Origin of the sequence: Pseudoalteromonas sp. SG43-4 (assembly GCF_014164325.1) — a bacterium.
Classification (GTDB): domain Bacteria; phylum Pseudomonadota; class Gammaproteobacteria; order Enterobacterales; family Alteromonadaceae; genus Pseudoalteromonas; species Pseudoalteromonas distincta.
In genome coordinates this window covers 115,344-230,686 of the sequence record NZ_JACJFB010000002.1, presented here as the reverse complement: position 1 = coordinate 230,686, position 115,343 = coordinate 115,344, and the positions used below count along the sequence as shown (strand labels likewise).

Genomic DNA, 115,343 nt, shown 5'->3' with positions numbered 1-115,343 from the left:
CAAACTGCGTTGATAGACAAACAGCGTGGTTTATTAAATGCAACGGGGCCAATTACTTATCAAGACTACGTAAGTAAAGTAAACAGCACCGGATTAAATGCCGATTTAAATAATTCAGAAGTCAGTTTGTTAGGCGCCGACTACAGCCTAACCGAACAACAAGGTAAAGGCGGCGCTGAAAAGCTCACTGTTAATCAGTCTGGCCTATTACTCATGAATGCAAGCTTTACTACTTGCCCAAGTGACACCCCAGCATGGGAAATTGAAGCTGACGAAATAAACCTTTCACGCGAAGAAGGCTGGGGCGAAACATATAACGCCGTATTGCGTATTTTAGATACACCAGTTCTATATTTACCTTATTTTACATTCCCGCTAGATGAACGCCGTAAATCGGGCCTACTTACCCCGACCATTTCAAGCTCTGACAAATACGGCCTTGAAACAATTACGCCGTATTATTTAAATATTGCACCTAATTTTGATGCCACTATTACGCCTCGTTATATGTCTAACAAAGGGCTGCAATTACAGACAGAGTTTAGATACCTAACAGAGCAACACGAAGGCTTAGTAGGGATTGAATACTTAGATAGTGATGATTCTGAGCCTGATTTGAATGAACGCTACATGTTTCATTGGCAACAGCAAAGCTACCTAGGTGAAAACTGGCGCGCAAACGTTGATGTAACCAATGTGAGCGATGATAACTACATCACCGACTTAACTTCAAACTACGCAAGTAAAACCGATACTCAATTGTATCGTACTGGTTCACTTACCCATTTAGGTGATACATGGCGAACCGATATTAAAGTGCAAAACTTTGAAGTACTCGGCGATCACTTAGAGTCATACACTGCAATACCACAAGTTAATTTTACGCAAACAGCGCCTTGGCGTTTTGATAATTTTGACTTTAGTGTGTCGGGCGAGATTAGCCATTTTACTAATGATTCATCAGAAGTGGCCATAGACAGCGCAACTCGTGTACACGTAGAGCCAAAAGCACGCTACAACTACGCTACGCATGCGTGGTCATTTTTATCTGAAGTAAGCTTATTACAAACTAATTATAAGCAAAGCGGAAACTTAACCGGCACGCAATACAGCGATACCGTATCGCGTACTATCCCAAAAGTACGTTTGTACTCTCAGCTTAATTTTGAGCGTGACGCATCTTACTTTTTTGAAGATGGTATACAAACACTAGAGCCACAAATTCAGTATTTATATACACCTAATAAAGATCAGTCAGACATTGGCTTGTTTGATACAACCAAACTGCAAGATGATTATTACGGTTTATTTAGAGACGTGCGCTTTTCGGGTGTTGACCGTATAGCAGCTGCTAATCAGTTTACTTTAGGTGCTACAACGCGCTTATTTGATAAAAAACAAGAAGAAGTGTTTAACTTTAGTGCGGGCCAAATATTTTATTTAAGTGACGATGCTAAGCCAACAGAGCAAGGCTTAAACTCAGACACTAATTATAATGCACTATTTGCAGCTCAAACCATGTTACATTGGCACCGCCGTTGGTACCTCGCTGGAGGTATTCAATATGATACAGATGGCAAGCAAATGGTACAGTCAAATGTAACGCTTGATTATAAAGGTGATAATAATCAGCTAGTACAATTGAACCATCGCTATGCAAATGATGTCTCAGGAAATACAATCGAGCAAGCAGGTGTATTTACAAGTATTCCTATTAGCGACGAATGGCAATTTATTGCGAGCTATCATCGAGATCTTGAAAACAACAGAAGTATCGAAGTATTGAGCGGATTACAGTATGAATCATGCTGTTGGGCTATCCAAATTACTGGCCATCGCCAAATTGAAACTGATTTAAATCAGTCAATAGGACAAGAACAAGCAACTTTTGATTCAGGTATTAGTTTGAATTTTGTATTAAAAGGACTTGGCAGTAAAAGCCGTTATGATGCACAAAAATTATTACAACAAGGTATTTTTGGCTATCGTAGACCGTATTTTCTTAGTAACTAGAGTACTATCAGCAAGAGTAGTAAAAAGAATATGAATTTAAAAAAATTATTAACATCAGCAGTTTTAAGTGCCAGCCTTTGTCAAAGTGTAATGGCTGCACCAGTAGAAATAGATAAAGTTATTGGCGTTGTAAACCAAGGCGTAATTTTAAAAAGCGAAGTAGACACCATAATTGATCGTGTTAAAAAGCAAGCACAAGAACAAGGCCAGCAATTACCAAAAGATGAAACACTTCGTGTACAAGCTGTAGAGCGTTTAGTTAATCAAGCGCTTATGATGCAAATGGCTGAGCGTATGGGGTTACAAATCTCAGACAGCCAACTCGATCAAACTCTCGCTAACATGGCAAAAGAGCAAGGCGGAACAATCGCCGACTTACGCCGCACTATCGAAGGTTCGGGCGAAAGCTTTCAAGCTTACCGTGAAGAAATTCGTAAAGAAATCACAACGCAGCAAGTAACACGTGCAAGCGTTGATCGTCGTATTTATATTAGCGAACAAGAAGTTGATAACCTTCTAAAAATTATGGAAACCCAAGGTCAAAGTGCTGAAGAGTACGACATTGGTCATATTTTAATAGATATCCCTAACGATGCGACAGCTGACGAAATTGCTGATGCAAAAACACGTGCAGATAAAGTTATTGAGCTATTAAACGATGGCCAAGAATTTAAGCGTATTGCTATTTCATCATCAAGCGGCTCAAAAGCACTTGAAGGTGGGCAACTTGGTTACATGGGCATTAACGAAATGCCATCGCTTTTTGCTGAAGCAGTAAAAGGCCAAAAGAAAGGCGCTATTGTTGGCCCACTTCGCTCTGGTGCTGGTTTTCATATCATTAAAGTACAAGACGTTCGTGGTCTACAAGTTGTAGAAACAACTGAAGTACGTTCACGCCATATACTTATTAAACCTTCAATTATTTTAAGTGAAGAAAAAGCACGCTCAATGCTTGCAGGCTTTGCAAAAGACTTACGTGCAGGAACAGCCGACTTTGGTGAACTTGCTAAAGAGTACTCAGAAGATCCAGGCTCTGCACTTAAAGGTGGCGAGTACGATTGGACAGATCCAACTACCTACGTACCTGCGTTTAAAGATACATTACTTTCTCTTAAAGAAAATGAAATAAGCGAACCGTTTAGAACACAGTTTGGTTGGCATATTGTGCAGTTACTTGGCAAACGTGTAGCTGATAAAACTGAACTAGCTAAACGTAACCGTGCTCATGGCATGTTGTTTAACCGTAAATTTAAGGAAGAAAGTTTTAACTGGCAGCAAGAAATGCGCGAGCAAGCTCACGTTGAAATTTTCCCTATAGACCAATAAATATGACTCTAAGAATTGCTATTACACCGGGTGAACCAGCCGGTATTGGCCCAGATCTGCTACTCACGCTTGCTCAGCAAGCGTGGGACGCTCAACTAATAGCGATTGCTGATGGCAAACTATTAAAAGAGCGTGCAAAGCATTTAGGCTTAACAATAAACTTAATTGAATTTGATGATAATGCCCCCGCCATAGCAGCACCTGCAGGCAGTTTGTATATTCATCAGGTTGATTTAGGTGCGGATGTAGAGCTTGGCGTACTAAATGACGGTAACGGCCAATACGTGTTAGATACCTTGCGTATAGCAAGTGAAAAAAACATGGATGGCACGTTCGATGCGGTTGTTACGGGCCCTGTTCACAAAGGCATTATTAACAAAGCGGGCATTTCATTTAGCGGACACACTGAGTATTTTGCGCAGCAATCAAATACTGCAGATGTAGTTATGATGCTTGCAACTGAAGGTTTACGCGTTGCACTTGTAACCACGCATATTCCACTTGCGTATGTATCGCGTGCCATTACTCCTGAGCGCTTAACTAAAGTAGCGGGTATTTTAAATCACGACTTACAAACTAAGTTTGGGATAGAAAAACCACGTATTTTAGTGTGTGGCTTAAACCCACATGCAGGTGAAGATGGCCATTTAGGCCGTGAAGAAATAGAAACAATCACCCCAACGCTTGAAATACTTAGAAGCGAAGGGATGAATTTAATTGGCCCACTACCGGCCGATACCTTATTTCAACATAAATACCTATCTGAAGCAGATGCAGTACTTGCTATGTATCACGATCAGGGATTACCTGTGCTAAAATACAAAGGATTTGGTAAATCGGTAAATATTACCCTTGGCTTACCATTTATCCGCACCTCAGTTGACCACGGTACTGCTCTCGATTTAGCAGGGACTGGTACAGCTGACGTTGGCAGTTTTGAATTAGCGATCCGCGAAGCAATTAAGCTCGCCCAAGAAAAAGCACAAAATCAATGACCGATAAAGTACATTTAGGACACCGCGCTCGTAAGCGTTTTGGGCAAAACTTTTTATTTGATGAATCTATCATAGATAAAATAGTCTCTGCGATTGATCCTAAACCAGAAGACAACTTAGTAGAAATTGGCCCCGGCCTTGGCGCAATTACTGAGCCAGTAGCCGACTTAAGCGGCCATTTAACGGTTGTTGAATTAGATAAAGACTTAGCACAACGATTAATTGAACATCCATTTTTGGGTCCTAAATTAACCGTTAACCAAGGCGATGCAATGACGTTTGACTTTGCAAGCTTGGTTCGCGATGACAAAAAATTAAAAGTGTTTGGTAACTTACCTTACAATATTTCGACACCGTTATTGTTTCACCTTTTTGAATTTTCAGATCATATTGAGCACATGCACTTTATGCTTCAAAAAGAAGTAGTAAAACGCATGGTAGCAGGCCCAGGTAGTAAAACATTTGGTCGCTTAAGCGTAATGACTCAATACTACTGTAATGCAATGCCGGTTGTTGAAGTACCACCTGAGTGCTTTAAACCAGCGCCAAAAGTTGACTCTGCTGTTATTCGTTTAATACCTAAAAAGCCAGAGCAACGTACAGCAAAAAGCGTTAAAATTTTAAACACCGTGTGTTTAGAAGCATTTAACCAGCGCCGTAAAACGCTACGAAATAGTTTAGGTAACTTACTTACCGCAGAAGAACTAACTAGCATTGGCATTGATATAACGCTGCGTGCTGAGCGCTTATCTTTACAACAATTTATTGATATAGCTAACTGGATTTATGACAACAAGCAGTAACATTGGATCGCCTGTAAAGGTATCTGTAGAAACATTTTACGTAGAAGGCCAATCTCAACCGGAGCTTGAAAAATACGTATTTGCTTACTCGGTAACAATTAAAAACCATAGTTTATGCAGTGCAAAATTACTGAGCCGCTATTGGTTAATTACCGATGCAAATGGCAAACAAGTAGAAGTTGAAGGCGAAGGCGTTGTTGGCGAAATGCCAGATATTGGCCCAGGCGAAAGCTATAAATACACCAGCGGTGCAATTTTAGATACACCTGTAGGCACTATGCAAGGCCATTACACGTTACGCAACGAGTTTGGCTCTGAGTTTCAGGCGCCTATTAATGTGTTTCGTTTGGCTTGCCCTAACATTTTGCATTAAGCACTTAGATGGCAGATTATGCGATAGGTGATTTACAAGGGTGTTTTAGTGAATTTAACACCCTTTTACAACGGGTTGATTTTAACCCAAGTAAAGATCACCTATATTTAGTTGGCGACATAGTTGCTCGCGGGCCAGACTCCCTAGCCTGCTTAGACTATATTTACCAACATCAAAATAGCATGACCATTACTTTAGGCAATCACGACCTTCACATGGTTGCCTGCTACTTTCTTAACAAACCCACTAATCCAAAAGATAAATTAAACTCAATATTTGAAAGCCCTAAATTGGCTAACTACATCGCTTTTTTACAAACCCAGCCTTTGGCTTTAGAGCTTAAAAAACATAACTGCTTTATATCTCACGCGGGGTTAAATCCCGATTGGTCTGTTGAAGATGCGCTAAAACAAGCTCAATTTGCACAAAGCTGTTATCAATCAAGTAACGCAAAAGCGTTTTTTGAACACATGTACCAGGCTCACCCCGCTAGGTGGTCTAACACCCTTGATGACTTTGCAAAGTTTAGATACATAGTTAATTACTTTACCCGCATGCGTTTTTTAACAAGTGATAACAAACTCGAGCTTAATGCAAAGGGTGCAATAACCGACAGCGAAACTCTCACTCCTTGGTTTAACCACCCCAATATAGCTAAATCTAAACACGATATTATTTTTGGCCACTGGGCCGCACTTGAAGGTAGAACAGGTAATCCAAGGGTTCACGCCCTAGATACAGGCTGCGTATGGGGTAACACCATGAGCCTAATGGAGCTGAGTACTAAAAAAGTAATTGTAGAAAATTCCCACCTTTCGTCTAAATAAACTGAAAAAAAACAATACATCTGTTAGATTTATCAATTAATAGTTAAAATTAATTAAAGTAATTGATTTTAATTACTTAACTTATTGGTACAAACGCCGATAAGTCTTAATTGAAGTACTTTTTGAGTGGAAATCTTATGAACCTGACAGTAAGCCAGCGTATTTGGGGTGGTTTTATATTTATCACACTATTATTATTAATAATTGGTGGTAATTCCTTAATAAAAATTGCAAATATTGACCGTTCCACTCAAAAAGTGAACCAACTATCACTCCCAGCATTAAATAAAAGCTCTGAGCTACAAGCCGAATTTATTTTAATGAGTAAAGCCGCACAAGCGAGCTTTTACACTACATCAGCCAATGAGCTTGCACCAATAAAAGCACAAGTCCTTGAGCAAAAACAGCAATTCAACACGCTGCACCGTGAGCTTCAAGATGTAGTAAAAAACGATGCTGCACTTAATCAAAGCAGCCAAAACGTAGAAAAAACCTATTTAAGCTTTTTAAGCACCGTTGAAAATTTATTAGCAGATAAAGGCAAGCAACTAGCATTAAATAAAGCATTAAAAGCACAATTAGAAAACATAGAACTAAGTGCAGAAGATGCTAACTCTGTTGTACTCGACATTATCGACATTGACGGATTTGAACAAAACCACCCTCGCGCTTATCAAGCTGCAAATAATTTAGAAAACAACTTTATGTCGGTAGTTAGTAACAGCACCGACATGCTAACTGTTAAAACGCTTAACACTCTCGATATTGTTAAAAACGAGCAAACGTATTACCTTGAAGAAGTAGTACGCACCGTTGATTTAATTAAGCCAGCAATAGAGCAAACGCATAGCGACTTATATTCAAGCCTAAAAGAATATGTTGATATTTTAGAAAATAACATAAAGGGCAGTAACAGCTTAGCAGCAAACAAAAAACGTTTAATTGATTCGATCACGCTTACGCAATCAGAGCTTGCACAGTCAGAACAAGCCACCAAAATGGCACTTAACCAAATTGACGAACTAGTTAATCAAGCGAGTGACGTTGCGTTTAAATTACAGCAAGGTGTGCGCAGCGACGTTGACTCAGCTAATTTATGGACGTGGGTTGGCATGGTTATAGCCACTCTTTTAGCAATTGTGATTGCCATTATTACTGTTAGCCGCATTACTAAACCACTTGCCGAAGTTAATCGCATTTTAGATATTGTTGCCAGTGGCGACATGACACAACGTTTAGACGACAGTGCTCAAGACGAGTTTGGCGAACTATCTAAAAGTTGTAATACACTAATTGACAGCCTACGCAGCCTAATTAAAGGTATTATTTCGCGCTCTACTCAGCTTGCAGCAGCATCAGAGCAAACATCGGCCATTACCTCAGAATCAAGCCAAGCAATTCGTAACCAACAAGCACAAGTTGAACAAGCAGCTACTGCAACAACCGAAATGAGCAGTACATCGCAAACAGTTAGTAACAGCGCTCAACAAGCGCTTAGCGAAATTAAAAATGCTGATAAAGAAGCTGAACGCGTTAAAGGTATTTCGAATAACAATAAAGCAACGATTGAACAGCTAGCACGTGAAGTAGACGACGCCTCACAAGTCATTAATAAACTGCATCAAGATAGCGCATCAATAGGCAGCATTTTAGATGTAATACGCGGAATAGCGGATCAAACTAACCTACTTGCACTAAATGCCGCAATTGAAGCTGCACGTGCAGGCGAATATGGCCGAGGCTTTGCTGTTGTAGCTGACGAAGTACGCTCTCTAGCAAGTAAAACTCAAGAGTCAACCCAAGAGATACAATCAATGATTGAATCGCTACAAACAGGCGCTGAAGCTGCCGTAACGGCAATGAGCAAAGGTAAGCAACGTGCGGTATCGTGTGTTGAGCAAACCGACCTAGCAAGTAGCGCACTTGATTCGATTACATTTGCGGTTTCGCAAGCCCACGACGTAAGTGAAGAAATTTCGACTGCCGCACTTGAGCAACAACAAGTAGCACAAGAAATTAGCGAACGCCTTGAGTCGATTGTAGCCATCGCAGAGCAAACAGCCGAAGGCGCAAATCAAACTAATATCTCAAGTTCAGAAGTAGCAAAACTTGCTGAAGAGCTTCGCTTGTCTGTAGACGAATTTAAAGTTTAGGTTTATCAAAACAATTAAAAAGCCCCGGTGGTACTATGCACCATCGGGTTTTTTTTGTTTATTAGGGCTTTAAAGTGAGGTATAAAACCTTACCGGTAAGCGCCGCTCTTACTCACGTAAAAACGCAATTTTAAACATTTATATTACCTACTTTTGCCTTCACTAAAGTGCAGCGCCCTCTTAACCTCTTTGTGAATAAATTACTTAAAACCCTATTGCACAAAGAGAAGTAAATGAGAATACATTAAAATAATAGTAATTATGTATTTTTACTTCTCTAAAGCGCAGCGCCCTCTTAACCTCTTTGTGAATAAATTACTTAAAACCTTATTGCACAAAGAGAAGTAAAAGAGGAGTAAATGAGAAGGCATTAAAATAATAGTAATTATGTATTTTTACTTCTCTAAAGCGCAGCGCCCTCTTAACCTCTTTGTGAATAAATTACTTAAAACCTTATCGCACAAAGAGAAGCAAAAGAGGAGTAAATGAGAAGACATTAAAACAATAGTAATTATGTATTTTTACTTCTCTAAAGCGAAGCGCCCTCTTAGCCTCTTTGTTGTGAATAAATTACTTAAAACCCTATTGCACAAAGAGAAGCAAAAGAGGAGTAAATGAGAAAACATTAAAACAATAGTAATTTGTGTGATTCATAGACATCATTTCACTTTTCGTAGTTGAAGATCACGCTGATAATTCGATAACTGAATGCGTTCATTTTCAGTTTCGTAGTTAGCGTGAACGTCTTCCCAAAGCGGTGTTTTTTCAAGCCGTTCACATACAACATCCATTGGAGTTTTACCTTTGAATGAGCCGTGAGCGCGTTGCCAATTGTAGTAATGCTGCCACTCAGGTAACGTTTCATTTTTGAGTTCGTCCAAATCCAAATTAACGGTCGAATAAAACTCTTCCTTATCAGTTCTTTGTGCCCTTTCAACTTTGCCATTTAAGTGAGGAGAGCCTGGCTTATTGGGGCGAAATTTAATGCCATGCTCCATCAATTTGAGCTGTACTTTTTCAGCAAAAAACTCCGTTCCGCGATCAGTTTGAACTCGCTGTATCGGGAATGGCATTTCTTCTATTACCTTATCGATGAAGGTAAGAGTATTGGCTGCCGTTCTACGCTTAAAAAAGTCCAACACGCGATATCTAGAGCAATCATCAACAGCAGTATATTGATAAATCCCTGGTGCAATTTTACATGTATCCATCTGAACTCGGTCACCAGGAATAGGTCTTTGGTATCGAATGAAGTCTTTTTTCTTCCGCTGAAAAACTATTGGTTTTACCTCATGTTTGGTCAGCACTTTGTGAATTGAAGCAAGCGATAGCTGAAAATTATGCTCGCGAAGAAGCTCATTTTAAATTCTTCTGGCACCAAGTTTTCTATTTTTTCTGAGTTTAAGAATCCACTCTTCAATTCGATTATTAATTTTAGTGTTTGGGGAGCTGTGCGGTCGTCTAGAAACGTCCTGTAGGCCGTCTAGTCCCTTCTCTTTGTATCGCTTATACCACTTTCGAAGAGTGGGCCTAGAAATTCCACACCGACGACAAACTAGGCCCGCATTATTAGTTTTTTCGTAAAGCTCAATCCACTTTAAACGTTGTTTAATTTCTTTGTTCATAGCGTCATAGTATATTGAAACGATCTCTATGAATCACACAAGTAATTATGTATTTTTACTTCTCTAAAGCGCAGCGCCCTCTTAACCTCTTTGTGAATAAATAACTTATAAATCTATTTTTTGTAGGTATAACTTATTAAATGCGTTCACCGCCTGCTTTATAGCAAAACACTACATGCAAGAATGCGCTCGAATTTAACGGATAGTCTATCACCTGCGAATGATAGCTTACTCCTATATATCCCCACTAATATATCGCTTTTTTCTTCCTTACTTAGGCGTTTATTGCTAACCTCGCGTTAACGTTTTTACTTAAAGAACTTTTTGCTAACGGAATAATTATGCTCAAAAAAATATCACTGTTTATCGGGATGGCAATCAGTACAAATGCTGTTGCTAAAGGTGGCGTGTCACCTTATTTACCTTTAAATCAAGCCCCAGAACTTGAGCACCAAGTACAACGACTTTTAGCCGTGAGTAAAAACACACATATTATGAGCAAGCCCTATAAAGCTCACGATATTTATAGAGTGCTGCAAACAGTAAGGCATACTTATCCAGAGTTATATCAAACACTTTCGTACCAACTTAGCCCTTATATTCAAAGCGATGCGGGGTCATTTGCAAAAGTAACGCTTGCTGCTGGCACAAAAGATAAAACACTGCCGAACCAACGCGGCCAAACCACTAAAACAAACCTAATAGTTGAAGGTGGCGCTTATGCTAACTTTGGCCGTTATTTTGGTGTAAGTGTTGCAGGCATAGCCAACGAAGACGAAATATTACCTACACAAAGCTTTTTTTACCTTGGTAATAAGTATGCGCAACTAGATGTAGGCTACCGAGAGCATTGGTACTCACCATTTAACGACAGTGCCATGCTATTAAGCACACAAGCCAAAACAACCCCTTCTATAACGCTTAGTAATGTAGAGCCAATAACCAGCTTTAATATTCGTTACGATATGTTTATCAGTAAAATGACAGAGCAAAGCGGAATTTTAAAAGAAGGAAGACAAACAGGAGTCGCTAATGTATATGAGCCAGGTAAGCCTTACTTATTTGGCTTACACACTAGCTTTGCAGCAACCAATAATTTAACAATAGGCTTAAGCCGTTTAATGCAGTTTGGTGGAGGCCCACGAAGCGTGACAATTAAAGATTTTACTGAGGGATTTTTTAGCCCTGGCAGCAAAGACAATGTTGGTCGTAATGATGCTGATGAGCTTGGAGAAAATTTTGAGCTTGGCGATCAATTAGGATCAATAACATTTGCCTATAACAATAGTATTTATGCACTACCGTTCGAGTTTTATGGTGAAGTTGCGCTTGAAGATTCCCTAGGTGGCTCTCGTAATAATGCATATAGTTTTGGTATTTACTTGCCCTTTATTGCTAACAATCACAGTTTACGCTTCGAGCATAGTAACTTACAACAAAGCTTTTATAGCAATCGACTGTACCTAGATGGTAATCGTAATTCAGGTAATGTTATTGGCCACTGGCTAGGTGATGAGCACGACTACACCGATTACACACCAGCTAAATCTATGAGCGTAAATTGGCATTGGCAATTAAGTAAAATAGAAAGCTTAAATACCACTATTCGTATGCTTGAAAATAAACGTGATGGTTATAAAACAAGTTACGAGCTGCAAACAGCGTACACACGCAAGTTGAGTAAACCAATAATGGGCGCTAAAAGTTGGGGAGCTGAGCTGTATCAAGGAAAGGATGTATACGGGGAAACGTTTGCTAGGTTAGGTGTATTTGCTAATTTTTAATACCCTGTAGGTGCGAATTTATTTCGCGGTAATGTAACTTAACCTGACCAAAAGCGAGGTGTAAAACCTCACCTACGATATATGCACCCTGTAGGTGCGAATTTATTTCGCGCTCATCTAACCTAACTTTATTTAAGCCAATAAAAAACACTGCCTCAAATTGAAAACAGTGTTTTTAAATAACTTACAAATTGTAACCTTTATTTATAAAAGCTTTTATACCACTTGATAAGTTCACTTACGCCTTGCTTAACACCAACTTGCGCTTTATAGCCTGTTGCATTAAATAAATCTGTAGTATCAGCATAAGTCTTATATACATCGCCGGCTTGCATTTCACGGAAGTTCTTTTTAGCTTCAGTACCTAGTTCAGCTTCAATGGCTTCAATAAACTTCATTAGGTTTATTGGGCTACCGTGACCAATATTATAAACCGCATACGGAGCAGAGCTAGAAGCAGGTGAACCTGTTTCAACTTTCCAATCTGGGTTTGCAACAGGTATAACATCGGCAGCACGAACAACACCTTCTACAATGTCATCTATGTAAGTAAAGTCACGCCACATATCGCCGTTGTTATTTATATCAATAGTGTCGCCGGCAAGTATTTTTTTAGTAAAAATATACGGTGCCATATCTGGGCGACCCCATGGGCCATAAACGGTAAAAAAGCGTAAGCCTGTTGTAGGTAAGCTATATAAATGAGAATAGCTATGCGCCATTAGCTCATTCGCTTTTTTAGTAGCAGCATAAAACGACACAGGGTGATCAACACTGTCGGTTGTTTCAAACGGTGTTTTTTCGTTTAAGCCATATACAGAGCTAGATGAAGCATAAACCAAGTGCTTAACTTTAGTATTACGACATCCTTCAAGCACATTTAAATGCCCTACTAAGTTAGAGTCTGCATAAGCATCAGGGTTTTCTATTGAATACCTAACACCGGCTTGCGCCGCTAAATGTATTACTTTATCAAACTGCTGTGTTTTAAATAACTCGCTCATTGCTGGGCGTTCACTTATATCAAGCTTAATAAATGTAAATGCTTCATGGCTTTCAAACAGCGCTAAACGAGCTAGTTTTAAATTTACATCGTAATAGTCGTTAAGGTTATCAATACCGACTACTACATGGCCAGCCGCTAACAATTTTTGACATGTTGCCGCGCCAATAAAACCAGCAGCACCCGTTACTAAATATTTCATAATTACCTAATCTTTAAGCTGATAAAGTTGAAAGTTGAAAGTTGAAAGTTGAAAGTTGAAGACTAAAAGCCTAATCCCACGTTTCAATAGTTTTCATCAGAGCAGATATCATTTTTGATAACTGCCTAGACTCTTCTATCCAGGTTTCTGCTGTTTTTGTATCAACTTCACCAATTTTTAAGGCAATATATATTTGTGAACGAAGCTCACCACAGCTACCTTTAGAGTAAGAGAGAAAACGGCAGTAATCTTTAGCTGTCTTTCTCTCATAACCCTCTGCAATATTTGATGAAATTGATAATGCAGATCGTGTAATTTGATCTTTTAAACCAAATTGCTTACTTGCCTTAAAGTAAATAAAAACTTTACAAGCTAAATCGGCAGAGCGTTGCCATACATATAAGTCCTCAAACTGCACAACGCCCCCTAATATAAATTTACCTTAGTTTTTGACTTATACTTTAGCCTTTAACCTTTAGTCTTTAACTTTTAGCCTTTGCCTTTAGCCTTTAAACTTTGTTTATTAATCACTACCAAACAAATCGCGTGTATAAACTTTGTCAGCAATATCACTGAGCTCTTCAACCATACGGTTAGATACTACAACGTCAGATATTTGCTTGAATTCATTTAAGTCTTTAATAACACGTGAGTGATAAAACTCATTTTCTTCAAGTACTGGTTCGTAAACGACTACTTCAATACCTTTAGCTTTAATGCGCTTCATAATGCCTTGAATAGCAGAAGCTCTAAAGTTATCAGACCCTGTTTTCATTACTAAACGATATACACCAACCACTTTAGGGCTACGCTTAATTATTGAGTCCGCAATAAAGTCTTTACGTGTCGTATTAGCATCAACAATCGCACCAATAATATTGTTTGGTACATTTGCATAGTTTGCACGTAATTGCTTTGTATCTTTTGGTAAGCAGTAGCCACCGTAGCCAAATGATGGGTTATTGTAATGATCACCAATACGTGGGTCTAAACTAACACCCTGTATAATTTGCTTTGAGTTTAAGCCATGCGCTTCAGCGTAGCTATCAAGCTCATTAAAGTAAGCCACACGCATAGCTAAATAAGTGTTTGAGAACAACTTAATAGCTTCGGCTTCTGTTGAGTCAGTAAAAAGTACTTCAATATTTTCTTTGATAGCACCTTGCTTAAGTAAGTTAGCAAACACACTTGCGCGCTCACTTTGCTCACCTACAACAATACGCGAGGGGTATAAGTTATCGTGTAGTGCTTTACCTTCACGTAAAAACTCTGGCGAAAATATTAAGTTACTAATACCCAACGTCTCTTTAATATTTTGCGTAAAACCAACCGGTATAGTCGACTTAATCACCATAACTGCATTTGGGTTATGCGCTATCGCATCTTTAATTACAGCCTCTACAGAGCTTGTATTAAAGTAGTTATTTTCAACATCGTAATCGGTTGGTGTAGCAATAATTACAAAATCAGCATTTTTATAGGCAGCTACTTTGTCGGTAGTTGCTGTAAAATTTAAATCACTACGTGTTAAAAACTCACTAATTTCAGTATCAACTATTGGTGACTTTTTATTATTTAAAAGCGCAATTTTGTGTTCGTCTATATCTAATGCAACAACTTCATTATGCTGTGCTAACAACATAGCATTAGAAAGGCCTACATAGCCCGTACCTACTACGGCAACTTTCATTTTATTCCCTTAATATTAATAGTATTAATCATTTTGATTTTATGAGTATTCACTTAAAAATAATTTTATCATCTACAGCACCGAGCTGCTACGCCGAGAAGTTATAAGTTATATGATTGCGCCAGCAAGCTTGTCGCCTACGAATAATTATTACTTCTCCTTGTCTTCTCTGTTGTGATAGCTATTACTTATTTTATGAGTGTTCACTTAATAGATAAGATTTAGAACTCATCTAAATACATTACTTATAGTAACCTACTAGTTCAGTTATAAAATTTGAAAGTTGCGACTCAGGCAGCTCATTAATTCCAGCAGCAGCCGCTCGCCCACCACCTGTTGCAAACTTACTACATATATCAACAGCCCCCTGCTTATTACTAAGCGGAGCGCGTACGCTAACAGTGTAACTTCCCTTATTATTGCTTGTAACAACACCATGCGCTTTAGTCGGAGCTTGGTTAGCTAAATCATTACCTAATACACCACTAACACGACGCGCCCAAGGCTCATCATCTAATAAAATAACTTTGGCAGTATCACAATCATGCAGAACTTTGGCCCCTGCAGCTTTTTTCATATCAACTTTATATGCACGCTCTAAAGTATAGTAAGCAGAGTTTTCATCGTTTATGGCATCAAGCGGCGATTTATATTGCAAAAGTTGCTCGTAAAGATCTTCTGGAGAAAAATGTAAATCAGCAACTTCACTCCCATAACCATTATAATTAATATACGTACCAAATGCTTTTAGCTGCGATTTTTGTAATTCAGTCAGTTTTAACTTATCAGCTTCAGCATCAGCCTTTGCAAATAAATTATCACCATATGCAGCAGTAATTGCCCACAGGTGGAATTGATTATTAAGTAAATCACTCACAATTAAACTGGTGCACATATTTGCATCCAGATCTATATGAGGAAATAAATTTGCGTGATTAGGAATGTCACCTGCTTTGTGATGGTCAACATACATAACTTTAGCGCCAGCCGTTAAAGCATCATGAAGAGCTGGCATATTTTTTTCCATTGAAATATCAAGCACACGAATACAGTCGCCTGATTGTGGTGTTACTTTTTTTAGTAACTGAATATCACGCTTAACCCCAGTTACTTTAACTGTGTCTGTCGGATTAGCGAGTTGTAACTGAAGTAATGCGATAATACCATCAGCATCACCATTAAAAACATCGTATTTCATAATAGTCTCAAAGTCAGAAAACAAAGTACTTTGCTTAACTAAGCGGTTAATCTTTAAATTATTCAGGTATCAAAATCTGAATACCTATAATTTTATAACTTCTTTTTCTTTTAAATACTGAATAATTTGCTCAACACTTTGTTCAATACTTTGCTGTGCTGTTTTTACATGTAACTCTGGTGATATTGGTACATCAAAAGCAGAGCTAATCCCCGTAAAGTTAGGTATTTCGCCAGCTCTCGCTTTTTTATACAAACCTTTAGGATCGCGGCTTTCGCATACTTCTATTGGAGTATCAATAAACACCTCAATAAACTCACCGTTGGCCATAATACTGCGAGCCTGGGCACGATCTGTAGCAAATGGAGAAATAAATGCTGTCGACACTATTAAGCCAGCATCAACAAATAACTTAGCAACTTCACTAATACGACGAATATTTTCAATACGGTCTTCATCGCTAAATGTGAGCCCTTTATTTAGACCCATACGAACATTGTCACCATCTAACAAATAAGTATGACAACCTAATTCAAATAATTTTGATTCCACCGCATTAGCAATAGTCGATTTACCTGAGCCACTTAATCCCGTATACCAAAGCAAAACCGGCTTATGTCCTTTATGACCTTGCTTTTGTTCTCGTGACACCGTTTGCGTGTGCCATACTATATTTTCATCCTGGCTCATTAATATACCTTACCTTTTATTCTTATACGGCCCGAGGTAACCCCACACCGACGTAATATAATTTAAAATGTGACAATATAGTCCATTACATGTCTACTTAAATGGAAAAAACACCGGAATACAAACTAAAACAACCACTGCATAAACAACACTGACAGGTAAGCCCATTTTAACAAAGTCATTTAATCTATAGTTACCGGCATTAAAAACCATTAAATTAGTTTGATAACCATAAGGGCTTATAAAGCTTCCACTTGCAGCAAAAGCAACTGTCATAACAAACGGCAATACATCTACTCCAAACCCAAGTGCAATGGTATAACCTATAGGAAACATTAATGCTGCTGCCGCGTTATTAGTCACAAACTCAGTCATTAACCAAGTCGTTATATAAACAAAAATTAAAGCAATATATACATAACTCGGATCGTTATACTGGCCAATCAAATCGCCTAATGTAACTACTACACCAGAATTAACTAAAGCATTTGAAAGCAAAATTGCCGACGAAACAACTAACCAAACATCAACTGGAAAGCGCCTAGCTAGCTCATTCGTAGTTAAACTATGAGTGAATAATAACGCTCCGAGTAATAATACCAAACCTTCTAATAAATCTAGAATACCAAAAGCGGCCAGCACAATGATTGAAATAAACCCACCAATAGATAGCCAAGCACGCCACCCATTTATTCTTGATTCAGGCTCAACACCAGAAAGTACTAAAAAGTTTTTATTAATATTGGTTCTTGTTTTGTAATCTTTACCCACCGCTAAGACTAAAAAGTCACCAGAACGAATTACAACATCCCCTAACTTTCCAGAGACCTGCTCACCATCGCGTCTAATTGCAACTACAGCGGCATCAAATAAAGCCCTAAAACCTGTTGTTTTTAAGGTTTTACCAACAATAATACTTTCTTGTCTAACCACCACTTCAGTTAAATTACTATTTAACGTACCGTTTTTTTCAGCAAAAATCTCTAAGCCTGTAAATTGTCCAAGCTGAAGTAACTTAGTAACTTCGCCACAAAATATAAGCCTATCAGAGCACTGTATAACCTCCGAAGGAGACACGGGGCTAATTAAGTGCCCCTTTCTCACTATTTCAACTAAAAACAATGACTCTAAATGCCTCAAGCCATTAGCTTCAACGGAACGCCCGATAAGCTCAGAGTTTTCAGCAACCTTAGCATCAATAAAATACCCTTCAGAGGTCGCCTTTTTTTGCTCAATACTGGGTAACATATTCGTGCAAAAATACATAACAACACCACAGCAAACAACTAAAATAGCCCCAATTGCTGTGAACGAAAAAAACGACAGTGAACGTCCAGAAGCCTCAATATACATTGAGTTAACAATCAAATTAGTTGACGTTCCTATAAGTGTTAAAGTACCACCTAGAATAGAAGCGTAGGAAAGAGGTAACAGTAGTTTGCTCGAAAAGTGGTGAGGATTATTACGTATAGGAGAAAGTAACGTAGCGACAACAGCTGTATTATTTAAAATAGACGAAAAAAGTGTAGTAACTCCAAATAACCTAAACCAAGTAGAATGGTAACTACTCACAATTATTTTAGATGCTACAACCCTTAACAAACGTGTTTTTTCAAGTGCTAAAGAGCACAATACAAGTAAAATTAAAGTCACTAAACCAGGGTTTGCAATACTTGTTAAAAATTGCTCTTTAGTAACCAAATCACAAGCTATCAAAGCAATAAGTGTCGCTCCAAAAACAGCGACAGGCCTTCCTTGAATAACAATTAATCCAGTGACCGTAAGTGCAAAAATAAAAAGCGTTAGATAAGCATCTAATGGCATAATTATAGTAGCCATCCATAGTTAATAAAACAAAAGTGCGGGCTAAAAAAGCCCGCAATGCTTAGCACGAGCAATCTATCGGATTACTTTTGCATCCCAATGAGGAAAGTGTTTACGAACCAACGCATTAAACTCAACTTCAAAAACAGAGTGTTGGCTTTGCGATTTATTCGTTTTAGCATCCAGAGGCTTACGTATCATCCCAGCACCAACAGTTACGTTAGTTAAGCGATCAATAATAATAAACGCTCCTGTGTGTTTATTAATATCATAAGCATCAAATTGTACAGGTGCTGTTAAAGCAAATTGACAGTTACCAATCTCATTTAAGTTTAGCTGCGACGCTTCTTTTTGCTCTAGCGTATTCACGTCAACTTTATAGTTAACAGCTTCTACGTGGCCAAAAACAGACTTACTGCCAACTTTTATTTCATACTCACGGTCAACTTGTAATGCCTCTTCAGTCATCCAAACCACATCAGCTTCTAAATTAGCAGATGAATGAGGTTTTTGATGAGGGCGCACTAGCATATCGCCACGACTTACATCAATTTCATCTTCAAGCGTTAGCGTAATAGCCATACCAGCAGAAGCTTTTTCAAGGTTGCCATCAAAAGTAACTATTGATTTAACTTTACTTTCTTTACCTGAAGGTAATGACGCAACAGTATCCCCCACTCTAATATCGCCAGCAGCTATAGTGCCGCTAAAGCCACGAAAATCTAAATTAGGGCGGTTAACATATTGTACTTGCAGTCTAAATTCATCATTTTTAGCATGCGTCACTGAAACCGTGTTTAAAAGCTTCATTAGCGTAGAGCCAGGATACCAAGACATCGCTTCACTTTCATTTACTACGTTATCACCACGCAGTGCCGAAATTGGTACAAAACGTATATCATCAAAAGATAATTTTTCAGCAAACTCTCGGTAATCTTTTTTAATGTTTTGATAAATAGATTGCTCGTAACCAACTGCATCCATTTTATTAATAGCAATAACTACATTTTTAATTCCTAACAAAGAACAAATATAGCTATGGCGACGTGTTTGAACTTGCACACCATGGCGAGCATCAATCAAAATAATTGCTAAATCACATGTTGAAGCGCCCGTTGCCATATTACGAGTATATTGCTCATGCCCTGGCGTATCGGCAATAATAAATTTACGTTGATCCGTTGCAAAGTATCGATATGCAACATCAATTGTAATACCTTGCTCACGCTCCGACTGAAGGCCATCAACTAAAAGCGCTAAGTCAAAATCGTTATCTGTAGTGTTAAAGCGTTTTGAATCTTTTTCGATAGCAGCCATCTGATCTTCAAAGATCATTTTGCTGTCGTAAAGTAAGCGGCCAATCAACGTTGATTTACCATCATCTACACTACCGCAAGTTAAAATACGCAGCATATCTTTGTTTTCGTGAACCTTTAAGTAAGCTTCAATATCGGTTGCAAGTAAGTTTGTATCTTGTGACATAATTTTCTCTGAAATTTGGTTCGTAATAGGTTAATAACAAGCAGTTATTTATAATTTAGTAATAACTTGTCTCTTAAAGCTTCTAACGTATGGTTAGAAGTAACCTTCCATTTTTTTCTTTTCCATAGAACCCGCAGAATCGTTATCGATCACTCGGCCCTGGCGCTCTGACGTAGTACAAAGCAGCATTTCTTGGATAATTTCAGGTAATGTTTGAGCCACAGACTCAACAGCACCAGTTAATGGATAACAACCCAATGTTCTAAAACGAACCATTTTTTGCTGAACTTCTTCGCCTTTTTCAAGCTCCATTCGTTCATCATCAACCATAATTAATGTGCCATCACGCTCAACAACAGGACGCTCTTGTGCAAAATATAATGACGGAATTTCAATACCTTCAAGGTAAATATATTGCCAAATATCTAACTCAGTCCAATTGCTAAGTGGGAATACGCGAATGCTTTCACCTTTATCGACTTTGCTGTTATAAACATTCCAAAGTTCTGGGCGTTGGTTTTTAGGATCCCAACGATGGTTTTTATCACGGAATGAATAAACACGCTCTTTAGCACGAGATTTTTCTTCATCGCGACGAGCACCACCAAATGCAGCATCAAAACCATTCATATCAAGGGCTTGCTTTAAACCTTGAGTTTTCATAATGTCAGTATGTTTAGCACTACCATGAACAAATGGGCTAATCCCCATTTCTAAACCTTCAGGATTTTTATGAACGATTAAATCGAAACCATGCTTTTCAGCCATTTGATCTCTAAACTGAATCATTTCTTTAAATTTCCAGTTTGTATCTACGTGCATTAACGGAAAAGGTATTTTACCTGGATAAAAAGCTTTACGTGCTAAATGTAGTAATACCGAAGAGTCTTTACCAACAGAGTAAAGCATTACTGGATTATCGAATTCTGCGGCCACTTCACGCATTATATGAATTGACTCAGCTTCGAGCGCTTTTAGGTGAGTTAACTTTTCTTCATTCATAGTGTTTATTTATTCCTAAATTATCAAAATCCATTGTAGCTAATGCATAGCTTGTGGTTAAAAGCAAATACCGTTCTGCACGAAATTTATAGGCGTTCCACTAACATTACTGTTGCCTAATAGTGCTCTCGCAATCACTTGGTGAAATATTAATTAAGCTGTATTTTTACAAAAAAATTTAATGCAATATTACTAGTCGCTCTAAATTAATCTCTTTGGGCTCTGCACTGATGAGGGCATAGGCCTACTTACTAGTGGAATATTTTTTTTCAGGTAAATCTAATTTACGTCTAAAGAAATTTATAACTGCGCAATAATTAATAAGTATTAATAAGTACACAGTAAATAAAATTATAAAACCATAAAACATTAAAAATTCAGGGATTAAAAATATCTCGCCTATAATACCCACACCAGCAAGTATGGCTGCAATTGAACATATTAGAATAAGTGTTTGTGTAGGAGAGCAGCCTAAACGCTGACAAATATGGTGTAAATGATCGCGATCAGGTTTAAAAGGTGACTTACCTTGTTTAACACGGCGTATCATTATTGCTGTCATATCCATTAAAGGCACAGCAATTAACCATAATGCCGTAACAGGCCGAATCATCGCATTACCTGATGTTTGGCTAGCGCCTATTAGCAACCAAATAACAGTAAATCCAATCATCATACTACCGGCATCTCCCATGAATACTTTACGCTCACGACCTATAAGGCCTAAGTTCATAATAATGTAAGGCACCATACAAACAACTAATAGCAAACACAAATAACTTAAACTTTGCTCTCCGGACAAACCAAGTAATATACCCAAACTAGCAAACGTAACAATAGAAAGACCACCTAATAAGCCATCAATCCCATCAACCATATTAAATGCATTAATACAGCCAATTACAGCCAATATAGTGATAACCGTGCCAAAATAACCAAGGTCAGTACCACCAAAGCCAAACATATCGCCCAACGTATGTAAATTTGCATCTGCGTAGTAAATCATTGCAAACGAAATAAGTGCTTGCACTAGCATGCGTACTTTCACACTTAAATCAAACCTATCATCTAACGCACCAACAGCTGTTAAACCACATATGCTTAGCATAAATAGATTAGCGTGATTAATCATACCTGGATGGGTATAAATATAATTCACTATCGTTATACAAATGGCAACACCACCTACTAGGGGGATATTACCTGTATGTACTTTTCTGCCTGAAGGCTTGTCGACCAATCCTACTTTACGTGCAACTTTTCGCATCAAAAACAATATTGCAAACGCAATAAAAAAGGTAAGAAGTAAATCTATAAACATGTTTCATCCTGAGCAGATAGTACTTACGCCATTCCGTTAAGTATTTTATTGTATTGACTATTTACACACTAAAAAATGTATAACCAAATAATCTTAGGCCTCGTTTAAAAGCTGTTTAACAGCCACAAGGTATTTATTTATAACAATTTTTTCGTCAAATTCGGTTTCAATTTTGTGGCGACTGTTAACACCAAATTTAAGGCGCTCAGAGTGAGGCATAATAATTATTTTATTTAAGGCGTCAGTTAAACTTTCGGTACTTCGAGGTTCGCAAATAAAACCATTAAACCCATCATCAACAGTTTCCCTGCAACCTACATTATCTGTTGTTACTATAGGCTTGCCCATAGCACCAGCCTCAAGTAACGACTTAGGAACCCCCTCTCGGTAATACGAGGGCAATACCATACAATCAACTTGTGCTATTTCAGCCTCAACGTTATCGCTAGTGCCAAGATAATTAACTACCCCTTCAGCTACCCACGCATTCATTTGTGCTTTAGACACCGCAGAAGGGTTATCAACATCTAAAAAGCCAAGCAACCTAAATTCAACAGTATCGCCATATTGTTTTTTAAGCACTCGTGCGGCTTCAAGATATTGCCCTATGCCTTTATCAAAAAGCATACGGGCTATCAGTAAAAAGCGAGTAACGCCATCATCAGGCGCTGCGGTTACCGTAAAACGCGATAGGTCGGCTCCCGAACCTGGTAAGCGGTCGCTCATAACATTGTGTGCTATTTTATGTTGCTTAAATAGCGCTCTGTCATCTTCATTTTGAAAAAAAATAAAATCAGCTTTACTTTGGCTATATTTATACAAAACCCTCGCAATTTTAGACGCGATGCTTTCATTAATAAACAATGTCCCTAAGCCAGCAATATTATTTAGAGTTTTAACACCTGCACACTTAGCAGCAAGCGTACTATAAATATTATTTTTAGGGGTAAAGTTTAAAGTAACACAAGGCTTATGATGCTTATATAGTTTATAAAAAGCATAAAAAGTAGCAATATCGCTTACGGGGTTAGTGCCGCCACTATCAATTTTTACTGGCAGGTATGTAGCCCCTAAATCAGTTAACTTTTGCGAGTAGACATCAAAAGGGGCAATAGCAATAACGCTGTAACCTTGCTCTAACAACGCTAAAATTGTGTTTTTTCTAAAGTTATATAAATACCAACTAGTATTTGCTGTTATTGCAATAGTGTTTTTATACATTTAAGCCCTAAGTAATTAATTTGAATACAGGTTAATGCTGAAATATAACATTTTTGTAAGGTATCCAAGCCTCTGTATGTCCAGCAAAATTTAGCCAAACAATTAAAACTAAACCATAATAAGCAATAACACTTACAACAATAATATTTTTATTGAAAATATCTGATGCAAGGTACTGCAGACGAGAAAATAAAACGATTTGTAATGGGATAAAATATAATGCAATTCTATCTGCAACGGTTGAAGATACAGCGAGTAAAGGTATGCATGCTAAAGCTCCGCAAGAGATAATAATCCAGAATTTTTTCTCATTCTCGCGAAAACCTAATCGGTCTTTGAACTGAAATAGTAGTAAAGCTGGTACAACATTCATAAATACTCTTATCATTCCACCACTAGAGGACTTTTGTCTTTCAACATATGTTTCATATAAAAACTCTTGCTTTTCACCCAATATAAATATGAACGCCATTACGAAAATGATACCAATATAAAGATATGTTAAACCTTTATTGCGATTAGTCATCAATGCAGCAAGAGGAAATAGTATAATTGCAGTTTTATGGAATAATGCAGCGATTAAAACATAAAAAATAAATTTTCTATTGTTGCCATTTAGTAGCGCTATAATAGCTAACAACTCAACTCCAAGAGCTATTGCTTGCCTAGAGTAACCCATAGAAACTACGATTATCATATATGGAACTGAGACCACAAAAGCAAGTAATGATATTGGCTGTTTACGAGCAAAGTAAATAATGCAGGAAATTATAATTGCAGCAGCGACTATATTTACAAAAAATATTCCCCCGAAAACGTTTGCACCAATTAAATTTAAAATAATATACGCTGGATCTGTTCCAACTCGTCCATAGCTACTCCAAAGACTAACCCCTTCAGCGCGCTCTAAGTAATACATATAGCTAAACCAGTCAGGTCCTATTTCAAACCGTAATCCGATAATGAAAATAAAAAATAATCCAGTAATAAACCAAAAGTAGTTTTTAACTACCTTATTGGGCTGTTTCGGAAAGAAAAGTGCCGAAACAGGCAATAGAAACAAAAAATAATAAATAAGCATGCTTAACTCAATTGGTATATTTAAAATTTACTTTCAAGTAGTTACTTACTAACTAATTTAAAAATATTAACAAGGTTATCAATTTGACTTTCAACTGAGTAGTATTTATTTACTGACGCTTTACCTCTACTTCCATGCTTAGCTCTAAGAGTGGAGTCTGAAAGCAAGGTAGACAAAGCAACTTCCCATTCATCTAAAGTATTAACAACGTAACCAGCATCACACTTTTCAACTATTTCAGCATTTACGCCTACATTTGAAGCAACAACTGGTTTTGAGCAAGCAATGTATTGAATCAGCTTATATCCACACTTCCCTTTCTCAAAGGGCTCGTCAGGAATGGGCATAATCCCTATATTAAAATTAGAAATATTCAAAGACTCGCTTTCCTCAGTCCAAGGTAGAATACTTATATTTATGCCAGTAAATAAGCTCTTAATAGAGGGATGGGCACCAATCAAGGTAAGTGATGCATTGTGTCCCTTACATACTTTTATTAAGCAGTCCTTAATTTCAACAATATACTTTTGGGTTGCGGGGGTACCTATCCAACCAATAGAGAGGTTATTATCATTCAGTTTACTCACTAATACATCATAGCGTTCGGGCTCTACAACAGTGGGAATTTTTACTATTTTATTTGCATTTGCGCGGGCTGCTCTTTGGGCTAAGTAATCATTTCCTACAACAACCACTCCAGAAAAACGCATAACGTTATCAATTTTTTTGGATAGAAAAAGCCTTATAAGCTTATTACCCGATAAATCGTAATTGTGAAATATAGCATCATCATAATCAACAACGTACTTTATTTTAAAGAGCTTAAACAGCCTTTCAACTATAGCTGGTATATAAGGAAAAATTTCTTTTTCAATCCAAATCACATCAAACTTATAAACAGAGAACAGAACAAAAAAGCGAGATAAAAAAAGCTTAGCTAAATGTAACTTTGATTGTGTTTTTTTGTTATATAAGTTATCTAAGTATTTATCATCAAAAAGAGAAGAAACTGTAACGTTCACTCCTTGTGATGCTAGGTAGGGAATATATTGTTGTGTTCTGAGCCTGCTGCTAGCACCTTTACTCGTATACTTAGACAATAGAAGTACATTAACCATGAGTTACCTTACCAAACATTTAAAATCTATTTTTGCCAAAACTCATAAACCGATAGAATTATTGATATATCAAGTAACTATTTAGGCTTAGTAAAAAGAATGCTTTTATAAACTGCAGCATATTTTTCAGCACCACGTTCCGCAGAAAAATAACTTTCACTAACTTTCCTACACCTGTTAGCTAAAGTTGAATCCGTCCGTAATTCGTCCATTTTTACCCTGAGTTGCTCAAAGTCAATGTTAGATTCAACATCAATCGCGATACCTACTTTATTTTCTGTAATTATTTTGGCTGTATCCCCAACACTTTCACTTACAATTACAGGAATACCGCATGCTAAAAACTCTGCAATTCTTGTAGGAGAAGTCCCTAGCGTGCTTGTGCCAGGGTTGAAAGTAACTATAGCAAAGCTCATATCTTTAATATTATTAGCAATTTCAGCAGGACGAGACATAAAAATATCGATATCACTTAAAACTGAGTTTAAATGCGCGTTAGACTTTAAGTCCTGCTCATTATCTTTAGACACTATTTTAAAAGTAACTGCAGGATCTTTTTTCTCAATAAAACTCAAGATACTGAAAAATATATCTTGCCTAAATCGTGGATTTAAAACCGACCCCATAGTACCCACTTTTTCTATACGCATACTCTCGGCAGTTCCAGTAGATGTATAATTAAAACGCTTCAAGTCAACACATGTAGGGATTACTGTAAATTTTTCTATTTTTAGTTCAGGGTATTTATTTTTTAAAAAAGGAATTGCAGCTTCTGTTAAACTAACAACTTTTGCTGAATTTGTAAGAAGCGTTTTCTCCAAAGAGCTAACGACCTTCTCAATTAAAGAGCCTCGTTTAATTGAATTTGCAGCAACCAACTCTTCGACCCACAAGGCACGCATATCAAAAATAAAGGGGATTTTAAGTATTTTACTTACAACCAGTGCGATCCCAGAAGCAACATAGCTGCGGCCATGCACTAAGCTATATTTGTGTACCTTATTTAATTTTAATGCAGCATAAAACATAAGCCACATATCGTATAAAGTAGCGAGAAGACGGGGTTTTTTATGGTAAACCTTAGGTTGCCAATTAATCCCAAACTGCTCACATTCTTCACGTAACTCTTCCACTGCAGCTTTGTCACTAAAATCATCTGCTTTTTCAAAACTAATTATTGTAAAGTTGTAATCTTTAGATAATCTAGATAAATACGCTAAAATTTGAGAACGCCCAAGAGGCTCTAGTAAGCCGGTGTAAGAAAGATATAAAACACTATTTCTTTTCAAAATTATAACTCTTTAATAAATTTAGCAGGGTTTCCGGCCACTAAAGTTCCACTTTTAACATCTTTATTAACCACAGCTCCGGCAGCAATAACAGAGCCTTTGCCCAAAGTTACGCCAGAGAGTATGACAGCATTTGCACCAATCCATACATCATCTTCTACAACAATTTTGGCAGCTGTATGCATGCGTTCTTTTTTTGAAGCCAAATCCAAGCCCGCATCTAAAATCATACACCTAGTTGACAATGTTACATTGTAACCGATTTCAACTCCTATATAGCCTAAGATGAACACATCATGATTTATACTACACCCACGTGAAATAATTACATTTTCAGGGTAACAGATTTCAAAAGGTCCGTGGGCAACAACCCTTACTCTATATTTAAAAAAATAATAGATGTTCCTCAACTTCCTTTTTATACGTCTTATAACTTTATTCAATATCTCCCCCTTAAAATACCCCTTAGTAAAACCATAAAATCAGATTTTAATTATATTCTATGCAATATTTTTGTAGTAAACCTTTTTTTTTACAAAACTCTTTAAATCCATATAAATTAAATTCAACTTATTTATTTTAAGAAATCTAAAAATCTTAAATTGCCAATATTGAAAATAATTAAAATAACTTCTGTATTCAAAAATACTATTTCTTTCGGAATATAAGAAAACTCTTTTCCTTATTTCTTTTTTAATTTTCCCATAAGCTTTATCTTTAATGTCACGACTCACATCAAAATAGGAAAAGTAAAAACTTAACAAATTAAGGTTCTTCAATTGCATTTCAATCAAATTACTTTTATTCTTTTGATTCATAATTGAGCCATTTGCTGTTCTGTATACAGCTGTAGAGCAATCTAGGTATTTTATATTTCCTTTTTGAGAAAGGAACAAAAACATTGAGTAATCACCAGCCCAAAAATCGATTTCCAAAACACCTGTATCAATATATTCAATAATATCTATCTTTTTAAACATCATTGTACAAGTAAATATTGAGTGTGCGCGGAGCCAAGCATCAGCCCTGAGATCTCCCGCCAGCCCAACTCTGTTTCTTGTTTTATTAACAGATTCCAAAATGGTTGATTTACCTCCGAGCATATTTAAACTATCTACGTCAGAATGTATTAGTGAAACACCGTCCTCAAATGCTGTTACCTGCTTCGAAAGCTTTTTTGAATCTATCCAGTAATCATCACCTTCACACAACGCAATGTACTCACCTTGGGCTCTTGAAAAATTAAATTTAGGGTTAACCTTAACTCCTCGCGAAAACTGGTTTTCTGTTTGTAAGACTGGCTTTATAATTGATGGGTACTTTTCAGCATATTTCTTTATTATACTTGCCGTTTTATCAGTTGAAGCATCATCATATATTAAAACTTCAAACGGAAAATCGGTCTTCTGCATTAGAAAGCTAATAATTGCATTTTCTATGAAGCTTTCATGGTTAAATGTTATGCAAGCTATACTAACCACCACATTTTCAAAAGCTCCACACCAGCTTCGAATTATCTCAGATTCTGAACGTAATCTTTGCATATTAATTTTTTCCATCACATTGTTAGACCAAAATAGAGTTGATATTGTTGGCTATCTACTTTTACGATTAGAGTAAGGCAGTACATACATAGAGCCTAAATTTATACATTTATACATTTATATTTTCTTCCCTACTATTGCAGTAATAATTATATTGTATAAATCGCGTTGAATTATTCGTATGTAAAGTACATATAGCACCAGCATTACACTCAAGCTTAAAGTAAAATGTAGATAAACATTTGACGAGAAAATATTAACATATTGACACGCATATACTGCCGCAGCAGTTCCAAATGCACCAATCCATATAGGCATTAGTGCCTTAAGCTGCATTATGGTATCTAACTTACTAAATCGCCCTGTATAGAATGAGTTTATAAAAAATGCTAAATGTGATTGTACTAGCATACCAATACACATAGCTTTAATACCTAACGGCACAGTTATGATTAAGGTGCAAACTAATAAGCCTTTTTTAATAACTTCTAGTTTCAAAAAAATATCTGATCGACCTTTTACATTTAATAAATTCAAATTTATTGCATGTATAGGGTACAACATAAAAGCGATACTAATTATTTTGACCAACTCTGCCGCTGGTAACCACTGTTTACCTAATAGTAGAGTAATCAATGGTGTTGCTGTGAGAGCTAAGCCTAACATTAGAGGAAAGATAATTACCGAGGCTAGTCGCAATGTTAATAGGTATACTTCATCAAACTTTTCAATATCGTCCTGTATATTACTTAGCATAGGGTAAGTGACACGTTGTATTATTGAAGTAAGGGTCATAGCAGGTACACTTGCCAACTGATTAGCTTGTGTAAAAAAACCAACTTGATTTACACTAAACTGTTTACCTATTACTATCTGGTAGATATTTTTAAAAACAGTATCAATCAAGGCCGCTGCTAATAATTTAGAACCGAAGCCAAATAAATAATCGAATGAACGTTTACTAAACCCTGTGCTAGGAAACCACTTGAGGTAAATATTCAGTAGTATAACATTACACACTACATTTGATAAGGTTTGCCCTATAAGCGCCCATACACCATATCCTGTATTAGCTAAATATATTCCTATACCACAACTAATGAACGCACTAACGAGTGAAGCCTTAGCCTGAGTTTTAAAATCCATGTTTATTGTAAGTTTTGCTCTTTGTACAATTGCAAAACTATTTATAATCACTGTTAAGCCTAACACTCGCAGTAAGTCAATTAGTTTGGTTTGTTCGTAGAATGAAGCTATGTAAGGAGCAGTAAAAAATAAAATGCTATAACAGAAAATGCCAACACCTATATTAAAATAGAATGTTGTTGAAAAATCTTTCTCTGTCCGCTCTGTATTTCGGATTAGCGCAGAAGAAAAACCGCTATCAACAAAAGTCTGACTTATCGCAATAAACACTGTTAACATGCCAACTAAACCAAAAGCTTCCGGCCCTAATAGCCTTGCTAAATACAACATTACTATTAACTGTATTATCTGAGTGGCCAAGCGTTCTATTGCACTCCACTTTAAACCATTTGCTGTAGACTTCATTGGTTCCTTAACAACTTACTAACTCTCTTGTCATAACAGGTTTCCTTTCAAAAATTGATATTTAGCAGTCTAAATAAATTACTCTAAAATTTTATTTTATATAATGATTAAGGTTATTTTGTAATAATACTTCAGTAATTTTATCTAAAATACTTGCTGGTAATTCCACGGAGTTTATTTCTGCTTTCTTTTTATTCCTCATAACAGAATATGTTCCTTTTACCTCTTTTTTTTCAAATAGAAAACTTGCCGTTTGCTCGGTATACTCAAGCCCTAAAAATAAAAACAATTCTTTAACGACATCAATTGTATTACTACACAAATCTTCATATTCAAGTAAATAAAAGTTCTCAGGGTGTTTTTTTTGTAGGCGTTCAAATAACAAAGTCGTTTCAATCCACTTGTTTAAACCAAAGTATTCTTCTTTTCGATCTTGATTTTTTTCATCTGCTGCAAGCAGTTCATTTTCAAGCTCCCACCCTAAATCTCTTCTAAACTCTCTTGGCGCATTAAACCAACTATTAATGACAGAATAAGGATTACGAACTAGCCCTATAACTTTTATCTCAGGACATTTTTCTAATAAGTTTTCAATAATATAATGATATCGAACTTCTTTATAGGCAACAGCTGTGATTTTACTATCTTTCTGAAATACTGGTTTTTTTCCTGATTCCCTATCATCAAGTTGTCTAATAAATTCATCATCAGTTTGACTTATCTCTTGATAAAAATTTTCAATATCTAAAGAGCTTGATTTTTCATCTAAGCGAGATTTAAAAGCATAAGAAAACAAAGGTTGAAAGTTATAATTAACATTAGGTAAGCTATTAATAATTTCACCTAACCAAGAGGATCCTGAACGAGGTACTGAGTGAATTGCGATCTTTTTCATTTAAACCAACTTATATTTTGTTAATAACTCAATCACTTGCTCTTTACTATTCCACATCAATACATCAATCATCGACAAATAAGGCACAAACTCTGATTTACCTTGGTCGTAGATAACACTTTGCATTTTGATAAAAGATAAATTAACACCTTTATCAGAAAAGTACTCTTTGCTATATAAATCTTTACCGCCGGGGCTATTAATGTAATGTTTACTATTAAGTAAACCTGCCATTGCTATAAGCTTATCAGCAGCAGCTGAATCACGGCTATACTCAAGCTCACTTGAAAACTTAAATTGCTTATTTTTTATGCCTAAATAGCTAAATACAGAGGTGATGCTATTTGAACATAGCGTATGTACTTGGCGTTCGGTACTCGTTAGTATTTTTTCTATAATCAGATAAACCTCATTAAAATAGGGAGCTTTAGCGTAGTTTTGACTGATTGTTTTTAATGTTTTTTTTACATTAGCGTCAAAGTTTAGATCTTTAATTAATATATTTGAAGATGCTCCAGGCACTGGCACGGTGAAGCGCTGAGCTTGGCCATTAACTAAAATATTATTGCGATTAATATAACCATTTTTAATGTAAGTAACATCATCATAAAAAATAAAAGTGTCTACAGCATTAACAAGTTGGTAATAGCCTAAATAAGGAAATAGGTACGGCTGCATTACAGCAAAATTCATAATGTGTCCTTTATTATTGAGGTTACTGTAATTACGTCACTTTTGGTCATAAAATTATGCAGCGGCAAGCAAATAACTCCGCCAGCCAACTGCTGGCTATTATTACAACCATAACTTTTTAATTGTGGGTAGGCGGTATCAAGCGAAGGGGTAAAATAGCGACGACTTTGAATATTATTTTTAGCTAATCCATCTAATACAGCGTTTTGTTTTATTGGGCATTCAATATAAATTGGCATATATGCACCATTTACACTAGCCTCTGGGTGCCAGGTAGGCAATGCAACTACAGAGTTAAGCTCGTTGCGGTATAACTCAAAAAGGGCTGCGCGATTTTTAAGTACTTCGTCCATTTGGTCTAATAACGTTAAACCCACGGCGCATTGGTATTCATTAAGTTTGGCGTTAATACCAGGCTCACCTAACTCACCGCCAGCTTGTATGCCAAAATTAATCAGCTCTTTAGCTTTTTCATAATCGGCTTTGTGTTTAAAAACAATCGCGCCACCTTCCACCGTATGAAACACTTTAGTAGCATGAAAACTCAACGTGCTTGCATCACCATAGTTAAGTACAGATTCACCAGAAAATTCAACCCCAAACGCATGTGCTGCGTCGTAAATTACTTTTTTATTATGTTTATTTACAACGCTTTCAATGGCGTTTACATCACAAGGGTTTCCGTAAACATGAGTAGCTACAATGCCATCGTAATGATTATCTTCAGTTAGGGCTTTATCTAACGCTTTTGGACACAAATTATAACTTTTAGAGTTTATATCACTAAACGCTGTTTCTATTCCTTGCCATAATAAAGAGCTAGTAGTAGCTACAAAGCTAAATGGCGTAGTAATAGCTGATTTAACACCAAGTGCTTTACAGGCCACCTGAATTGCTAATGTTCCGTTAGACACAAGCAATAAATTTTTTACACCTAGGTAACTTTCTAGTCGTTGCGTTAATTTCTCGTGTAAAGGGCCAAAGTTGGTATACCAGCCTCTATCGTTTACTTGTGACAGGTATTCTGTAAGCCTTGCTAAGTCAGGCTGTAATGGTTTATTGAGTGCTATCATTTATATAATTGGTCCGCAGATATTAAGTACTAAATACATTTAAAGCTATGTAAAAGTACATACTTTTACATAGGTATGACTCTTTATTTATCTGACTTATATTCGTAGTTGTAGTAGCCGTAATAGCCATAAGCATTACTCGCTTTTTTAACAACACCATTAAATACAACGCCTCTTACATCTGTACCATTTTGCTCAAAACGGTTGCGGGTTAGCTCTATCTCGCGCAAATGGTTTTGCCCAAAGCGCGCAACTAATAACGTTGTACCAACATGAGCACTTACTATTGCTGGATCAGTTACAGCTAATATAGGTGGGGTATCTATTAATATTATGTCGTAAGCTGCGCTAACCTCTTCAACCAATTTACTAAAGTTGCTATGCATTAATAACTCAGAAGGGTTTGGCGGTATTTGCCCACGCGTAATTATATTTAAATTTTCAACTTTGGTTTGCTTAGTAACTTGCTCAAGATTTAAACGGCCCGACAAGTAATCACTTAAGCCATTATCCCATTTTATGCCAAACTGCGTTTGTAAATAACCCTTACGCATATCTGCGTCAATAATTAATACTTTTTTACCGCCCTGTGCAAGTACTGAGGCTAAGTTAACCGATATAAACGATTTGCCCACGCCCGGGCTTGGACCCGATATAGCAATTATATTGTTTTTAGCTTCCATCATCGCAAAATGTAAGCTTGTACGTAGGCTTCGCAATGCCTCTATTGATAAATCGGCGGGGTTATCTACCGCGAGTATACTTTTAGCTTTAGCTGTTTTATTTTTACGCACTTTAGCAAAACCCGTTAATTTATCTTGATACTCAGAGTGCGGTACACTTGCGTATACAGGTAACCCAAGCGCTTCTATTTCACTAGGATCTTCCACTCCTTTATTAAGAGTTTTTTGTACGATAACAATGGTTATAGCTAATAACGCACCTAATATTGTTGCAATAACAACTATTAATGATTTTTTAGGCTTTATTGGTCCGGTTGAGTTTAATTCAGCTGAATCAATTATACGCACATTGCCTACTGTACCTGCACGTACTACATCAAGCTCTTGAGCTTTACTTAAAAGCAGCATGTAAATTTGGTTATTTACTTCTACGTCGCGCCTTAGACTTAGTAACTGCTGCTGGGTAGCAGGTAAGTTACCAACTTCTTGTACTAACTCTTCTTTTTGTTTTTTCATTTCATTTATTTTTTCAACTAAGCCTTGATAAAGTGGGTGCTCACTTTTAAATTTACGGCTTAATTCTAAACGCTGTAAATCTAAGTCTTGTAGTTTTGTGTCTAAGGTTACAACACGATCGAGTACTGATTGCGTCTCTAAGCTTATATCTACAGACTGTTGTTCTATTTTGTAATTGTTGTATTTAGCCTCTGCAGCTTCTAATTGTTTTTTTATCTCTGGGAGTTGTACTTTTAAAAAGTCGAGTGAATTTTGTGCTTCGGCACTATTACGCTCAACATTTCGGCGCACATATATTTGTGCAATTGTGTTTATTACTTTCTGTGCGTAACTTGGCGAGCTATGCTGCATTTCAAGAACAATTATGCCAGTACTTTTACCTAATTCGCTTGCTATTAAACTATTTTGCAAACCTAAAATAGTACCAAGTCGATTTTTTCGTGTAATTAAAAACTCAGTACCTGGGCGTGCATTAAGACTCTTTACTATTAACGTAAAGCTCCCATTGGTTAACTCTTCACCTATATTGCCTTTTAATATTAGCTCTTCATTATTATTTACTAATATTATTGTATTGTTAGGAGCAACTTTTAAAATAAAGGTATTACCTATTGCCGAGTTAGGTACTTTAAATCTAAATACATCTATACTTTCTCCTCCCCAAGCATAACTATCAGCTCCAAATTGAGGCTCTGCCAGTTGGTTTGGCTTAATAGGTGAAAATACGTTGTATGCGCGTGAGCCAATGTAAGGAAATAGTTTTGGGGTAGCGATTACATCAAGATTAAGAGTATCAACAGCCTCACCAATTATACTACGTGATTTTAATAGCTCTATTTCTGCAGTTGAGTTGCTTGACGATTCAAACATGCCACCAACATCATCTAAACCAGGCACATTTGAACCTGAGCTCTCTACTTGTAAAATTGAGTTAACCTGATAAATTGGTGTTGAATATCTTGCGTAAACAATACCTACTAACATAAATACTATTGTAATAGTTAGTACCAAAAATTTACGATCAATTATGGCACCAACAAACACCATTAAATCTATATCTTGTGCGTTTTCGGCTTGTTTATTAGTTTGAGTTGAACTTGGCTGAGAATTCATTAAATTAGCCATTCCTTATAAATACTTTTGCCAAGCGCTACATGCGCTATCGATTAATGTGTAAACGTGTTCAAAAGCTTCTTGGCTTTGCCGATATGGGTCTGGTATTTCAGCGTTATTAATCCATTTACCGAGTAAAAAAGTTTTACCACGAGCTTCAGGATAACGTGCATGCACATCGTTTAAATGGCGTTCTTCCATTACGAGTATTACGCTATTTTGCGCAACCAAGCTTGATGTAAGCTGCTGCCCTTGGTGAGCGTCCATATTAACGCCATGTGCGAGGGCTATTTGTTTTGCTTTTGCATCGGCTGGCTTGCCTTCAAGTGCTGTTAAGCCTGCAGACGATACTTTAATATTTTTGCCTTCAAGCTTTTGCTTTAAAACATACTCACCTGTTGGGCTGCGGCAAATATTTCCCGCACATACAACTAAAATTGAGTCAAACATACTTTCTCCGATTAGTTGCTAACTGAGTCAACTGTGTCATCTATTTCATCTATTGCACTAACTGATGGTAATAGTAAGCTAATTACACGATTCCAGCGTGCTAACGGTGCAGACGTTACATAAACTATGTCGTTTGGTTGTAATTTAAATTGTTCTGCAATAACCATTGCTGTAATGTTTTTTGCATGTAATTGGTATACATCAGCAATTAAGCCTGTTTGCTGCAAGTCTCGTTTACGCACAACAAATACGCCATTTGCGTCAGCGCTACCTTCATTTATACCGCCAGAATCACTTAGCGCCTCAGCTAAGTTTAACCCGTAACGACTGACTTTTAACGTACCGGGGCGCTTTACCTCTCCTAACATAAATACTTTTTGTGCGTCATTACGGCTTACGTGCACTATATCGCCATGCTCTAAAAGGCGATTTTGTGATATGTCACCATTTGTATAAAAGTCATCTAGCTTGATTATTTCGGTTTTACCATTGTGGGTATATGTAACAGTGCGCCAGTCTGCTGAATCATTTAAACCGCCAGCTTGGTTTAGCGCATCAATAAGCGTAAGAGGAGTTTCAGTTATTGGGTATACACCGGGCTTAGTAACTTCACCTGTTACATAAGCTTTTTGACTTTTAAAACTAACAACTTTTACATCTACTTGTGGGTCTTCTATCACTCGACTTAGGCGTTTTACAAGTGCATCACGTATTTGTGGAATTGTTTTCCCCACAGCCGGTACATTTGGTGCATAAGCAAAAGTTATAGTTCCATTTTCTTGTACTCTAAAACCATCAAACTCTGCTGTGCGCTGCGTACCGGCTGGTATTGTAAGCTCTGGATGATCCCATACACCAATTGTTATAACGTCGCCTACTCCCAGCTTATACTGATAGCTTGATGTATCCAAAGCTATAGCTTTAGCTAAATGGCTAACCTTTTGTTTTTTTTGTTTTTCTGCAGCTATTAGCCTTGAATCTATTATTTGAATATTTACTTTTTCGAGATCTTGCTCAAGGTTATGAGTTTGCTCACCTGGGTTGATACCTTCAAAATGACTACCAGGTATAATAGTACAACCTGTCATGCTTAGCATTGCGAGTATTGATGCGAGTGATTTACAGCTTAACGCCATTGTAGAATCCCAAAATTATTTTAAATATTGCACTTACTCACCAACCTTGGTGAGCACTTGTATTTTAGCCGACTAATTAAAGCATGTGCACTATTGTGAAGCAATAGCCTTTGCTTTGTAAAAGCTTTGTAACTAAGTTTTTAATTAGCACTAAAATTATATCAGTATTTTCATAAGGTATTTATGAATAAATTTAATTGAAAGCCGTTTTTAGTAAAACACTTAACGCATTCATCACCAATTGCACAAAGAGAAGTGAATCAGGAACCCTTTAAACAAGTGCTTTATAGCTGTTTACTTCTCTAAAGCGCAGCGCCCTCTTAACCTCTTTGTGAATAACCCTTATTACGAGCTTTGCTCGTCACGCTAGCAAGCTGTGCGTCTTGTACCTCTCATTGATAAATGATTAGCTATCATTTATCACATCGAAGTCAGTGAGCTTGCCTGTGCGTCTACAAGTAATTAACCACAGTGTTTTAGGCACGCTTCCGCCCTTAGGTTACAGTTCCTATGTACTGATATATAGCTATTTTTTACGGTGTTACGCTTTTAGTTATTATTGCTTAATATCTTTATTATCTACACTTACTTCAATTTTTTGGTTGAGTAGGTTAATTAGTAAAATACTGCGTAGGTCGCCGTCTGGCTCTTTGTATATTGCTTGTATATTACTAAATGAATAGTTATTCACACTTACTACATCACCTGCTTTTGGTATTAGTGATTCAGTGGTGTGTGAACGCTCATTTTTTAGCTGATTAATTATATGCGTAGAAACTAATTGATACTGTGATCCGTAGGATACAAAGCCACCAATTCCACGTGTATTTTTTACAGCAGAAAAATTACCGTTTTTTGACTCAAGGCATACAAATAAATAATTAGGGAATAAAGCGGTTTGTTTGACGGTACGCCGACCTTTGACCAACCTTTCGGTAGTTAATTTGGGGTAAAACGCTTCAATCCCTTGATTTTGCAAGTTAGTTTTAGCTCTTTCTTCTTGTTTAGGTTTGCATACGACTAAATACCAGCTTTCCATAATAGTCCTTAACACATAACTAAGTTGCAAAAAACACAACGCTAAACTAAATAACGGCGGCATTATAACCACCATAGAGTGCCTATGTAAATAAGCCTTAGTGGTTAATAGCCACTCACATTAGTAAACAATGTTATTGAATTTAAGAGAAATAAAGGCTTTAGCGCTTATAAAGCAATGTTTAGAGCAAACTAAACAAAAGTTTAGGAAAAGGTAATAAATTTATTAAAAACCTGAATTAATATGATTTTAAAATTAATATTTAAGTAAGAACGCGAAGCGATAAAAATAATAAAAGCGCGAAGTAAATTCGCTCCTACAGGTTAATGCATATTTGTAGGTGAGGTTATTAATTCAGCTCAAGCGCTATAACCTTGAATATTTATGGCTTTGCTTCTACCTTAAAATTCAATGTAACGAATTGATAACAAGGAAGCGCAATGCAAATACTTCACCACGGAGCGGTTAATGGAGTTACCGGTTCGTGCCACGAACTGGTAATTAACGAGCAAACGAGTGTGCTTGTTGATTGCGGGTTATTTCAGGGTGAAGATTCTAAAGCAGATCTTTCAATTGAATTTAATATTACCCATGTTACTGCGCTTATTGTTACCCATTGCCATATTGACCATGTTGGTCGAATTCCTTACTTATTAGCAGCCGGTTTTACAGGCCCTATTTTTACAAGTATTGCATCGGCCAGATTATTACCTTTGGTAATTGAAGATGCTTTAAAAGTGGGTGTAACCCGCGACCCTAAAATTATAGCTGCCTGCTTAAGTTTATTAAATAAACGCATAGTTGCTGTTGATTATAAAACGTGGTTTGAACTGCCTTGCAAAGGGCCCGACAAAGCTAAGGCGAGGTTTCAGCGTGCGGGGCATATATTAGGTTCTGCCTACGTTGAAATTGACGTTACAAATAATGATAACAACAAACATCGTGTTGTGTTTTCAGGAGATTTAGGCGCACCGTATACCCCGCTACTCCCTTCGCCTAAGCCGCCTTATAAAGCCGACACCCTAGTTATTGAATCAACCTACGGCGATAAAAATCACCAAGGCCGTAAAAAGCGTACACAAACGCTAAAAAACATTATTGAACGCGCCGTAGCCGACAACGGCATTGTTTTAGTTCCTGCTTTTAGTATTGGTCGCACACAAGAGCTACTATATGAGCTTGAGCAACTCATACATGGCTCATCTAAAAAGTCTAAGTGGCGAGACATTCACGTAATACTCGACTCCCCTATGGCTGCCAATTTCACCGAGCAATACAAAAAATTTAAGCACCTATGGGATAGCGAGGCCAAACGCAAAGTTGCAAACGGTAGGCACCCGCTCGATTTTAAAAACCTAACTACGGTTGATTCACACAAAGAGCATTTGGCTATTATTAACTATTTAAGTTCTCGGCAAACACCAGCCATTATATTAGCTGCAAGCGGTATGTGCACTGGTGGCCGAATAGTTAATTATCTTGAGCGATTTTTAAATGACAAAACCACCGATGTATTGTTTGTAGGTTACCAAGGAAACAAAACGTTAGGCCGCGAAATTCAAAAATATGGCGCGCGTAATGGGTATGTTTTTATAAATGATGCTCGCATTACTATAAACGCCAAAGTACATACAATTAGTGGCTATAGCGCCCATGCCGATCAAAACGGATTAATTAAGTTTGTAACGGGTATGTATAAAAAGCCAAGCCATATAAAAATTGTACATGGCGATGATGATGCAAAAAACGCCTTAGCAGCAAGGTACAAAGAGGTATTAAGTAGTGAAGTTAAAATAGAGATTGGTAAATTGTAGGCGTGAAACTTGCTCACGCAATTTAATAAATACGTAAAAGCTGCGCTTTTAGTGCGCCAGCAAATAAGGCGCCTATATGGTCACTACACCGAGGATGAAAAATCCACGTAGGCGTGAAGCTTGCTCGCGCAATTTAATTTATTCAAATGGAAATTAATTATATGGCTAACACACATAAACGTTTAAAAGGACGCTGCACTTCGGTAAACGCTTATTACTCTATTACAATTTGTTGTGATTTTCGTAAGCCATTATTTGCTAACTTTTTATGTGCACGGTTAATTGCGAGTGAACTCATTAAATTTTCAAAAAACAATTCACTTAATACTATCTGCTACGTAATCATGCCTGATCATATACATTGGATTTTACAGTTAAATAGTAGCCTTAACCTTTCACACCTAGTTAGGAATTTTAAAAGCATTACAACTTATAGACTTAATAAACATAGCGGTACGCATGGAAGGATATGGCAATCAAATTACTATGACCACAAAATAAGAAATAATGAAGATTTAATAGGTCAAGCGAGGTATATAGTCGCAAACCCTTTACGTGCTGGCTTAGTGGACAACATAAAGAAATACCCATATTGGGATTGTGTTTACTTGTAAAGCGGTGGCTTTAAAGCGCCAGCAAGCAAGGCGCCTACATAGTCACCAAACACCGAGGATAATAATCCACGTAGGCGTGAAGCTTGCTCACGCAATTTGATAAATACGTAAAGCTGCGCTTTTAGTGCGCCAGCAAGCAAGGCGCCTACATGGTCACTACACCGAGGATGAAAAATTCGCGTAAACGTGAAGCTTGCTCACGCTATTTGATGAATACGTAAAAGCTGCGCTTTTAATGCGCCAGCAAGCAAGACGCCTACATGGTCATTACATCGAGGATGAAAAATTCGCGTAGGCGAGAAGCTTGTTATCGCAATTTGATGAATATGTAAAAGCTGCGCTTTTAATGCGCCAGCAAGCAAGACGCCTACATGGTCACTACACCGAGGATGAAAAATTCGCGTAGGGGTTAAGCTTGCTCTCGCAATTTGATGAATACATAAAAGCGGTAGCTTTAATGCGCCAGCAAGCAAGGCGCCTACATGGTTACATACGCCGAAGATAAAAATACACGTAGGCGTGAAGCTTGCTCACGCAATTTGATAAATACGTAAAGCTGCGCTTTTAGTGCGCAAGCAAGCAAGGGGCCTACATTATCACTATACCAAGGGGGGAAATCCACGTAGCAAGTTAATAAATATGTAAAAGCTGCGCTTTTAATGCGCCAGCAAGCAAGGCGCCTACATGGTCACTATACCGAGGATGAAAAATTCGCGTAGGCGTGAAGCTTGCTCACGCAATTTGATAAATACGTAAAGCTGCGCTTTTAGTGCGCCAGCAAGCAAGACGCTTACATGGTCACCATACACCGAGGGGTAATCCACGTAGGCATTTCATTCCCTAAAAACATCAAACTATTGCAATCTATTCGCTTTAGGAGCCACTTACGTTTGGTAAAACTGTAACATTCGTTTGATTATTAAATTTTTGTTTCCAGTTTAAGTCACAAATACCGTCAGTTGGTGAAAAAGCTGTAGGTGCAGTTAAAAGTAGTCTACGTATTTCTTGATGATCAGACTCGTCACATGCAATTTTAAGTTTATCTAAAAATGGGTCGAGCTCAGACCAAGGCATTTTAACTTCTTGTGCACTTAGGATTCTTGGGTGGTCAGTTCCAATAACGTTATCTCCGATGAGCAGCTCTTCAAAGAGTTTTTCACCTGGACGTAATCCTGTGCACTTTATTTCTATATCACCATTTGGGCGTTTTTCATGTTTAACTTCAAGCCCTGATAAATGAACCATTTTAACAGCTAAATCTTTAATTTTAACAGGCTCTCCCATATCAAGTACAAACACGTCACTACCAACTCCCATTGCTCCCGCTTGAATAACCAACTGGGCAGCCTCTGGTATTGTCATAAAGTAACGGGTTATATCTTGGTGAGTAAGTGTTATTGGGCCGCCTGCTTTAATTTGTTTTCTAAACAACGGTACAACAGAACCAGACGAACCTAAAACATTACCAAATCGAACCATGGTAAAGCGTGTTGTGTCTTGGATTTCAGATAGCCCTTGCAGTACTAATTCTGCCATGCGCTTAGTAGTACCCATTATATTAGTTGGACGTACTGCTTTATCTGTGGAAACCAAAACAAACGTTTCTACATTTGTATAAATTGCAGCGGTTGCTACATTGTAGGTGCCATAAACATTGTTACGTACGCCTTCAACTACATTATGCTCAACTAAAGGTACATGTTTATATGCAGCAGCATGATAGACAGTTTGAACACTAAAAGTAGAAAATGTTGACTCAACTAATTTTTTATTTTGAATAGAGCCCAGTATTGGTAGTACTTCTATATTTAAATTATTGGTATCACAGTACTCCGACAACTCTTTTTCTATAGCATATAAAGCAAACTCAGAAAGCTCAAATAACACTATTTTAGTCGGGCTGTTCTTAATTATTTGTCTACAAAGTTCTGAACCTATAGAGCCGCCAGCACCGGTTACCATCACAGCTTTGTTAGCTATATTTGCCGACATTAAATCTTGTCGTGGTTGAACTGAATCACGGCCTAGCAGGTCGTCTATTTCAACATCTTTGATTTCGTCAAGATTCGTTGTCCCTGCAACAATATCTGCCATGCCGGGAACAGTCATAACTTGTAATTTAAATTTTTCTATTGCGTTAAGTACTTCTTTTCGACGACTTCGAGATGTACTTGGTAGCGCTAATAATATTTTATTTGCACACTTTTGCTTTGCTAATTCAGCAATTTGAGAAGGTGCATGCACACAAATACCTTGGATTAACGATAAATGCTTTTTAGGATCGTCGTCTATAAAAGCGACTGGTGAATATTCTGGTCCATTTGCTAAGGCCGTTGCTAATTGACGACCAGCAGAACCAGCCCCATATATAATTACACCTTCTTTGCGGCGCATAGTTATTTGGCCAACTACAGCTCGTACCGTTAGCCTCGCACCACCAACAAATAAAATACAAAAGCTGGCATAAATAAATGGAACGGTGCGTGGTACTGGCGCACTAAGAAAAAAAGATAAAATAGTTAAATAAACGGTCGAAAGTACTACACCGGCAATAATAGCCCACATGGCTTGTGTGTTCATATAGCGCAGCACAGCCCTGTAGAGCCCAAGCTTTACAAAGCTTAATAAACTAAGCGGCAATAATGCTGATAATAAAATCCAAGTATGTGTATTTTTTAAAACGGCGGTGCTGTCTAGCCTTAATAAAAAAGCCAGCCAAAAAGCTACAATTATAAATACGCTATCGATGAGGAGAGAAATAATTCTTTTTTGAGGACGAGGTAAATTAACTAAAAATTTTAAAGACACAATACATTTCCCTGAAGCTAGCAGATAAGACTACTATTCTATTGATTACAATTTTACTACAAGATGAACAACTATTGCACTTAATAAATAAAGACTATATGTAAATATTTATATAGTCTTTATGTATTTGGTTATTTTTTGTAATTTTTTGTACTACTGCAGCTTACTATTTTACTCTGTCACCGCTTCCCTTACCTGCAACAGTTTGGAATATATAGCTAAAGTAGTTTTTTAAATTTAATGTGCTAATCATTTTATAATCAGTCTCAGCTAATAGCTCTGGTGTAGACATATCAATCTCGTTAACTTGAGCTAAACCTGTAATACCAGGGCGAACATTATATATATTTTTAGCATCACGAGCTTTTGTTAGCTCGTCTTGATTAAACAGCCCTGGGCGAGGACCCACTAAACTCATTTCACCTTTTAATACGTTCCATAATTGGGGCAACTCATCTAACTTTGTTCTACGTAAAAAGCTACCAAATGGCGTAATAGATGATGTACTTGCTAAATGACTTGCTACAGATGCAGTATCTACTGACATTGTTCTAAACTTTACTAACGTGAAAGGTTTTTTATTCTTACCAACACGCTCTTGTTTAAATATAGGCGAGCCTGTATCGAAGAGGCCAATAATGTATAAAATAAGTAGAAATGGTAAAGCAAAAAGCAAACCAAAAAGCGCAAAAAAAATATCAAATAATCTAATCATGAATATCTCTGTTTATATATAACATAGCTTGGTTTAATGAGTACGGAGGTTTCCAATTTAAAAGCTTCGCTATATTAGAAGAATCAACTTCTAAGTCGTCAACTAGTTGCCCCACCATTTCTGACTTCCTGGTGATTTTTCCGATTAATAACATCAAGCTGATAGGTATTGGTAATTGGAAGCTAGTTTTATTAAGACCTTTTGCCAATTCATTCGTAAAGTGCTTTATTGATACGGACCTACCATCTGAAGCTAAAAACGTTTCCCCAGCTGCTTTTGAATGATGGGTACATAATAGTATTAAGTCAGCCAAATTTTTTATAAAAATAAAACTTCTTTTATTGTTGATTAATCCAAACGGTAATATTGGAAGCGCACTAACGAGTTTTTTCAGTAAGCCAAAGTTACCTGGTGCTGAAGCTCCGTACACTAATGTAGGCCTTATAATAACCACTTCTAAACCTGTTTCTAAAGACACTGTTTTTAAGCCTAGCTCAGCCTCAAGCTTAGACTTTGCATAATCATTATGTGGTTCTGCAGAATCAGAGCTACAAAAAGGAGCACCTTTAGTACTTTTACCATTTACACCAATAGTGCTTATAAAAACAAACCGCTTTACATTTGCTTTAGCAGCCATTCTTGCCAAGTGAATCGTGAGCTCTGTATTATAGTTGTAATAATCATTAGCTGTTACTCCCTTTGTATGGGCTATACCGGCTAAATGAATGATGGCATCGTACCCTTTCATATCTTCAGCTTTAGCATCTTTAAGTTGAGGGATTACTTTATGCTCACACCCTTCGATATAGTTTCGCGTTAAAGCAAATACATGCAGCTTACTTTTAGCGCAAAGTCTTGTAACCTCTTTTCCAATAAATCCAGATGCACCTGTTAAGAGTAACTTCAAAATACATTTCCTTCTTCTTTATTGGGACCTTTTATAAACATTGCCAAGAAAAATAAAGCACAAAAAAGTTTATGCGAAGTTTTTCGCCTTAATTTGTAGCTAATAAAGGAAAGCTTTAAATACCCTAGTCGCCCTTGTCTTAAATATTTCATAGGTTTAGTATTTTCTTGCCCGATAAACTGGGACTGAGATTTGGCATAAGCTAACCCACTACCATCGAACATTGCTTTGGCTCGATTTATGAAAGACGATATTCCTGCATTAGCACCAACCTCATTCTGATTATGCTGCCTGTATTTCATAGAAGATCTAGGATCTATAACCCACTTATAGCCATTAAAACGAGCAAATGAGTAACAGAACCAGTCATGCAACCATAACAGATGAACTTTTGAATAGTTGACTCGAATATTATCTTGGATTAAACAAAATAAGTTAGCTGTAAAAACAAAAGTGCATCCAGGGCCTGGAGATTCAAATAAATAATCAAACTCAGATTGTGGAGAAGATTTATGGACTAGCTTTTCTCGACCATCCTTCCAAAATGCAAGAACATTTGACGAGTATCCATCTGCGCTAGTTTTGTTTAACATGCTAACAGCATCGATTAATTTTGAAGCGTTCCAAATATCATCTTGGTCTGCAAACGCAACATATTCAAACTCTTCAACATTCACAGATTTTATTAAATGAAAAAAATTGCTTCCTGCAGAACCAAATTTTTCACCATATTCTAACAATTCAATTTTAGGATATTTTAAAGCAAAAGCGGTGATAATTTCATAACTACGATCTGAACTTTTATCTAAAGAGATAAATACTGTTAAGTCTACTTCCTTTTGCTCGAGTATAGACTTTAACTGCTCGCTAATATAAGACTCACCATTGTAAGCAGCCAGTAAAATAGCGATTCTATTTTTCTTAGCCATCAACTAAATCGCCCTAAAACACCATCTTTACAGCCTCTTATTAGGCTTTTTAAATAGGCCACTCGTTCTCCTTTAGAAAATAAAATAAGGATACCTTGATGAATAATAGAGAATATTATCTCTCTCAGTGCCATCACCTTAGGGACATAGGAAAGCCTAAGTAAGAAAAATGAATTTCTAATCCGATAATAACGTCTGAAAGGGCTATGCTTTGGAATATAAAAACGTCCTATCTTCAAGGTTTTATCACCAATAGAGTGGATCATCCTGGCTGAAGGAACGATTAAAACTTTCAAATTTTTACTAGCTGCTCTTAGGCACCACTCAGTATCTACATAATCTATGAATAAACTATCAAGCATGTAACCTATTTTTTTCAAAGCCTTTGGCTCTACCATTGTACCCGACGATATGGCGTTATTAACAAAAAACTCTGGTTTATCTGAACTAGGGTAATGCTTTATACGCCCACCATGTTTAGTGATTTCGACTATCGGATAAATAAATCCACGCGCGTTATCAATAAATACTGGAGCAGTAATTTGGGCTCGCCCATTAGAGATTGGTTCATATAATGATGCGATAAAAGTGTTATCTTTAATGCTTGAATCCTGATCGAAAAATATTAATGCATGAGGAGAAAAAGATAAAGCATATTCAATCCCGACATTCTGTGCTTTAGCAATACCCAAATTAGATTCTAATTTAATTATTTCACACTCTGCAGTAACCGGTTCTGCGCTTCCGTTATCAACTATTACAGGAGTAACTTGATTGTTTTTCAGCGCATTAATTAGGCTAGTCAAGTTATCTTGAATCGGATTGTAAGTAACTATTACTGCAAATATCATTTGTTAGTTTTAGCCTTTAAAGTAATAAAATATATAAACAAAAAGATTAACCATGAAAATAAAACGTTATAAAAATTGGTAAAAACAGACATGATCATTATGAAGCAAAGAACAGCCCAAAAAAACGTATACCGAATAGAATCTGAATGTTTTGCTTTTAAGAAAAATACTGTATTAATTATACCGTATAATATTGCTAACAGTGTAACTCCAACTAAGCCAAAGTCTAAGTATGGATCAGCGATGATAGTCCCTAAACGTGCAAAGCTATCTAGCTGAACGGCATATTCAATATTGTATGCTTGATCATATTTAAGAACTTTGATAAATGACTGTAACGAATATTTACCATAGCCAAATTCTTGAGAATCGACCTTGGTAATCATATCATTTAGTGTCACCAAGTTTTGACTCGTATATAAGTTGAATGTCACATCAAATGTATTAACATTTCTCTCTTTTGGCACCCCAGCATATGCTTTAAGGTATTCGAGCTGAGAAATCGAATTATTTATAGATTGAATCCTAACGAACCCAAGCACTAAGAACATAACAGAAGTAAAAATAACAGCTTTTAATATATACTTATTAGTATTTATTTTATTAACTTTAGCATATGTAAAAAACATGAAAACAATTGAGAATATAAATATTTGCCTTGACATAATATTGAGCAATACAAATATAGACACGAATAAAACAACGAAAAACTTAAGCCTTCCTACTTTATTATTTTTATAGAAGTAATAATATACTGATGGAAATATCGCAATTAGCATCACAAAGTAATGAAGAATAGGAACATAATACATGTCTTCGTATACATTTATTTTGTGTATTAATGCAATAAAAAACGGAAACCCTCCAGTTAATGCACACTCAATCAAGAAAATAACAAGTCCAAAAATTAAAAAAAGATCGACCACAAGTACACTATGAATTTTATGATTAATTATCTTCTTTTTCAAAATTGATTTTTTATTTAATAAAGTTAATAAAACACCTAACACATAAAAAGATATAAAAAATATAATAGCGGAGATAGTATCTAGACTCAGAACCTCTTGCTTAGATGAAAGCATATACTGGTAATAATAAACACCTAATATAAAAGGAAACATGAGAGACAAGGGGTTAACAATTTCCTTATCTATAGAAAGCATTAAAAAGACATAAAAGAATAGTCCAATTGTCATACTAAAAAATACAGTGTCAACATTTTCAGAGAGTGTAAAGAAGTAGTAAAGCAATATCACTGAAAAAAAACTAATTAAGATTTTCGTTTTATTTATCATTATTAATTACGCAGAGTAGCTAAATAGTTCTTCATTGGGTAAAAGCTGTTAGTTTTAATACACAAGGCGCATGCTTTGAAGAAACTAAGTTTCTTCAAAGATCTTAACTCTTGAGTTTTAATTTTGTAAAACCACTGCTTACCAAACTTATTTTTATGCTTATCGGCGAGCTCTCGCAATCCTAAGTGATCATTATGTGATACTCGATTAGGGTCGACATCATTTTTTACAACATAGCTATAGCTTTCAACTTTATAAGCATCTCCATACTCTAAACAACGAATGATAAAGTCCCAATCTTCTAAGTTAGTAAACGATGTATCAAAGCCTTTTAATGATTCAAATAATTCTTTTTTTACTATAAATCCAATATCTATTTGATTATGGACGTTAATATCAGAAAGCTTTAAAGCCCCGAATAATTGTTTTTTAACTACCTCTACTTTTTGAAAATTATTATATTCATAGAGTCGCCCAGTAGAAATTAATACAACATTATTTACCTGTTGCTCATTAAAGCTGGCCAACATAGACTCTAATCGTCCAGGTAAGATAAAATCATCATCGTCTAAAAAAGTAATTAATTCGCCGCTTGCGACTTTTACACCGAAGTTTCTAGCTCCTGCAGCTCTATTAACACCTTTATTATTTACTAAGGTGATTTTAGATTGATACATATTTAAGGCGCTAACAAAAGCGATGTCTGCCTTACTATTATCATTAACCACAATAACTTCAACATCAATGGTGCGAGTTAGCAAAACCGATTCAATTGCTCGTTGTAAAAGCTCGATACTTTTTAGCATTGTTGGAATTATTACTGATAACGTTGTCATGATTTTCTCAATTGTTTAACTAAGTATTTTTAATAATTATTTGAATAAACGCTTAAGTTTATTTTTTAAAAGTACTAATTGTAATGATATAGGCACATACATAGAGATTAATAAGCTCGGTAAACGTGTGTACTCACATAATTGATAATGCCAATGCTCATAATATTTAATCAATCGCCATTTAAATTTTGCATAACCTTCATCATGCTCATTTGATGCATTATGATTAATAACCGTATCTAATAAAATAAATTCTTTGTGATCCTTAGCATAGTCAGTACAAAACTCAGTATCTACACCATAAAAGCTTAAACACTCTCTAAATTGTATTTTACTCAACCATAACTCTTTGGGAATTGTCATACCACTACCGACAGCAAAAAGACCATCACTATTGTGCTTACCAGCCATTATATTTGCGGTGAAATAGTTTATTTGGCAATGATTAGTTAAATAATTATAACGCTGATACCTAGGCGATATTAACTTTCCTGTTTTATCTGAGCACACTTTAGGTACTAATAAATATGGCTCGGTTATATTATTTATACTGTTTTTAAAATTAAGATCTAAAAAGCTATCTTGATCTAAAATCGTTATGTAGCAACTCTCTGCCTCAAATGCTAACGCCATTACTTTATTATAAACAATCGATAAGCTTTCATTTTTAGCACTGTGGTAATAGTTAATATTTAATGTGTTAACTACTGATTTTAGTGGCAATGTATGCTGAGCTTCAGGGCTATTATCCCATATATAAAGTGCTGCCTCATGCGGTGTATGCATTAACATTTGTATGAGCGTTTTGTATGTTGGTGTATCGAATACACTCTCATTATAAATGAGTATTAAATAGCTATGCATGCTTTGCTTGTTGAACCTTAATATAAAAAAGTAAAAATAGCAGAATGGCTACTTCAGACACAACCGTTGCAAATGCAGCACCTTTAGCACCGTATTCCGGAATAAGTTGATAATTTAAAATTATATTCAAAAGAACCATCACTACATTCATCAAAATTAATATCGCTATTTTACCCATCGCGACTAACGAACTTGATAGTGATGTATATCCAAATACAATCAAAAGGTACCACACGAGTACTTTATAAATTTCTGCTGATGCTAAATACTTTCCGTCGAACAGATGTGTGTATAAATATGGCGATATAAAATATAAAAATGATGATAAAACAGCACCAAGTCCCAGCATAAATATAAGAATTAACTTTTCTTCTCTTGCTGAGTCATTCGATCTTACTGCCATTCTGGAAAAGTAAGGAAGTATGGCAGAACTCGCCGCGGTACAAATAAACATAAACGGATAAACAAAAATTGTAGCCCCAGCATAAAAGGCAACCTCACTAATATCAGCGAGTTCATTTAACATTAGAATATCTATTTTGTTATAAATAACATTAAACAATGATAGTAATAAAAAAGGAGAAACCACCTTTAATATATTTAAAAACTGATTTTTTTTTGGAGGAGTAAATTTTTCAAACCCGATTAAAATACGTTTATAAAATATAACGCCTAAAACGACTGATACAATTAATGCGCCTACGGGAATAAAATAAATATTGTGTGAGCTAAACGAGAACTTAAAAATAATCACGATTAAAACTAATCGAATCACAGCAACTATCACATCTTTAGCAACTATAAGGTGTCTTTTCTCGTTAGCTATTAATAATGCAAAAATAGGGGTCGCCAAACCTAACAATAATGTTAATAAACCAAATGCTAGGTAATTGATAATAAAATTGCTATCAACAGTAGCTAATACTGTTAATGTGTATAAAAACATTAACAAGCTAGTGACTAAAATTTGATAAATGTACGTGGTACAAATTAACAAATCGCGTTCAACAGAAGGCTCATCAAGATGGTATCCTTTATTATTAAATTCTTTAATAATAAAGCCCGTTAAGCCCCCATCAATTAAAAATGAGAAAATTGCGACTAGTGAAATAACTAAATTGTAATTCCCATACTCTGCTACAGGCAATTTATCCATTAATATGAGTGTAAATACTAATGCAAAAACCTGAGCGAATCCCGAGCCAATCAAGTAAGTAATTGTATTGAAAACTATTTTTTTAACCATTACTTAATTTCTTCGCTAATTTAGGTATTATGCTTTCCCAAGTAAAATGAGTAATTGCGTACTTTCTAATTTCATTAAATTGAATTATTTCAATATCATTATTTATAACATTTTGGATAGCTTCGGCAAATAAATCACTATTATTTATAGGCGTTATACTTCCTAAGCGACCATTATCTGTAATATCAATAGAACCTGATACAGCCGTAGTAATAATATGACAACCAAAAAAAGCAGCCTCCGCATATACCAATGGAAAACCCTCTTTACGGGATGAAAGAGTAAAAACCTTAGCCGTCTTATACATTTTAATTACTTCAGTACGATTTTTTGAACCGAGAAACTCCACATTATTAGCTAAATTTGGATGTTCTTTTTGAAAAGCAATAATGTCATTTTGAAAGTCATCTTCTATAGGCCCAATAAAAATATATTTCCAGTTTTTTAAATCACATTTAGACAGGGCAGATAACATAAGTTGATTATTTTTTACTTCGGTCCCTATTCTTGCAATTGTGATTATTACGTTTTCTTTTTCGTCATATAAAACGGGGGGGTTATTCCTTTCGAGCTCGGAACTGCTCACACCATTAGGTATTAAAATCAATTTTTCTTTTGCATAAGAGTTTCTACTACGTAGTAATTCATATGCTTCTTTTGATTCCACCGAAACAACATCGAGTAAAGTTTTAAACTTTTTAAATACGGTTTTTTTAATCCAGCCTATAATCCCTTTATCTGGGATCCCTCTATTTTTTTTTGCATCTTCTAGGTCTAAATCTAACTTAATATAAACCTTACCATTCCTATACATCGTTTTATAAATAATAGTATAAATTTGAGAAGCAAATGTAGGATGATATAAATTCAAATATTTGAATTTTTTTGCATTAAAAAAAAGAAAAAGCACAATATTTAAATCTAATTTAATATGTGGAACTCTTTTAAAAATACTCTTAATTTTAATAAAGCTAATATCTAATTCGGGAGGAGCGCTAAGCTTTGGATCATAAGCTAAAACACATGCTTGTGAAGAAAGCTGTTGGGCTGCAAAAAAATTAACTTGGCCTACATCTTTATAAAGATGAAAACGTTCAAAGTCAGGGAAAACCGTCAAAAACTTCATGTTTTTATTTTTCCAACTATCAATTTAAAACAGCTCATTATCACCTTCTGCATCAATACGTTAAAGGTTTAATTTCAGATAAGCTTAGTGCATGTTTATCTTTTTCAGATAACATTGGTTCTCCATTAAACGGCCACTCTATAGCAAGCTCTTTATCATCCCATGCTAATGACACTTCTGATGCTGGATGGTAATAATTTGTGCACTTATAAACAAATTCGGCTTCTTCACTCGTTACATAAAAACCATGTGCAAACCCTTCAGGAACCCATAGCTGGCGTTTATTTTCTGCAGATAGGTAGACCCCTACCCATTGCCCAAATGTAGCGGAACTTTTACGTATATCAACTGCAACATCAAATACTTCGCCTGAAGTTACACGTACTAACTTACCTTGTGTATTTTCAGTTTGAAAATGTAAGCCGCGTAAAATGCCTTGCTTAGATTTAGAGTGGTTATCTTGCACAAAAGAGGTAGGCTTTTTAGTTACTAGTTCTTCAAACTTTTTCTGGCTCCACGTTTCCATAAAAAAGCCGCGTTCATCACCAAATACCGCAGGCTCTATAATTTTAACATCAGGGATGTTGGTATCGATTACTTTCATATTTTCAACCTACTTATTTATACTGTTGAATAGTGTTTAATGCGGCTTTCCAGTCACTCGGCTGTATAGAAAAATCTGTTGTTATTTTACTACAATCTAATTTTGAGTTAGCTGGACGTTTAGCTGGAGTTGGGTATTCTGAGGTTGAAATTGCATTGACTGTAACTGGTTTATAAACCTCTTGCTGTGATAGCGCTTTAGCAAAAATTTCTTTTGCAAACTCTTGCCAACTAACATGCGGATAACCTGAATAGTTATAAACACCAAATTTAGTACTACCCTGCTGTAGCTGTTGCGCTATGCTAACTATAGTTTTAGCTATATCACCTGCGTATGTAGGGCCACCAAATTGGTCACCCACTACACCGAGAGTGTTGCGTGTTTGCGCTAAACGTAGCATCGTTTTAACAAAGTTGTTCCCAAACTCGCTAAATACCCATGCTGTGCGCAAAATAATATGGGTATCGCACTCTTGTGCAACGCTTTGCTCACCTGCTAGCTTTGTTTGCCCGTAAACGCCTTGTGGATTTACTTCATCAGTCTCAGTATACAAACCCTCTTTATTGCCGGCAAAAACATAGTCAGTTGAAATATGAATAATCGCTGCGTTTACTTGTGCCGCTGCTTTGGCTAAGTTTTTAGGCCCAAGATTATTGATAGCATTTGCTAACTCAACCTCAGATTCAGCTTTATCAACCGCAGTGTATGCCGCAGCATTGATAATAACGCTCGGCTTATATTCATTCACTATTTTACTAACTTGTTCAGCATTAGTAATATCAAGTTCTTCACGGCTTAATGCCAAAAAGTTAATTTCCGTCATATTGCTTAACTGTGATACTAAACAGCTACCAACTTGACCGTTTTTACCGGTAATAAGTACTTTCATTATTTTGCCTCTGTCGCTAAGCGAGTCAGATATTGGCCGTATTCGTTTTTCATCATTGGCTTGGCTATTTCAAGCAATTGCTCTGTACTTAACCACTCGTTACGCCATGCGATTTCTTCAAGACATGCCACCTTTAAACCTTGAACATTTTCAATGGTTTGGACAAATGATGAAGCCTCATGAAGACTTTCATGGGTGCCTGTATCGAGCCATGCAAAACCACGCCCTAATAATTCAACATTGAGCGTCCCATCATTTAAATACATTTCGTTTAGTGTTGTTATTTCAAGCTCACCACGGTGAGAAGGTTTCACTTGCTTTGCTAGTTTAACTACACGATTATCGTAAAAGTATAGACCTGTAACGGCATAGTTAGACTTTGGCTTTTCAGGTTTTTCTTCTATAGAAATAGCTTTCATATTTTCGTCAAATTCAACTACACCAAAACGCTCTGGGTCTTTAACCTGATAGCCAAATACCGTAGCGCCTGTCTCTCTGCTAGCAGCACTTTTTAGAGTTTTACTAAACGATTGACCGTAGTAAATATTATCCCCAAGTACTAGGCATACATTATCGTTGCCAATAAACTCTTCACCTATTATAAATGCCTGTGCCAATCCATCCGGTGAAGGTTGTATTGCATAACTCAGATTTATGCCGTAATCACTACCATCGCCTAACAAACGTTTAAAGCTGTCGTTATCTTCTGGTGTGGTGATTATTAATATATCGCGAATTCCCGCTAACATCAGTGTAGATATTGGGTAATACACCATTGGCTTATCGTATACTGGTAATAACTGTTTTGATACTCCACGAGTAAGTGGATAAAGGCGAGTACCTGAACCACCTGCTAATATAATTCCTTTCATAAAATGCTCCTTTAATTATGAATTAATTTCGCCAAGGCGTTCACGTTGGTATGAACCATCTTGCACGTTTTTACACCATGACTGATTTGCTAAATACCATTCAATTGTTTTGCGTAGACCGGTCTCAAATGTTTCCAAAGGGGTCCAGTTTAGCTCTGAACTCATTTTAGATGAGTCAATAGCGTAGCGCCTATCGTGGCCTGGACGATCTGTTACATACGTGATTTGCTCAGCATACTTTGTGTCTTTTGGTACTAATGTATCTAAAATATTACAAATAGTTTGTACTACTTCAATATTTTGCTTTTCATTATGACCACCAATATTATAAGTTTCACCAATAGCACCCTCGGTAACTACTTTATAAAGTGCGCGAGCGTGATCTTCAACATAGAGCCAGTCGCGTATTTGGTCACCTTTACCATAAATAGGCAAATCTTTACCTTCTAGCGCATTAAGTATAACTAAAGGAATTAACTTCTCAGGGAAGTGGTAAGGACCATAATTATTTGAACAATTGGTGACTATTGTTGGAAAACCATAAGTACGTAGCCAAGCACGAACTAAGTGGTCACTCGATGCCTTGCTTGCCGAATAAGGACTACTTGGCGCATAAGATGTTTGCTCAGTAAATAAGGGCAGCACACCTTCTTGCTCATCTGGATGTGGTAAATCGCCATAAACTTCATCCGTTGAAATATGGTGGAATCTAAATTCTTCTTTCGCACCTATTTCTAAATTATTCCAGTAATTACGCGCGGCTTCCAATAAATTGTAAGTGCCAACGATATTGGTTTGGATGAAGTCACTTGGCCCTGTAATTGAGCGGTCTACATGGCTCTCTGCAGCTAAGTGCATTACAGCATCAGGTTTATGGGTGTTAAACACGCGATCAAGTTCCGCACGGTCACAAATATCAACCTGTTCAAAAAAGTATCGCTCACTCTCTTCAATCGATTTAAGCGACTCTAAATTACCTGCATAGGTAAGTTTATCTAAATTAATTATTGTGTCTTTTGTATTTTGTATTATGTGACGTACAACAGCTGAACCTATAAATCCAGCACCACCAGTTACAAGTATTTTCACTTTATTCTTCCTTCAATTCTATAAATAATGACTTATTAACGAGCGTTTTCTCTTATAAAATATCTAATAGTTATAAATACAACACTAAATATCCCACCTAAAAGAGCTCCTAAAATACATATCAAGGCCCGCTTAGGACCAGATTTAATTTCTGGTACTAAAGCTGGGTCTATAGTTTTAAATACGTATTCATCACGTACGTTAGCAAACATAATCGTCTTAGCTTGCTCTTCCACCAATTTGTAAAGTACTGCGCGAATATCAGCTATTTTTGTTTCTTTGAGCTGATTAGTCAGAAATACGGTGCTCTTATTGGCCTCTGAAACATCTCGCTCTTTCATTACTTGATTTATATCTTCAACTAACCAATTCACCCACTGCTGAGCAATATATGGCGATATAAACTCAGCCGATAACGTGATCATTCCACTTTCTTTATCTGTTTCAATCTTTACAATTTTACGGAACTCTTTATAAGCTTCTTGAAGAGAAGGTTTTGCTTTAAACGGAGGTGATACTTGTCTGACCCATTTACTATTTTTTTCTTCATAAAAAGAAGGTTTATATTTAATCTCATTACTCTGCGCATTCCATGATTCTGCTGCCATCAAGTCAGGCAATATGTCATGTTTTTGTATAAAGTTACCAATAAACTGACGTGACTTTAATATTTCAATAGCTAATTGAGTTTTATTATTTGTGCTTGAACCTAAGTTGACTCCAGCTAAACTTGCTAATCCACCAAATTGTCCTGCTAAACCACCAATCCCACCATTTTGAGGTTCCTCTGCAGGAGATAATAAGACTTCAGACTTATATGTATTTGGCTGATGTAAAGCATATGCAATTGATAAAACTGAAAACAAAAATACCCCAGTAATAATAATCCATTTACCCTTCCACAAGACACTTAGTAATTCTGTTAAATCTATCTCATCATTTGGAATATTTGAAGTTTCATTTTTTTGCATATTTTTACTTATTTAAAATTATTTACTAACCCTCTTAATGCATATTAAGAGGGTTAGTTATTTAATATTTGGTATGAATTAATATTTAAGATAATGCTACTAATAAACTTCTACTAGCTAACTTAAAATAATTTAATCATCATTTAATTCTTACAAATAAGAATGCCCAAACAAATTGTGAGGACACTTTATTTTAGATATTACAAACTACCAATCGCTGCAACTGCCACACCAAGCTGATAAAGAATCTGCGTTGCAGTACTCCAAAGCGTTAGCTTATCCATGTGTCCTGCATCCATTGGTATAACTATTGTGTCACCTGGTTCTAACTGGTCTGCATTATTTGCCGCGAACCAGCCACCTGTATTTGGTATTTTCACTGAACCATTGGCTTTAATAATGTAAATTCGATCTTCAGCGGCACGCTCTTTAAGGCCACCACTAAGCGCTATGTAATCATCGACACTAACACCAGATTTATATAGATGTGACGTTGAGTAGTTAACTTCACCAATTACACTAATTGAATCGCGCTTGCTTGGTACATAAAGTGTATCGCCATCTTGTAATACTAAATTTTGTTGGTTATTTACAATTAAAGGTAAATCAATTACTAAACGTCCTACGGCTTCAACACTAGCTAGGTCGTTTAACAGCATGTTCATTTCTTCATAAGAAAGTGTGTTGCTACTTACCGAGTTTTGGAAGCTTTTAGAAGCGATGTCACGGCGAAGTTCTGTAGATAAACGTGCTAATTGCTTTTCCTCTTGTTCTTTAATTGACGCACGAGTAAATATTGCAGCTTTTTGCTCTGCAAATTTTGAAAAACCACCTGCACGCTCAAGTAATTCAGTTAGCGTTTCACCGCGGCGTATAGTGTACGTACCAGGAAATTTAAGCTCGCCTTTTAATTCTACTTTTACGTTTTCTTGCCAATTTGGAATAGCGAATACGTTTATGCTGTCTTTGCTTTGTAACGTAATATTACTTTGAAGATCGCCCTTCATGGCGCTTTCAAGGTCAAATCTTAAGTGTTCTATTTTAGAACCATCGCTGGCTACAATACGTGTAATTTCAGCTTGTTTTACGTAGGCAGACTCCAGCAAGCCACCGGCTGCTGTTATTAAATCACTTACCTCACCACCAATCATTAGTGGATAAATACCAGGGAAAGTAACGTTCCCGCTAATCTCAACTAATTGCATAGCTTGCTGCACTGATGCTTGCTGCTTAAATTTAGCAATAATTGGCGCTAGTAAGTTATGGCGGCTAAATAATGCGAAATCTTCAGGTTTGAGTTCTTGGTCTTCTTCTTCTTTTGCTTTACGTTTAGAAATTTCAGCAATTGTTAGTATTTTATTGTCTTCAAGAACAAGCTCTTCGTCTTCTTGATTAACGCCAATATATTTTTCGAATTCTTTTTGCTCAAACTTATGCCATTGCTCTGCTTTTTGTTGCTGCTCTTGTTGCTCTTGGCTAAGAGCCATATTTGCTAGAGCTGATTGTTCTGCTTCTTTTTCTTCAAAACGGCTGAATACAACTATTTTGTCATTTGCTTGAAGCTGTATATTATTTTCAGAGTTTTTAATAATAGCTTGAGCAACATCGAACTGATGTGCTTCTATATCGCCGTTTATATTTATTTCGCGGATTACGAGCCCATAGCTTAAATCGGCTTGCGGTAGTAAATCACCACGTACTGATTTAAGTACATCTGAAATGCGCTTGCCTTGATGCCATTGATAATTACCTGGGCGTGCTACTGCACCAATTAAGCTAATTGAATTTTGATATTGCGAGCTAACTGAATTAAAGCGAATACGGTCGCCATCTTGTGGGATATAATTAATTTGTGGTTTTGAAAAATCGACCGAGAGTACTTCTTTACGATCGAAATTAAAGCGCTCTACAATTGCGCTTTTAGCGTATGCATTGGGTTTAAGGCCTCCGGCCATCGCTAATAACTGCTTAGCAGACTCACCTTTTTTAAGTTCAAAAATAGCGGGACGTTTAACTGCACCTTCAACTGTTACTTGAGCGCCAACTGATGGAATAAATACAGCATCGCCCGGTTTTAATACGATGTCGTTGCTGCTATCGCCATTAATAAGTAAATCGTAAAGGTCAAAATTTGCTACAACCTTGCCTGCGCGTTTAACTTGAATATTACGAAGAGAAGCAATATCAGACACGCCACCGCTTACAAATAATGCGTGCGAAACGGTTGTTAATGATGAAACACTGTAGCTACCAGGCTTGTAAGCCTCTCCTAGCACTAAGATACGCATGCTACGAAGCTGACCAAGCGATACAAACGCTTTTACACCTATTACCTCTTGCTCTACTTTTACTTTTACTAATTCTTTAATTTCAGCAAAGGTCAAACCGGCCACTTCTACAGGGCTTAAATCTGGAATACTAATACGTCCTTCACGGTCAACTATGACTTCAAAACTGTCACTTTCTTTGCCATAAAAGTTTATTTTTAATTCATCGCCAGGGCCCACAATATATGTATCTGGTACTGCGGCATTTTCGCTTGGCATAAATGTAGTTGGTTCACCTGCAAACAATTCGTAACCATATGGCTTTAATTCGTCTGTTTTTGGTTTAAAGCGCTCTTCATCTGTAAGCTTTTCTTTTTCGGGTTCTGCGCGCTCACCAATACTATTTTGTTGCTGTGTATTATTTTGATTATTAGATTGGTTTGTACCAGTGATCGTTGATATGTCAACACCATACTGTTTTGCGAGGGCTTCTTGTTGAGCTTTCGGTAACTTTTTAAATTGCTCAATTTGAGACGCTGTTGGCGTAAAAGCCAAAGCACTAAAACTACAAAGTAGAATAAAAGCACTAATTAATTGTGTAAAAACTTTCACGAGTAGGTATATCCCTAGGTCTACAACCAAAATTGGCCGCTATAATACCTTAATTTTAGGCAAATAAAAAAGGGACTTTCGTCCCTTTTGTCACTTTAGTGTAATTAACTTAACTACATTGGTTAAAAACTGTAAACCAACGTGAATGACGTTTCAGTGTCAGTGCTTTCTTTGTCGTCAGCAACATCTGAGTTGTTAGTGACATTAAAAGCGACTTTCATTTGTAACGAGCCGTTTATTTTTGCAAGTAATGCAGTTTCAGAACGAGTTTTAGTGTTTGTATCACCGTACTCAACAGCAACTAATTGAGTAAAACGTGCATTCTCAGAAATTTGCCAGTTGTAATCTAACTTACCTAAGGCAATTACTTCGCCTTCAAATTCACCAGCAAGAGAGTTACCGTTGTCATCAACTTCAGTGCTGTCATCTGGGTATTCAAAGTATTTATAACCAGGACCAATTTCAGCACTTAACCACATAGTTTTTTCGTTTAATAAACGTAAACCGTAACCTGCAGAAATTACTGACTCACTTCTATACGCTCCAAAATAATCTGAAACGTGTGAACCATAAATGAATAAATGAGAATGATCTTCATTTAATTTGTAATTACCTTGTGCAGAAATTGAATACTTTTCGTTAGTGCGCTGCTTGTTTTTGTCACCATTTGCATCTTCAACTTCATCTTCTTTGTAGATGCCGTCTAGCTTGTATTCGTTGTTCCAGTGTTCAAGATTGTGCTGAACTTTGATGCCACCTTTAAGTGTGGTCGTTTCTGTATTACCACTTGTGACAATAGCACCTAATTCACTGGTAACTTCCCATGTTCTTTGTTCTGCGTCTGCAGCAAATGCGTTTGTTGCAGCAGAAGCCGCAACTAAAACTGATAAAAGCTTTAATTTCATTAAAAAATAACCTTTGTATAAATGTACATCTATTTTATTAAAGCATTACTTGTTGGAGCAAGCTAAACAGCTAAGTAATAATGTAAAAAATTTTCATGCAGCAAATACCGCATGAAAATTTTATGTTTAATAGCTCTTTAGCACTATAACAATTAAAGATAACTTTAATTAAATAACTATTTAAAATTAGTCTTGCTTGTGAAAGTGAACATCCATTTGTGGAAATGGGATAGTAATATCTGCATCATCTAATGCGATTTTAATATTTTCCATTAATGACCAGTAAGTCGGCCAATAATCAGCAGCGTTAACCCAAGGACGAACAATAAAGTTAACACTTGAATCGCCTAACTCATTTACAGATACATTATAAGCTGGATCTTTAAGTATGCGTGTTTCTGCATCTAATACAGATTTTAATACTTCTTTTGCGTGACGTAAATCAGCATCGTAGCCAACACCAATAACTAAATCGATACGACGAGTAGACTCTCGTGAGAAGTTAGTAATAGCACCAGACATTATTTGAGAGTTTGGTACGATAATTACTTTATTATCTGGAGTACGTAGTTCAGTTGAGAATATTTCGATTTTTTTAACTGTACCCATTTTATTACCTGCTTCAACAAAGTCACCAGACTTAAATGGACGAAGTAAAATAATAAGTACGCCTGATGCGAAGTTAGATAATGAACCTTGTAATGCTAAACCAACAGCTAAACCGGCAGCACCTAAAATAGCAATGAACGAAGTTGTTTCAATGCCAATTTGCGAAAGTGCCATTAAAATAGTTACAGCAAATACAAGTGTGTACACAATACTTGAAACAAATGAACCGACAGCTTTATCTACTTTCTTTTTAGCAAAACCTTTTTCAGTTAAGTTAGAACAAAACTTAGCAACACGACTACCAAGTAAAAAGATAACAAGCGCAACAACTGCTTGTATACCGTAGTGTAAAATTAGGCCTGAGTTATCGTTAAGCCAATTAAGTACTGAATCCATATTTACTCCAAATGTTTTTTATTAAGCGTTTTCGGGCATTATTATACATTAATTTACAATTTATTCTCATGAAATAATGAATTAATACTATTAAATGCAGGTATATTCTATTTTTTAGAGGCAATTATGCGATAAAACATAGCCTACTTTGAAAAAATATTAACCACTAAATACTAATTATATTTGCCTGATTTAAATTATTTTAATTTATTTCACTTTTGGGCTTCACAACAATTATTATTTTATGTATTATGCGCGCCACACCAAACAAGGTGTGTGTAGTGGCGGTTGTAGCTCAGTTGGTAGAGCCCCGGATTGTGATTCCGGTTGTCGCGGGTTCAAGCCCCGTCAATCGCCCCACTTTTTTCCTAGTAAGCCTTCATATTTATACCCTATCTTTACTCTGTAATATAAACTCTAATACCTCCTAATATATTAACCTTGCAACACAATTATTAATACTCTAGTTAAACCCACTAATTTACAAATCTCGCGCTGCGATTAAATCATCCCTAGATAAAAAATTTCAATCCACAAAGATCAACACGCCCTAATTAGTAATAATATTTAATAAACAAGTATTTAATACCAATTCGCTTAATTAAGTGATCTATTTTGAGGATGGAAAAACATGTTGATAGCTTGGCAAAAAATTCGCTATTTAGTTGTTCTCGGCAATTGCTCCTGCATTGCTCTACCTTCTGCATCCATGCAGTCGTAAATGAGAATTTTTTAACACAGGCAGCGGCACGTTTAGCCCCGCAAAATGATTAAGTATTATCGCGGATTGGTATAACTCGTTACTTATCTACAATTAATTAACCAATGTGACTGTATTAACTATACTTAGCTACAAAAAGTGGTAGGTTTCTAATGTTGGCATCACTTTTTACTAAACATCAAACTTCTACTGGGATATAAAATTAAGCATGATTAAACAGGTTTTAGGAAATTTACTTTGTAGTTGTTTAGCTGTAATGAGCTTTAACTCATTGGCTCAAAGCAATGATGAATACAATAAGCTATTGATTGAGCTTCAAAAATTAGTTTCTGAAAAAAAATACACTCAGGCTTATCAAAAAAGTAATAGTGAATATCAGTACCTAGGCGAACCCGTATACGACTTTTTATTAGGGGTCAGTGCACTTAAAACAGGGCATGCGGCGCCAGCTGTATTTGCCTTTGAGCGCGTGGTTGAAAATAATCCTAGATGGTATGAAGCTCGCTTGTACTTAGTTCGTGCTTATTTAACAGTTAATAATTTACCTGCTGCCGATACTCAAGCTTTAATACTAATTAACTCACCTGACACACCTAATAATATAAAGTCTTCAGCACAGTCATTGCTAGAAACTGCAGCACTTAAGCAACAAGAGGCTGGACGCTCTTATAAACAAAATATTGAGCTTGCCCTTGGCGTAGATGGCAACGTAAACGCAGGTACTGCAGAAAATACGATTATAATTCCTAATATTGGTGAGTTTTTGTTATCGCCAGAAAGTAAAAGTACGCAGGACAACTATGCACGACTTAATTACAGAGGAAAGTACTCTCACCCTATTGATCAAAAAAGCTTAATCACTTTAAGTATTGATACCGGGTGGTACAAGTTTGAAGAACTCAGTCAATACGATCGTATAAATGCGCACATTAATGCCGCCTATCAATATAAACAAAATGACATAAGTTGGTTTGCACGAGTTGCTACCACTCCGTTGATGCTTGATGGCGAACTTTATCGTACTGAATCAGCTTTAACGGCCGGAGCTAATTTTACGCTAAATAAACAAGTTAATTTATTTAGCTCTTTGACTGCGGGTGTTTTAAACAATAGATTTGATGAAAAGCTCGATAACTCATTTTATGCGATGAATGCAGGTGCTAGCTATGCAGCTAAAAATTGGTTTCAAAGCTTAAGCATTAACGCTAAAAGCGAGGAAGCGGACATTACTGAAGGTGAATTTAATAGCCGTAATATTACGAGCTTGTACTACCAAGTGAACACTCAGTTGGCTCAACATTGGCAGTTGTTATCTCTTGCTGGATACCAATGGATTAATTATAAAGATGATCACCCTTTATTTTTACAAGAACGTGCCGATAACCTCTTTATGTTCTCAACTTCTGTTCGCTACTTAGTTAATCGCGATTTAGCCATACAGTTGGCTGCCAACTATCAAGATAAATCCAGTAATATTTCTTTATTCGAATATGACCGTTTAGATATCAATTTAAGCGCTTCTTACTCATTTTAATTTAAGGTATTTATGAAACATTTACTCCCTGTAATTACCACTTTACTTTGTGTAAGTTTTTATACACAAGCAAACGACCCTGCTGGTAAAACTATTTTAGCACGAGGCTCTGTACTCGCGGTTGATGGAAGCAATGAACAACAACGACAATTGCAGCGCAGAGATACTGTTTTTGGCGTAGATCGCATTACGACTGGAGAGAAAAGCAAAGCGCAATTTTCGATGTTGGATGGTGGTTTAATAGCCTTAAAAGAAAACTCAGAATTAAATATTGCTAACTACGAATTTAATGACAATACCCAACAGGGCTCTGCTTCTATTGAGTTACTTAAAGGCGGTTTGCGCTCTATTTCCGGCGTAATTAAAAAAAATGGCGGCTCTTATAGTGTAAAAACTCCCGTAGGCTCTATTGGTATACGCGGAACGCATTTTGAAGTTCAGCTGGTTAAAGGCGATGTATTTTTAGCGGTATGGGATGGCGCAATAGATTTAACGTTAGAAAATAATAACGTGGTTTCTTTGGGTGATAACGAAGCATTTTCGTTTGCACAAATTACAGCCACTGGTGAAGTATTTAAAACGACACGTGCGGCACGTGTGTTTGTTCAAAATATAGTAGCAATTGACTCTAAAGACGACAACGAAGAAGAAACTGAGCAAGCATCGGTAACTGAAGTTGAAGTAAATGCTTTTGAAGCAGATACAGGTGTCATGGATATATATTCTGAACAACAATTTCAAACTGTTAGCAGCGCATCTTTAGTCGATCAAATAGCTCAGCGCCAAGGTGTATTTAACTATGAGGCATCAAGCTTTAATGTAAATTCGAGTGTGGGTGCTGTTACTGACTTTGCTATGACTATGGCAGTTGATTTTGATAATGGCACCGTACCTGATGGCGAAATTAGTTTTAATGACGCCGGTGGAAATTGGTATGCAGCTTACAGCGGCTTAATAAATTTAAGCGAACTTGAGCTGGCCGTTACATTTGCATCCCATGGTAACAATAAAGCCGAGGGCGATGTTGATGCAATATTTTTGAATGACCTAGACAATATTACTGGCAACTTTAATCTTAACGAAATAAATAATCCTGATGTAAATGCTAGCGGTTCTTTTAAATTAGAACCATAAACACATTGGATACAAAGCTTTTATTATGGAGTATTTAAAATGACAGCAAAAAATTTATTTTTGCTTGGTTCTATGGTGTTTTTGTTAAGTGCCTGTGGAGGCTCAGAAGAAAGCCCTACTCAAGAGACAATACAATCACCTACGGCTGAAGTAGTACCGCCAACGGTGACTAGCTATATAAATTTGGCTGGTGTTATAGCGAGTAATCAAACCAAGAGTACAAAAGTTTTAGGTGCTGTCACTTCAAGTAGAGGAGTTGTTGGAGCAAGTTTAGCAAATACTCGCGCTAATATTGTTTTCTCACAAACAAACGACACCGTACAAGGTAATGTTTCTTTTTTACTTGAAGCTTCGGATACTGATGGCATTGCTGAAGTTAATTTAGTACTCCCTAGCGTTAATAAAAGCATATCACTTTGTTCTTCTGATTGTGGTGTTGGCTACGAAAAGTCAATTATAGGCCTCAGCCCTGCACTTTATGGCGTAATTCCTGGGGAAATACGTCTCGAAATATGGATAACTGACACTTTAAATAATCAAGTACTTGCTGATGCAATCACTTTTAACTGGCAACCATATCAAATTGAAGGTGTTACAGCACAACGAGACGAAGATAATATTAATCTTTCGTGGCAAGCCAACCCCGAACTTAATCGTTACAACGTTTATATTGCAACTCAAGCTGGAGTCTCATCTACTAATATTAATGAATTAGAGAACGGGCAACAATTTTTAAGTATTCAAAATACTGCATTAAGCATTACCGAGTCACTTACAGATAAAAGTTACCAAGTACTTATTATCGGTGTTGATGGCAGTGGTGAAAGTGGTTTTGCTAATATAATAAACATAGCACCAGTGGGTGGAGAGCTTGCATTTGCACCAGAGGCAAATGTCGATCAGTTTCAAATAAATGAAGATCAAACTCTGCAAGGTAACGTGCTAACAAATGATACGAATCAATACAGTGGTGATTTACGTGTAAATGCAGATGCATTAATTCTACCGCAGCATGGCACTCTTAATATAAATGAAAAAGGGGATTTTACTTATATCCCTATTGCAAACTTTAATGGTGAAGATGCCTTTAGCTATCAAGTTGCTAACGAGCTAGGTATGACAGATACCGCAGTTGTAGAGATAACCATTTTAGCTGTTAACGACGCTCCTATTGCGCTTGATAATACTTACAGCGTTACAAACAATGGAACCTTAGTTGTCCTATCGCCAGGCTTACTTATAAACGATAGCGATATAGACTTAGATGACTTAACTGTTGATACAACGCCGGTTAGCGAACCAACAAGAGGACAATTAACCCTTTTTGATAATGGTGGCTTTGAATACCAAGGCGAGCAAAATATGCAAGGCCAAGACAGCTTTCAGTATAGAGTTGTTGATGCACAAGGTGCTCAGGCTATTGCAAATGTAACCATTGTAAGCTCAAACACTAACGTAGCCCCTATTACAAAAAATGATAGCTATAGTTTAAGCGAAGATGAAACACTTGTGGTTACAGCAGCCAATGGTGTGCTTAGTAACGATAATGACCCAAATAATGACAGTTTTTCAGTTGATGAAACGTTTATGGTGGCACCAACACATGGCCAACTATTATTAGCAACTGATGGCAGCTTTAGTTATGTGCCGGATGCTAATTTTAATGGTGTTGATCAATTTCAATACCAAGCTATAGACTCATTAGGTGCAACCTCTACAGCCACCGTAACTTTAGTAATAAACAGCGAACCCGATAACCCTGTTGCACAAAATGATGCCTATCAATTTAACAAAAACAAACTATTTGAAGTAACAGTACAAAATGGCTTGTTAATTAACGACTTTAATATTGAGGCTGGCGATTTATCAGTTAATACCACGGCAATTAATGCAACTCAAAATGGCGAACTTACATTAAATGCTGATGGCTCGTTTACCTATCAGCCAGACTTAGGTTTTATTGGTGTAGATAGCTTTACCTATTCAATTTCAAATGAGCAAGGCTTAACTGCAACAGCTCAAGTAACCTTAAGTGAAAGCGGCGTTAATACTTTTCCAGAAGCCAATGACGATCAATATACGTTAGACGAAGACAGCTCTGCATCTTTATTAGATGTGCTAGCTAACGACACTGATGCAGATGGCGATACAATTACTATTTCTAATATAGAAAATACTGCTGGTGAAGCGACTATTGTCGCCGGAAAAATACAGTTTACTCCACCAGCAAATTTTTCAGGTGAGATAGTACTAACTTACACCATTACTGATGGTTATAGCACTGGTAATGAAGGTATAAACGACAGAACAGCAAGTGTGACGATTACCATTACACCTGTTAATGATGCCCCTACTGCAAATGCTGATTCAGTAACGATGAACGAAGATGCTCCTGCGTTATTAGTTAACGTATTAGCTAACGACTCCGACATTGATGGCGATACTCTTGTGATAACAGCTGCTACTGCAGATATAGGTTCTGCATCTGTTGTTGATAATAAAATCCAATATACGCCTACTGCTAATACAAATGGAACAGCAATTATTAACTACACAATAAATGATGGGAACGGCGGTACTGCAACTACTAACTTAACAATTACTATTACTCCCGTAAACGATGCTCCAATAGCAAACGCAGACTCAGCTACAATAGATGAAGATGCAGCGCCAATACTAATAAATGTATTAGCAAATGACTCAGACGTGGATGGCGACAGCCTTGCCATAAGCGCAGCATCAGCTGATATTGGCTCTGTATCAGTGGTTGGCAATCAAATTCAATACACACCGGCAGCAGACAACAACGGCTTAGCAACAGTTAGTTATACCGTTAGTGATAATAATGGTGGAACAAATACTGCCACGGTCGCTATTACGATAACTGCCGTGAATGATGTACCTGTTGCCAATAACGATACCGCTACTATGGCTGAAAATGCAGCGCCAATACTGATAAACGTATTAGCCAATGACTCAGATGAAGATGGCGACAGCCTTACCATAAGCGCAGTCTCAGCTGATATTGGCTCAGCCTCAGTAGTTGGCAATCAAATTCAATATACCCCAGCTGCGAATACCAATGGACTCGCCACGGTAACTTATACTGTAAGTGATAATAATGGTGGAACCAATACAGCCACAGTCGCCGTTACGATAACTGCCGTGAATGATGCACCTGTTGCTAATAACGATACTGCAACTATGGCTGAAGATGCAGCACCAATACTGATAAACGTATTAGCAAATGATACTGACTCTGATGGAGACAGCTTGGTGATCTATTCAGCCTCAGCTGATATTGGCTCAGCCTCAGTAGTTGGCGATCAAATTCAATATACCCCAGCTGCGAATACCAATGGACTCGCCACGGTAACTTATACTGTAAGTGATAATAATGGTGGAACCAATACAGCCACAGTCGCTATTACCATAACTGAGGTTAACGATGCACCTGTAGCATCGGTTCAAAGTTTTAGTATTAGTGAAAATGCTACAGATGGCGACATCATTGGGACTGTTAGCGCGTCAGATATTGAGAACCAGACCTTAACTTATAGTTTAACTGGCGGTGACACTGCTTCATTTGAAATTAATAGTAGCTCTGGTGTTTTATCAACCGTAGGTGAAAGCCCATTTGATTTTGAAACAACTAATCAATATATCTTAAATGTGACTATAACTGATGATGGCACACCTAATGAAAGTTCAAACGTTAACATAACCGTTAATATTACTGATGAAGTTGAACTTCTTATTCCAACTGAAGATGTGACATTTGGCCGCCCAATTACAGGAGAGCTTGATCTTTCGAACATTTTTTCTGGTGGTGAGTTTAAAGACAGTATTGAGCTTAATGGCAACCTATATTTTGTTGGTTTTACCAACAATGCTGATAAAGACCTTCTTATTGTCTCTTACTCAAATAATGGTGATATAAATACTGCCTTTAATAACACCGGCACTAAAATACTCGATTTAGATCAAGATGAGGAAGCCACAGCTATTATTTCTGACGGTACAGATCTTTTCATTGCCTATTCGAGTTTTGATGGCACCCATAATGAAGCTTGTATACTTAAAATGGATCTCGCTGGAACGTTAAGCACTGGTTCGGATGATGACGATGATGATGACGACGGTGAAAGTGGCGCAGGTATTCAGTGTACAACGCTTAATAGTACTACCGTTATTAATGACCTTGAAATTGATGACGATAAAATACTGGCTGTAGGTAAACACTTTGATGGGACTCAAAACGATAGCCTATGGATACATTACAAAAAATCAGATCTAGATTTTGAGAATTCTACTCCAGCTATTGTCGATGTTAGCGGCGCTAATCGAGATGATGAAGGCTTTGCAATTAAGAACTTTGATAAATCCGACTACTTAGTTGTAGGGACTGTTACCAGTGCAGAGGGAACAAAAGACTCTCTAATTCGTTATTTAAAATCTGATGGCGATAATGACAATAACTTTAATGGTGGCGCAGCACTAATAATTGATATATCAGATAATAATAAAGACGACGAACTTTTTGCTGTAGGCGGAGTTATTGATTCTGAATTTACTGCCTTCGCAGGTGGATATGTAACAAGAACCAGCGGTGAAAAAGAAGCGGTAGTATTAGCTATTAATAAAGATGGGGAGCTGATCACCACCTTTGGTAATGCTGGTATAGCAATTTATGATATTGATGGTAATGGTGGAAATGGCAATGGCGGCGCTAAAATTACAGGTATTAAACACGAGCCTAGTAACAATGGCATTAGTTTGTCGGGGACGACTGGCGTATCAGCCTCAGAAAAATTATTTTCAGCACGGATTAATAATCAAGGTACTTTAGATAGTGCCTATGGCACCTCCGGCATTAATATAATTGATGGTATAAGTGGTAAGCAATTTGCCAACACTTTAGCTATCGACCCTAATGACACTATTTGGGTAGCTGGTGTTAATGATGATTCAAGTACAAAACCGTTTATTGCAGCAATAGATAGTCAAGCCACATTATTTAGTAACTTTGAAACCAGTGGTTACTCTACCTTTAATAATTTAGTAGATGCGACTAACGATGAATCAATGAACGTTTTACAACTTAGCAATGGCCCTAATGTTGGTAAGTACATTCTTGCATCAACGGCTAAATCGGACTCAGTTACTAAGTTAGTATTAACACGTTTTACGAGTGCGGGTGATATCGATACTAGCTTTAGCGAAAGTGGCCATAAAGAAATCGCCATAGATTTGAGTAAGTCGCGTGTTGCTTTAACCGAGCAAAGCGACGGCAATTTAGTTATTACAGGCTCTAAAAATAGTGAAAATGGTGAAGCGGGCTTTGTAGCTAAAGTTGATCAGTCTGGTAATTTAGACACTTCATTTGCAACAGATGGTGTATATACAACTTCTGTCAGTGGCGCAGAATTGGTAAACCTGACAGGTATTGCACTTGATAATAGCGGTAACATTATTACTGTTGGGTCAATCGTAATAAGTGGCACTCCTAGCCCAATCGTTATAATGTTGACGCCAGAAGGTACCCTTGAGCCTAACTTTGGCACTGGCGGAAGTATCATAGGCTCAGCTTTTGAGTACTATAACCGCGTACATACCGACAATGCAGATATTTTCATTGGTGGTAAGTCAGTATTAAGTGGCACTTCAAAGCTAATCGCATTGAAGTTGAGCTCAAACGGTACTGAGGTCTTTAAATATGTAGGTGAAGAAACTACAGATACCGACAATAAAATAGTGCAGATTTTAACTGACACAACGGGTAAGTTATATTTAATAGCAAACCTTATTGATTCGCCAAATAAAGCCAATGTTATTAGGTTGCTTGTTACGGGTACGCTTGATACTAGCTTTGCCGTAAACGGTGTCGGTGAATATACTTTGGCCTCAACCGGTAACACTGAGCTAAGTGGTGCAGCGCTAGATAGCAGCAATCAACTTATTTTAGCAGGCAAGGCTAACAATAAAGGAATGTTAGCGCGCATTTTAACTGACGGTACTTTAGATAATACGTTTGGAGCCAGTGGTGCCGGATTTTATGAAGCGAGCCAATGTGTCAGTACGCATGTGTTTACTTCAATCATTCTGCAAAATGATACCCAAGTTGTTGTAAGTACCACCTGTAATGACACTAACTCTAACAATGTTAGTATTTCTAAATTCAATTTTGAAGCAGATGGAGCTTAGCCTTAAATTATGAAAGTTGAATTTTTTGGTGTTAGAGGCTCGATGCCTTCAGCTGGAAGTAATACACACATTTTTGGGGGAAATACCTCATGTGTGTACATTGAACAAAACAACGGTAAAGATCTTATTTTAGACTCTGGTACCGGTATTGTAGAACTCGGTACACGTTTACTAGAAACACAAAGTCCTATCAATATTTTGCTAACGCACAATCATTGGGATCATATTCAAGGGTTTCCTTTTTTTAAACCTATCTACCAGCCCAACCGCAATATAACCATTGTAGCTGGCAACGTTGATGATAAAAAAAGCCAAGATGCCATATTAAAGCAAATGAGTGGTTCGTACTTTCCTGTGTGTTATCAGGATTTACCTGCCAATATTACGCTTAATACTGATTTATCGTCTCAAAAGCAATTTACACTTAACGGTTTTTTGGTTTCTACTGCTCCACTGAATCACCCTGGTGGCGGTACTGCTTATTGCATTAAAGCAGATGAAAAAAAGATAGCTTACGTTACCGACAATGAGCTAAACCCACCAGACAAGCTAAACACAAGTATTTGCGAATGGAGTAATTTTATTGAAGGCGCTGATTTACTAATTCACGATGCTCAATTTATAGATGCAGACTTGCCTCTTAAGCATGGTTGGGGTCATAGCACCATAGATCAGGTTGCTGAGCTTGCTATAAAAGCGAATATTAAAAATGTGATTATTATTAGCCACGATCCATCAAGAACCGATGAACAGTTAGTCTCTATAGAAAAGTATTTACACACGCAGTACGCTCAACAGGTAAAAATAGAATGCGGCCGAGAAGGACGAGTTTTTGATTTTTAGTCTATCAAGGAGCGTTGCTCATTAGCTTCTTAAAACCCATTACCTCAAAGCACTTTTTTATTGGCGCTGTTATTACATTATTAATTGCATCAATAGAGTTATTTTCAACTGGGTCGCTTGCAAAGTTAGTTAACCGTGTAGAAGGTATAATATACGACTCTCGATTATTACTGACGCTTTCAGAGACGCCTAGGCGCATAGATGAAACCGTTGTAATAATTGATATCGATGAAAAGAGCATGCAAGAACAAGGACGCTTTCCTTGGAGTCGCTCAAAATTAGCAGACCTTGTTACAAAGCTTAGTGATGCAGGTGTTATTGTTATTGCATTCGATATATTTTTTTCTGAACAGGAAGAAAACCCTGTTACAAAAATTATGTCTGAGATTCCTGATTTATCAAAAAAGTACACCATCCCCTTTGCTGAAATTACTAAACAAGTCGATGCAGACACAAAACTAGCAAGCGCATTATCTAAAAATGATACTGTTCTTGGTTTTTTACTAATTGATGAACAACTGACTAATCAAAACTTGCCAGCTAAAAACAGTGTTGTATGGGCAAGCGAAGAGCACACTAATTCACAAATAAACCAGTTTCCTGGTGCTATTGTAAATATTCCACAGTTACAAAATGCTGCAACGGGCACCGGCTTTATTAATGCACATATTGACGAAGATGGCTTTATACGTAAAGCAGCTCTTATAAATCGAGTTGGCGATAAGCTTTATCCTTCTTTAGCACTTGAAGTTGCTCGACTTTATACCCTTGCTGAAAACATAGAAACCCGTTCCAATAGGTTAGATGGTATAACCTTATTCGAAGGTATAATGTTTCAAGATAAGTGGATTCAAACTGATGAGTATGGGCAAATATTAATTCCTTACAAAGGGCGTGCGCATAGCTTCCCCTATTATTCGGCTACCGATATTTTGACCAAAAAAATTGGTTTAGATGAATTAGAAGGCACAGTAGCCTTTATTGGTACTTCCGCCGTAGGGCTTGCTGATTTAAGATCAACACCTGTTGGTTTGCAATACCCGGGTGTGGAGGTTCATGCCAATATATTTGAAGGGTTAATGCACCCAGAGCTACTGCCATCTAAACCTAATTGGTCACAGGGAGCAAGCTTACTCATCATTGCATTGACGGGTTGCGTACTGTCGTTTTTTAGCCACGCTAAGAGCGCACGTTTTATTATTGTTTTGTCTCTTACAGTCACAAGTGTCGTTATATTTTTAAACGTTTATTTATGGTCAGTACAAAAAATTAGTTTACCTTTATTAATGCCTCTTTTACTTATCATTATATTAGCCGGTTATTACATCATTGTAGGCTCTATCGCTGAAATGAAACACAGCCGAAAAATAAAATCTATGTTTGACCAATATGTTCCTCCTGAGCGAATAAACCAAATGATACTTCAAGGTAAAAGTTTATCTCAAAAAAGTGAGCGAAAAAATATGACGGTGTTGTTTGCCGACATTCGTAGTTTCACTTCACTATCAGAAAGTATGTCGCCTCATCAGTTAAGTGAATATTTAAACGAATATCTTACAGCTATTACCAAAATCATATTTGATCATCACGGAACTATTGATAAGTACGTAGGCGATATGGTGATGGCATTTTGGAATGCCCCACTGAAAGATGAAAACCACGCTCGCCATGGTGTTGAAGCCGCAATGTCTATGATCAACGGGTTAACGAAAATAAATCAGTTATTTGCAGAAAACAACCAGCCTGCAATAAAAATAGGTATCGGTTTAAGTACTGGCGACATGAATGTAGGTGATATGGGTTCGGTTTATCGTAAAGCCTATACAGTTCTTGGTGATACTGTTAATTTAGGTGCTAGAGTAGAAAGCTTGACCAAATTTTATGGCGTAGCTATTCTTGTTACAGAAGAGACGATGAAAAAATGCCCTCATATTTCATTTCGTTTAATAGATAAAGTGCAAGTTGTTGGTAAAACAGCCGCTGTACAGTTGTTTGAACCTATAAACTTTACAGATAAGCTCGATGAAGAGCAGTTAAATGAAGTTAAAAAGTCGCAGCAGGCCATGACGCTTTTTTATAATAAAAACTGGCCACAAGCACTTAGCTTATTTAAAGAACTACGCAGTACAACCGTATTTAGCCCCAACATTTATGCCATTTTTATTGAACGTATTAAGGGCACTGATTTGCAAACACTAGCTAAGGATTGGAATGGTGCCTTCAAACATACTCAAAAGTAGTAAACATATGCGACAGCACATTAAAGACAAAACAAATCTTCAGCACTTTATCGATATTAGCATTAGACTAACAACCGAAAAAAACTCGTCTAAGTTACTTGATGAAATACTGCAAGTTGTAATGTCGATAGCACATTCTGATGCTGGCAGCATTTACTCTATTACCCCAAACAAACAACTCAAGTTTGAAACGGTAATAAACAAGTCATTAAATCTTTATTTAGGTGGCACGTTAGGTGGTCCTGTTGATTTTCCTAATATAGATCTTTTTATTGATGGCAAACCAAATGACACTGCTATTGTTGCGCATTCTGTTAATACAGGGGAAGTGATTAACATTCCTGACGTGTATGATGCCTTGCCTTTTGATATGAGCGCTGCACGCAAAATGGATGCACGCACGGGTTATCGTTCTGAGTCCATGCTAACAATTCCTTTAAAAGATCATGGAGATGACATTATTGGCGTAATCCAGCTTATAAATGTAAAAGATGCGCAAAATAAAAACATTCCTTTTAGTGAAGAGCTCGTCACTCTAATTCGATCTTTTGCCTCTTTAGGCGCTATTTCGCTAACTAACTCAACACTAATTAAGGGAATGGAAGATCTCTTTTCGACCTTTGCTGAAACAATTGCGATGGCAATAGATGAAAAGTCTCCTCATACCGGTGGCCATTGTAAACGAGTGCCAGCACTCACGTTAATGCTAGCTGATGCCGTTAATGATATAAATAAAGGTCCTTTGGCTTCATTTTCGATGACTGAAGCTGACCGACATGAGCTTGATATAGCTGGCTGGTTACATGACTGTGGGAAAATAGCGACCCCAGATCACATCATGGAAAAGTCGACAAAACTAGAAACTATTTTTGATCGAATAAAATATGTAGATGCTAAATTTGAAATAATTAGCCGAGATTTAAAAATAGCGTATCAGCAAAAGATCATCTGTTCGATGAAGCTGCAAAAACCTATCGAAGTTCAACAATTTGAACGCCTACTTGATACCGAGCTTAAACAGTTGGCATTAGACCGTGCATTATTACAGCGTGTGAATGTAGGGGGCGAGTTTTTAGGTGATGCAGAACTTGAGCACATTGAACGCATTGCAAACAAATACCAACTCGTTATTAATGATATTAATACACCATTGCTCTCAGCTGATGAAGTTGAAAACTTAACAATACGAAGAGGCACGCTAACCGAAGCCGAACGTGAAGTAATGAAGCGTCATATGGATGTAACTAAAAATATTTTAGATGCCCTGCCGTTTCCTAAACACTTAAGCAATGTTACTGAATATGCTTTAGGTCATCATGAAAAACTTGATGGTACTGGTTACCCAAGAGGTTTAACCAAAGAGCAAATGTCGGTGCCTGCAAGGTTAATGGCTATTACGGATATTTTTGAAGCGCTATCTGCAGTAGACAGACCCTACAAAAAAGCAAAACCGGTCAGTGAGTGTTTATTTATTTTAGGGTCAATGGTTGCTAAAAACCATCTTGATGGTGATATTTTTGCTATTTTTATTGAGTCAGAGGTTTATAAAAATTATATCAACGAGTATGCAGATCCAGAGCAGTTAGATGAGATAGATTTTGATAATTTACCCGGTTACACACCTATAAGTTAGCACCTATAAGCCATGCCTTTATTCAAAATGCGCTTATTACAGTCTATAACTATTCAAACAAAAAAATGCCACCATACGGTGGCATTTACACACGGGGTTATTTCTACTTATAGAAATCCTTTTACTTTTTATTTGTTTTTTTATGTTGTTTTATTAACAAAAAATATGGCTCCAAAGGTAGCATTTAGTGCTCTGTGTAGCAACAGTAAAAGATAAAGTTCATATATCTGCCATATTAACGTCATAAAAAAGCGCGAAGTAAATTCGCGCTCATAAACTTAACGGGCGTTATATTTTAATACACACGTACTTTTCTTCTAAGTACTCATCAAGCCCTTGATGACCGCCTTCTCGGCCTAAACCAGATTGCTTAACACCACCAAATGGCGCTACTGGGTTTGATATAACACCTTCATTAACGCCGACCATACCAAATTCAAGCCCTTCACTAACTCGGTAAATTTGCTTAATATTTTGGCTGTAAAAGTAGGCCGCTAGACCAAATGGTACATCGTTAGCAAGTGCAAGCACTTCACTTTCTTCATCAAAAGGAATAACCGTTAATACCGGACCAAATACCTCTTCGTGATAAATATCCATTTCTGTGGTGACATTGTTTACTATTAATGGATTTTGAAAGCTGCCACCTAAGTCACTATTATCGCCAATCAGCGTCGCGCCTTTATCGAGTGCGTCTTGTACTAACTGCTGTACTTTCTCTTTGGCTTTAGGGTAAATAAGCGGACCAATATCAACCCCGTCTTCAAAACCATTTGCCACTTTTAACGCTGCAACCTTAGGCGTGATTTTTGACAGTACTTTGTCGAGAATATTACGTTGTATAAAAATACGGTTTGCAGCAACACATGCCTGCCCACTATTTCTAAATTTAGCCGCCATTAGCCCTTCAATAGCTTCATCTAAGTCGGCATTATCAAAAATAATAAAAGGCGCATTACCGCCAAGCTCCATCGAGGTGCGTTTAATTGTGTCTGCACATTGCGATAGCAACTGCTTACCAACACCGGTAGAACCGGTAAATGTAAACTTACGCACGACTTCTGAGTCAGTCAGCATTTTACCTACTGTTTTGGCATCTCGAGAAACCAGTACATTAAATGCACCTTTAACAAAACCAGCTTGATCGGCTAGATGAGCAAGCGCAATAGCACAAAGTGGCGTGTGTTCAGAAGGTTTAAGTATAAAGCTACAGCCCGCAGCGTAAGCTGGCGCTACTTTACGAGTAACCATAGCAATAGGAAAGTTCCACGGCGTTATACCAGCTACAACACCGACAGGCTGCTTAAAGCTAGTTAAACGATGCGAGTCATCTGTTGGCGGAATTACATCTCCGTAACTACGTTTGGCTTCTTCTGCAAACCATTTGATAAAACCTGCACCGTAATCAATCTCACCAAGAGATTCTTTGAGTGGCTTGCCTTGCTCTTTGGTCATTAGCTCTGCAAGTGTTTGCTTGTGTTTTATTACTAGCTCATACCAGCGCATCAAGGTTTCGCTTCGCTCAGTGGCATTCGTCGTTTTTAACTTAACAAAAGCCCCTTGAGCTGCGGTTATTGCGCTATTTACACCCTGCTCGTCAATATCGCTTACTTCAACAATACTTTTTTCGGTAGCGGGATCGTTAACGCTAAAGCGCGTATCAGTTTTATAAAATTCGCCGTTAATAAATGAGTCAGAAAAAATAAGATTACTCAAAATAAACCTCCAAAATTACGTTTTAAGGTGTTAGCTTTTAATGCGTAGCATAGAGCCAAGGCTAACATTTTAGGATCTTTGCTCACGTGAGAAGCGCAGCTTCTATATTTATAACCTAGAGTTAAAACACATAACGCCAGCAAGCTTTGCGTCTACAAAATAACATACGAGCTTTGCTTGTCACGCCTACAATTCACAAACAAAAAAGCCGCTGTATCAAACAGCGGCTTTTAATATATACATCGTTAAAAACTAGTGCTCTTCATTAACGATATTGAGATTGTACTTAGGTATTTCAACCACTAGGTCTTCATCTCTTATAATTGCTTGGCAACCAAGGCGTGACTCAGGCTCTAAGCCCCATGCTTTATCTAGCATGTCGTCTTCTAGCTCATCACTTTCTTCAAGTGAGTCAAATCCTTCACGAATCACTAAGTGACACGTAGTACATGCACAAGACTTTTCACAAGCATGCGCAATGCTAATACCATTTTTAAGCGCAGCGTCGAGTACCGTTTGACCTGTAGGAGCTTCAATTGCAGCGCCGTCAGGACATAATTCAGGATGTGGAAGAAAAACAATTTGTGGCATTCTAATCTCTCTTAAATGTTGTCTACTGACTGCCCTGTAAGGGCCTTTTTAATTGATGCATCCATTCTACGCGATGCAAAGTCGCTACTCGCATTATCGACTTTTTCGATAGCTGCTTTAATTTCGCCAGGCTCTTGTGCATTTTCGCGCACTTTTACCAGTTCTGCAATTTCAGCGCGTAAGTTAGCTAGTTGCATATCGTCAAGTAATGCACCATCGGCTTCAAGTGATGCGTTAAGCGCTTCTATAACACGCAACGCTTCTACTTGTTGCTCTTTAAGCATACGCGCTTGCATGTCGCCTTTAGCGTTGCTCATTGATTCTTTTAGCATGTTAGCTACTTGGTCATCAGATAAACCAAACGAAGGCTTAACTTGAATCTCAGCTTGTACACCTGTTGATTTTTCCATAGCTGAAACACTTAATAGGCCATCAGCATCAACTTTAAAGGTTACACGAATATGCGCAGCGCCTGCCGCCATTGGTGGAATACCTTTTAAGCTAAACTTAGCAAGCGATCGACAATCATCAACAAGCTCACGCTCACCTTGCAGCACATGTAATGACATGGCTGTTTGACCGTCTTTAAACGTTGTAAATTCTTGTGCGCGTGCTACCGGAATCGTTGTATTACGCGGAATGATTTTTTCAACCAAACCACCCATCGTTTCAAGGCCTAGCGATAACGGTAATACATCAAGCAATAACATGTCAGAATCGGGCTTATTGCCAATTAACACGTCGGCTTGAAGCGCGGCACCTAAGGCTACAACACGATCAGGATCGATTGAAGTTAGCGGCTCTTTATCAAAAAAGCTTTGTACTTGGCTACGTACCAATGGCATACGGGTTGAACCGCCTACCATAATAACTTGCAGCACTTCTTCATTTTCAATGCCAGCATCTTTTACAGCACGACGACACGAGCGCAGCGTTTTTTTAATTAGTGGCATAGCCATTTCATCAAACGTTTCGCGCGTTACTTCAACGGTGTATTTTTGATCGTCAAACTCAAGGCCCACGTTTACTTTAGCGTATTGGCTTAATGCTTCTTTACACGCTTTTGCTTTATTGATAAATAAACGTAAAACTGAAGGTGATAATGCTGACACACCTGTTTGCTGCTTAAAGTAATCAACAAGGAGCGAATCAAAGTCATCGCCGCCGAGGCTAGAGTCGCCACCGGTTGCCATTACTTCAAACACACCTTGGTGTAATCTAAGTACTGATATATCAAACGTACCACCGCCTAAATCATAAACAGCAATAATACCTTCTTGACCTGAATCTAAACCATAAGCGACTGCTGCTGCTGTTGGTTCATTTAATAAACGTAGTACGTTAATACCTGCAAGCTCTGCGGCATCTTTAGTACTTTGGCGCTGTGCGTCATCAAAGTACGCTGGTACTGTGATTACAGCCCCTAAAATTTCTTGGTTGCCAAAACTTTGCTCAGCTCGTGCTTTTAATGCAGCTAAAATATGGCTTGATGCTTTAATTGGACTAATTTTACCTGCCGCAGTTTCTATTGCTAGCGCACCATTGTGCTCACAAAATTCATACGGTAGTTGCCCATAACTTTGCTCTATTTCAGCCTGAGTTTTACCTAAAAAACGCTTAACCGAAATAAGTGTGTTAGCAGGGTCTTGCGTTGCTGCTTGTGCAGCTTCTGCGCCAACAGTAATACCGCCTGCTTGATAACGAACAACCGACGGTAACATAGCCGCGCCAAGATCATCAGTTAACGTGCGGGCTTCGCCGCTTTGCACTGTTGCAACTAATGAATTAGTTGTACCAAGGTCAATACCAATTGCTAGTTTATGTTCGTGTGGTGCCGCGCTTTGCCCCGGCTCAGCAATTTGCAATAATGCCATAATGCTCTTTAAACTCGTGTTGCTCGCTTTGCAGCAAGTAATTAATCGTCAAATAAACTGTCTTCGATACGCTCTAGTTCTTCACGTAACTTATAAACAAACTTCAGTTTACGAATATTATCTGCGGCAAGTTGATATTGCTGCTCATCATTACTTGCTAATTGCTCAGCAAGTTGTGCACTGTATTGCGCGTTTAATTGCTTAATTTGTTTTTCAAAATTTGCAATGGCGGTATCAGGATCGCTAGCTGATGTTAGCTCTTCAAGTTCTTCGCGAAGTTCCATTTGCTGCATTAAAAACATTGGATCTTGCAAGGTTTGCTGCTCTGCACGAATATCAACGCCTAGCTCGCTCAACATATATTCAGCACGTTTTACTGGGTGCTTTAATGTTTGTAGCGCATCGTTAATTTCGGCAGTGCTTTGCACAGCCATTAACTTATCGCGGCTGCTCGCATTCGCGTGGCGATCGGGATGTACAGTACGCTGTAATTCCAAGTAGTGCTTGCTAACCGTTGCTAAATCAACATTGTAATCAACGGGGACTGCAAATAATTCAAAGTAACGCATAACTTCAACCAATAATATTCAGAAATAACAAAGCCCTACATTAACTGGCAGGGCTTATTTATACTACAAAGATATTTAAAGCTTAAACGGTAAAGCTTTCGCCACAACCACACTCATCTGCTTGATTCGGGTTATTAAATTTAAACCCTTCATTTAAGCCTTCTTTAGTGTAGTCGAGCTCTGTGCCATCGATGTAAACTAAGCTTTTAGCGTCAACAATTAAGGTGACACCTTTAGCCGCAAAAGTTTCATCGTCTTCGTTTAAATCGTCAACAAACTCAAGTACATAAGCAAGACCTGAACAGCCCGTCGTTTTAATGCCAACGCGCAGGCCTAAACCTTTACCGCGGTTTGCTAAAAATGATTGTACGCGGTTTGCTGCCGCATCTGTCAATGTCACTGCCATGAGTTTCTCTTCTTACTTCGCTTGTTTGCTTTTGTAGTCTGCAATTGCTGCTTGAATTGCGTCTTCGGCTAAAATTGAACAGTGAATTTTCACTGGTGGCAACTCAAGCTCTGCACTGATATCAGTGTTTTTAATTGTCGCTGCTTCGTCTAGCGTTTTGCCTTTAACCCACTCTGTTACAAGTGAAGATGAAGCAATTGCGCTACCACAACCGTAGGTTTTGAATTTTGCATCTTCAATAACGCCAGTGGCAGATACTTTAATTTGCAGTTTCATTACGTCACCACATGCTGGTGCGCCTACCATACCCGTTGCCACTGACGGATCGTTCTTATCTAGAGTACCTACGTTACGTGGGTTTTCTACGTGGTCGATTACTTTATCACTATAAGCCATTATTCTATCCTCATTACCTGCTAGGGTATGTGCTCACACTATTAGTGGTGAGCCCATTCAACTGAATCTAAATCAATACCTTCTTGATGCATCTCCCAAAGTGGAGACATCTCACGTAGGCGACCGATAGAGTTTTTCATTAATTCGACGGTGTAATCAATCTCTTCTTCGGTAGTAAAGCGGCCAATACTAAAACGAATTGAGCTATGTGCTAATTCGTCGTTACGGCCAAGTGCACGTAATACATAAGAAGGCTCTAAGCTTGCAGATGTACAGGCTGAACCTGACGATACTGCAATGTCTTTTACTGCCATAAGTAACGACTCACCTTCAACAAAGTTAAAGCTGATGTTTACAATACCCGGTACTGATTGGTCTTGTGTGCCGTTAAAGTATACTTCGTCCATATCAGCCATAATGCCGTCGATTAAACGATTACGTAAGGCGCTGATGTGTGCGTGATCTTTTTCGAAATCTTGCTTAGCAATTTTAAACGCAGTACCCATACCCACTAATTGGTGAGTTGCTAGTGTACCAGAGCGCATACCGCGTTCATGTCCGCCACCGTGCATTTGCGCTTCAAGGCGAGCACGTGGTTTACGACGAACGTAAAGTGCACCAACACCTTTAGGGCCATACACTTTATGTGCAGAGAACGACATAAAATCAACTTTAAGCTGTTGCACGTCGATTAATACTTTGCCCGCGCTTTGCGCTGCATCTACGTGGAACATAATTTTACGTTCGCGACACATTTCGCCAATAGTCGCGATATCTTGAATCACACCTAGCTCGTTATTAACGTGCATGATGCTTACAAGTACTGTGTCGTCACGCATTGTGTCGGCAAGTTTTTGTAAATCAAGTAGGCCGTTTTCTTCAACGTCCATGTAAGTTACTTCAAAACCTTGGCGCTCAAGCTCACGACATGTGTCGATTACAGCTTTATGCTCAGTTTTAGCGGTAATAACGTGCTTACCTTTTTTCTTGTAAAACTGTGCTGCACCTTTAATAGCAAGGTTATTTGATTCTGTTGCACCCGATGTGAAAACAATTTCACGTGGGTCTGCATTAATTAAATCAGCAATATCTGTACGCGCTTGGTCAACAGCTTCTTCTGCTTGCCAACCAAAACGGTGTGAGCGTGACGCAGGATTACCAAACTTACCGTCCATTGTCAGGCACTGCATCATTTCTTTAGCAACACGTTCATCAACAGGCGTGGTCGCTGCGTAATCTAAATAAATCGGTAACTTCATTTCTCTCTCCGCTGCAGGTCAACCTTAAAGTTGACAGCTTACTTGAATGTTTTCCAACTGCTTAATTGCATTATTGATACTGTTATCTTGGCGCGATGCTATTTCTTTCACATCTGATTTTTCCACCAATTCAGCAAGGGTAATATTATTCAAAAATTCTTCTATGCGTGCGCTTAAGTCTGACCACAAATTATGTGTTAAACAACGCATACCACTCTGACAGCCGGTATCGGCACCTTGGCAACGTGTTGCATCGACCGATTCGTCTACGGCGCTAATAATATCGCCAACAGAGATAACGCCCGCTTCACGCCCTAGTAAATAACCACCACCAGGTCCACGAACAGAACTTACTAGGCCATTTTTACGTAAACGAGCAAATAATTGTTCAAGGTAAGACAAAGAAATTTCTTGTCTTTGTGAAATATCAGCAAGGGCTACAGGACCTACACCTGTGTGTAGTGCAACATCCAGCATAGCTGTAACGGCATATCTGCCTTTTGATGTTAACTTCATAACGCCCCCTGCACAAAAGAGTGCAAATTTTAATTACCAGAGTAAATTAGTCAAGTATTATCACTTGATAAAAATTTGATTTATAAACTCTTACTTTTTAAATTGTAGAGTTAACAAACTTTCAATACTTGACCTCTTTGGTCAAGTATTACAGCCATTGTAATTACCTGAGTATTTTAGTCAAGTATTAGCTAGTTATTTACCCATTGGTTTTTATAACTAATAGCTATACCTAAGTTACTTAGGGATAGACTTATTAATTGAAGTGAGAATACCGCGTAAAATATTCATTTCGGCATCTTCAGGGTGAGCTCGGTTAAATAAACGACGTAATTTAGTCATAACTAACCCAGGGTGCTGTTTGATAATAAAACCGGTTTTGAAAAGCGTCTCTTCAAGGTGCTCATAAAACAGTTCTGTTTGTTTTGAGCTTGGGTAAACTGCATCGTCTTCTTCAACCTTTTTAGGTTGTTGATTTAAAAACGCCATACGTGTTTCGTAACTAAGTGTTTGTACGGCCATAGCTAAATTAAGCGAGCTGTACTCTGGATTAGCAGGAATACATACGTGGTAATTACAAAGCTGTAATTCTTCATTAGTTAAGCCGCTGTTTTCACGACCAAATACTAGCGCTACAGGACCATTTACAGCTTCAGCAACGAGTTTTTCACCACATTCACGTGGTTCAACCATTGGCCACGAAAGCGTACGAGAACGCGCACTTGTGCCAATTGTTAATGTACAGTCAGCGATAGCTTCTTCAACAGTACCTACAATAACTGCATTGCCTAAAACATCAGTTGCGCCTGCAGCTAAAGCACTTGCTTGGCTGTCTATTTCACAAGCAGGATCAACTAAATAAAGCTTTGATAAACCCATGGTTTTCATGGCGCGAGCCGCCGAACCAATATTGCCCGAATGTGACGTGTTAACTAAAACAATGCGAATATCATCTAAGATCATTACTGTGCTACTTTACTATGCCAAAAAATTGCGCAAATTCTAACATGAAAATGTAATAAGATCCTAGATTCAAAAGGCTAGATCCTAAGATCCAAGCCAATATAACGATTCTTACATGGGCAAATTCTAGGGATATACCACCAATTTGTTTTGATGTTTAAACCATTGCCGCCTTTACATAAACATCAAAACGGTTCTTTTTAGTTTTAATTTGCATACTTGGGGTTTTTTCGTTTAAGAATGGCGCATAATCGGGGCGTTTTACAACGACACGCTTACTGGCAAGTGGATAGGCAAAATCAAGTAGGTCGTCAGCGTCGTTGTCTGCACCAACTAGCTCTTGAAATACGCGCATTTCTTTTTTAACTAATGCTGATTTTTCGCGATGCGGAAACATGGGATCTAAATAAACAACATCGGGCATGCTTTCGCACTGAGAGAGCAAAGTATGGCTTGAGCCAAATATTAGGCTCATGTTTTCTTTCATCCACAAACCAATTTCAATATCGCTATAGGCTCGCTTTAACCCATCGTATAAAAGGGCTGCAACAACCGGATGACGTTCATGTAATATGACTTTGCACCCTAGCGAGGCAAGTACAAAGCCGTCTCGCCCAAGGCCTGCGGTAGCATCAAGTACAACAGGCGTTGCACCTTTATTTAAACCAACCGCTTTGGCAATAGCTTGCCCTTTACCACCGCCAAACTTGCGCCTATGGGCAGCAGCACCGGTTACAAAATCAACATTAATTGCACCTAGTTTAGGCTCGTCGGTTTTAAATAGGCTTAACCCTTTATCATCGTAATGTAAACTAAAGCCACTGCAATTTTGCGCCCATTGGGCTAAACCAAAGCGTGTTTCTAATTCATTTAAATAAGGACGTAACTCTTTAAAAGCACACTGAATAACCACAATAAACTCCGACGATAAAATACGCCTGTAGTATATCAACCGCTTTACTTTAAAGCACTAAAATAGCTCTATATCACTGTGATGATTAGTATTGACCTTTGCGGCTTCCGCTTTAGTGCGTAAATTAGATATAAGTTCATTGCGGCTTTCGGCAACTTGTTTAAGCTGATATTTGATAAAAGCTAAATCACTATTAGCCGATACAAATAACTGCATTGTTTGATCTAATTGAGATATATATAAGGTGAGATCTGCAGGATTTGCTTGTGTTTGTTGTAGCTTAATGGCGCAGTCAAGCTCATGTAGCTGCTCTATAAACACTTTAGTACTTTTGTTTTGCTCTATATTTTGTGTAGTTAACTGCTTAACAATATCTTGAAGGGCTGTACTTATTTGAGCTGCCTGCTCATAACTGCTTTCGCTTCTTTCCATGGTAATAACCTTCTCGTTGGTTACTTCTAATATATGCGGGAACAGATCTTTATAACGCCCGTACAAAGCATCATTATCAACTGGCATATTTTTTATCAAAAGGGATACTTTGGGGTAATTAATTATAGTACTACTACCAATATCAACAAATCGTTGAGCTTGTCTGTGTTGCTCCAGCAGCTCTTGCTCTAACGGGCAAACACCACTTTGCTGACTGTAAAAAACACCTGTTCCTTGATACCAAAACACAACCACAACATCTAAATTTAAAGGAGCAAAAAAGGTAAAAAAGTGTTCACTTAACGATTGAAAATTATTAGCGTGATAGCTTTGTCCAACGTAGCGCATTATACGGCCCATATCGCCCGACTCTGTCATCGCTATTTCCGCTGTTTTATTCGCTTTTGCTATATCCAATTTTAGCTTTGCACATTGCTGTCGATATTCGTAAAGCACTTTTATACGCGCTATTAACTCTTCTGCGTTAAAGGGTTTAGTAATGTAATCAGATGCGCCAACACTATAACCTTTTACCCGATCGCTTAACTCTATTTTAGATGAGAGAAACATAACGGGAATATCTTGAGTGCTTTCACTTTGCTTTATCGTTTTACATACGTCATAGCCTGACATACCTGGCATTTCAATATCGAGTAAAATAATATCAGGGTTATATTTATTGGTTAGCCTTAATCCTTCATCGCCATCTTTTGCATGAATTATTTTACAAAACCCTGCTAAAGACTCTTCAATTATATGATGAACATATTTGTCGTCATCAATTGCTAATACCAACTTTGCCATGCCTTAATCCATTTTAATAGGTGTGCTAAAAGCATAGTACGACAGGATGAAATTACTAAAAATTATTAGATAATAATTTACAAATAATAAAAAAGCGCCATTTAGGCGCTTTAATTTGGTTTGTGCTAAATATTAGATTTTTAAGCTGCAATACCGCTGTGACGTAGTAACGCGTCAACATTTGGCTCTCGACCACGGAACTTTTTAAATAATTCCATTGGCTCTTCACTGCCGCCTTTTTCTAAAATATTTTGCATGAAGGCTTGACCGGTTTGCGGGTTAAAAATACCTTCTTCTTCAAATTTAGAATAAGCATCAGCAGAGAGTACTTCAGCCCATTTATATGAGTAATAACCAGCGCTGTAACCGCCTGCAAAAATGTGGCTAAAGCCATGCTGAAAACGGTTAAACTCAGGAGGCTTAACGACCGAGGTACGGCTGCGTACGTCATCAAGTACTGCTTGAATTTGACACTCTTCACCCGCTTTATAATCATTGTGGATTTTAAAGTCGAATAACGAGAACTCAATTTGACGCAGCATTTGCATGCCTGAGTTGTAGTTTTTAGCCGCTAGTAGCTTATCAAGTAGCTCTTTAGGTAACGGCTCGCCCGTTTCATAATGACCTGAAATAAAGCTCAATGCTTCTTCTTCATAACACCAGTTTTCTAAAAACTGACTAGGAAGCTCTACCGCATCCCACGCTACACCATTAATACCCGCAACAGGGGCAGCATCAACTTGTGTAAGCATGTGGTGAATACCATGACCAAACTCGTGGAATAAGGTAGTCACTTCGTCATGAGTAAACAATGCAGGTTTATCGCCAACCGCTTTATTAAAATTACACACTAAATAAGCCACTGGAGTTTGTAGTTCGCCGTTAGCACGTACTTTACGACCCATACAGTCGTCCATCCACGCACCACCGCGTTTACGGTCGCGTGCATATAAATCGAGATAAAAACGTCCACGTAAGGTATTGCTGCTATCTACAATTTCAAAAAAACGTACATCTTTGTGGTAAGTATCAAAATCAGTAACTTCTTTTACGCTAATACCAAATAAGCGGTTAACGGTTTCGAATAAGCCACTTAATACTTTATTTGCAGGGAAGTAAGGACGTAGTACTTCATCTGAAATAGCGTATTTTTCTTGCTTAAGTTTTTCGCTGTAGTAACCAAAATCCCATGCCTGTAATTCAGAAATACCATGTTTTTGCTCAGCATAGGCTTTTAACTCTGCCACTTCTTGTTCTGCTTGTGGTTTTGATTTAGCAGCAAGGTCTTCTAAAAACGAGAATACTTGCGCTGGTGTTTCGGCCATTTTAGTTGCCAGTGACTTTTCAGCGTAGCTGTTAAATCCTAGTAACTGTGCAAGTTCATGGCGAAGCGCAAGCTCCTCACTCATAATCTCTGAGTTATCAAATTCACCAGCATTAGGGCCTTGATCTGATGCGCGCGTAGAAAACGCGGTGTAAGTTTCTCTGCGGAGTTCGCGGTTATCTGCATAGGTCATAATTGGTAAATACGACGGGAAATCAAGGGTAAATACCCAACCGTCTAACTCTTTACTTTTTGCTGTGTCAGCTGCAAGCGCTAAAGCAGATTCTGGCAAGCCAGCTAAGTCGCTTTCATCAGTAATATGCTTGTGCCAAGCAAGTGTGGCATCCATTACGTTGTTGCCAAATTTTGAGGCAAGTTCTGATAAACGCGCGCTAATTTCGCCGTAGCGTTTTTGCTGCTTCGGCGCTAATGCAATACCCGATAATTTAAAGTCACGAAGCGCATTAGTAATTGTTTTTTGCTGTGCTGTAGTCAGCGTTTTAAATTCGTCGCTGTTATAAAGCGTATTATACGCGTTGTATAAACCTTGATGCTGACCTACAAATGTTGAATATTCAGATATTAACGGTAAGCACTGCTCGTAAGCTTCACGTAATTCGTCGTTATTCATTACTGAATTTAAATGCGATACAGGGGAGAACATACGCGATAATTTGTCGTCGGCTTCTTCAAGGGGTAATACTAAGTCATCCCACGTGTACGAACCTTTCGCTAACACGTCATCAATGGCTTTACGACAAAGCTCAATACCGTCTTTTAGTGCTGGTACTACGTACTCAGGCTTTATTTTTGAAAATGGTGGTAAGCCTTCAAGGCCAATTAGTGGGTTGCTCATAAATACTCTCTTTGAGTTAATGCATTACGTTTTAAATTGGGTCTAAAAGTAAAAAAACAACTCAGCCGCTTTTAAGTTGTTTAATTTTAATAAGGTTGCTCTAAAGCAAAACACAAATAACCCATTAATGAGTCGGCCACTTTATAACGTTCTAGTACCGTATCAACTAGGTTATTACTGCATATTTGCTTTTGAGTAAGTGGGCTAATGGCTATAAAGTCTTTTCGTTTGAGCTCATCTATTAAGGGATGATCTTTTTCAAAGCCCCTTGGTGGGCGTTTTAGCGACTCTCCTGACATTTCAAATATAGATTTAAATTGCTCATCATAAATTGCTTTTTTATAGCTATTTGGGTTTTCATCTATGCAGGTTCTAATGGCATTAAGCGCCTTTGATTCTGGTCGCCAAATACCAGCACCTACAAAACATTCGTCATTTGCTAAGTGAAAATAAAAACCAGGGGCGTGTACGTCTTTTCCCATAAAATGGCGAAATTGAATCCCTACATTAATTTTATATGGGGTTTTATCTTTACTAAAACGCGCGTCTTTATGGATTCTCATTAAACTACCGCCGACTTTTTTATCTGATGCGACAAAATGGCTAGAAACCTCAGCAAGTGGTGCTTGCATTTGCCTAATGAAATCTAAAGCGGGCTCTCTTACGTATTCCTCATACTGTGATTTATGGTCGTTAAACCAGTCTCTATTATTGTTTTGATCAAGCAGAGCAAGAAATTCGAATGTTTTTTTACTAAACATAGGTCACCTAAACACTCTTTATTTTTAAAACTTAATGTTATGCTAATGCGCATAAAACTCAACGCCTAAGGACATAAAATGACACAACACTTTGATTATATTGCAATCGGTGGTGGCAGTGGTGGTATTGCCTCTGCAAATAGAGCGGCAATGCGTGGCGCTAAAGTAGCACTTATAGAAGCAAAACACATGGGCGGCACGTGTGTAAACGTGGGCTGCGTACCTAAAAAAGTAATGTGGCACGGTGCTCAGGTTGCTGAAGCAATTAATTTATATGCCCCAGATTACGGCTTTAATGTTGAAGTTAAAGGCTTTGATTGGAGCAAGTTAGTAGAAAGCCGTGAAGCCTACATAGGCCGAATTCATAAAGGTTACGACAGTGGCCTTGCTAGCAATGGCGTTACTGTAATCAAAGGCTTTGCTAAATTTGTAGATAATAAAACAGTTGAAGTAAACGGCGAGCACTACACAGCCGATCATATATTAATTGCAGTAGGTGGACGCCCAAGCATTCCGCATATTGAAGGTGCTGAACACGGTATCGATTCAAATGGCTTTTTTGAATTAAAAGAGCAACCTAAACGCGTTGCAGTAATAGGCGCAGGCTACATAGCCGTTGAGCTTGCTGGTGTATTACATGGTTTAGGTACTGAAACACATTTATTTGTTCGTAAGCATTCTCCACTTCGTAACTTTGACCCATACATAGTTGAAACCCTTGTTGATGTTATGGCTGCTGAAGGCCCTACTCTTCATACAGAATCTGTACCTCATAAATTAGTTAAAGAAGATGATGGCTCTGTAACGCTACATTTAGATAATGGCAAAACTCATAACGTTGACCAAGTAATTTGGGCCATTGGCCGCCAGCCAACAACAGATGCAATTAATGTTGCCGCTGCCGGCGTAGAAGTTAACAGCGATGGTTTTGTTAAAGTTGATGAGTTTCAAAATACCACAGCTAAAAATGTATACGCGGTTGGCGATATTATCGAAAACGGTATTGAACTTACGCCTGTAGCAGTGAAAGCAGGGCGTACTTTATCAGAGCGTTTATTTAATAAAGAACTACCTGATGATTTAAAAATGGATTACAGCCTAGTTCCTACTGTTGTATTTAGTCACCCACCAATTGGTACTATTGGCCTTACTGAACAAGAAGCTATTTCTCAATATGGCGAAGAAAACGTTAAGATTTACCAATCTGGTTTTACAGCTATGTACACAGCGGTAACTAAACATCGCCAGCCTTGTAAAATGAAACTTGTATGTGCCGGCCCAGACGAAAAAGTAGTTGGCCTACATGGTATTGGTTTTGCGGTTGATGAAATGATTCAAGGTTTTGCAGTTGCCATGAAAATGGGCGCTACTAAAGCTGATTTTGATGCCGTTGTTGCGATTCACCCAACAGGTTCTGAAGAGTTTGTTACTATGCGCTAGGCGCTAAACTCTAAGCGCTCAATTATAAAAAGCCCTTGTTAAGTAATTAGTAAGGGCTTTTTAATGCTTGTTATATTTTGCACAACAAACCACTTAAAACGTCACATTAAAAACATCCATTCAACATTAAAAAAACATCTAAGCCATTATTTTAACAGCAAAAATTTTAGACCGATAAAAAGGTTAAAAGTTTAAATTTTGTTTTGGCTTTAAAGCATTTTAACGATTAGAATCCCGCGCATTTATAGTTTTTCTTGGTTATTTATGTTTTTACTGCGATCTTTTATTTATTTATTATGCCTAGCGGGTGTTGCTCATTTAATTCAACTTGAAGGGTTTGAATTAAAACAGGATGCACTTTACAGTGAAGAAACTCTTACCGAACATATGCAAGATGTTTTGACTTTTTTAAGCTGTATTTTATTTTTTTACGCTTCGCGAATTAACTTTCAACTCAAAATACCGGCTGTATTACTAGCTGCGTTATCGGCAATGATGTTTGTGAGAGAGTTTGATACCTACCTCGACCTATACTTTTTTGATGGCGCTTGGCAAAGTATCGTCTATTCAATTTTAGCTGGCGTGTTTGTTTATTTAATAACAAACAGAGGAAGTATTTTTAACTCTTTAAAAGCCTATAGCCTCACTCCTAGTTATGGAATTTGCTTATCAGGCATGGTTACTTTACTCGCATTTTCGCGAATGATGGGCAAAGGCGCATTTTGGCATTCAGTAATGGGTGATGACTATGTACGTGCGGTAAAAAACATTGTTGAAGAAGGTATAGAAACGCTTGGCTATACTTTGATTTTTATTTCAGCCATTGAGCTTGTACTCATATGCCGAAAAAGAATGGCTAAAAATCACAAGCATTGCACTGATCAAGTAACTCAATAACATAGCTACATTTTTTATTGGTTACTTTTTTTACACTAAATTTGCTAATTGGTTTAATAAATCAATATACTGAGCCTGTTTTTATCAACTCACATTTAATTGGATACCATGACTAAAGATATATTGCTGCATCCGTTTCTTCTTTCAATTGTAATGATCACAATTGCATTTGTACTAAAAGTGCTTGTTGATAAGCTTGCTAAAAGTCGCGCAGAAAAAAAAGAAAAAGACATCCGTTACATCGCACACAATATTAAGCACTTTATTAATTTTGTAATGATGATATCGCTGCTATTTGTGTGGTCTACTGAAATTCAAAACTTTGCACTTTCTATTGCTGCTTTTGCCGTGGCGATTGTACTTGCAACGCGTGAGTTTATTCAGTGTGTAATAGGCTTTTTTTACCTCGTAACAACTCGCCCGTTTAGAGTGGGTGATTGGATACAAGTTGGTGATTACTTTGGTGAAGTAGCTGAAACGGATTGGATAAAAACAACCATGCATGAAATTGATATACATACTTATCAATTTTCTAGAAAAACCATATACATACCTAATAACAAGCTGATTACCAGCTCTATTAAAAACTTAAACTTTGTAAAACGCTTTGTTACACATCATTTTATTATTGTCCGAAGAGAGAGCTTTAACCCGTACCCTATTCACGACACACTCACTGAGCAAGCTAAACTGTACTGCGAAGAGTTTCAAGAAGTAGCAAGCCGTTATAATTCGATGATTGAGCGTAAACTTGATGCAAAAATATCTGGCCCAGAGCCGGTAATTCACTTTGGTACAACCGATTTAGGTGAATTTAAAGCAAGCTTTACCTTGTTTTGCCCGACAGAAAAAGCGCTTGAGATAGAGCACAAATTAACAGAGTGCTTTTTTGCGTTATGGTACAAAGAGGCTGAAAAAAATAAAGAAGGTGAAGGAGAGGCATAAACCTCGCCTACACAAAGTAAAAATACAAATCGTAGGTGCGAATTTATTTCGCGCTCTATTTCTAAGTCTGTATTTAAAAAGCGAGGTATAAAACCTCACCTACAATAAACATCAAGCATGTAGGTACGAATTCACTTCGCGCTTGAGTAATATTTAAGCTGTACCACCGACCGTTAACTGATCAATCTTAAGGCTTGGTTGGCCTACGCCTACCGGTACGCTTTGACCATCTTTACCACAAACACCAACACCTTTATCAAGTGCTAAGTCGTTACCAACCATAGATATTTGCTGCATTACTTCTGGTCCATTACCAATAAGCGTTGCGCCTTTAATTGGTTGGGTAATTTTACCATTTTCGATTAAATACGCTTCTGATGCACTAAATACAAACTTACCTGAGGTTATATCAACTTGTCCGCCGCCAAAGTTAGGCGCGAATACCCCTTTTTTAACTGAGCTGATAATATCGGCTTGGCTGTGCTCACCACCTAACATGTAGGTGTTAGTCATGCGAGGCATTGGTAAATGCGCATAAGACTCACGACGTGCGTTACCGGTAGGATTTACACCCATTAAACGCGCGTTTAGCTTATCTTGCATATAGCCTTTTAAAATACCGTTTTCGATAAGTACGTTGTAAGCGGCTGGTGTGCCTTCATCATCAACATTAAGTGACCCACGGCGATCGGCCATGGTGCCATCATCAACAACAGTACACAGCTCAGATGCTACTTTTTGGCCCACTTTACCACTAAACGCAGACGCGCCTTTGCGGTTAAAGTCGCCTTCAAGTCCATGCCCTACTGCTTCGTGTAAAAGCACGCCAGGCCAACCATTACCAAGTACAACTTCCATCGTGCCGGCAGGTGCATCAATAGCTTCAAGGTTTACTTTAGCTTGGCGTACCGCTTCTTCTGCAAATTCCATCCAACGTGGTTTACCATCAACAAGCTCTTTAAAGTAACCATAATCTAAACGTGCACCACCACCTGCGCCACCGCGTTCACGGCGACCATTTTTTTCAAGCAGCACTGAGCAGTTTAAACGAATAAGCGGGCGAATATCGGTGGCAAACGTACCGTCACTAGCTGCGATTAATACTTCTTCGTATACCGCTGACATTGAGCTAATTACTTGCTCTGCATCGGGTGCTAGTTCACGAATATAGTTTTCAAGTTCGCGTAATAAACTCACCTTGTCGGTATCGCTCATACTCGAAATTGGCTGATGCGCTGCAAACTGCTCTTTAGCTTTAACATCACTAAATACTTTAATCGCTCTATCTTCGCCAGCATCTGCGATGCTACGAGCCGCTGTAGCCGCCTTATTAAGTGCTTCAAGATTTATTGCATCAGAGTAAGAAAAACCTGTTTTTTCGCCGCTTACAGCACGTACACCAACGCCACGTTCAACGTTATAAGAGCCTTCTTTAACTAAGCCGTCTTCAAGCACCCATGATTCGTGGTGGCTTGATTGAAAATATAAATCGGCGTAATCCACTTTATGCTGATGTATGTAAGCGAGCGTTTTTTCGAGCTCTTCTCTATTTAGCTGGCTGTCTTGTAGTAAATGCTGTTCAACCGAATTCATAATAAATGCTCTCTAAATCGTTGATGAGACTGCACGGGCATATCTCGTCTAATTTTTTGTAACTGGTCTAAATCTGCGTTGCAGCTTATAAAACCGGTGCCTGTTGGCAATTCACTCAGGGTATTGCCCCAAGGCGAAATAATAATACTGTGGCCATATGTTTGTCGGCCATTTTCATGTGTACCGTACTGAGCTGCTGCAACTACATAACATTGTGTTTCTATTGCGCGAGCTGCTAATAGCGGTTGCCAATGCGCTTGCCCTGTAGGGACTGTAAATGCACTGGGTACTAAAATAATATTGGCGCCTTGGCGTACTAGTTCGTTAAATAAGCCACTAAAGCGCAGATCATAACATACTGTTAAGCCAATTTTACCAAAGGGAGAATCAACAACCACTACATCGCTTCCAGCTTGGGTAAAATCTGACTCTCGATAGCTACCTGTTTTATCATCAACGGTTACATCAAATAAATGTATTTTGTTATACGTTGCAACCAGCTCGCCTTGATTATTATATAAGTGCGATGCTGCGTAATACTTATGTTCGTTAAATGGCTCAGGCATTGTGCCTGCATTTAACCAAATATTATGGTGTTGGCACAATTCACTAAGTTGTAATTTGTATTGCTCAACTTGCTTAGCAACACGTAACGTATCGTTACCAGTTTTACTAAACACTAAAAAAGCCTCAGGCAAGCAAACAAGTAATGGTCTTGTTGCTGGCAGGGTTTTAAGTGCGCGCTTTAAGCTTGTTATGTTGTCATCAGGGCTTAGCCCTGAACACATTTGTAGGGCAACTATTGTGGGTGTGCTTATGCTTGCTGTTTTGTTCATTGCGTTACTGTTACTTGTGCATCTTTAAGTTTTAAATCGACTGATGCTTGTGGCTGATTTTGCGCAGCTTGAGGTAGTGTAACTTCACGACTTTTTCTGTCGAGTTCTTGAACAATAGGGTCGTTCATTTTACCCGTTACTTTAAAATTGATCTCTGAGATGACGCGCGCAGAATGAATAACTTTATCAAGTGCTAAAGCAGCAAGCCCTGTTACTGGATTAACCATCCACGCAACTATAACCGGAATGCTTGAGGTTACTTGTGGCGCTACAGCAAGGTCGTAATCTATATCTAGCGTGTTTAAATTTGCATAACCTTTAATGGTTAAATCGGCGGGTACGCCGTCCATTTTAGTATCTTTAGTGTAAGCGATACCGTTTTCTAACTGCATAGAGCCTTGCATGCTGTTATAAAAAAAGCCCTTTGAAAATACATCTCTAAAATCAAGTTTCAGTTTGCGTACGAGTGAATCAAGGCTCAACAGCGAAAATACGCGTGCACCACCATCACTTATTTCAGTTAAGTGACCTTCCCCTAAATCCCAAGTAACCTCACCACTTAAAGTTTTCACATCAAAATCATAAGGTGCTGCTTGCCAAGTAAGATCATAATTTAGATCAGCTTTAGAGTCCTTAATTGCAGAGGTAATATCAAACTCGCCAAACAATGCGCCTATATCATCACTTTTAAGCTCACCACCTAGCGTTGTTAAACCATTTTGCCACTGCCCTTTAGTGCGCAGTACATGATCTCCTTTATCGATTACAAGTTCTGATATCGATAAGCGCTCGCCATCACCTAATAATGACGCACTCACTTTATCAAGCTGATAGCGATCAATTTTGCAGTCACTACATTCAAACTCAATGGCAGGTATTTTAGTAAGCCAGCTCAAGTCTTCCTCAGGAAGTACATCTGTTATTTCAATTAATTGCTCGCTAGGCTGTGCAAAATTAAGCCTTAAGTAATCGGCATTAATTCGTATAGGCTGGCTAGGCTGTGATGTAGGAATAAAAACCCCAGCTCTAAGTTCTTTAGCATTTAGCTTTAGGTATAAATCGTCTTTTGATGGTGCTAAACGCATTTCAAAATCATTAAAGATGATGTTACTCGCATCAAGCATACCTATATTTGCGACCACCTCATTAAGCGGTGGCATAATCCCTTTTGATTCTTTATCTAGATTTGCTTTACCTGCTTTAATTATTTGATCAATCAGATCAAACCAAGGCACTAATTCACTCTGCTCAAGATTTATATTTACGCTTAAGTCTTTTTGGTTTAATCCTAAATCTTGTTTTCCGAGCACAAAATGGGCATTACTAAACTGTGATTTTCCATTTTCTAAAATAGCATTAAAGTAAAACTGTTGATTAGCGTTTGCTGTAATGAGATTAGAAATATCATCACCTTGAACTACTGCATCAAGCGCCCACATTTGTTCGCTATTTTTATTATAAGGTGCGGGTAAGTTACTCGTTAAGCCAAGTAGTTCTGAGTTTACCTGTGCACGATAATTAAAGCCTTGTTCGGTAAAATTAAGTACTAAACCAATATCAACATCGCTTTGCCCGCCTAAATAATTTTTTAATATACCTTGCCCACTATCGATTAGTGTATCGGCGTCAATTTTGGCGTTTATATCTATGTTTGCTTGGTAGTTTTTAGCATCACTTTTACTGCTGTAATTAATATTTAGTGGCATACCCAACCACTTCGCAGTCGCATTTTTAAGTGTGATGTTGTCGTTTTTAAAATTAAGCTCGCCAGTTAAGTTTTTAAGCTCAATGCCTGGCGTTGCTATAAATACTGGCAAGTCATTTAAATTAACTTTGCCGCTAACACTGGCTCCGCCTTTAAACTTAGAGCCTACTAAAAGCTCAATACTGGCATCGGCTTCGCCTTTGCCCTGTACAACTTTAAAAATTTCAGCAAGAGGTTTGGCAATAGGTGTCGCTGCAAAAAAGTCATGTAACTTTTCCATCTCTGCTTTTTTATCAATTTGCACAATAAGTTCATCAGCATTCATTAAATCTGCAATGCTCACCTGTACACTATTACCAATATCTAAATTAACCAACTTGCCTTGCTGGCTATATATGTCCATCCGCTCATTAGCAAAATGTAGCTGTACATTAGCATTAGTGACCGCTGGCCAATCAGAGTCAAACTCATAGGTTGCATTGTCTATTTGTGCTAATACATCAAACTGACCACTACCATCAGTAAATGGAAAACCAGACAAAGGCCCTGCAAATAAGACCTGTGCTTTAGATACTTCTCCGCCTTTAATTGCACCATTTAAATAGCTAACAAGTTCAGGGCTCATCGCTTTTAATGGGAAGTAATGATCTGCAATATTGGCATCTGGAGCGAACGCTTCTGCGTAAAGATCTAATCGAGGATCATCTGTTAGGCTAATTTGTAATTCTGCAGCAAGAGTAACTTCATCATTATCAAACCAGATATTGTCACTACTTATATGCCAGCCATCATCTCGCTTAGCTAAATCTAGCTCTACATTTAGCTGATTATAATTTATGTCGTTACTAAAGCTTTCGCCTGTGACTAATGTGCCACTTTCGCCAAATAAATTTATTCGACCAGTACTTTGGGTAAGTAAACCATTTACTCTAAGCCCTTGCGCTGCTGGTACCGATCTTAATTCTTGCCAGCCAATATTGTTAGCCTCAAACCATAATTGCCATTGCTGTGCATTAGAAAAACTTAAATAAGCTTGATCTATTTGCCCACTAGGTTGGCGTTCTAAAAATGGTTCAAGTGCATTAAAATTACTTAGCCCGGCTAGGTTACTCAGTAATTCAAAATCAACTTGATGCAGCCACACTTTATTTTGCAGCCCTAGTTGGGCTTCAAACTCTAAACTTGGCCATGCTTTATCGTTACTATTAAATGTTAAACCGGTACTTTTTAAGTGCCAGCTATTTTGTTCTGGATATAGATGGAATCCACCTTCACTCAAACTAACTTGGTGGCTTTGCTCTTCTCGCTGCCAGCGTACAAAGCTTGGTAACCACTGCATTTTCACATCGCTTACAAAACCTTTATCTAGTTTTAGCCATGCTTGTAAATTAATATCGCTATGTAGTTGTTGTTTTTGCGTATTTATATATTGCGCTAACCAGTTAGATACATCGACCTTATTAGCCTGCACATAGATGTCGCCCGCAACCTGCTCTAGAGTATCCCCGGTAAGTGCTATGCGCGCGTCAAAGTCTCCGACCGAAATTCCCGGTAGTGCTAAGCTTCCACTGCCAAGGTGCTGCTCATCTTCATTTTGCCAAACAATGTTTTGAAGAAGTAATTTACGTTCTTTACCATCTTCTAAAATAAAGTTAATACTGGAATTTTCTATTGCAAAATGACCCGTTTCACCCAAAAACAGTTCTTCAATTAGCTCTTTTTGCTCAAAAGAAACTTCGTCGTTATCACCGGTTTTAAATAAGTTGGTGATATTTACACTGGTATGAAAACCATTAATAACAAAATAATTAGATCTAAGTTGCAGTGCTTTTAAGCTTTCCCATAGGTTTAGCTCTAAGCTGGTTTTAGCAATGGTGAGTGATATTGGCGCGGTTTCGTTATCTTTAAACGATAAATTTTCTAGCACTAATGCAGGACCACTGCCCTGCCAACTAGCTGATATTTCGCCAATAGATAAGCTTATTTCAAACTTTTCGTGTAAATAGCTTTCTATGTCACCTTTATATTCGTTTGCATACGGGAGGGTATATTTTAAAATTGAAACAATAACGGCCAGTAATACCAAAATTATGGCGCAGGTCTGCCATAACTTTCTAAAACAAAAAAAACAGACCGCTTTTGCTTTCATTACATCATTACCACATCAAACTGTTCTTGGCTGTATAAGCTCTCGGTTTGAATATTGACTTGCTTACCAATAAATAGTTCAAGCTCAGCAAGGTTATGATACTCATCGTTTAGTAGGGCCTCACTTACAGCCGGCGCTGCATACACCATAAACTTGTCTGCTGCGTATGCTCGGTTAACACGCACTATTTCACGTAGTATTTCGTAGCAAACCGTTTCAACTGTTTTTTGTGAACCACGACCGGAGCATGCAGGGCATACATCACATAAAATATGCTCTAAGCTTTCGCGTGTACGTTTACGCGTCATTTCAACAAGGCCAAGCGCTGAAAGCCCATTAATATTCGTTTTAGTGCGATCTTTTGCAAGGGCTGATTCAAGTGAATGAAGCACCCGCCTTTTATGATCCTCACTTACCATATCGATAAAGTCGATAATGATAATACCGCCTAAGTTACGCAGCCTAAGCTGGCGAGCAATTGCAGAGGTTGCTTCTACGTTGGTATTAAAAATTGTTTCTTCTAAATTACGATGCCCTACAAATGCACCTGTATTAACATCAACAGTCGTCATTGCTTCTGTTTGGTCAATAATTATATAACCACCCGATTTTAGCGTAACTTTACGATGCAGTGCTTTTTGAATTTCGTTTTCAACATCAAACAAATCAAATATAGGTCGCTCGCCTGGGTAGTATTCAAGCACTTGAGAAAGCTGTGGAACAAACTCTTCAGTAAATAACTTTAGTTCTTCATAGCTGAGTTTAGAGTCAACGCGAATGCGCTCCATATCTTCGCCTACATAGTCACGCAGGGTTCTAAAGGCAAGCGTTAAATCTTCGTGTAGGATACTGGCTTTACTCGTTTTTCTACGACGTGATGTTATTTTTTCCCATAATTTTCTTAAAAAGCCGGCATCGTGTCGTAATTCAGCTTCGCTAGCACCCTCAGCTGCTGTACGTACGATAAAGCTGCCATTTTCATCGCCATATTCTGCGACTATTTTTTTAAGACGTGAGCGCTCTTCTTCAGTTTCTATACGCTGACTAACCCCTACATGGGTCGCATCAGGCATAAACACTAAATAGCGAGAAGGGATAGTTATATCAGTGGTGAGTCTTGCGCCTTTAGTGCCTAGCGGATCTTTTACCACTTGCACCATAATGTATTGGCCTTGACGAACTAACTCTCTAATATCTTGTACTTTTTTTATTGGTACGTCGTCTACGCCTTCAACAATAGAGGCACTATTTACAATATCGGATGCATGCAAAAATGCAGCTTTTTCAAGGCCGATATCGACAAAAGCAGCCTGCATACCCGGAAGTACACGGCTTATTTTTCCTAAGTAAATATTGCCTACAATACCTAGATTACCGATTCGCTCTAGCTGTATTTCTTGCAGTACACCGTTTTCTATTAGGGCAACACGGCTTTCGCTCGGTGTGACATTGATCAGTAATTCTGTACTCATGTTACCTTCTTAAGAATGTTTTTAATAATTGTTCGGTTTCATATAAAGGTAAGCCTACAACAGAAAAATAGCTACCCGCAATGTGAGTTACAAAGCGGCCGCCTAAACCTTGGATACCGTAGCCACCGGCTTTATCTTGTGGCTCACCTGACTCCCAATAAGCATTAATTTCTTCATCTGTTAAGGTTTTAAAAGTAACATCTGTGCTTACAACACAGCTAAGCACATCATTTTGCGTCGCAAATGCAACTGCGGTAAGAACTTGATGCGTGTTACCCGATAGGCGTTTTAACGTGTGTGTAAAATCGTTTTTATCGCGAGGTTTACCCAATGACTCGTTGTCTATAACAACCACGGTATCACTACCAAGTACAGGGCGATCGGTATATCCAAGCTCTACACCGCTTTGGGCTTTCAAGCGCGCTAAACGCTCAACAAGAGCTCTAGGTTGCTCGTTTGGAAGTGGGCTTTCATCTGCATCAACACTAAACTGTGTAAATTCGACACCTAATTGGCTTAATAACTCTTTACGACGGGGAGAGGCTGATGCCAAATATACTGCGGTAGTCATTACCTGATCCTAAAATGTCTGCGATATTTACGAAGTAGTAAAAAAACCCAAAACCAGCTAACCATTCCGGTTGCTACTGGCCATAAGTACTGTGGATTAAAATAAACCCCTAACAAAAAGTGATTTAGCCAAAACTGCATTAAGTGATACAGCGTTAAAAATAAACCAATTAGTAGGCTTTGTTGCCAAAGCGAAAAGTTACGAATTTTTTGAAAGTTGCTCGCGGTTACAAAAATACATACCGAGAATGTAAGCGAGTTCACGCCCAGCGGTGAGCCAGACGCTAAATCTATTAATAAACCAACGACCCAAGCAGTACCAATATTTAAACGATGCGGTACTGCTAGCGACCAATACATAAGTACAAGTAAAACCCAGTCAGGTCTAAATGGTTCAAACGAAAATGGAAGTGGCATCAGTGCCATTATTAACGCAAAAAAGATGCTTAGCGCAATTAACAATGAATAACGGTTAATCATCGCTGATTTGCTCCTGTTGATTACGCCATAAAATAACCAGCAAACGAATACGATCTAGTTGCGCAATAGGTTCTGCAAAAACTTGTGCAAACGGTCGCCCTTCATCACGATTTATTTCAGTTACTACTGCCACCGGGTATCCTTCGGGGAATGTGCCCCCTAAACCCGATGTAACAAGTACATCGCCAATTCGCACATCTAAACTGTGTGGAACGTGAGAGAGCTTAACGACGTTAATTTTACCTATGCCTTCAACAACCGTTCGTACATCGTTACGAAGTATACGCACAGGTGTGGCATGTGTGGTGTCGGTCATTAGTAGCACGCGTGAAGTTGTTGAACCAACCTTTGTAAGCTGCCCTACTACACCCATTTCATCAATTACAGCTTGGCCTTCACTAAGCCCGTCAGTTGTACCACGGTTAATAACAACCTGATGACTATACGGGTTTGAATGTACAGAAAGTACCTGAGCAATAATTTTACGATTTGATTGCTTTGCAGATGAGCCTAATAAGGCGCGCAGTTTTTGATTTTCTCTGGCTAGAAATTGATACTGCTGAAGTTGCTCGCTTTGTAGCATTTGCTTTTTTTTCAGCGCTTCGTTTTCAGTAAGAAGTTGATCCCGCGTATGCAGGCTTTTAGCACTTAAGCTAAATAATTCGTAGGGTAAATTAGCAACATAGATTAGTGGGCTAACTAGAGTATTAAGGCTGGTACGAACAACGGTACCACCTTGCGTATATCTGTCTCCAACTATGAGTACGATACTCAAAAGCACTGCGACAAAAAGTCGCAGTTGCAAAGAGACTGTGCGTCCAAACATTAATTTCATTAGTCGTAACTAAAAACGTCACCACCATGAACATCGATCATTTCTAATGCTTTACCACCACCACGCGCAACACACGTAAGTGGATCATCAGCTACAACAACCGGAATACCCGTTTCTTCCATTAATAAACGGTCTAAATCTTTTAACAATGCACCACCGCCAGTAAGTACCATGCCGTGCGCAGAGATATCTGATGCCAGCTCAGGTGGTGATTGCTCAAGTGCAACCATTACTGCACTCACAATACCCATTAACGGCTCTTGTAGAGCTTCTAGGATTTCGTGTGAGTTAAGCGTGAATGAACGCGGAACACCTTCGGCAAGGTTACGACCGCGCACTTCAATTTCGATTGGCTCATCAGTTTTGAACGCAGAGCCAATTTGATGCTTAATATTTTCAGCTGTCGCTTCACCAATTAAGCTACCAAAGTTACGACGTACATAATTAATAATAGCTTCGTCAAACTTATCGCCACCAATACGAACAGATGATGAGTAAACAACACCGTTAAGTGAAATAATAGCCACTTCAGTTGTACCACCACCAATATCAACAACCATAGAACCTGTTGCTTCTGATACTGGTAAACCTGCGCCAATAGCTGCTGCCATTGGTTCTTCAATTAAGTAAACTTCACGAGCACCGGCACCCATTGCAGATTCACGTATTGCACGTTTTTCTACTTGAGTAGCACCACACGGTACACAAATTAGTACACGCGGACTTGGGCGCATAAAGTTATTGTTATGCACTTGCTTAATGAAGTGTTGTAACATTTTTTCAGTTACATAAAAATCAGCAATTACACCGTCTTTCATTGGACGGATTGCTTTAATATTTCCCGGTGTACGGCCTAGCATTTGTTTTGCTTCTGTACCTACAGATGCAACACTTTTAGGTCCACCAGCGCGTTCTTGGCGAATAGCAACAACAGAAGGTTCGTTTAATACAATACCTTCTTCTTTTACATAAATTAGGGTATTGGCTGTACCCAAGTCGATCGATAGATCGTTAGAAAAAATACCACGGAGTTTTTTAAACATGAGGCTGGATGACCTTTGAAATACGTTCTTATATTAGCTGCCTCACTTTAACATGCTCAACTATATGAGCAATATAAAGCGCAGCGCCTTTGTGAATTTGTGAAAAAAGGAAGCAAAGCTTCCTTAATTGAGTTTATCGTTCGCGAACTAAGCGAAAACCAATGTAGTTAGATCTAAAATCAGGCGCTAAAATTAAACGCGTAGATGCACGAGCAAGGCTTGGTGCAAAATTCCACGCTCCGCCTCTTACTGCTACATCAGACTCACCTGATTCTTTATCGGTCCATTCCCATACATTGCCTACGGTATCGTATAATCCAAATGCATTTGGAGAAAAAGAACCTACTGGTGATGCACGTCTATTTGACCATTCACTACCACACCAACCACAGTTAGCTAGGTTTTTACCAATTTCGTTACCCCAAGGGTATTCTGTTTCGGTTCCTGCACGTGCTGCGTATTCCCACTCAACTTCGTTAGGTAAACGAAATTGCTGCCCTGTTTGACCCGATAACCACTCAGCGTAAGCTTTTGCATCGTTATAAGTTAAACATACAGCAGGAAAGTCACTGCCTTGCTCAAAACCAGGATTACGCCAATTTAAATTTGCTTCCCATACTGGTTCGCCATTTAAATAATACGCACACCCTTTATTTTTTTCCGCTTGAGTTTTATAACCTGTATTTGCTACAAATTTTTCGTAGGCACCTACGGTTACTTCTTTACTTTGCATAGCGAAAGAATTTGCTATTACTTTTTCAATTACTGGACGTTCATTAGCTAAACCATTGCCATTGATATCGCCCATTTTAAATTTGCCTGCAGGAATAACGACAACCGGCGTTTCAACGTTTGCATTTAATACATTAACGTTTTCACTAACCTGGCGTGTTGTTACTTCTGGTTGCTCTCGAGTATAGGTCGGTGCAGCAATCGACTTAGGCTTTTTTACCAAATTTGCATTAATTGTTTGTGCTTTATTTAAATCAACACGAACTTGATAAGGCTTATAGCCTAGTTTACGTATTTCAATGTTGTGAATACCCGGCGGTAAACGTGTGATCAAGCGTGTTGAGCCGAAGCTTACACCATCGATAAACACTTCATCGTCGTATACGTTTGATCGTAATGTCAGCTCTATTGATTGATCCTTCTTCTTATTAAGGATAGAAGGGTAATCTTTTTTCACCGATGCAGGTTTAACTGAATAATCACGTACTGCCTGCTTTTCTAAACGAGAAACCGACACCGTGTTGCTATTATCCGCGCTATTACTGAATGTTAACTGACTATCAGTAAATGTATTGTTATACGCGGGTTGATAAGCAGCAGTAAGTGGCGTGCCGTACTCAGAACAATAACGGTTATCAATGCTTAATAAGCTACATAAACGGCTACTGTTTACTTCGCCGCGCATAGTAACGCTTAAATTAACGTTATAATTACCTTGGCCGCTAAATGCACTGTTAACTACATGGCTACTTAATATTTGTACTTGAGCGCCCGCCAAATTACGTTTTGGCTCAACAATGCGCTCTTCTGTTAAGTTTGCAAATATTTGATCTACAAAGCGTTTAGTTGCTTTTTGTAGCCCCATTTGCTGACCGCGTTGCTCACACGCTGCTAGCGTTTCTGTTCGCTTACAGTTAATCGTATGGTTAACTTCAAGCGTGCCTTCACGTGTAAACTCGTTACGTAAACGCTCTACTCTGGCTGTAGTTAACTGCTCTTTTAAACTTTCTAAAGTATTTAAAAGCGTATGCTTAGCAACACGAATTTGCTCTATATCTTTACGGTGGGATGCAATTGCCGCCAACTGCATAGAAATATCATCTTTGTTTTGCTTATGATCAATCACCGCTTTTTGATAGCGTGATTGAGCCGCACTAATATTAATAGTGGGATCGTCAATTAAACGACGGTACATTTCGTTCATCGCATCGAGCGCTTGGTTTTTTTCTTTATCTAGCTCTGTAGAACGAGAACGAAGTAGCTCTAGTTGATTTTGTAACTGACTTTCTTCTTTAAGATGTTTTTCAAGTATTCTTGTCGAGTTATCGTATTCTGTCTGTTTAACACTAATCTCTGACTCAATTCCAGTTACTGTAGCTGTGTCTTGTGCAAATGCACTACTAGCTAACAAACTAGCTGAAATTAACAGAGATAAAGGAGTAATTCGCATATATTCCAGTCCCAAAAAGCGGCAATTATTTGGTCGTTATTATTTTTTATAATTAAAGCCTTATGCTATGTACTTGCAGCACAAAACACAAGCTTTGTTCAATTATTATCTTAGTTTACAACTATTCGCGTGTTTCACGCCAGTAAATAACCCGATCATTTCCTCGAAAGCGTCCAAATTGTAAAATAGTACGAGGATCAAGCTGTGTTTCATCCCCCAGCCAATCCCACTTTAACCAATCATAAGTATTATATTCTAAGGTAAATTCACCCAAACCATTTGGCTGTGCATAAATACCATTGTTTGCCGGATACACTCCCGCCTCTAACTGGCCAGATACACCCGTTCCATATTCATAGGCTAACTGCGGGCTGTTAGGTGATATTTGAGTGATTTGGGTATGATCAAATACACTACAGTTATCTTCTGCGTTATTTACAAATCCACTGCCGTTGTAATACTGAGCCTGCATAGGAATAAGTAAAGGGTCGAGATCGGAGCCTGCGTTATTACCAAGTACTAAACGTCCAAATCTAAACTCTATTGGTAATGTATTTAGTCTTACGCTATTACAGCCACCCGAGCATGCTGCTTGTGTATTAGGTTTATCATTTGCATCAATGAGCGTTGCTCCTTCTATGTTAGAAAGCGTTACCATTAAACTCACCATAGCAAACGGTCCATCTGCTTGCCCTACACCTAATCTTTCGAGTGTCGTGTTAAGTTGGCTCATTTGCCACTGGCCGTCACTTATATCTCCCCAGTTATTATTTCCTAGGTTTACTAATCGGCTAGCAAAATTAGTTGCGGGTACATAGTTAGCTACTTCATTATTTTCGGCATTAACCTCTACACTGGACTTATCAAAGCCCTCTTTATAATTAGCCATTAGCTCACCATTTTGATTTAGCGCTTGTACTGTAAAGCCAAGTTCAAAAGGTTGATCAAGGTAAGTTAAATTACTGCCGTATTGCGTGCATTGTGCGGCAGCTTGAACCCCCACTACCTGAAACTGCGAAGGTGCAAAACGACCAATATTATATAATTCACCTTTTACATCTCCCGCGCCAAAGTAATCGGCATCTTGCAGACCTGCTGTTAAATCAATGATGCCAACTTGGTCGTAATTATACTGCGATATAGATTCACTCAAACTGCCTGTGTCACTAAAGGCAACAGTGCTCATCGCTTCAAGCGTACCTTGAACGCCTGGCGTAGGCGCTTTAAGTAATGCCTCTACAAGTGGTTGCTCTGTGATAAAGTGCTTGGCAATGGTATTATTTATTATATTGCTGTAGTTATCTGGGTAACCATCGTTGTTAGTGTCTTGCCCTGTTTGCCATTGCACCGCATTCATCTTTAAATCAAATGCTTCGCCAGTTAATCTAAATAAACTTCCATCAGCGTCTGCTGCATAACCATCACTTGCAATTTCCATCGCTAATCCGAATGGCTTTACAACATACTCATTTGAACTACCCGTTAAATTTACTGATAAATTAGTGACTGGGTCTAAAATTAAATTGGTGTTTACATTTAAACTCAACTTTCCTGCGTCGGGATAATTTATAACAATCGGTGCTTTAGACTCACTATCAAAGTTTAGCGTGAACGATTTAGCTGCTTGCTCGACCGCAAAGGTATTATTGTTGTTACTAAGTGAAACCGTATCAGAACAACTTGCACCAGCACTGCATGTATACGATAAATCTAAGCTTACATCACCACCAGCGGGAAATGCAGCTTCGCATACGCCCGTAGTGGTATTTGTTTTTACCGCTTGAATAGATAGCGCTTTTGCATTAAATCCAGTATTTGAAGGCTTTGCTGATAACTGAGTAGGAATTGTAGTATTTCCATCTATATCATTATTAAAAATAAATCCAGCATCAGAAAACGTAACTTTACAGCCACTCAAACCAACATTATTACCACCGATATAACAACGAAGAGGTGCAGAAGGATCAGCAGTGTTATATCCAAATGTAACACTGCCTGTGGTGCGTTTAGCAAATTCGACAACCGCTGATCCTGTAAAATTAATATTCTCCCCCGTAACCCAACTTTGCTGACCACTATTATCTGGAGAAAGGTTTAAACTAGACGGCTCAGCAAATAATAAGTCGCAGGCATCATTAGCGCAGGCTGTGAGTGTCATCTCTTTAGCTTCACACGTTAGAGCATTGTTATCGCTTATTGTTAAACGATAATGATCCAGTGTTTCTGGTGTATAAATGCCACAAAAACCAGGGATACTTTCGGGTACTGGTAGAGCGTCAAACGTTGAGCTCCCTTCGGTAATAATTTGAGTAGCCGATGTAATTGACCCCTGATACGTCACATTTTGAGCGATTCTTACCTCACCAGTGGCAACAATATAGCCCGCAATATTTGCATCGGCTGCAATAGCAACCGCACCATCAACATAAATAGCTAAATACGCGCCGGTTTCGACCACTATACTTGTTTTACCTATATTCAAAAATGAAGTTGATAATAGTGAGGTTGTGTCTTTTAAAAATATACGTGTAGGCGCTGTTACTCTGTACTCTGTTTCCAGCATACTTAACTGCAACTCATCGTAATAATAGTCGCCAGCTAAAGAAGTAGGTACGGGCCCTGTTGAGCTACCATCATTTGTAACCGTTGGCACCTGCGCCGCTTGATTCGGTTCTAAAGAGTTATAACCACCAGCAACACACGCCTGACCATTACACAAAGGAGGGCTCGTCAGCGCAGTAGAAATTAAACTTGTGGTGGTGACAAACTGCGCATTGCCATCTGTTATTTCTACCCCCTGAACTAACTGCACCTCACCATTGTTATAAGTAGAAATAGCGCCAGGGAACAAGGTATCACAATCTAAAATATCACCGTTAAACACAAAGGTACTGGTCATGGCGAGTATTGATGCTTCCTCGTTTACGTGACGGCGCTCGTTATCGCCATCACGATCTTCGTCAACAACAAGTCCTAGCCTGTCAGTCCTTAGGTTACAGCTGCGTAGCCACCCGCCATCATCTTCTTGGCGTGAGTTTTTACTTGCAACCACCAAAGGAGCCACACTAAAGTTATTAGTAAAACTAAAGTAATTACAGCCATCGCTCCAACCGTCAATTTCAAAGCCTGTGAAAAAAGTTTCCCACGATACCTCAACGCCATTATCGTCAGTAAATGTGCGGTTACTTCCTGGCTCCACTGCCATGTAAGCAACAGTTTCGTTTTTTATGAGCCCAAGTGCTGTTTCAGATGCCTCTAAAGCAATATTAACGCCGCTGGCAGATAGAGAATTACTTTCTACTGCAACTGTTAAAAACGGAATTAATGCCTCAGAAGGTGGATTGCTGTCTATGCTATTGAGTGTTTGTAACGAATGGAAAAAGTTTGGCCTTTGAGTAAACGGTTCAGCAAATGTTAAAGACTTATAGCCTTTAGGTGTCAGTGGAGCAAAGCCAGACTTAGAGCCATACTGTAATTCGAGTAATAAGTCTGTACTGCCCACTTCCATAATTGTGCCGTCTGGAAATTGATGCACACCATACTCAACAGCTAAATAGTGCGCCCCCATACTAATATGCCCACCATCTTCTCCTGAAGGTTCAAGCGGTAAGGCCTCAAAGCTAGTTGTGGTTATATTACGTATTCTTATTATTGCAGGGTTTCCACCTTGGTTTGTTGAGAGCATAAATACAGCAGGAGGCGTTATATATTGCTGTTGAAAATTTACTTTTGTCCAAACAGGCGATGTGTATGTATCTTGCAGCTCTATATAACGGCCCTCGATTTTTGGAGGCACTGCATTTGCGTGATTACAAAGTAACACGCAGCTAAAAAATATAATGACTAATGCACTTTTTATCATGGTAAAGTTTTAGCCTCCACACTGAGTGTTCTTTGTGTTTCCCAATAATCCTTTCTGCAATCATTTCCTGCAGGGCAATCAATTGCGGCGCACGTTGCACTACTTTGTAAGTAATAAATATTAACAAGCCCGTTTGTTGTGCTGCTGTCGGGTAGGTCTATATATTCATCGCAACTCACCAGCACGTTACAATTAGCTAAATATGCAGTTTGAAAGGTTAAATTAGTTGTAACTGATGCACAGCTTTGCACTGAGCTATTTATTGGAAAGAGTTGCGTTAAACCACTTTCTAATCCACTTTGCGCCGCCATAAAAGCGCGAGCGCCGTAATACTCAATGGTATTTTGTTGAGATGCACCAGAAAGCACTTTAACTAATGCTAATCCTAGTGCTAATAAAGCAACAATAATTACCAAAGAAACAATTATTAAGTTCCCTTTTTGTTTACTGGGTAAGGCTTTTCCGTGATGATTTTTTTTAAGGTACATTAGGAATATGCACCTCATGGTTAAAATTCATTACTTCAGTATCGTTAAATTGCATTTGCGCATTCACATTAAGCACAGCGTTTCTTTGTAGGGAGAGCGCATCAAGAGTAAAAAATAAATCGCTCGCTAAATTATTGGCAATGTAAATACCTAATAAATCACGTTTAACACCACTGCTTATTTGTAAGCTCACGGCATCTAATTGATTAACTGTAAAACCGTAATCGGTATATCTATATAAATACTGCCCTTCAACGCAAAAACTTACAGGTTGAGAGAGTAAATAAAGGCGCTTACTTGGCGACTCTTGGGCAAACGCTTTACTAAATTGCCACTCATCAATTGCACTAGTGGTGGAGCTATTAAATGCTGATAGTTTTAAACGCTTATTATTATTCTCATCGTATATATCAGCGCTGCTTAACGGGTAAGTTGTTGCCCAATCTCCAACTTGCGGCTGCGTTAAATTATTAAGTTCAAAATCAACAGCGCTAACATTAAAAGGCGCTACGGTAGGTAGGTAATTTGTATAGTGAGTCGCTGATAAAAACGGCGTAAATTCTAAGCACTGCTGAGCACTACATGCTCCGCTAGTGCTGTTATCGCAAGAGAGCCTTAATGAGTTTGGCGTAGCATGGCGAAGCTCTTTACTAAGTCGCGTTATTAAAAAGCGGGCCTGAGCTACTGCTTCTTGGCGCTCAACCCCTTGTGAGTAAATACTGACCCCAGCACCAATAAATGAAAATGCACTTACGGCTAAAATACCAATAATAACCATGACAAGTAATAGTTCTATAAGGGTAAATGCATTTTGGTATTTAGCTCTTTGCATTAGTAATTCCCTTTATATGCACTAAATCCGTAAACTTCGCCTAAGGGTGATGTTACTTCAATAGTAATACGCTTAAAGGTTGTGCCATCGTTGGTGGTCGATTCGTTAAAGTCGCTATCGTACTCAACAGTAACAACTAAATTAAAGTCGCTGTACTCGCTTAACACCTCACCTAAGCTATTAGTAATAGGCTGGTTAGACAGTGCAATATAGTCATCTACATCGTTATAACTAGTTCTGGTTTCTGAGTTATCTACTCCGAAGTCAGCAGGTGCGGTACAAGCCTCAGCACCTATAGATATTTCGCCACACCGCCTAAAAGGTGCGCTTCTATCACTGTGCTCATCAAACGACTTACTTTGAATCTCGTTCATTAGTGATTGACCAAATTCAGAGGCTCTTAAAGCCACAATCGGCTCTGCACTTTTTTTGGCTTGTGGGGCAATTAAAGCTGTAATAATACTTAATGCAATTGCAAACATGACAATGCCAATAATAAGCTCTATTAGAGTAAAACCTTTTACTTTAAGGGCACGCATATATAAGCCCTTCACCACTTATGCATACGCCAGCTAATCCAACATCTATTCGACACTGCGTAGTACAGGTTTGATTTGATTTACCTAAAGGATCAAAACTAATTTGGGTAAATATATTCGCGTTACTATCTAAAGCGCTAAATGTTATATTACTTCTTTGCGTGTTTATTTGTACCACTAAATGATCGGTGTTATTGGTATCTGCTCCACCGGTACATGTATCGGGTGCGGAGGGAGCAATAAGTGTGGAGGTTATATAAAGGGTATGGCAACTTGTTGTTGCTGTATTTTGCATTGCACGTAGCTGCACTGTCCTAAGTGCATTTAAAGTACGGTCTCGATACGAATAGGCGTCTTCTGTTGAGCTGCCCAGAAATTTGGGAACTGCCGTTACCGACAGTATTCCCAATATCACTAGAGTAATAATTAACTCAATGAGTGTGAAGCCACGCAATCGTTGCTTACTACTGCTTATCATTTATGTAATTAACAACCCGTAGTAACAAGTGTAATCACTGGAGGAGTTACAACTACAGGGCCTGTCGTCGCAGTAGCTTGCGTGTATTCAATTCGACAATCATCAACAGTAGTTGCATCCACAGTGTAACTATTAGGAAAAATAGTTACTGTTGTATCGTTTACAAATAAATTGAAATCAGCTGAATCAATTGCATTTGGTGTTCCATCTGCAAAGTTGACATCTAAAAATGCTTCAAAGGCTTCTTCTGTTGCTGCTGGATAACCATAAACAGTAGGTACTGCTACACCAGTATCTACTGTAACTGTAGCCTCATCCTTTTTGTGATCACTAGCAATAATAGATTTGCCATTCACAATATTCATACCACTGCGAATCGACCCTTGTAAGCCTTCAAGTGTTGAAGCATTGGCATCACCTTGCAAGTTTAAAAAGCGAGGTGCTGCGGTAACAGCTAAAATGCCTAAAATAACAATTACGATGATCAATTCAACAAGTGTAAAACCTGCTTGTTTATTCATTGGTAAACTTTTTAACGATTGCGTTTTCATAAGTAAGCCTCTTTTTAATTACTTAATTTTTAAATATTTTTACTTTGCCTGTTTTAGCAAAGTATGAAAAACCTGTTAAACCTGATATTTCCCCTGTATTGGTAGGTATACTTTTAACATCAATGGTGTGAGTTAAATAATAGACGCATTGCGTATTTTCTGCATTGTACCTAACTAAAAAACTTACACTTTTTATTATCGATAATTCATTACTTAACGTACTACTGGGTGCATCTTGTAAAATTATATTCAAAACTTGGCGGCATTTATTCGCATTTATAACTTCTGCACGAGTATCTTTTTTTTCTGTTTCATCGCTTGTTGGTGTACCTAACGTCCCATCAACACCAACTATTACCCCTGCATAGTTAACAAATGTTTTGTTTGACCTGCTGTTTGGTCTACCTTCTAATTCCCATTGACCCCTAACCATGCCAACGGCCGATGAGAAACTACCTGCTATAGCGTCAACGCTTGCATTATGCGCTTGATTTTTAATACCTATATATTGAGGTATAGCAAAGCTCAAAATTACTGCCAGTAAAATCACAACAATAACTAACTCAAATAATGAGAAACCTTTTGAGTAAGCCTTTGATGCAATCACTTGGTTAATTACCTTTAATCGCGGACATCATGTTCCACATCGGCATAAAAATACCCAACGCTAAAATCAGCACCATAATGGCAACAAACACAGTTAAAATAGGTTCTATTTTTGCAGTTAAGCTCCGTAAGTCGTAATCAACTTCACGCTCATAATAATCAGCAGCCTCTTGTAAGAGCTCATCAACCCGACCTGTCTCTTCACCTACCGCCACCATCTGTAATACAAGCTGAGAAAACAGCTGAGAACTTTTTGAGGCTCTGAGTAAACTATCGCCCTTTTCTATATCTTGGCGCATAGTAATAATCGCTTTTTCCATATAGCTGTTATCTACGGCATGCGCTGTTAGTGATAAACCAGTGGTCATAGGCACACCGGAGCGCAATACCATAGCTAAACTTTGACTGTAGCGCGCAAGCAATGTCCGTTTTAAAATATCCCCAATAAATGGAATTTTTAATTTATATTGATCCCACTTAAAGCGTCCAGGCTCTGTATTTAAATAACGCCTCCAAGCAAAAACAGAACCAATACCCATCACCAACAATAACCACCAGTAGTTAACAAAAAAGCTGCTAGTGCCAATTAATATTTGAGTCATTAATGGCAATTCAGCATCAAATTTTTCGAACATACTGGCAAAGGTAGGAATAACAAAAATATTCAAAATAATCATAGCCGCTACTAGAGCCAAAATAACAAAAGTAGGGTAGCGCATAGCTGCTTTTATACGCTTTCGGGTTTCTTGTTCTTTCTCAAAATAAATAGCGAGTTGATAAAACGCATCTTCTAATCGTCCAGAGCCTTCACCAACCATTACCATGGATACTGTTAAACGGCTAAATACCTCGTTATGTATCGCCATTGCACTGGATAAGTCGCGGCCTTGTTCGAGCTGCTTGGTAACTTCTATTAGTACATTTTTAAATTTTTTATTTTGTGTTGTTTCTGCCAACCCAACCATTGCTCGTATAATTGGTATACCTGCTTTTAATAGCGAATACATTTGCCTAGAAAACATAATCATGTCGTCTAGCGTTATTTTTTCGACAAATAAATTATCAAAAATTTTGATGTTATTTTTTGTTTCAACTAAAGAGATTGATATTGGTATAAATTGACGCTTCATTAAACTATCAGCTACGCCAGCTTGGTTACTCGCTTCTAATTGGCCTTTAACCAACATACCTTTGCTGTCTTTCGCTTTGTAGCTATATAGTTGCATCAATATCCCCTACTATTTCTGGGATATATTCAGCCACTTTAAATACTTCATCTAAAGAGGTAATTCCTTGCTTGGCGTAGTTTAATGCCATTGTTGAGAGTGGCGAAAAATTCGCGCTATTTTTAGCGGCTTTTGCAAAACCTTGCGTGTCGTTAACTCGTAATGCATCCATCATTGCATCATCCATTTCGAGCAACTCAAAAATACCTACACGCCCTTTATAACCACTATGGTTACATGCAGTGCAACCTTGCCCTTTGGAGAATTGAGCTTCAGTAACATCTTCGCCTAAGTATTTTAGCCAGCTTATTTCTTGATGATCTGGCAAGTACGGTACTCTACAGTCATTACATACTCGCCTTACTAATCGTTGGGCAATAATAGCGCGCAGTGAACTTGCCACTAAGTAAGCCGGTGCCCCCATGTCGATTAAACGCATAGCACTGGTAATTGCATCATTGGTATGTAACGTTGATAGTACGAGGTGGCCTGTTAAAGCGGCCCTTAATCCAATATCTACGGTTTCTTGGTCACGCATTTCGCCAACCATTATAATGTCAGGATCTTGCCTTAGAGCGGTCCGTAAAATACTTGCAAAGCTCAGCCCTATTTTATTATTTATTTGTACCTGGTTAATACGGCCAATACGATACTCAACGGGATCCTCTACTGTGATAATTTTACTTTCTTGTTGATTCAGCTCACTTAGTGCACCGTATAGTGTGGTTGTTTTACCCGAACCTGTTGGCCCAGTAACTAAAACCATGCCATGCGGACGTTTTATAATGCTGCGTACACGTTTTAATATGTGTACTGGCATGCCTGTCTCATCTAACGATAATAATCCGGCTGATTGATCAAGCAAACGCATTACAACTGATTCGCCATGCTGAACGGGCATAGTAGATAGGCGCACATCAATACTATGGCTGCGCACTTTTATATTAAAGCGACCATCCTGAGGGAGGCGTTTTTCAGATATATCTAATCCCGACATAAGCTTTAAACGTAGCACGAGTGCCGATGCTATTTTTACTTGGTTAAGAGTGTGCTCTTGTAATATGCCATCTACACGTTGACGAATGCGAAGCAAACCTTCATCTGGCTCAATGTGAATATCAGATGCGCGAACTTGCACAGCATCTTCAAATATTGATTGCAGTAGCTTTACAACGGTTGCATCAGATGTTTCATCACCTAAAGAATTTAAATCAAACTCTTCTACGTCTTGATATTCTTCATGGAGTTGTGCTGCAAAGTTAGTAATTTCATCTGTACGACGATATACGTTGTCAAACGCAGCCATTATTTGACTTTCTTGTACAACAGCTAAATCTATTCGTTTAGGAGCAAGCATAGTTGCAAGTTGATCAAGCCCCCTTAAATCAGCAGGATCGCTCATCCCGACTAAAACAGAGTCACCATTGTCTTCAATTACTAATGCTCTGTAGCGACGTGCATAAACCTCAGATAAAAGCTTAGATACATCAGCTGATATTTTTCGCTGTGATATATCTAAAAAAGGTACTTGTAATTGTTGCGCTAAAAAACGTAATAGTTGTGGTTCACTAATAAACTCAAGTGTAATAAGCGTCGAACCTAATTTACGACCCGTCGCAGCTTGAACGTTTAGCGCTTCGCTTAGTTGGGCTTCGGTGATCATGTGCTCATGAACAAGTAAGTCCCCTAAGCGCATTTTTAAACTAGGTCTCATACGGCCTCCTTTAGCGCAACTAAACGCTGTAATGCATGCTGCGTCATAGCTGTATTTAATCCACCTAAATCTAGAGCCACTTTGTAAAGCTGTTTAGCATCGAGGTACTCTCCTAATGCATCTTTTGAAGTTGCAAGTGCCAGCCACCACTTAGCTTGACTAGGCTGTAGTTGTGTAAGATGTTTAAAGCTTTCAAGAGCTTTATGGTGCTTACTTGCACTTTGCGCGGCAGTACCTTGCAACACCCAAAAATCAAGACTCGCTTGAGCCTCAAATTCA

Annotated in this window: 93 protein-coding genes, 1 tRNA gene and 1 pseudogene (2 of these 95 cut by a window edge); 20 read left to right on the top strand and 75 right to left on the bottom strand. The window is 37.9% G+C overall.

The window, feature by feature from the left end; genetic code table 11:
- The 7 genes from lptD to H5160_RS02985 form a co-directional block, all read left to right on the top strand.
- A protein-coding gene (lptD, locus tag H5160_RS03015) for an LPS assembly protein LptD (RefSeq protein ID WP_039485527.1) crosses the window boundary here: on the top strand, nucleotides 1-2,013 show its 3' portion. The gene continues 240 nt to the left of window position 1, outside the view; only the last 2,013 of its 2,253 coding nucleotides appear in the window; the start codon falls outside the window, past its left edge; it ends in the stop codon at nucleotides 2,011-2,013.
- A gap of 30 nt (nucleotides 2,014-2,043) precedes the next feature.
- Nucleotides 2,044-3,339: a peptidylprolyl isomerase SurA gene (gene surA, locus H5160_RS03010; RefSeq protein WP_002960833.1), complete on the top strand. Its 1,296-nt coding sequence runs from the start codon at nucleotides 2,044-2,046 to the stop codon at nucleotides 3,337-3,339.
- A gap of 2 nt (nucleotides 3,340-3,341) precedes the next feature.
- Nucleotides 3,342-4,334 carry a 4-hydroxythreonine-4-phosphate dehydrogenase PdxA gene (pdxA, locus tag H5160_RS03005; protein ID WP_024589800.1) on the top strand — a complete coding sequence of 331 codons (993 nt, stop codon included), beginning with the start codon at nucleotides 3,342-3,344 and terminating at the stop codon, nucleotides 4,332-4,334.
- A complete protein-coding gene (gene rsmA, locus H5160_RS03000; RefSeq protein WP_002960838.1) occupies nucleotides 4,331-5,137 on the top strand; it encodes a 16S rRNA (adenine(1518)-N(6)/adenine(1519)-N(6))-dimethyltransferase RsmA in 807 nt (268 codons plus the stop codon). Before pdxA ends, rsmA begins: the two co-directional genes overlap by 4 nt.
- Complete coding sequence (gene apaG, locus H5160_RS02995) at nucleotides 5,121-5,510, top strand: Co2+/Mg2+ efflux protein ApaG (protein WP_002960839.1); 390 nt, start codon at nucleotides 5,121-5,123, stop codon at nucleotides 5,508-5,510. Before rsmA ends, apaG begins: the two co-directional genes overlap by 17 nt.
- An 8-nt stretch (nucleotides 5,511-5,518) precedes the next feature.
- On the top strand, nucleotides 5,519-6,337 hold the full coding sequence (locus H5160_RS02990) for a symmetrical bis(5'-nucleosyl)-tetraphosphatase (protein WP_182694752.1): 819 nt from the start codon (nucleotides 5,519-5,521) through the stop codon (nucleotides 6,335-6,337).
- Between the two features lie 137 nt (nucleotides 6,338-6,474).
- A complete protein-coding gene (locus H5160_RS02985; protein WP_182736712.1) occupies nucleotides 6,475-8,490 on the top strand; it encodes a methyl-accepting chemotaxis protein in 2,016 nt (671 codons plus the stop codon).
- A 659-nt stretch (nucleotides 8,491-9,149) separates the two neighbouring features.
- Here the strand turns inward: H5160_RS02985 and H5160_RS02980 are convergent.
- Nucleotides 9,150-10,115: pseudogene (locus H5160_RS02980) on the bottom strand (IS481 family transposase).
- A 341-nt stretch (nucleotides 10,116-10,456) separates the two neighbouring features.
- On the opposite strand from H5160_RS02980, the gene H5160_RS02975 reads away from it, so the two are divergent.
- Complete coding sequence (locus H5160_RS02975) at nucleotides 10,457-11,899, top strand: capsule assembly Wzi family protein (protein ID WP_182736710.1); 1,443 nt, start codon at nucleotides 10,457-10,459, stop codon at nucleotides 11,897-11,899.
- Nucleotides 11,900-12,099: 200 nt separating this feature from the next.
- Here H5160_RS02975 and H5160_RS02970 read toward each other — a convergent pair whose 3' ends face one another.
- The 23 genes from H5160_RS02970 to rfaH form a co-directional block, all read right to left on the bottom strand.
- Nucleotides 12,100-13,104: an NAD-dependent epimerase gene (locus tag H5160_RS02970; RefSeq protein ID WP_182736708.1), complete on the bottom strand. Its 1,005-nt coding sequence runs from the start codon at nucleotides 13,102-13,104 to the stop codon at nucleotides 12,100-12,102.
- Between the two features lie 70 nt (nucleotides 13,105-13,174).
- Nucleotides 13,175-13,522 (bottom strand): four helix bundle protein, encoded by a 348-nt coding sequence (locus H5160_RS02965; protein WP_182736706.1) that lies wholly within the window; start codon nucleotides 13,520-13,522, stop codon nucleotides 13,175-13,177.
- A gap of 105 nt (nucleotides 13,523-13,627) precedes the next feature.
- Entirely contained in the window at nucleotides 13,628-14,794 is a 1,167-nt protein-coding gene (locus tag H5160_RS02960) for a nucleotide sugar dehydrogenase (protein ID WP_182736704.1), read from the bottom strand.
- 241 nt (nucleotides 14,795-15,035) lie between these two features.
- The gene (locus H5160_RS02955) at nucleotides 15,036-15,992 is read right to left on the bottom strand and encodes a DHH family phosphoesterase (protein ID WP_182736702.1); all 957 of its coding nucleotides are present in this window, start codon (nucleotides 15,990-15,992) and stop codon (nucleotides 15,036-15,038) included.
- 84 nt (nucleotides 15,993-16,076) lie between these two features.
- Complete coding sequence (gene cysC, locus H5160_RS02950) at nucleotides 16,077-16,682, bottom strand: adenylyl-sulfate kinase (protein ID WP_024596724.1); 606 nt, start codon at nucleotides 16,680-16,682, stop codon at nucleotides 16,077-16,079.
- A 93-nt stretch (nucleotides 16,683-16,775) separates the two neighbouring features.
- Nucleotides 16,776-18,506 (bottom strand): SLC13 family permease, encoded by a 1,731-nt coding sequence (locus H5160_RS02945; RefSeq protein WP_182736701.1) that lies wholly within the window; start codon nucleotides 18,504-18,506, stop codon nucleotides 16,776-16,778.
- Between the two features lie 75 nt (nucleotides 18,507-18,581).
- Nucleotides 18,582-19,988 carry a sulfate adenylyltransferase subunit CysN gene (gene cysN / locus H5160_RS02940; protein WP_182694755.1) on the bottom strand — a complete coding sequence of 469 codons (1,407 nt, stop codon included), beginning with the start codon at nucleotides 19,986-19,988 and terminating at the stop codon, nucleotides 18,582-18,584.
- A gap of 93 nt (nucleotides 19,989-20,081) precedes the next feature.
- Nucleotides 20,082-20,990, bottom strand: a complete 909-nt coding sequence (gene cysD, locus H5160_RS02935) for a sulfate adenylyltransferase subunit CysD (RefSeq protein WP_002963147.1) — start codon at nucleotides 20,988-20,990, stop codon at nucleotides 20,082-20,084.
- Nucleotides 20,991-21,234: 244 nt separating this feature from the next.
- Complete coding sequence (wecA, locus tag H5160_RS02930; RefSeq protein ID WP_182736700.1) at nucleotides 21,235-22,311, bottom strand: UDP-N-acetylglucosamine--undecaprenyl-phosphate N-acetylglucosaminephosphotransferase; 1,077 nt, start codon at nucleotides 22,309-22,311, stop codon at nucleotides 21,235-21,237.
- 93 nt (nucleotides 22,312-22,404) lie between these two features.
- On the bottom strand, nucleotides 22,405-23,532 hold the full coding sequence (locus tag H5160_RS02925) for a glycosyltransferase family 4 protein (RefSeq protein ID WP_182736699.1): 1,128 nt from the start codon (nucleotides 23,530-23,532) through the stop codon (nucleotides 22,405-22,407).
- 31 nt (nucleotides 23,533-23,563) lie between these two features.
- Nucleotides 23,564-24,613 carry an EpsG family protein gene (locus tag H5160_RS02920; protein WP_182736698.1) on the bottom strand — a complete coding sequence of 350 codons (1,050 nt, stop codon included), beginning with the start codon at nucleotides 24,611-24,613 and terminating at the stop codon, nucleotides 23,564-23,566.
- Between the two features lie 41 nt (nucleotides 24,614-24,654).
- Nucleotides 24,655-25,731 carry a glycosyltransferase family 4 protein gene (locus tag H5160_RS02915; protein ID WP_182736697.1) on the bottom strand — a complete coding sequence of 359 codons (1,077 nt, stop codon included), beginning with the start codon at nucleotides 25,729-25,731 and terminating at the stop codon, nucleotides 24,655-24,657.
- A gap of 77 nt (nucleotides 25,732-25,808) precedes the next feature.
- Nucleotides 25,809-27,020: a glycosyltransferase gene (locus H5160_RS02910; protein ID WP_182736696.1), complete on the bottom strand. Its 1,212-nt coding sequence runs from the start codon at nucleotides 27,018-27,020 to the stop codon at nucleotides 25,809-25,811.
- Nucleotides 27,021-27,022: 2 nt separating this feature from the next.
- Entirely contained in the window at nucleotides 27,023-27,463 is a 441-nt protein-coding gene (locus tag H5160_RS20645) for an acyltransferase (protein WP_259416486.1), read from the bottom strand.
- A 57-nt stretch (nucleotides 27,464-27,520) separates the two neighbouring features.
- A complete protein-coding gene (locus tag H5160_RS02900; protein WP_182736695.1) occupies nucleotides 27,521-28,564 on the bottom strand; it encodes a glycosyltransferase in 1,044 nt (347 codons plus the stop codon).
- 117 nt (nucleotides 28,565-28,681) lie between these two features.
- Nucleotides 28,682-30,115 carry a lipopolysaccharide biosynthesis protein gene (locus H5160_RS02895; protein ID WP_182736694.1) on the bottom strand — a complete coding sequence of 478 codons (1,434 nt, stop codon included), beginning with the start codon at nucleotides 30,113-30,115 and terminating at the stop codon, nucleotides 28,682-28,684.
- Nucleotides 30,116-30,206: 91 nt separating this feature from the next.
- Entirely contained in the window at nucleotides 30,207-31,010 is an 804-nt protein-coding gene (locus H5160_RS02890; RefSeq protein ID WP_182736692.1) for a sulfotransferase domain-containing protein, read from the bottom strand.
- A complete protein-coding gene (locus H5160_RS02885; protein ID WP_182736690.1) occupies nucleotides 31,011-31,703 on the bottom strand; it encodes a WbqC family protein in 693 nt (230 codons plus the stop codon).
- Complete coding sequence (locus H5160_RS02880) at nucleotides 31,700-32,776, bottom strand: DegT/DnrJ/EryC1/StrS aminotransferase family protein (protein ID WP_182736688.1); 1,077 nt, start codon at nucleotides 32,774-32,776, stop codon at nucleotides 31,700-31,702. The genes H5160_RS02885 and H5160_RS02880 overlap by 4 nt, the downstream gene beginning before the upstream one ends.
- Before the next feature lie 83 nt (nucleotides 32,777-32,859).
- A complete protein-coding gene (locus H5160_RS02875; protein WP_182736686.1) occupies nucleotides 32,860-35,088 on the bottom strand; it encodes a polysaccharide biosynthesis tyrosine autokinase in 2,229 nt (742 codons plus the stop codon).
- A 15-nt stretch (nucleotides 35,089-35,103) separates the two neighbouring features.
- Nucleotides 35,104-35,538 (bottom strand): low molecular weight protein-tyrosine-phosphatase, encoded by a 435-nt coding sequence (locus H5160_RS02870; protein ID WP_182736684.1) that lies wholly within the window; start codon nucleotides 35,536-35,538, stop codon nucleotides 35,104-35,106.
- An 11-nt stretch (nucleotides 35,539-35,549) separates the two neighbouring features.
- The gene (locus H5160_RS02865) at nucleotides 35,550-36,674 is read right to left on the bottom strand and encodes a polysaccharide export protein (RefSeq protein WP_182736682.1); all 1,125 of its coding nucleotides are present in this window, start codon (nucleotides 36,672-36,674) and stop codon (nucleotides 35,550-35,552) included.
- A 556-nt stretch (nucleotides 36,675-37,230) separates the two neighbouring features.
- Nucleotides 37,231-37,713: a transcription/translation regulatory transformer protein RfaH gene (gene rfaH, locus H5160_RS02860; RefSeq protein WP_182682517.1), complete on the bottom strand. Its 483-nt coding sequence runs from the start codon at nucleotides 37,711-37,713 to the stop codon at nucleotides 37,231-37,233.
- Nucleotides 37,714-38,153: 440 nt separating this feature from the next.
- On the opposite strand from rfaH, the gene H5160_RS02855 reads away from it, so the two are divergent.
- Both H5160_RS02855 and H5160_RS02850 read left to right on the top strand, forming a co-directional pair.
- On the top strand, nucleotides 38,154-39,527 hold the full coding sequence (locus H5160_RS02855) for an MBL fold metallo-hydrolase RNA specificity domain-containing protein (RefSeq protein WP_182736680.1): 1,374 nt from the start codon (nucleotides 38,154-38,156) through the stop codon (nucleotides 39,525-39,527).
- A 146-nt stretch (nucleotides 39,528-39,673) separates the two neighbouring features.
- The gene (locus H5160_RS02850; protein ID WP_310736664.1) at nucleotides 39,674-40,141 is read left to right on the top strand and encodes an REP-associated tyrosine transposase; all 468 of its coding nucleotides are present in this window, start codon (nucleotides 39,674-39,676) and stop codon (nucleotides 40,139-40,141) included.
- A gap of 197 nt (nucleotides 40,142-40,338) precedes the next feature.
- On the opposite strand, the gene H5160_RS02845 is transcribed toward H5160_RS02850, so the two are convergent.
- From H5160_RS02845 to H5160_RS02755, 19 genes are all read right to left on the bottom strand, one after another.
- Nucleotides 40,339-40,614 (bottom strand): hypothetical protein, encoded by a 276-nt coding sequence (locus H5160_RS02845; protein WP_182736676.1) that lies wholly within the window; start codon nucleotides 40,612-40,614, stop codon nucleotides 40,339-40,341.
- A gap of 400 nt (nucleotides 40,615-41,014) precedes the next feature.
- Complete coding sequence (locus H5160_RS02840) at nucleotides 41,015-42,949, bottom strand: nucleoside-diphosphate sugar epimerase/dehydratase (protein WP_182736675.1); 1,935 nt, start codon at nucleotides 42,947-42,949, stop codon at nucleotides 41,015-41,017.
- Between the two features lie 166 nt (nucleotides 42,950-43,115).
- Entirely contained in the window at nucleotides 43,116-43,664 is a 549-nt protein-coding gene (locus H5160_RS02835) for a sugar transferase (RefSeq protein WP_182736673.1), read from the bottom strand.
- Complete coding sequence (locus H5160_RS02830) at nucleotides 43,657-44,571, bottom strand: NAD-dependent epimerase/dehydratase family protein (RefSeq protein WP_182736671.1); 915 nt, start codon at nucleotides 44,569-44,571, stop codon at nucleotides 43,657-43,659. Before H5160_RS02830 ends, H5160_RS02835 begins: the two co-directional genes overlap by 8 nt.
- Nucleotides 44,568-45,500: a glycosyltransferase gene (locus H5160_RS02825; protein WP_182736670.1), complete on the bottom strand. Its 933-nt coding sequence runs from the start codon at nucleotides 45,498-45,500 to the stop codon at nucleotides 44,568-44,570. Before H5160_RS02825 ends, H5160_RS02830 begins: the two co-directional genes overlap by 4 nt.
- Nucleotides 45,500-46,351 (bottom strand): glycosyltransferase family 2 protein, encoded by an 852-nt coding sequence (locus tag H5160_RS02820; protein ID WP_182736669.1) that lies wholly within the window; start codon nucleotides 46,349-46,351, stop codon nucleotides 45,500-45,502. The genes H5160_RS02825 and H5160_RS02820 overlap by 1 nt, the downstream gene beginning before the upstream one ends.
- Nucleotides 46,348-47,547 (bottom strand): O-antigen polymerase, encoded by a 1,200-nt coding sequence (locus H5160_RS02815; protein ID WP_182736668.1) that lies wholly within the window; start codon nucleotides 47,545-47,547, stop codon nucleotides 46,348-46,350. Before H5160_RS02815 ends, H5160_RS02820 begins: the two co-directional genes overlap by 4 nt.
- 101 nt (nucleotides 47,548-47,648) lie before the next feature.
- Nucleotides 47,649-48,482 (bottom strand): glycosyltransferase family 2 protein, encoded by an 834-nt coding sequence (locus H5160_RS02810; protein ID WP_182736667.1) that lies wholly within the window; start codon nucleotides 48,480-48,482, stop codon nucleotides 47,649-47,651.
- 36 nt (nucleotides 48,483-48,518) lie between these two features.
- Nucleotides 48,519-49,346: a hypothetical protein gene (locus H5160_RS02805; RefSeq protein WP_182682508.1), complete on the bottom strand. Its 828-nt coding sequence runs from the start codon at nucleotides 49,344-49,346 to the stop codon at nucleotides 48,519-48,521.
- Nucleotides 49,339-50,592, bottom strand: a complete 1,254-nt coding sequence (locus H5160_RS02800) for an oligosaccharide flippase family protein (RefSeq protein WP_182736666.1) — start codon at nucleotides 50,590-50,592, stop codon at nucleotides 49,339-49,341. The genes H5160_RS02805 and H5160_RS02800 overlap by 8 nt, the downstream gene beginning before the upstream one ends.
- Nucleotides 50,585-51,718, bottom strand: a complete 1,134-nt coding sequence (locus tag H5160_RS02795; RefSeq protein ID WP_182736665.1) for a glycosyltransferase family 4 protein — start codon at nucleotides 51,716-51,718, stop codon at nucleotides 50,585-50,587. The genes H5160_RS02800 and H5160_RS02795 overlap by 8 nt, the downstream gene beginning before the upstream one ends.
- 52 nt (nucleotides 51,719-51,770) lie before the next feature.
- A complete protein-coding gene (gene rfbC, locus H5160_RS02790; protein ID WP_182736663.1) occupies nucleotides 51,771-52,322 on the bottom strand; it encodes a dTDP-4-dehydrorhamnose 3,5-epimerase in 552 nt (183 codons plus the stop codon).
- Nucleotides 52,323-52,335: 13 nt separating this feature from the next.
- On the bottom strand, nucleotides 52,336-53,211 hold the full coding sequence (gene rfbD, locus H5160_RS02785; protein ID WP_182736662.1) for a dTDP-4-dehydrorhamnose reductase: 876 nt from the start codon (nucleotides 53,209-53,211) through the stop codon (nucleotides 52,336-52,338).
- Nucleotides 53,211-54,083, bottom strand: coding sequence for a glucose-1-phosphate thymidylyltransferase RfbA (rfbA, locus tag H5160_RS02780; RefSeq protein WP_182736660.1), 873 nt, complete (start codon nucleotides 54,081-54,083; stop codon nucleotides 53,211-53,213). Before rfbA ends, rfbD begins: the two co-directional genes overlap by 1 nt.
- 15 nt (nucleotides 54,084-54,098) lie before the next feature.
- Entirely contained in the window at nucleotides 54,099-55,172 is a 1,074-nt protein-coding gene (rfbB, locus tag H5160_RS02775; RefSeq protein ID WP_182736659.1) for a dTDP-glucose 4,6-dehydratase, read from the bottom strand.
- A 35-nt stretch (nucleotides 55,173-55,207) separates the two neighbouring features.
- Nucleotides 55,208-56,143 carry a Wzz/FepE/Etk N-terminal domain-containing protein gene (locus tag H5160_RS02770; protein ID WP_182682501.1) on the bottom strand — a complete coding sequence of 312 codons (936 nt, stop codon included), beginning with the start codon at nucleotides 56,141-56,143 and terminating at the stop codon, nucleotides 55,208-55,210.
- Nucleotides 56,144-56,343: 200 nt separating this feature from the next.
- Nucleotides 56,344-59,022 carry an SLBB domain-containing protein gene (locus H5160_RS02765; RefSeq protein WP_182736657.1) on the bottom strand — a complete coding sequence of 893 codons (2,679 nt, stop codon included), beginning with the start codon at nucleotides 59,020-59,022 and terminating at the stop codon, nucleotides 56,344-56,346.
- A gap of 122 nt (nucleotides 59,023-59,144) precedes the next feature.
- Nucleotides 59,145-59,927, bottom strand: coding sequence for a YdiY family protein (locus tag H5160_RS02760; RefSeq protein ID WP_024596589.1), 783 nt, complete (start codon nucleotides 59,925-59,927; stop codon nucleotides 59,145-59,147).
- 186 nt (nucleotides 59,928-60,113) lie between these two features.
- Nucleotides 60,114-60,932: a mechanosensitive ion channel family protein gene (locus H5160_RS02755; RefSeq protein ID WP_002958438.1), complete on the bottom strand. Its 819-nt coding sequence runs from the start codon at nucleotides 60,930-60,932 to the stop codon at nucleotides 60,114-60,116.
- Nucleotides 60,933-61,216: 284 nt separating this feature from the next.
- Between H5160_RS02755 and H5160_RS02750 the strand changes: the two genes are divergently transcribed.
- The 7 genes from H5160_RS02750 (at nucleotide 61,217) to H5160_RS02720 (ending at nucleotide 75,241) form a co-directional block, all read left to right on the top strand.
- Nucleotides 61,217-61,292 (top strand) — tRNA-His (locus H5160_RS02750).
- Between the two features lie 569 nt (nucleotides 61,293-61,861).
- Complete coding sequence (locus H5160_RS02745; protein WP_182736655.1) at nucleotides 61,862-63,187, top strand: surface lipoprotein assembly modifier; 1,326 nt, start codon at nucleotides 61,862-61,864, stop codon at nucleotides 63,185-63,187.
- Nucleotides 63,188-63,199: 12 nt separating this feature from the next.
- Nucleotides 63,200-64,321 (top strand): FecR domain-containing protein, encoded by a 1,122-nt coding sequence (locus H5160_RS02740; RefSeq protein ID WP_182736654.1) that lies wholly within the window; start codon nucleotides 63,200-63,202, stop codon nucleotides 64,319-64,321.
- Nucleotides 64,322-64,360: 39 nt separating this feature from the next.
- Nucleotides 64,361-70,525 (top strand): Ig-like domain-containing protein, encoded by a 6,165-nt coding sequence (locus tag H5160_RS02735; RefSeq protein ID WP_182736653.1) that lies wholly within the window; start codon nucleotides 64,361-64,363, stop codon nucleotides 70,523-70,525.
- Nucleotides 70,526-70,534: 9 nt separating this feature from the next.
- Nucleotides 70,535-71,368: an MBL fold metallo-hydrolase gene (locus tag H5160_RS02730; protein ID WP_182736652.1), complete on the top strand. Its 834-nt coding sequence runs from the start codon at nucleotides 70,535-70,537 to the stop codon at nucleotides 71,366-71,368.
- 14 nt (nucleotides 71,369-71,382) lie between these two features.
- Nucleotides 71,383-73,608, top strand: a complete 2,226-nt coding sequence (locus H5160_RS02725; protein ID WP_182736651.1) for a CHASE2 domain-containing protein — start codon at nucleotides 71,383-71,385, stop codon at nucleotides 73,606-73,608.
- The gene (locus tag H5160_RS02720) at nucleotides 73,580-75,241 is read left to right on the top strand and encodes an HD domain-containing phosphohydrolase (RefSeq protein WP_182720560.1); all 1,662 of its coding nucleotides are present in this window, start codon (nucleotides 73,580-73,582) and stop codon (nucleotides 75,239-75,241) included. Before H5160_RS02725 ends, H5160_RS02720 begins: the two co-directional genes overlap by 29 nt.
- A 288-nt stretch (nucleotides 75,242-75,529) precedes the next feature.
- On the opposite strand, the gene H5160_RS02715 is transcribed toward H5160_RS02720, so the two are convergent.
- The 13 genes from H5160_RS02715 to H5160_RS02655 all read right to left on the bottom strand — a co-directional run bounded on the left by H5160_RS02715 (nucleotide 75,530) and on the right by H5160_RS02655 (nucleotide 88,621).
- A complete protein-coding gene (locus H5160_RS02715) occupies nucleotides 75,530-76,957 on the bottom strand; it encodes an NAD-dependent succinate-semialdehyde dehydrogenase (RefSeq protein WP_182720559.1) in 1,428 nt (475 codons plus the stop codon).
- A gap of 252 nt (nucleotides 76,958-77,209) precedes the next feature.
- Nucleotides 77,210-77,548 (bottom strand): ISC system 2Fe-2S type ferredoxin, encoded by a 339-nt coding sequence (fdx, locus tag H5160_RS02710; protein WP_002958430.1) that lies wholly within the window; start codon nucleotides 77,546-77,548, stop codon nucleotides 77,210-77,212.
- An 11-nt stretch (nucleotides 77,549-77,559) separates the two neighbouring features.
- A complete protein-coding gene (hscA, locus tag H5160_RS02705; protein ID WP_002958429.1) occupies nucleotides 77,560-79,422 on the bottom strand; it encodes a Fe-S protein assembly chaperone HscA in 1,863 nt (620 codons plus the stop codon).
- 41 nt (nucleotides 79,423-79,463) lie between these two features.
- The gene (hscB, locus tag H5160_RS02700) at nucleotides 79,464-79,991 is read right to left on the bottom strand and encodes a co-chaperone HscB (RefSeq protein ID WP_182736650.1); all 528 of its coding nucleotides are present in this window, start codon (nucleotides 79,989-79,991) and stop codon (nucleotides 79,464-79,466) included.
- An 82-nt stretch (nucleotides 79,992-80,073) separates the two neighbouring features.
- Nucleotides 80,074-80,397: an iron-sulfur cluster assembly protein IscA gene (gene iscA / locus H5160_RS02695; protein ID WP_002958427.1), complete on the bottom strand. Its 324-nt coding sequence runs from the start codon at nucleotides 80,395-80,397 to the stop codon at nucleotides 80,074-80,076.
- Between the two features lie 12 nt (nucleotides 80,398-80,409).
- Nucleotides 80,410-80,793, bottom strand: a complete 384-nt coding sequence (gene iscU / locus H5160_RS02690; RefSeq protein ID WP_002958426.1) for a Fe-S cluster assembly scaffold IscU — start codon at nucleotides 80,791-80,793, stop codon at nucleotides 80,410-80,412.
- A 41-nt stretch (nucleotides 80,794-80,834) separates the two neighbouring features.
- Complete coding sequence (locus H5160_RS02685; protein WP_002958425.1) at nucleotides 80,835-82,052, bottom strand: IscS subfamily cysteine desulfurase; 1,218 nt, start codon at nucleotides 82,050-82,052, stop codon at nucleotides 80,835-80,837.
- 24 nt (nucleotides 82,053-82,076) lie between these two features.
- The gene (gene iscR, locus H5160_RS02680; protein ID WP_002958424.1) at nucleotides 82,077-82,568 is read right to left on the bottom strand and encodes a Fe-S cluster assembly transcriptional regulator IscR; all 492 of its coding nucleotides are present in this window, start codon (nucleotides 82,566-82,568) and stop codon (nucleotides 82,077-82,079) included.
- 237 nt (nucleotides 82,569-82,805) lie between these two features.
- On the bottom strand, nucleotides 82,806-83,531 hold the full coding sequence (gene trmJ, locus H5160_RS02675; RefSeq protein ID WP_002958423.1) for a tRNA (cytosine(32)/uridine(32)-2'-O)-methyltransferase TrmJ: 726 nt from the start codon (nucleotides 83,529-83,531) through the stop codon (nucleotides 82,806-82,808).
- Nucleotides 83,532-83,688: 157 nt separating this feature from the next.
- Entirely contained in the window at nucleotides 83,689-84,444 is a 756-nt protein-coding gene (locus H5160_RS02670; RefSeq protein WP_010554084.1) for a class I SAM-dependent methyltransferase, read from the bottom strand.
- A gap of 57 nt (nucleotides 84,445-84,501) precedes the next feature.
- Nucleotides 84,502-85,680: a response regulator transcription factor gene (locus H5160_RS02665; protein WP_182694805.1), complete on the bottom strand. Its 1,179-nt coding sequence runs from the start codon at nucleotides 85,678-85,680 to the stop codon at nucleotides 84,502-84,504.
- A gap of 140 nt (nucleotides 85,681-85,820) precedes the next feature.
- Entirely contained in the window at nucleotides 85,821-87,860 is a 2,040-nt protein-coding gene (prlC, locus tag H5160_RS02660) for an oligopeptidase A (protein WP_149602058.1), read from the bottom strand.
- 86 nt (nucleotides 87,861-87,946) lie between these two features.
- Nucleotides 87,947-88,621, bottom strand: a complete 675-nt coding sequence (locus H5160_RS02655; RefSeq protein WP_039485717.1) for a DUF2461 domain-containing protein — start codon at nucleotides 88,619-88,621, stop codon at nucleotides 87,947-87,949.
- A 78-nt stretch (nucleotides 88,622-88,699) separates the two neighbouring features.
- Here H5160_RS02655 and gorA point away from each other — a divergent pair, with 78 nt between their 5' ends.
- The 3 genes from gorA (at nucleotide 88,700) to H5160_RS02640 (ending at nucleotide 91,903) form a co-directional block, all read left to right on the top strand.
- On the top strand, nucleotides 88,700-90,061 hold the full coding sequence (gorA, locus tag H5160_RS02650) for a glutathione-disulfide reductase (protein WP_039485720.1): 1,362 nt from the start codon (nucleotides 88,700-88,702) through the stop codon (nucleotides 90,059-90,061).
- A 264-nt stretch (nucleotides 90,062-90,325) separates the two neighbouring features.
- Nucleotides 90,326-90,958, top strand: a complete 633-nt coding sequence (locus H5160_RS02645; RefSeq protein ID WP_138488456.1) for a hypothetical protein — start codon at nucleotides 90,326-90,328, stop codon at nucleotides 90,956-90,958.
- A gap of 108 nt (nucleotides 90,959-91,066) precedes the next feature.
- Nucleotides 91,067-91,903, top strand: coding sequence for a mechanosensitive ion channel family protein (locus tag H5160_RS02640; protein ID WP_024597410.1), 837 nt, complete (start codon nucleotides 91,067-91,069; stop codon nucleotides 91,901-91,903).
- 153 nt (nucleotides 91,904-92,056) lie between these two features.
- On the opposite strand, the gene tldD is transcribed toward H5160_RS02640, so the two are convergent.
- The 19 genes from tldD to H5160_RS02545 form a co-directional block, all read right to left on the bottom strand.
- On the bottom strand, nucleotides 92,057-93,496 hold the full coding sequence (gene tldD / locus H5160_RS02635; protein WP_024597409.1) for a metalloprotease TldD: 1,440 nt from the start codon (nucleotides 93,494-93,496) through the stop codon (nucleotides 92,057-92,059).
- Complete coding sequence (locus tag H5160_RS02630) at nucleotides 93,493-94,332, bottom strand: carbon-nitrogen hydrolase family protein (RefSeq protein ID WP_165723728.1); 840 nt, start codon at nucleotides 94,330-94,332, stop codon at nucleotides 93,493-93,495. The genes tldD and H5160_RS02630 overlap by 4 nt, the downstream gene beginning before the upstream one ends.
- The gene (locus H5160_RS02625) at nucleotides 94,329-98,186 is read right to left on the bottom strand and encodes a YhdP family protein (RefSeq protein ID WP_182736649.1); all 3,858 of its coding nucleotides are present in this window, start codon (nucleotides 98,184-98,186) and stop codon (nucleotides 94,329-94,331) included. The genes H5160_RS02630 and H5160_RS02625 overlap by 4 nt, the downstream gene beginning before the upstream one ends.
- On the bottom strand, nucleotides 98,186-99,658 hold the full coding sequence (rng, locus tag H5160_RS02620) for a ribonuclease G (RefSeq protein WP_002958405.1): 1,473 nt from the start codon (nucleotides 99,656-99,658) through the stop codon (nucleotides 98,186-98,188). Before rng ends, H5160_RS02625 begins: the two co-directional genes overlap by 1 nt.
- Before the next feature lies 1 nt (nucleotide 99,659).
- Nucleotides 99,660-100,229: a nucleoside triphosphate pyrophosphatase gene (locus H5160_RS02615; RefSeq protein ID WP_002958404.1), complete on the bottom strand. Its 570-nt coding sequence runs from the start codon at nucleotides 100,227-100,229 to the stop codon at nucleotides 99,660-99,662.
- Nucleotides 100,229-100,708: a rod shape-determining protein MreD gene (gene mreD, locus H5160_RS02610; RefSeq protein ID WP_002958403.1), complete on the bottom strand. Its 480-nt coding sequence runs from the start codon at nucleotides 100,706-100,708 to the stop codon at nucleotides 100,229-100,231. The genes H5160_RS02615 and mreD overlap by 1 nt, the downstream gene beginning before the upstream one ends.
- A complete protein-coding gene (gene mreC / locus H5160_RS02605) occupies nucleotides 100,701-101,543 on the bottom strand; it encodes a rod shape-determining protein MreC (protein ID WP_173400216.1) in 843 nt (280 codons plus the stop codon). The genes mreD and mreC overlap by 8 nt, the downstream gene beginning before the upstream one ends.
- Nucleotides 101,543-102,586, bottom strand: a complete 1,044-nt coding sequence (locus H5160_RS02600; protein ID WP_002958401.1) for a rod shape-determining protein — start codon at nucleotides 102,584-102,586, stop codon at nucleotides 101,543-101,545. Before H5160_RS02600 ends, mreC begins: the two co-directional genes overlap by 1 nt.
- Before the next feature lie 133 nt (nucleotides 102,587-102,719).
- Complete coding sequence (locus tag H5160_RS02595) at nucleotides 102,720-104,768, bottom strand: formylglycine-generating enzyme family protein (RefSeq protein WP_182736648.1); 2,049 nt, start codon at nucleotides 104,766-104,768, stop codon at nucleotides 102,720-102,722.
- A 121-nt stretch (nucleotides 104,769-104,889) separates the two neighbouring features.
- Nucleotides 104,890-108,630: an H-type lectin domain-containing protein gene (locus H5160_RS02590; protein WP_182736647.1), complete on the bottom strand. Its 3,741-nt coding sequence runs from the start codon at nucleotides 108,628-108,630 to the stop codon at nucleotides 104,890-104,892.
- Nucleotides 108,627-109,118 (bottom strand): hypothetical protein, encoded by a 492-nt coding sequence (locus tag H5160_RS02585; RefSeq protein ID WP_024594530.1) that lies wholly within the window; start codon nucleotides 109,116-109,118, stop codon nucleotides 108,627-108,629. Before H5160_RS02585 ends, H5160_RS02590 begins: the two co-directional genes overlap by 4 nt.
- The gene (locus tag H5160_RS02580) at nucleotides 109,108-109,950 is read right to left on the bottom strand and encodes a type II secretion system protein (RefSeq protein WP_182733629.1); all 843 of its coding nucleotides are present in this window, start codon (nucleotides 109,948-109,950) and stop codon (nucleotides 109,108-109,110) included. The genes H5160_RS02585 and H5160_RS02580 overlap by 11 nt, the downstream gene beginning before the upstream one ends.
- Nucleotides 109,950-110,489: a prepilin-type N-terminal cleavage/methylation domain-containing protein gene (locus tag H5160_RS02575; RefSeq protein WP_182716459.1), complete on the bottom strand. Its 540-nt coding sequence runs from the start codon at nucleotides 110,487-110,489 to the stop codon at nucleotides 109,950-109,952. The genes H5160_RS02580 and H5160_RS02575 overlap by 1 nt, the downstream gene beginning before the upstream one ends.
- Entirely contained in the window at nucleotides 110,476-110,967 is a 492-nt protein-coding gene (locus H5160_RS02570) for a type II secretion system protein (protein WP_182736646.1), read from the bottom strand. Before H5160_RS02570 ends, H5160_RS02575 begins: the two co-directional genes overlap by 14 nt.
- Nucleotides 110,968-110,975: 8 nt before the next feature.
- Nucleotides 110,976-111,518 carry a prepilin-type N-terminal cleavage/methylation domain-containing protein gene (locus H5160_RS02565; RefSeq protein ID WP_024594534.1) on the bottom strand — a complete coding sequence of 181 codons (543 nt, stop codon included), beginning with the start codon at nucleotides 111,516-111,518 and terminating at the stop codon, nucleotides 110,976-110,978.
- 22 nt (nucleotides 111,519-111,540) lie between these two features.
- Nucleotides 111,541-112,125: a prepilin-type N-terminal cleavage/methylation domain-containing protein gene (locus H5160_RS02560; RefSeq protein ID WP_182716461.1), complete on the bottom strand. Its 585-nt coding sequence runs from the start codon at nucleotides 112,123-112,125 to the stop codon at nucleotides 111,541-111,543.
- A gap of 4 nt (nucleotides 112,126-112,129) precedes the next feature.
- The gene (locus tag H5160_RS02555) at nucleotides 112,130-113,350 is read right to left on the bottom strand and encodes a type II secretion system F family protein (protein ID WP_182733628.1); all 1,221 of its coding nucleotides are present in this window, start codon (nucleotides 113,348-113,350) and stop codon (nucleotides 112,130-112,132) included.
- Nucleotides 113,337-115,064 (bottom strand): GspE/PulE family protein, encoded by a 1,728-nt coding sequence (locus H5160_RS02550; protein ID WP_182736644.1) that lies wholly within the window; start codon nucleotides 115,062-115,064, stop codon nucleotides 113,337-113,339. Before H5160_RS02550 ends, H5160_RS02555 begins: the two co-directional genes overlap by 14 nt.
- Nucleotides 115,061-115,343, bottom strand: partial view of a tetratricopeptide repeat protein gene (locus H5160_RS02545; RefSeq protein ID WP_182736642.1) — the end only. Its footprint extends 860 nt past the window's final position; 283 of the gene's 1,143 nt are visible here — the last part of the coding sequence; the start codon falls outside the window, past its right edge; it ends in the stop codon at nucleotides 115,061-115,063. Before H5160_RS02545 ends, H5160_RS02550 begins: the two co-directional genes overlap by 4 nt.

Excerpts from the sequence above, each read along its gene's own strand:
- surA (WP_002960833.1), top strand. The coding sequence starts at position 2,044 with ATGAATTTAAAAAAATTATTAACATCAGCAGTTTTAAGTGCCAGCCTT.
- pdxA (WP_024589800.1), top strand. The coding sequence starts at position 3,342 with ATGACTCTAAGAATTGCTATTACACCGGGTGAACCAGCCGGTATTGGC.
- rsmA (WP_002960838.1), top strand. The coding sequence starts at position 4,331 with ATGACCGATAAAGTACATTTAGGACACCGCGCTCGTAAGCGTTTTGGG.
- apaG (WP_002960839.1), top strand. The coding sequence starts at position 5,121 with ATGACAACAAGCAGTAACATTGGATCGCCTGTAAAGGTATCTGTAGAA.
- H5160_RS02990 (WP_182694752.1), top strand. The coding sequence starts at position 5,519 with ATGGCAGATTATGCGATAGGTGATTTACAAGGGTGTTTTAGTGAATTT.
- H5160_RS02985 (WP_182736712.1), top strand. The coding sequence starts at position 6,475 with ATGAACCTGACAGTAAGCCAGCGTATTTGGGGTGGTTTTATATTTATC.
- H5160_RS02975 (WP_182736710.1), top strand. The coding sequence starts at position 10,457 with ATGCTCAAAAAAATATCACTGTTTATCGGGATGGCAATCAGTACAAAT.
- H5160_RS02970 (WP_182736708.1), bottom strand. The coding sequence starts at position 13,104 with ATGAAATATTTAGTAACGGGTGCTGCTGGTTTTATTGGCGCGGCAACA.
- H5160_RS02960 (WP_182736704.1), bottom strand. The coding sequence starts at position 14,794 with ATGAAAGTTGCCGTAGTAGGTACGGGCTATGTAGGCCTTTCTAATGCT.
- H5160_RS02955 (WP_182736702.1), bottom strand. The coding sequence starts at position 15,992 with ATGAAATACGATGTTTTTAATGGTGATGCTGATGGTATTATCGCATTA.
- cysC (WP_024596724.1), bottom strand. The coding sequence starts at position 16,682 with ATGAGCCAGGATGAAAATATAGTATGGCACACGCAAACGGTGTCACGA.
- H5160_RS02945 (WP_182736701.1), bottom strand. The coding sequence starts at position 18,506 with ATGCCATTAGATGCTTATCTAACGCTTTTTATTTTTGCACTTACGGTC.
- cysN (WP_182694755.1), bottom strand. The coding sequence starts at position 19,988 with ATGTCACAAGATACAAACTTACTTGCAACCGATATTGAAGCTTACTTA.
- cysD (WP_002963147.1), bottom strand. The coding sequence starts at position 20,990 with ATGAATGAAGAAAAGTTAACTCACCTAAAAGCGCTCGAAGCTGAGTCA.
- wecA (WP_182736700.1), bottom strand. The coding sequence starts at position 22,311 with ATGTTTATAGATTTACTTCTTACCTTTTTTATTGCGTTTGCAATATTG.
- H5160_RS02925 (WP_182736699.1), bottom strand. The coding sequence starts at position 23,532 with ATGTATAAAAACACTATTGCAATAACAGCAAATACTAGTTGGTATTTA.
- H5160_RS02920 (WP_182736698.1), bottom strand. The coding sequence starts at position 24,613 with ATGCTTATTTATTATTTTTTGTTTCTATTGCCTGTTTCGGCACTTTTC.
- H5160_RS02915 (WP_182736697.1), bottom strand. The coding sequence starts at position 25,731 with ATGGTTAATGTACTTCTATTGTCTAAGTATACGAGTAAAGGTGCTAGC.
- H5160_RS02900 (WP_182736695.1), bottom strand. The coding sequence starts at position 28,564 with ATGCAAAGATTACGTTCAGAATCTGAGATAATTCGAAGCTGGTGTGGA.
- H5160_RS02895 (WP_182736694.1), bottom strand. The coding sequence starts at position 30,115 with ATGAAGTCTACAGCAAATGGTTTAAAGTGGAGTGCAATAGAACGCTTG.
- H5160_RS02890 (WP_182736692.1), bottom strand. The coding sequence starts at position 31,010 with ATGAAAAAGATCGCAATTCACTCAGTACCTCGTTCAGGATCCTCTTGG.
- H5160_RS02885 (WP_182736690.1), bottom strand. The coding sequence starts at position 31,703 with ATGAATTTTGCTGTAATGCAGCCGTACCTATTTCCTTATTTAGGCTAT.
- H5160_RS02880 (WP_182736688.1), bottom strand. The coding sequence starts at position 32,776 with ATGATAGCACTCAATAAACCATTACAGCCTGACTTAGCAAGGCTTACA.
- H5160_RS02875 (WP_182736686.1), bottom strand. The coding sequence starts at position 35,088 with ATGAATTCTCAGCCAAGTTCAACTCAAACTAATAAACAAGCCGAAAAC.
- H5160_RS02870 (WP_182736684.1), bottom strand. The coding sequence starts at position 35,538 with ATGTTTGACTCAATTTTAGTTGTATGTGCGGGAAATATTTGCCGCAGC.
- H5160_RS02865 (WP_182736682.1), bottom strand. The coding sequence starts at position 36,674 with ATGGCGTTAAGCTGTAAATCACTCGCATCAATACTCGCAATGCTAAGC.
- rfaH (WP_182682517.1), bottom strand. The coding sequence starts at position 37,713 with ATGGAAAGCTGGTATTTAGTCGTATGCAAACCTAAACAAGAAGAAAGA.
- H5160_RS02855 (WP_182736680.1), top strand. The coding sequence starts at position 38,154 with ATGCAAATACTTCACCACGGAGCGGTTAATGGAGTTACCGGTTCGTGC.
- H5160_RS02850 (WP_310736664.1), top strand. The coding sequence starts at position 39,674 with ATGGAAATTAATTATATGGCTAACACACATAAACGTTTAAAAGGACGC.
- H5160_RS02835 (WP_182736673.1), bottom strand. The coding sequence starts at position 43,664 with ATGATTAGATTATTTGATATTTTTTTTGCGCTTTTTGGTTTGCTTTTT.
- H5160_RS02825 (WP_182736670.1), bottom strand. The coding sequence starts at position 45,500 with ATGGCTAAGAAAAATAGAATCGCTATTTTACTGGCTGCTTACAATGGT.
- H5160_RS02820 (WP_182736669.1), bottom strand. The coding sequence starts at position 46,351 with ATGATATTTGCAGTAATAGTTACTTACAATCCGATTCAAGATAACTTG.
- H5160_RS02815 (WP_182736668.1), bottom strand. The coding sequence starts at position 47,547 with ATGACAATTGGACTATTCTTTTATGTCTTTTTAATGCTTTCTATAGAT.
- H5160_RS02810 (WP_182736667.1), bottom strand. The coding sequence starts at position 48,482 with ATGACAACGTTATCAGTAATAATTCCAACAATGCTAAAAAGTATCGAG.
- H5160_RS02805 (WP_182682508.1), bottom strand. The coding sequence starts at position 49,346 with ATGCATAGCTATTTAATACTCATTTATAATGAGAGTGTATTCGATACA.
- H5160_RS02800 (WP_182736666.1), bottom strand. The coding sequence starts at position 50,592 with ATGGTTAAAAAAATAGTTTTCAATACAATTACTTACTTGATTGGCTCG.
- H5160_RS02795 (WP_182736665.1), bottom strand. The coding sequence starts at position 51,718 with ATGAAGTTTTTGACGGTTTTCCCTGACTTTGAACGTTTTCATCTTTAT.
- rfbC (WP_182736663.1), bottom strand. The coding sequence starts at position 52,322 with ATGAAAGTAATCGATACCAACATCCCTGATGTTAAAATTATAGAGCCT.
- rfbD (WP_182736662.1), bottom strand. The coding sequence starts at position 53,211 with ATGAAAGTACTTATTACCGGTAAAAACGGTCAAGTTGGTAGCTGTTTA.
- rfbA (WP_182736660.1), bottom strand. The coding sequence starts at position 54,083 with ATGAAAGGAATTATATTAGCAGGTGGTTCAGGTACTCGCCTTTATCCA.
- H5160_RS02770 (WP_182682501.1), bottom strand. The coding sequence starts at position 56,143 with ATGCAAAAAAATGAAACTTCAAATATTCCAAATGATGAGATAGATTTA.
- H5160_RS02760 (WP_024596589.1), bottom strand. The coding sequence starts at position 59,927 with ATGAAATTAAAGCTTTTATCAGTTTTAGTTGCGGCTTCTGCTGCAACA.
- H5160_RS02755 (WP_002958438.1), bottom strand. The coding sequence starts at position 60,932 with ATGGATTCAGTACTTAATTGGCTTAACGATAACTCAGGCCTAATTTTA.
- H5160_RS02745 (WP_182736655.1), top strand. The coding sequence starts at position 61,862 with ATGATTAAACAGGTTTTAGGAAATTTACTTTGTAGTTGTTTAGCTGTA.
- H5160_RS02740 (WP_182736654.1), top strand. The coding sequence starts at position 63,200 with ATGAAACATTTACTCCCTGTAATTACCACTTTACTTTGTGTAAGTTTT.
- H5160_RS02735 (WP_182736653.1), top strand. The coding sequence starts at position 64,361 with ATGACAGCAAAAAATTTATTTTTGCTTGGTTCTATGGTGTTTTTGTTA.
- H5160_RS02730 (WP_182736652.1), top strand. The coding sequence starts at position 70,535 with ATGAAAGTTGAATTTTTTGGTGTTAGAGGCTCGATGCCTTCAGCTGGA.
- H5160_RS02720 (WP_182720560.1), top strand. The coding sequence starts at position 73,580 with ATGGTGCCTTCAAACATACTCAAAAGTAGTAAACATATGCGACAGCAC.
- fdx (WP_002958430.1), bottom strand. The coding sequence starts at position 77,548 with ATGCCACAAATTGTTTTTCTTCCACATCCTGAATTATGTCCTGACGGC.
- hscA (WP_002958429.1), bottom strand. The coding sequence starts at position 79,422 with ATGGCATTATTGCAAATTGCTGAGCCGGGGCAAAGCGCGGCACCACAC.
- hscB (WP_182736650.1), bottom strand. The coding sequence starts at position 79,991 with ATGCGTTACTTTGAATTATTTGCAGTCCCCGTTGATTACAATGTTGAT.
- iscA (WP_002958427.1), bottom strand. The coding sequence starts at position 80,397 with ATGGCAGTGACATTGACAGATGCGGCAGCAAACCGCGTACAATCATTT.
- iscU (WP_002958426.1), bottom strand. The coding sequence starts at position 80,793 with ATGGCTTATAGTGATAAAGTAATCGACCACGTAGAAAACCCACGTAAC.
- H5160_RS02685 (WP_002958425.1), bottom strand. The coding sequence starts at position 82,052 with ATGAAGTTACCGATTTATTTAGATTACGCAGCGACCACGCCTGTTGAT.
- iscR (WP_002958424.1), bottom strand. The coding sequence starts at position 82,568 with ATGAAGTTAACATCAAAAGGCAGATATGCCGTTACAGCTATGCTGGAT.
- trmJ (WP_002958423.1), bottom strand. The coding sequence starts at position 83,531 with ATGATCTTAGATGATATTCGCATTGTTTTAGTTAACACGTCACATTCG.
- H5160_RS02665 (WP_182694805.1), bottom strand. The coding sequence starts at position 85,680 with ATGGCAAAGTTGGTATTAGCAATTGATGACGACAAATATGTTCATCAT.
- prlC (WP_149602058.1), bottom strand. The coding sequence starts at position 87,860 with ATGAGCAACCCACTAATTGGCCTTGAAGGCTTACCACCATTTTCAAAA.
- H5160_RS02655 (WP_039485717.1), bottom strand. The coding sequence starts at position 88,621 with ATGTTTAGTAAAAAAACATTCGAATTTCTTGCTCTGCTTGATCAAAAC.
- gorA (WP_039485720.1), top strand. The coding sequence starts at position 88,700 with ATGACACAACACTTTGATTATATTGCAATCGGTGGTGGCAGTGGTGGT.
- H5160_RS02645 (WP_138488456.1), top strand. The coding sequence starts at position 90,326 with ATGTTTTTACTGCGATCTTTTATTTATTTATTATGCCTAGCGGGTGTT.
- H5160_RS02640 (WP_024597410.1), top strand. The coding sequence starts at position 91,067 with ATGACTAAAGATATATTGCTGCATCCGTTTCTTCTTTCAATTGTAATG.
- tldD (WP_024597409.1), bottom strand. The coding sequence starts at position 93,496 with ATGAATTCGGTTGAACAGCATTTACTACAAGACAGCCAGCTAAATAGA.
- H5160_RS02630 (WP_165723728.1), bottom strand. The coding sequence starts at position 94,332 with ATGAACAAAACAGCAAGCATAAGCACACCCACAATAGTTGCCCTACAA.
- H5160_RS02625 (WP_182736649.1), bottom strand. The coding sequence starts at position 98,186 with ATGAAAGCAAAAGCGGTCTGTTTTTTTTGTTTTAGAAAGTTATGGCAG.
- rng (WP_002958405.1), bottom strand. The coding sequence starts at position 99,658 with ATGAGTACAGAATTACTGATCAATGTCACACCGAGCGAAAGCCGTGTT.
- H5160_RS02615 (WP_002958404.1), bottom strand. The coding sequence starts at position 100,229 with ATGACTACCGCAGTATATTTGGCATCAGCCTCTCCCCGTCGTAAAGAG.
- mreD (WP_002958403.1), bottom strand. The coding sequence starts at position 100,708 with ATGATTAACCGTTATTCATTGTTAATTGCGCTAAGCATCTTTTTTGCG.
- mreC (WP_173400216.1), bottom strand. The coding sequence starts at position 101,543 with ATGAAATTAATGTTTGGACGCACAGTCTCTTTGCAACTGCGACTTTTT.
- H5160_RS02600 (WP_002958401.1), bottom strand. The coding sequence starts at position 102,586 with ATGTTTAAAAAACTCCGTGGTATTTTTTCTAACGATCTATCGATCGAC.
- H5160_RS02595 (WP_182736648.1), bottom strand. The coding sequence starts at position 104,768 with ATGCGAATTACTCCTTTATCTCTGTTAATTTCAGCTAGTTTGTTAGCT.
- H5160_RS02590 (WP_182736647.1), bottom strand. The coding sequence starts at position 108,630 with ATGATAAAAAGTGCATTAGTCATTATATTTTTTAGCTGCGTGTTACTT.
- H5160_RS02585 (WP_024594530.1), bottom strand. The coding sequence starts at position 109,118 with ATGTACCTTAAAAAAAATCATCACGGAAAAGCCTTACCCAGTAAACAA.
- H5160_RS02580 (WP_182733629.1), bottom strand. The coding sequence starts at position 109,950 with ATGCAAAGAGCTAAATACCAAAATGCATTTACCCTTATAGAACTATTA.
- H5160_RS02575 (WP_182716459.1), bottom strand. The coding sequence starts at position 110,489 with ATGCGTGCCCTTAAAGTAAAAGGTTTTACTCTAATAGAGCTTATTATT.
- H5160_RS02570 (WP_182736646.1), bottom strand. The coding sequence starts at position 110,967 with ATGATAAGCAGTAGTAAGCAACGATTGCGTGGCTTCACACTCATTGAG.
- H5160_RS02565 (WP_024594534.1), bottom strand. The coding sequence starts at position 111,518 with ATGAAAACGCAATCGTTAAAAAGTTTACCAATGAATAAACAAGCAGGT.
- H5160_RS02555 (WP_182733628.1), bottom strand. The coding sequence starts at position 113,350 with ATGCAACTATATAGCTACAAAGCGAAAGACAGCAAAGGTATGTTGGTT.
- H5160_RS02550 (WP_182736644.1), bottom strand. The coding sequence starts at position 115,064 with ATGAGACCTAGTTTAAAAATGCGCTTAGGGGACTTACTTGTTCATGAG.